This is a genomic window from Rhabdothermincola sediminis (genome assembly GCF_014805525.1).
GTDB lineage: Bacteria > Actinomycetota > Acidimicrobiia > Acidimicrobiales > Acidimicrobilacustridaceae > Rhabdothermincola > Rhabdothermincola sediminis.
In genome coordinates this window covers 1-112280 of record NZ_JACFSZ010000010.1, presented here as the reverse complement: position 1 = coordinate 112280, position 112280 = coordinate 1, and the positions used below count along the sequence as shown (strand labels likewise).

The following is a 112280-nucleotide window of genomic DNA, read 5'->3' as shown; positions in this document are numbered from 1 at the left end:
GCGACGAGCTGATCGAAGTGACACCCCGGGCCGTCCGGCTGCGGAAGCGACTCCTCCGGGAGGGGGAGCGCCGGCGGTCCCGGAGGTGACCGCTCGGGGGCTCAGCGGCCCCGGCGGGCCAGGTCGATGGCGACCTCGATCGCTCGATCGAGGTCGTCCTCTTCCATGATGACCATCGATCGGCGACCTCCGGCCCGGGCCTTGAGCTGGGCCTCGGCCCGATCTCGATCAGGGTCGTGCAGGCGCATCGGGACGTCGACGAGGAGTTGACCGACGACGATGCCGGAGAGCTGCCCGCTCGCCCCGAGGCCGCGGGGGTGGTAGTACTGGACCGGGCCCGCGTAGAGCGCGCCACGCTCGGCCCGGAAGTCGGGCAACCGGCGACCCCCGCGCTCCAGCCGGTCCACCAGGCCCATCAGCGCGTAGTGCTGCATCCGCGTGCGCTCGTCGCACCAGGTGCGCACGTCGTCGCGGCCGAGGGGGTTCATGGCCCGGTCCAGCATGGCCAGCGCGGGCCCGTACGTCTTGCGATGCTTGCCCGACCGGGTGCGCTTCAATGCTCGCGCCCTGGGGCGGCTGCGGCTCACCCGCTGCAACGAGGGATGTTCGATGAACCGGGAGGCATCCTGCCCGTTCCGTCGGGCGGCTCGGATGAGGGGATCGTCAGCTCCGCGATCGCCGACGCTCTCACTCGCGTACTTCGCCGCTTCGCGAACCTCGACCAGCGCGGCCACGAGGACCTGGTTCTCATCGATGTCGTACGCGCGGGAGGGGGCCGAGCACACGAACAGGTCCGGGTCGCCGAAGCTCGAGGCCCGGGCAGACATGGTCTCGCTCCACAGGACCGGGCCGCGCAACTGCCCGATGCAGCGCTCCGCGTTGGTGTGGATGGAGGTCGCCAGCGACCGAACCGTCACCGGGAACTGATCGAGTAGATGCTCGGCCTCCTCGGAGGTGGCCACGACCACCCCCACGAGCTGTGCCACGACCGCGGGGGAGAGCCCGACCAGCGCCGCGACCGTCCCCACCACCTCGAAGGGACGGGCCAGGCGCTCCCAGAGCCGGTCGAAGGCTCCGGCGACGGGGTCGTCGACCACCGGGCTCGTGGGCTCGATCTCGACCGGTGGCGCCATCGGATCGCGATCAGACTGCCAGCTCGACCCCGAGGACCTCACCGATCGTGCGTTGGACCTCGGCCTGCTCGGGTGGATCCATGTGCTGCGCGACCGTGCGGTACAGGGTCGTGGCCCGGCGGTCCTCCATGCCCTCGAACTGAGGGAGGAAGTACGCGTAGAAGACCTCGTAGATGAGTCGCGACTCGGTCGGGCCGTCCTTGGCGCGGCGGGCCGCGTACTTGGCGGCGTCGAGGTACACGGCGGGACCGAGGTCCTGGAAACGACGCAGGGGCAGGAGCTTGGTCACGATCTCGCCAGGGCCGGCCAGCAGCTTCTCGTACGCCTGGTCGTCGGGGGTGCCCACCTCGATGAACGCGAACCGGCGCATGAGCGCGTAGCTCATGTCGAACAGCAGGTTCTTGTCGAACACGTTCATCGTGGCGATGATCCGCCAGTTGGCCGGGACCCGGATCACATCGGTCTTCTCCGGTGGCTCCTCGCCTGAGGGCACGAGGGAGATCGGATCGGGTTGGCCCTTGCGCTTGAAGGGCAGCACCACGGCCGAACCGGACAGCACGGTGAAGAGCTGACCGAATGCCCGGTCGAAGTTCGACCGGTTGAGCTCGTCGATCACGAGCCACCGGCCGCTCTCGATGGCCTCCACGAACAACCCGGGCCGGTAGATCAACCCGTCCGGCGTGGGCTGCAGGCCACCGATGGTCTCGAAGGTCGTCCATTCACTGGTGGCTGTGGTGGGCAGGTAGCCAGTGCAGAACATGGCTCGGCGGGCCACGTCGGCGGCCAGGTACGCCAGGGTGGTCTTGCCGGTCCCCGGGGGCCCCGTGAGGATCACGTGCTTGCCGGCGTCGATCGCCGCGACCAACTGGTCGAGCACGTAGGGGGGGAAGATCATCCCCGCCTCCTCGGCGGCCCGCTCGAGCTCCTCAGACGTGAATTGGTGCATGCTCGTCACCTGTCGGCGGTCAGGCTCGCTTCTTGAGTGCTGGATGCGGGAGCAGGCGGTCTTCCTGCCGCTCGAGATGCTCGGCCAGTCGGGCGTAGGGCTCCTCGCCGACCATCTCGATGATCTCGTCCCGGAGAGTGACGTAGACGGGCTCGCGGCCGGTGAACGCGAGTGGGTCGTCGGTGCACCACCAGTGGAAGTCGAAGCCTCCCTCGCCCCAGTCCCGGCGCTTCCATTCGCGCAGGATCTTCGTCAGGTGGTCGTTGTCGTCGACGTGGTAATCGAGGCGGAGGGGAGCTTGCCAGCACACGGTGGGCTTCCAGTCGATGAAGCGTTCGCCCCGGTTCACGGCCGCGAGGTGCAGCGCACAACCGGCCCCGCCCTCGAAGCCCACCCGGTTCTGCATGATGCACGCACCGTCCACGACCCGTGTGACCCAGTCCCCCTCCTCGTTCTTGTAGATCGCCCCGCCGAGCTCCTCCGCGACCGCCTTGTACTGCCATTCGTCCTCCCCCAGCGCGGCGATGAGCTGCTTGGTGCGCTTTCGGTCGGCCTTGTCCGTGAAGTAGGCGCCGTGCGAGCAGCAACCGAGGCTCAGCTGGGGTGCCGGGGCCTCGTCGATGCCCGGGCACCCCCGGCCGTAGATGCACGACCAGGAGCTCCCCAGGAAGGTCAGGTCGAACAGGTACGTCTCGCCGGCGTACTCGAACGACAACCATTCGTGGATGTCTCGGGTGCTCATCACGCTCCAGGTCGGGCTCGAGGGCAACGGTGAGGTTACCCCTCGCCGGGCCGGCCGCGACGCGCTAGGAATGCGCCATGGCCGGCGAGTTCGACGACATCCGGGGACGGCTGGAGGTCATCGCCGAGGAGCTGGCGGACCTGGCGATCGAACGGCTCCGCGAGTGCGTCGACGCCGGCGGCACGGAGCTGCCGGTCGACGAGCGGCGGCTCACCCGCGCCCGTCGCGCGGTCGAGAAGGCGGCCGCGATCCTGCGAGAGCCTGACGACGGCGATTGAGTGCCATGCCCGAACCGATCAGCTACGCGGGCCGTTGAGCGCATCGATCAGCCGCCGGAGGCGCGCATAGTTGACCCGGTTGAACTGGAAGGCGATCCGTGGCAGGTCCGGGACGTCGCCATCCTCCCGTTCGGCGGGTGAGGCCTCGACGGCTTCGATCTTCCCCGAGACCACGATGTCGGCGAACTGCTCGTTGAGCTCGGCCAGCTCACGCTCGTCGACCGGTGTCCTGAGCCGCACCACCAGCCGGCGTCCCACGACCCGCATCGAGTGGTAGCGGGAGTAGAAGTGGGTGATCTCCGCCACCGCATCCTCGACGGTGCTGCACACCCGGACCAGGCAGAGATCGTCCGGGCCGATCAGCGCTCTGGGGCCCAGTAGCTCGTTCTCGATGAACTGCAGCCACGTCTGCCAGTAGGTCGAACCCTCGGGGGCGATCAGCACCACGGGGCAGATGGGCGAGCGTCCCGTCTGCATGAGGGTGAGCAACTCGAACGCCTCGTCCAGGGTGCCGAAACCACCGGGGAGCAGCGCGAACGCCTTCGACTCCTTCATGAAGGTGAGCTTGCGCGTGAAGAAGTACCGGTAGTTGATGAGCTTGGGATCCCCGGCGAGCAGGGCGGTCGGCTCGTTCTCGAAAGGCAGCAGGATGTTCACGCCGAATGCCCGCTCGGCCCCCGCGCCCTCGATGCCGGCCTCCATGATCCCCGGCCCGGCTCCGGTGATGACCATCCAGTCCTGTTCGGCCATCTGACGGCCGAACCGCATGGCCACCTCGTAAGCCGGGTCATCCCTGCGGATGCGGGCCGAGCCGAAGATCGACACCTTGGGGACCGAGGCATACGGTTCGAAGACGAGAAAGGAATACCGCAGCTCCTTGAGCGCGGCATTCACCAGCTTGAGGTCGCCGCGGCTGGCCGATTCCCGGCCGATGCGCAGGGCCGACACCAGCATCTCGAACACCAGGTCTTCGTCGCGGCTGATCCCCGCCTCCTCGAGCAGCTCCGCGATGCGTGCGTCGAGCGAGGGGTCACCGGTGCGGTAGGGGGCGCGTCGTGCCACCTCAGGCCACCGCCACGCGCCCGTACACGGTGGTGCGTGGTTCCAGCGGGCGGCCCAGCGGTTCCACCAGGGCCCGGAACTGCTCCTCCTCCATGCCCTGCCCGTGCGTCGCGCCGGCGGCGCGGGAGATGTTCTCGTTCATGAGCGTGCCGCCCAGGTCGTTGGCGCCGGCCTGCAACGCCTGTGCCGCCCCGGCCGGACCGAGCTTCACCCAGGAGACCTGCACGTTGTCGATGGCTCCGCGGTAGGCGATCCGGCCGACGGCGTGCATGAGCAGCGCCTCCCGGAACGTCGGCCCCCGCCGCGACCGGCGTTGCAGGTAGAGCGGGGCAGCCATGTGGACGAACGGGAGGGGGACGAACTCGGTGAACCCACCGGTCTCCTGTTGCAGAGCCCGGGTTCGCACCAGGTGGCGCGCCCAGTGCAGCGGCTTCTCGATCGTGCCGAACATGATCGTCACGTTCGAGCGCAGGCCGACCTCATGGGCCGCACGGTGGGCGTCGAGCCACTCGTCCGTGGTGACCTTGTCGGGGCAGATGACGTCCCGGATCTCGTCGTCGAGGATCTCTGCAGCGGTTCCCGGGAGCGTGCACAACCCGGCCTCCTTCAGGCGGCGCAGGTAGGCGGGCAGCGGCTCCCCGAGACGCCGGGCCCCCTCGGTGACCTCGAGGGCGGTGAAGCCGTGGATGTGGATCCCCGGGGCGGCAGCCGCCACCGCCTTGGTCACCTCGAGGTAGTACTCGCCGTCGAAGTCGGGGTGGATGCCGCCCTGCAGGCAGATCTCGGTCGCGCCGAGTGCCTGGGCTTCGGCCGCCCGGGCCGCGATGTCGTCCAGGGTGAGCAGGTATGGCGTCCCCCGGAGGTTGAGGGAGAGGGGTCCCTTGGAGAAGCCGCAGAACCGGCACTTGAACGTGCACACGTTCGTGTAGTTGATGTTCCGGTTGCGCACGAACGTCACCGTCTCGCCCACGGCGTCCTGCCTGAGCTGATCGGCGACCTCGGCCACCGCCACCACCTCGCGCCCTCGGGCTGAGAACAACGTCACGATCTCCTCGACGCCGACCTCCTGGCCGAGCAGCACCCCGGCGAGGACCTCGCCGAGGGCACCACGGGCCGCCGGGGCGCCGGGCAGGAGCAGCGGGGGAGCGAGGCTGGCGCCCGCGCACCAGGCGGTGCTGCGCTCGCCGAGGTGCACCACCTCCACCCCGTCGTCGACCTGCTCAGGCTGTGCGGGGGCGATGCGTTGCACGTAGAGGGAGCCCGGATCGTCGCGAGCGAGCCCTTCGGCGTCGGAGCGGTCGAGGACCGCGAACCGGAGCCGCTCGTCCAACCACGGCTCGGGATCGGCCACGAAGCGGGGGTGCACGGTGAGGCGGGGCGCGAGGGTGAACCCACGATCTTCGGTGGCCCGGCGCAGCTGATCGAGCGCAGGCCAGGGTCGCTCCGGGTTGACGTGGTCCGCGGTGACCGGCGAGACCCCGCCCCAGTCGTCGATGCCGGCATCGATCAGGGCGCCGAGATCGTCGGAGAGGTTGGGAGGTGCCTGGACCCGCACGTCGGGGGGCAGGACGAGGCGGGCCAGGGCGATGGCCTCGAGGTACTCCTCCGTGGGGCAGGCGGGCGCGGCCTGCATGGCGGTGCCGGGCTTGGGCAGGAAGTTCTGGACGATCACCTCCTGCACGTGACCGTGCCGGAGGTGCGCATCGGCGATGGCTCGCAGGGCTACGAGGCGGTCCGAGCGCGATTCCCCGATGCCAACGAGGATGCCCGTCGTGAACGGGATGGCCAGCGCCCCGGCCGCCTCGAGGGTCGCCAAGCGTCGCTGCGGATCTTTGTCCGGTGCCCCGCGATGGCACGTGAGCGACGGGTTGAGGGACTCGATCATCATCCCCTGCGAGGGAGCGACCCGCCGCAGCAGCGCCAGCTCATCGGGGAACAGCGCCCCGGCGTTGGCATGGGGGAGCAGCCCCACCTCCTCCACGACCAGCTCGCACATCGCCGCCAGGTACGCCACGGTCGAGTCGTAGCCGTGCTGGTGGAGCCAGTCGCGTGCCACCGGATAGCGCTCCTCGGGTCGCTCGCCGAGGGTGAACAGGGCCTCGTGGCAGCCGACCCGGGCCCCGGCCCGCGCGATGCGCAGAACCTCCGCGGGATCGAGATAGGGCCGGTCGAGCCGTGCCGGAGGCTGCGCGAACGTGCAGTAGCCGCAACGGTCGCGGCAGAGCATCGTCAGGGGGATGAACACCTTCGGGGAGTAGGTGAGCCTGGTCCCGGTGGTGGCATCGCGAACCGCTCGGGCCCGACGCATGAGCTCGCCGAGAGGGAGACGGAGAAGCTCATCGGTCATGACGGGTGACACTACTGGCAGCTCGGCGCCAGGAGACCTCCGCAGACCATCGGGTCAGTCACCCGTCAGGTCGCCAGCGGCTGCACGGTCCGCGAGCCACACCACCCGCTCCGCCCGCACGGCGCTCGCCGGTGCGGTCGGATCGCCCGACATGACCCGGTGGAGGGCGTCGCGCTTGCCCTCGCCCTCCACCGTGAAGAGGACGAGTCGAGCGCGGGCGATGCCCGCGTAGGTCAGGGTCATGCGTCGATGGGGGTTGCGACCGGAGGGATCGTCGTTCATCGCCACCAGCCGCCCGGGGTCGGCCTCGAGTGCGGGCGAGCCGGGGAACAGCGAGGCCGTGTGGCCATCCGGGCCCAGCCCGAGATGCACGAGGTCGAACCGGCCGAGCTCACCGACCCGCAACTGGTACGGGTCGGGTCCCTCGTCGCAACGCATGGGGTAGGTGGCGTTGGCCGCGCCGACCCGATCGAGGAGGGCTTCGCGCGCCAGGCGGTAGTTGGACGCCTCGTCGTCGAGAGGGACGCACCGCTCGTCACCCCAGTACACGTCGACCTTCCACCAGTCGATCTGCATGTCGCCGACGGCTGCCAGGCGCTCGTAGCAACGCCGCGCGGTCTCACCGCCGGAGAGGGCGATCGAGAACGTCTCGCCGGGCCGGGCATGGAACGCCTCGATGACCCGTTCGGCGAACTCGCCCGGGACGTCGTCGACCACGTAGAGGGAATCGTTGTTCATGGTGACTCGTCGTTCCGCTCCGTGGTCTTCAGCGAGTGAACGTCCGGGCTTTGCCCTCGAGCGTGGCGATCAGCTCCTCGAAGGACTTGCTGAACGCGGCCACACCCTCGTCCTCGAGGGTGCGGGCGACGTCGGCGAGATCGACCCCGACCTCCGCCAGGGTGGCCATCGTGGCGTGTGCGCCGGCCAGGTCCTCGTCGATGGTCCGCCGCACCGTGCCGTGGTCGAGGAATGCCTCGAGGGTCTGGTCCGGCATGGTGTTGACCGTGCCGGGCCCGATGAGCTCGTCGACGTAGAGCACGTCGGAGTACGCCGGGTTCTTGGTCGAGGTCGACGCCCACAACGGGCGTTGCGGTCGGGCGCCCCGAGCGGCCAGTGCCTCCCACCGGGGACCGGAGAATGCGGCGACGAAGCGCTCGTAGGCCAGCTTCGCGTTGGCGACCGCGACCTTTCCTCGCAGCGCGAGCGCCTCGGGTGAGCCGATGGCCTCCAGGCGGCGGTCGGTCTCGGTGTCCACCCGGCTGACGAAGAACGACGCCACCGAGGACACCCGGGAGAGGTCGCCGTCACAGGCCTCGAGGCCCGAGAGGTATGCCTCGATGACCTCCGCGTAGCGGTCGACCGAGAACAGCAGGGTGACGTTGATGTTGCGACCCTCGGCGATCATCTGCCGGATGGCGGGAAGGCCCTCCGCGGTCCCCGGGATCTTCACGTAGAGGTTGGGTTGCGCGATCGTCGTGTGGAGGTGGCGAGCGGCCTCGATGGTGGCGGCCGTGTCTCGGGCCAGGCCGGGGTCAACCTCCACGGAGACGAAGCCGTCGACGCCGTCGCTGGCGTCGTAGACCGGTCGGAGGATCGCCAGCGCCCGCCGGATGTCATCGGTGACGAGATCCCAGTAGCTGCTCTCGACCGATGCGCCGCTCTCGATCAGCTCCCGGTACTGGACGTCGTAGGCGTCGGAGCTCTCGATCGCCTTCTGGAAGATGCTCGGATTCGAGGTGATCCCGCGCACGCCCCGCTCGACCCACCGCTCGAGCTCGCCGCTGGTGATCCAGCCGCGCTTGAGGTTGTCGAGCCACGGGCTCTGACCCTGCTCATCATGGAGCTGCTGCAGTCTCGTGCTCACGTCGCTTCCTTCCTCGGGACCCGCCTCCGCCGGTGGCCGTTGCCAGTCTGCCCCGTGTGCGCCCGGCTCGCCGTCACCTCGCCCGCTGATCCTCGCCCACCGGATCGGTGCGGCCGAGTAGCTCCCGGGCCGCCGCCGCGACCTGCTCCGGGGTGATGCCGAGCTGCTCCAGGACCACCGGCCCGGGGGCGCTGGCTCCGAAGGAGTCGATGCCCACGGAACGGTCGGCGTAGCGCTCCCACCCGAAGGTGGACGCCGCTTCCACGGACACCTTCGGCAGCCCTGGAGGGAGTACCTGCTGGCGGTAGGCGACCGGCTGAGCTGCGAACAGGTCCCACGAGGGCATGGAGACCACCCGAGTGGCGATCCCGCCGGCCTGGAGCTGGTCGGCCGCGGCCAGCGCGACGGCCACCTCGCTCCCCGTGCCGATGAGGATCACGGCCGGGTCGTCGACGTCGCGCAGCACGTACGCGCCCTTCGCCACCCCCGCGTTGCCCGCGGTGCCATCAAGGACCGGAAGGTTCTGCCGGCTGAGGATCAGCGCGGTCGGACCGTCGCTTTCGATGGCCACCCGGTAGGCCATGGCGGTCTCGTTGGCGTCCGCGGGCCGGATCACCCGCAGCCCGGGCATCGCCCGCATCGCCGCCAGCTGCTCGATCGGCTGGTGGGTGGGGCCGTCCTCGCCGAGTCCCACCGAGTCATGGGACCAGGAGTAGATCACCTTGGCCCGCGAGAGCGCGGCGAGGCGGACGGAGGGGCGCATGTAGTCGCTGAAGACGAAGAAGGTGCCCCCCACGGGGATCAGCCCGCCGTGGAGGGCCATGCCGTTCATGATCCCCCCCATCCCGTGCTCGCGGACCCCGAAGTGGATCTGGCGCCCGGCGCGGTTGGTGCGGGAGAAGGTCCCGGCCTCGGGCGGCATCTCGGTGCCGGTGTTCCCGGTGAGGTCCGCGCCGCCCCCCACGAGGCCGGGGACGACGTCGAGGACCGCGTCGATGCACGCCTTGCCCGCGTTGCGGGTGGCCACCTTCTCGCCGGGCTGCCAGGTCGGCAGCTTGGCCTCCCACCCGGGAAGGCCCCGGCCCTGCAGACAGGCCTCGATCTCCTCCCGGTGCTCCGGCCAGCTGGACCAGGTCTGCTCCCAGGACTCCCGCTCGGTGCGGCCACGCCGACCGGCCTGGCGGAGGTGGGCGAGCACGTCGTCGGGCACCCAGAAGCGCTCGCCCGGCGGCAGCCCGAGGATCTCCTTGGTGGCCCGCACCTCCTCCTCGCCGAGCGGGCTGCCGTGGGCGTGCGCGGTGTCGGTGTAGGTGGGTGAGGGGTAGCCGATGTGGCTGCGCAGGATCACCAGGGACGGCCGATCCTCCACCACCATGGCTCGCCGCAGCGCGGCCTCCAAGGTGTCGACGTCGTTGGCCACCTCGCCGATGCGGTCGACGTGCCAGCCGTAGGCGGCGAACCGCGCCGCCGTGTCGTCGGAGAAGGCCAGCTCGGTCGGCCCGTCGATGCTGATGTGGTTGTCGTCGTAGACCACGACCAGCTTGCCCAGGCCGAGGTGCCCGGCCAGCGAGGCCGCCTCGTGGCTGATGCCCTCTTCGAGGTCGCCGTCGCTGGCGATGACGAAGGTGTGGTGATCGAAGAGCTGCTCGCCGAACCGGGCACGCAACATGTGCTCGGCCAGGGCCATCCCGACCGCGTTCGCGAAGCCCTGACCCAGGGGGCCGGTCGTGACCTCCACCCCGGGCGTGTGGTGGACCTCCGGATGACCCGGAGTGCGTGAGCCCCACTGCCGGAACGCCTCGATGTCGTCGAGCTGTAGCCCGTGGCCGGTGAGGTAGAGCATCGAGTACAGCAGGATCGACGCGTGGCCGGCCGACAGGATGAAGCGATCACGGTTGGGCCAATCAGGTGCCGCGGCGTCGTAGCGCATGACCCGCGCCCAGAGGGTGTACGCCAGCGGTGCCAGCGCCATCGCCGTGCCCGGATGGCCGGAGTTCGCGGCTTGGGGCGCGTCCATCGCCAGCCCGCGGATCACGTTGATGCTTCGCTGCTGGAGCTCGGCGTCGGTCACGGTCCCTCCCTCCGATGGCTGCGGCCACCCTAGCCAAGGGCACCCCGCCGCTCCGACGCCGGGTCCGCCGCGGCGCGAGGGCCCGCTCCGGCGGGCGGTCAGCCCACCGGCGGGAGGAGGGTGAAGGGCACCACCGTCGCTGGGCCGAGGTCGATGCGGCAATGCGCGTCCACCGTCCCGAAGGCCTCGAAGGTGAGCTCCGCCCGTACGAGCCGGTAGGTGAACCGTCCCGGTTCGACCTCGAGGGGTTGGACGTTGCGCGCCACCGGTTCGCCGTCGCGCCGGTACACGACCTCGAGCGCCGCGGTGCCCCGATGGTCCGGCGGGCAGTGCACGATCACCACCAGGTGGGGCTCGATGGTCACCGGGAGCGCAGCGGGTGCCGGGGCGGAGAAGCCCACGCCGGTGAGGTCGAGACGGGTGGAGGGCCCGGGGACCTGCCGGACGTCGATCCCGTCGATGAAGAGGGCGGCGAGGATGTGCACGGGCGCAAGCTATCCGTGCGATCCGGTACACGGAAGCGGCTCCGCCGCCCACCGGTCACTACCCTGGCAGCGTGGCGGTCGAGGAATCCACGACATCGACGCGGGACTCGATCCTGCTCGCCGCCCGGCACTGCTTCGCAGAGCACGGCTACGACGGCACCTCGCTCAACGACATCGCGGAGGCCGTCGGCATCCGCCGCTCCAGTGTGCTGCACCACTTCCCGTCGAAGGATGCCATCTACCGCCAGGTCTTCGAGGACGCTCTGAGCGAGTGGATGGCCCGGGTGGACGAGGCCACCGGTCCTGCGCACGACGCGCTCACGGGTTGGGCCCGGGTCGACCAGGTGCTGACCGCGGGTTTCCGGTTCTTCGTCGCCAACCCGGAGTTCGTCCGAATCGTGAGGCGGGAGGCGCTCGACGGTGGGGAACGGCTGGGGGTGGACCTCGGGGTCATGCTCAGGCCCCTGTTCGAACGGGCGGTGGGGTACTTCGAGCGGGAGATGGATGCCGGCACCTTCCGCCGGTTCGACCCCGAGCAGCTCCTCCTGACCGGGTATGGCGCGCTGTTGAGCTACTTCGGTGACCGGCCCTTCATCGAGGGTCTGCTCGGCCGGGATCCGATGGCCCCCGAGGTGCTCCAGCAGCGCCTAGAGCACCTGAGGGCGTTCATGCGGGCTGCGCTCGAGCCGTGAGCCGCCGCCTGGCCCTTCAGCCCGCCTCGGCGAGCGACGCCAGCGCGAAGCGCACGAGCGAGTCGGTGGCGTTCCGGTCCTCCAGCACACTGCCGGCGCCGTAGCGCCACGTGCCGTCGGCCCACTGTCCCAGCACCGGGCGGACGCTGCAGCGCGGGCCCATCACCGAATGCGCCGCCCGGCGCAGGGGTGGCCAGAGATAGAGGAGGGCCAGCCCCTGGTCGGTGGCCTTCGCCAGGTCGCCGGCGTCGAGCGCGGCGAGCACTCGCAGTGCGATCCGCACCACTTCGCGCTCGGCGCGCAGCTGGGTGAGCCACGGGGTGATCTCCGTCAGCAGCTTCTCGTCGGCCACCGCGTCCACGTCGACCGCCTCGTCGATCCAGGCCCGTAGCCGGGCCATCGCCTCCTGCCGTGCTGGTCCGAACGAGCTCACGACCGCCCGGGTGAGCTGCCAGGGCTCCACCCCGTCGCACGCCGCCGCGAATCCCCGGATCCCCAGCGCAGCCGCGTCCTGCTCCCACGCCGCGGCCGGGTCATCGCCCCGCAGGAACGCCGCCACCGACGACAAGGGGAGCTTCGAGGCGAGCGGCTGGACCATCGGGTTGGCGAGGTACCCCGCACAGGCACTCGAAAGTGCCGGGTCTCGGCCGCGGAGCGGCCCGAGGAACAGCCGATCGGCCATCAGCGCGTCGTTCACCGGGTAGTTGTCCCAGACGAGTGGCGGCCGGTCACCGAGGGTCGCGGCTCGGGCCTGCGCGTCGCCGGCGGTGATCTCGTCGCACACCACGGTGGCGCCCGTCCAGGCGATCGGGACCTCGACGGGGACCCCCGTGGCGAGCGCATCCAGGTACGGGGTGGACGTGCTGCCGGTGTACTCGGTGGGCACCAGCACGAGGGCGACGTCAGCGTCGAGCTCCTCCCGCAACCACCGCGTGAGCCCGGCATGCTCGTCTCCCAGCCCGGGACGGGGTGGGATGTCGTCGAGGGCCAGGCAGACCAACCGCACGCCGACTGCCGTGAGTTGCACGAGTTTCTCCAGCAGGGCGGCCCGGTCCTCGGCCGATGCGTAGTCGATCGACAGGCCGGGGCTCAGCGCGAACCCGACCTGGAGCGTGCCCGCTTCGAGGAGGCGTTCGAACCCGGCCAGGGCCTCCGCCGGATACCGCTCGCGCCAGCGCTCCCGATGGAGGGGATCGTCCTTGGGGGCGTAGAGGTAGTGGGTCATGCCTCGCTGGTGGCACCACGCCATCACGTCGAGCCGCTCGTCCCACGACCAGGGCGGCCCGTAGAAGCCCTCGATCAGCCCGCGGATCGCCCATCCCATGGCTCGCTAGGGTACGCACCCATGCCGCCAGCCTCAGCCGGTGGTCGCGCGCCGCACGAACCACCCATCAGCCGCACCCTCTCGGAAGCCCGCTCGAAAGCGCTGCTGGCGCGCTTCGGTGTCCCCTTCCCGGAGGAACGGGTCGTCGCCGACCCGGACGCCGCGGTCGCCGCCGCGATCGACATCGGCTTCCCCGCGGTGGTCAAGCTCAATGGCGACCGCATCGCCCACAAGACTGAACGGAACCTGGTCCGGCTGAACCTGGCCGATGAAGCAGCGGTCCGTCGAGCGGCCGGCGAGCTGCTGGCGGCGGCGACTCCTGCCGACGGCGAGGTGGAGCTGCTGGTCGCACCGATGTTGCGCGCCACCCGCGAGCTGATCGCGGGGCTGGCTCGCGACCCCCACTTCGGCATGACGGTGATGCTGGGTGTCGGCGGCGTGCTGGCAGAGGCCATCGCCGACGCGACCATCCGGCTGGTGCCCATCGAGCGGGAAGACGCAGAGGAGATGATCGACGACCTCACGACCCAGAACCTGCTGCGCGCCTTCCGGGGCGAGCCTCCCGTCGACCGGTCGCGGTTGGCCGACGTGCTGCTCGCGCTGTCGCGGGCCGCGGTGGTCCACCCCGAGATCGTGTCGGCGGACCTCAACCCCGTGCTCATCGTCGGCGGTGAGCCGATCGCGGTCGACGCGCTCGTCGAGGTACAGGCCTGATGGCGACCACCGAGCAGTTCCTGGCGCTCTTCGAGCCCCGAGGGGTGGTGGTGGCGGGGGCCTCGACCCACCCTGGCAAGTTCGGCTTCGTGGCGCTGCACAACCTGCTGGCCTGCGGCTATCGGGGCAAGGTCTTCGCCACCAATCGCGAGGGCTCAGCGGTGCTCGGCCGGCCCACCCTGCCCTCGCTGGAGGATGTGCCTGCGGGGGAAGCCGACCTGGTCTTCGTGTGCACGCCCGCGGCATCCAACTCCGAGGTGCTGCGCACCGCGGCCAGCAAGGGCATCAAGGCCGCGTTCATCGCCTCCGCGGGCTACGGCGAGGCGGGGGAGGAGGGCCGGGCCCTCCAGGACGAGCTGGTCACGCTGGCCGACGAGCTGGGCCTGTTGCTCGTGGGGCCCAACGGGCAGGGCGTGGTGTCCACCCCGGTGTCGATGTGTGCGCAGATCGTGGCGCCGTATCCACCTCCCGGCCGCATCGGGATCGTGAGCCAGTCCGGCAACTTCGTCTCCTCGTTCATGAACTACGCCATCCACAGCGGTGTGGGCGTGAGCCGCGCGGTCTCGGCCGGGAACGCAGCACAGGTGGGGGTGGCGGACGTCCTCGAGTTCTACGCCGAGGATCCCGCTACCGATGTGGCGCTGGCCTACGTCGAGGGGGTCAGCGACGGTCGCCGCTTCTTCGAACGCCTTCGCGCGGTGTGCGAGCAGATTCCCGTGGTCCTGGTGAAGGGCGGGGCCACCGCCGGCGGTGCCCGGGCCGCGGCGAGCCACACGGGTTCGCTGGCCACCGATGACCGGGTCTTCGACGGCATGTGCCGGCAGGCGGGGGCCGTGCGGGCGGCCACGATCGAGGAGGCCTACGAGGCCGCGGCCACCTTCGCCACCCAGCCGCTCCCCAAGGGCCCGAAGGTGGCGGTGCTGTCGACGGCGGGTGGTTGGGGCGTTGTCACCGCCGATGCCATCGCCCGTACCGACCTCGACCTGATGACGCTGTCTGCGGACCTACTGCGCGATCTCGACGCCGAGCTCCCGCCCCGCTGGAGTCGCAACAACCCCATCGATCTCGCGGGTGGTGAGACCAAGGACACCGTCCCCTCGGTGCTGTCGACCGTGGCCCGCCACGACGACGTCGACGCCGTGATCCTGCTCGGGATGGGCATCCAGGGGAACCAGGGCAAGCTCGAGCGGGAGGGGCCCTTCTACCCCGACCACGGTCTCGATCGCATCGTGAGCTTCCATGAGCGTCAGGACCACCGGTACACGACCACGGCCGGCGCGCTGGCCGACGAGCTGGGCAAGCCGATCCTCACGGCCACCGAGCTGTCGATCAGCTCGCCCGACAATCCCGCGGTGCGGGGCGTCGTGGAGAGCGGCAAGTACTGCTATCCGTCCTCGAACCGGGCCGTGGTTGCCCTGGCCCACCTCTGGCACCATGCCCGGTGGCGGGCCCGCCGGGGTCTTTGAGGCGGCCCTACACCGGCCGGCGGGTGGCGCCGGCGAGCGGCGGCATGCGCCGGCCGGTGTGTCCGCGGCACGTAGGCTCCCACTCGATGCCGCGCCACCCGCCTCGATCGCACCGCCGGGCCTTGGCTGCGTTCGCCGCAGTGGGCGCGATGCTCGCCGCGGGCTGTGCGGGCGAGGCGGTCTCCGTCGGGCCTGATCGCACAGTGGCCGCCTCGCCGGCCGAGGCCACGGGGACCCGGCTCGCCACCCCGGTGCTGTCCGCCCGCCGCGCTCCCGAGCTGCTCCGGGCCACCATCACCGGCCAGCGCCTCCACGACGCGCTGGCACCGCTGCTGGCCGAGGCACCGCCTTCGAGCTGCCTCGTGGTCAGCGCTGGTGGGCGCGTGCTGCTGGAGAAGGACCCCGACACCCCGGTGGTCCCGGCATCCACCCTCAAGCTGCTCACGGGTGTGGCGGTGCTCGAGACCCTCGATCCCGACAGCCACCTCACGACCACCGTCCAGGCGCGCCAGGCGCCCCAGGACGGTGTGATCGACGGCGACCTGTACTTGATCGGCGGCGGCGACCCGCTGCTAACCACTGATGGCTACAAGGTCACCTTCGAGAACCCCAGCCAGCTCTCGAACGACTTCGGTGAGCTCGCCGACCGGATCGCGGCCGCGGGCGTGCGTGAGATCCGGGGTGGCATCATCGGGGACGAGTCACGCTACGACCAGGAGCGCTGGATCCCCACGTGGCCCCAGCGCTACCAGCGGGAAGGCTACGTCGGCCCGCTCAGCGCGCTGGTGGTCAACGACGGCTCGACCGGGTTGTCGCTGGCGCCGAACGAGCCTGCCCGGTTCCGCAAGCCCGGTGAGCCCGCCTTGCTCGCCGCCGAGACGCTACGCACCCTGCTCGAGGATCGAGGCGTGCGGGTGGCCGGCGCGCCGTCGACCGGCCCGGCGCCCGCCGGTGCGACCGTGATCGCCACCCTGGAGTCCCCGCCGGTCCGGGACCTGGTGGGCGAGATGATCGCCGACAGCGACAACACCACCGCGGAACTTCTGGTCAAGGAACTGGGTGTCGCAACCCGTGGGGAGGGCACCACCCGAGCCGGGCTCGACGCCATCGCCACCGAGCTCGCGCAGCTCGGCCTGCCGGTGGCGGGCATCGAGCTGCGCGACGGCTCAGGGCTCGATCCCCAGGACCGGGTGACGTGCAGCCTGCTGGTGGCGGCCCTCGACCGGGCCGGGCCCGACAGCGTCCTCGGCCGTAGCCTCCCGGCGGCCGGACGCACCGGCACGCTGCGCAAGCGGATGCGCGACACCCCGGCCGAAGGGCGGGTGCGGGCCAAGACCGGCACCCTCGCCGAGGTCAACGCGCTCGCCGGGTTCGTCGAGACCGACAGCGGCGCCACGCTCACCTTCGCCTACGTGATCAATGGCCCGGACCAACCGCGAGGGCTCCTGCCGCTCGACGAGCTGGCCACGGCCCTAGTCACCGCGCCGGGCGGTCCACCGGTCGAGCACCTGTCTCCGCGCCCGGTCGGCACCTGAGGCCCGCCCGGTACCGGGCATAGGCTGGGTGACGGTGCCCGTCCTGCCGATGTTCCCGCTCGGCACGGTTCTCCAGCCCACGGGGGCGGTGCCCCTGCAGGTCTTCGAGCCTCGATACCGCCGGATGATGCGCGACTGCCTCGCGGGGCAGGATGGCTTCGGGGTCGTGCTCATCGAGCGGGGGAGCGAGGTCGGCGGTGGCGACGTCCGGGCGTCGGTGGGTACCCGCGCCGCCATCGTCGACCCGGTGGAGCTGGCCGACAGGCGCTGGACCCTGCTGGGCGTCGGGATCGAGCGCCTGCGGGTCGTGCGGTGGCTCGCCGACGACCCCTATCCGAGAGCGGAGGTGGAGCCGTGGCCTGATCCAGCGCCATCGGCAGCGCTGCCCTCGCTGGTGGCCTCCGCTGCGGCGAGCCTGCGGCGCCTCCTAGCGGCGTTCTCCGAGGCGGGAGGTCGCGGGATCCCCGTGGAGCTCGAGGTGCCTGACGACCCGATCCTGGCCAGCTATCGGCTCTGTGCGCTCTCGCCGCTGGGGCCCGCCGATCAGTACCGCTTGCTGTCGGCACCGTCCACGCAGGCTCGCGTCGAGCTGCTCATCGGACTGCTGGACGAAGCCCGCGAGGTACTCCTCGCGGGCATGCGGCTCGACGGCGACGTCGGGCCGGCCTGAGCCTCAACCCCTGGGCGGAAGCTGCGGCCCCCACCGGGCCAGGCAGTACCCCGCCACCGGCATGCGGGCTCCGCAGGTCACCCCGAACTGGTAGTAGTCCGAGTCGGGCGCCGATTCCTGCACGAGCAGGTCACAGGCGTACGAGTTACCGGCATCGCACAGCTCCCACTGCTCGTCGAGCTGAGCGTTGTCGCCGTAGGACTTGGCCTTGCGTGGATCGAGCTTCGCACAGTCGGGGGGCACGGTCTTGCGGGAGGTGTCCGCCAGGAACGAGTCGAGCGACGCCTTGACCCCCTCGTAGGTCTCCAGGTAGGGCACCACCTGGAACCCTCCTCCGCTGAGCGCGCCGAGGGCAGCGCCCTGGTTGATGTTCACCGCGGTGTTGATACCCGCCACCTTGCCGTCGGTGGTCAACGACGGCCCTCCGCTGTTGCCACGGTCGATGCGACCGTCGACCGACATGCCTATGCGGCGCTCCCCGCTCCGGTCGAAGCTCATGATGCTCAGCTCGGTGACCGTGAAGGTGCGCAGGGGGCGGGGATAGCCGAGCGCGACGAGCGGCTGACCCTCGACGAGGGTCGCGGTGTCCGCCCACGCGAGATACGAGCTCAGCGGCTGGTCGACCACGATCAGCGCCACGTCAGGGCTCTTGCTCATGCCCACGACGTGGCCCGGGATGCGCTCGCCGTTGCGGGAGACCAGCTCCGGCTCCGTGTCACCGACCACCACGTGCCAGTTCGTGACCACGTGGCGCGGGCTGATCGCGAACCCGCTCCCGCTGGTCTCCACCCCGCAACCTGAGGCCTCCACCCGCCACACGGCATCCCCGAAGTGAACGGCGATCTGCTCGGCGCTGAAGCCGCCCGGGGGGACCTCGATCGCCGGCGGGGGCGGGAAGGACGTGACTGCTGCGGTGGTGGTCGTGCCCTCGGCTGCGAGGTCGGCGTCATCGCCGCCGTTGCCGCCCCCCGCCACCATCGCGATGCCCGCCGCCAGGGCTGCGAGAAGGATCACGATGCCGCCGATGAGCAGCCAGTTCGGGCCGGATCTGGGGGTGGGCCCACCTGGTGTTCGCGGCGGGTGCGGCTCGGGGGACGGCTGGGGGCTTCGCTCGCCCGGGACACCTGACGCCGCGACAGGGGCCGCGACCTCCCTGGGCGCAACAGGAGCGGGTGGCTCGCTCGGGGGAACCGGGGGCTGGGCGGGAGGGGTCGAGGATGCCGTCGCGGCCCGGTCAGCGGGCGGGGCGGGGGCGAATTGCCACCCACAGGTCGGGCACACCTCTTCGCCGTCGTCGACCTCGGAACGGCACCGCCAACACTGCATGGCGACAGCCTAGAGAAACCGGCTCGCGCCAGACCGGCGGCCGCGGCGCCGGACGGTTCGTGCTGCGGGGACCCGGCCTGGGTAACGTGCCCTGCGCAGGCGGGTGGCCCGTCCAGCCCGTACCGAGGCCGAGGATCGACGAAGGACCGCTGTGACCAAGCAGAAGCCCGTAGCCGACATCGCCCAGGAGCTGTGGGAGCTCCTCAAGGGCTACGCGAAGCAGGAGACGGTCGACCCGCTTCGCGACCTCGGCCGGTACCTGGCGTTCGGGCTGTCAGGGGCGCTACTGCTCTCGCTGGGCACGTTCTTCCTCGCCCTGGCTGCCTTGCGGGCCCTGCAGACCGAGACCGGCGACACCTTCGACGGTGCCTGGTCGGCCGTGCCCTACGCGATCGTCGCGGTGGCCCTCCTGCTGCTCGCGGTCCTCGCCGCCAGCCGCATCACCCGCGGGCCGCACGCCCAGCGCAGCACCCGGGAGGGACCACGATGAGCAACCCGGCCCAGCGGATCACCCGCGACGACATCGAAGCGAAGTTCAGGGAGATCCAAGGCGAGGTGGAGCTGATCGAGGACGAGGCCCGCAACTACGCCGGCCTGGTCGCTGTGGCGGTCGTGGTCACCGTGGTGGCCGTGGCGTTCCTGCTCGGTCGCCGGCGAGGCCGGAAGGTGCGCACGATCGTCGAGATCCGGAGGGTCTGATGCTGGCGGGCCTGCTCCGCCGAGCGCGCACCGAAGGCATCACCCGAGGCCTCATCGGAGGGAACCGGCTGTGGCTCGTCGTGGGGGGCCTCGCCTGGGGCGCTCGAGCCTTGCGCTGGGCGGTCCGGCGTGAGGAGGAGGTCGTCTTCCGGGAGGTCCTGGAGCCGGGCGAGCAGCTCGTGATCACGGCACGTGCGCCCTCGGCCAGGAGGGGTCGTGCTCGCGGTGCACGCTGAGCGCCCGCTCGGATCCGGCGACGGCGCGGTGGACGGTCCGCTTCGGCATCGGGGCCAGGTCGGGCCATCATGGGCACCGTGAAGGTTCGCCTCCGCAATCCCGATCGAGAGCTCGACGTCGCTGGACCCCTGAGCGTCCAGCACCTCTTGGCCCGGCTCGACATCAACCGGGAGTCCGTCCTCGTGATCCGCGGGGACACGCTGGTCACGAGCGACGTCGTGCTGCAGGACGATGACGTGATCGAGATCCGGCCCGTGATCTCTGGCGGGGCGTTCTGATGAAGTGCCGGGTGTGCCGCCAGCCGGCGGTCATCGACATCCGCAGGCACAACGCCGGGTTCTGCGGCGAGCACTTCCTGCGCTTGTGCCGGGACCAGGTGACCAAGGCGATCGAGGAGTTCTCGATGATCGGGCCTGGTGAGCGGGTGCTCGTCGCCGTCTCCGGAGGGAAGGACTCCCTGGCCGCGTGGGACCTGCTCAGCTCCCTGGGTTACGAGGCCGACGGCCTCTACCTCGGGCTGGGTATCGGCGACTACAGCGACACCTCCGGTGACCACGCCCGGCGGTTCGCGGCGAGCCGCGACCTGCGGCTGATCGAGGTCGACCTGCGGGAGCGGTACGGCTTCGACATCCCCACCGGCTCGCGCGCCGCCCGGCGGGTGCCGTGCTCCGCCTGCGGGTTGGCCAAGCGGCACGTCTTCGACCGAGTCGCGGTCGAAGGTGGCTACGACGTCGTGGCCACCGGCCACAACCTCGACGACGAGGCAGCGGTGCTGTTCGGCAACGTGCTGCGCTGGCAGGTCGACTACCTCGCCCGCCAGCTCCCGGTGCTCCCGGAGCGAGACGGGTTCCCCCGCAAGGTGAAGCCACTCGTCAGGCTCACCGAGCGTGAGATGGCTGCCTACTGCGTACTGCGGGGCATCGACTACATCGTGGAGGAGTGCCCCATGTCGGCCGGGAACAAGCACCTCGGGTACAAGGAGGCCCTCAACGCCATCGAGCAGCAGTCGCCGGGCAGCAAGCACGACTTCTACTTCGGGTTCCTGGCCCGGGCCTCCGAGCGTTTCCGGGCCGGGATCGAGGCGGACCAGGCCGCTCTCCGTCCCTGCTCGGCCTGCGGTGCCCCCACCGTCACCGAGGTGTGCGCCTTCTGCCGCCTCGTGGAGCGGGTGACAGGGGAGCGCGCTGGAGGCTCCGTGCCCGTCGAGCTGAGCGCCGGCAGCGGAGTGCGCCCGTCGTGAGCCGGCAGTTCCGAGCCGGCGATCGAGCGCTGCTCATCGACCAGAAGAAGCGCCGTTACCTGGTGAACCTCCGGCCCGGTGGCCAGTTCCATTCCCACGCGGGGTACGTGGAGCACGACCAGATCATCGGCGTGGGCGAGGGAGCAACGGTGCGGTCGACCAAAGGCAGCCCCTACGTGGCGGTCCGGCCGACGCTCGCCGATTTCGTGCTCAAGATGCCACGGGGTGCGCAGGTCATCTATCCAAAGGATCTCGGGCCGATCCTCATGCTGGCGGACATCTTCCCCGGCGCGCGGGTGCTCGAGTCCGGCGTGGGCTCGGGCGCGCTGTCGATGACCTTGCTCCGTGCCGGGGCCGAGGTCACCGGCTACGAGATCCGAGACGACTTCGCCTCCCGGGCCCGGAACAACGTGGCGGCCTTCCTCGGCGACGAGGCGTTGGCGCGGTACCGGGTCGAGGTCCGCGACTGCTACGAGGGGATCGACCTGCGAGATCTGGACCGCATCGTCCTCGACCTCCCCGAGCCCTGGCAGGTGGTCAAGCACGCGGAGCTGGCGCTGCACCCCGGCGGGGTGCTGCTCGCCTACACCCCGTCGGTGGTGCAGGTGATGCAGCTGCGCGAAGCCCTCGACGCCAGCCGCTTCGACCTCGCCGAGACGGTCGAGGTCTTGAGCCGTAGCTGGCACGTCGACGGCCAGGCCGTTCGACCGGACCACCGGATGGTCGCCCACACCGGGTTCCTGACCCACGCTCGCCTCCTCGGCGGCTGAGGACCCAGGGTGAACGCCCTCGATGCTGTGTTCGTCGCGCTGGCGACGATCGTGGCCTTGGTGGGGTACCGGATCGGTTTCGTGACCCGGGTGCTCTCGTGGCTCGGAGCGCTCGCCGGCCTCGCGCTCGGGGCCCGGCTGCTGCCGCTGGTGCTCGCCCAGGTCGAGGACGCCGCTCACGCGGTCGTGCTGCTGGTGGCCGTGACCCTGCTCATGAGCACCATGTTCCTCGGGCAGGCGATCGGCTATCTCCTGGGCGCCTACGTCCGGCCGCCGATGCGGACGAGGGCGGGCACGACCCTCGACGGCGCGCTGGGGGCGCTGGCCAGCGTGCTCGGCGTCGTGGTGCTGGCCTGGGTTCTGCTCCCGTTGGCCGCGAGCGCACCGGGATGGCTGGAGCGGCAGACATCCGAGTCGTGGGTGGCTCGGCAGCTCCAGTCCCACCTGCCGCCACCCCCGGACGCCACCAGCGCGCTGCGGTCCATCGTGGGCGAGGATCGCTTCCCGACGGTCTTCACTGCCCTCGATCCCTCGGGCGATCCGGGCTTGCCGCCATCCGAGACCGGGATGTCCCCGGCGGTGGCGGAGCGGGTTCAACGCTCCGTGCTGAAGGTGGAGGCGCTCGCCTGCCGTCGGATCCAGAACGGCACGGGCTTCGTGGTCGGGGAGGGACTGGTGGCGACCAACGCCCACGTGGTGGCGGGGAGCCGCAGGACGACGGTGGTGCGCGAGGACGGCCGCTCGCTGGACGCGGAGGTGGTGGGCTTCGACCCCGATCGCGATCTGGCGCTGCTCTCGGTGCGTCGCCTCGACCGGCCGCCGCTGCCCCGGGATCGGGCGGCGCCGCGGCAGGTGGGAGGGGTGTTCGGCCATCCCGGTGGCGGGCCGCTGCGAGTCGCTCCGTTCCTGGTAGCCCGGGAGCTGAACGCCACGGGCCGTGACATCTACGACACGGGCGTGGCCGATCGCAAGGTGCTCGAGCTGCACGCCGCGCTCGCGGGGGGCGACTCGGGTGCACCGGTGGTGCGGTCCGACGGCCGGGTCGTCGGCGTGGTGTTCGCGGTGTCGACCGAGCGGGCCAGCACCGCCTATGCGCTGACTGCCGGCGAGCTCGAGGCGCTCCTCGGGGAGGTCACCGGCGCAGCGCCGGTGGGGACGGGGCCCTGCCTGTGACCCGCTGGACGCGAACGGGGGGCCGCTGAGGCCCCCCTCCGAACACGGTGCTCCGTGCAGCCGGTGCGAGCGGTGGCGGCCGCTCGGTCGTCAGCACCCGAGCCTCGGGCTCAGTCCACCTCGATGAAGATGCATTCGCCGGGGCACTCCTCGGCAGCCTCGATGACCGCCTCCTCCTGGCCCGCAGGGACGTTCGCGAGCCCCTCGGCACCGCCGGGATCGCTGAACACCTTGTCGCCTTCCTTGACGTAGGCCAGCCCGTCGTCGAGGAGGGTGAACACGTCGGGGGCGATCTCTTCGCAGAGGCCATCGCCGGTGCAGAGATCCTGGTCGATCCAGACCTTCATGGTTGCGCCCGTACCTTTCTACGTGTGTCGTGGTGTCGGCTCTGCCGGCTGCGCGGCTCGCGGATATCGGTCCCGCTCGTCTGACCGGTGCCGGTCTGCCAGCGGTTCTCTAGCACTCTACCTGCCTCCAGAATAAAAACGAGATCTCCGGGGAAATCATCCTGCCGCCCACGGCCCCGGCAGCCGGCCACGACAGAGGTGGGGTCCGGCGGGGCCCACGAATCTCGCCCGTTCCACTCCGCCGATTCCGCGAGGCACGCGTGTAGGGTCCGGAGAGACCACGAACGAGGAGGTGGGTCCCGTCAACGAGGCCGAATACGAACGCCGACTCGCCGCCTACGAACGGGAGATGGCCGAGCTGCGCGAGCAGGCCAAGACCCTCGAGGAGGAGGTGATCTCCCTTCGGCGCCGCCTGCAGGACGCCCCCAAGCGCGTCCGCACCCTCGAGGAACGGCTGCTCGAGACCAAGGGCCAGCTGGCGCAGGCCGTGTCGCAGAACGAGAAGCTCACCTACACCCTGCGGGAGGCGAGGGAGCACATCGCCGCGCTCCGGGACGAGGTCGACAAGCTGACCCAGCCACCGGCTGCGTACGGCACGCTGATCGGGGTGAACGACGACGGCACCGTCGACGTCTTCAGTGGTGGGCGCAAGATGCGCGTCTCGGTACACCCCGACCTCGGGCCCGACGAGCTGGTGCGCGGCGCGGAGGTGGTCCTCAACGAATCCCTCAACGTGGTCATGGCCCGCGGCCCGGAGATCACCGGCGAGGTCGTGACCTTCAAGGAGCTGCTCGACGACGGTCGGCGGGCGATGATCGTCGGCCGGGCCGACGAGGAGCGCGTGGTGGAGCTGGCCGAGCACCTGGTCGGCAGCAAGCTGCGAGCCGGTGACTCGGTCATGCTCGACGGGCGCAGCAACCTCCTCCTGGAGCGGCTCCCCCGACCGGAGGTGGAGGAGCTCGTCCTGGAGGAGGTGCCGGACATCACCTACGACGACGTCGGCGGGCTCGACAGCCAGATCGAGCAGATCACCGACGCGGTCGAGCTGCCCTTCCTCCACCAGGAGCTGTTCGCGGAGCACAAGCTCCCTGCCCCCAAGGGCATCCTGCTCTACGGCCCGCCAGGCTGCGGCAAGACCCTCATCGCCAAGGCGGTGGCGAACTCCCTCGCCAAGAAGGTGGCCGAGCGCAGTGGCGACAAGGAGGCCCGCAGCTACTTCCTCAACATCAAAGGCCCGGAGCTGCTCAACAAGTACGTGGGCGAGACGGAGCGCCAGATCCGCCTGGTGTTCCAGCGGGCCAGGGAGAAGAGCGAGGAAGGCTGGCCGGTCATCGTGTTCTTCGACGAGATGGACTCCCTGTTCCGCACCCGTGGCACCGGCATCAGCTCCGACATGGAATCGACGATCGTCCCGCAGCTCCTGGCGGAGATCGACGGGGTCGAGGCACTGAAGAACGTGATCGTGATCGGCGCCTCCAACCGGGAGGACCTCATCGACCCCGCGATCCTGCGGCCGGGACGGCTCGACGTGAAGATCAAGATCGAGCGACCTGACGAGTCCGCCGCCATGCAGATCTTCGCCCGCTACCTGACGCCGGACCTCCCACTCGATCCCGCCGAGGTGGCGCGCCTCGGTGGGGGGGATCCCGCCAAGGCCGTACAGGCGATGATCGAGCAGACCGTCGGGGAGATGTACCAGACCAGCGAGCAGAACCAGTTCCTCGAGGTCACCTACCAGAACGGCGACAAGGAGGTGATGTACTTCAAGGACTTCTCCTCCGGCGCCATGATCGAGAACATCGTGCGCCGAGCGAAGAAGCTGGCGATCAAGCGGTACATCACCCAGCAGACCAAGGGCATCCGGGTGTCGGACCTGATCGAGTCCATCCACCAGGAGTACAAGGAGCACGAAGACCTGCCGAACACGACCAACCCCGACGATTGGGCCAAGATTTCGGGGAAGAAAGGCGAGCGCATCATCTACGTGCGCACGCTCATCAAGCGCCATGACGACGAGGCGGCAGAGGGCGGGCGGGCCATCGAACGGGTAGCGACCGGCCAGTACCTGTAGGACACACCGAGGCTGACGTAGGTGGCGATCAAGAAGATCTGCGGTGTCGAGACGGAGTACGGCATCGTGCTTCGCGGCGCGGCCGACTCCAATCCCATTGCGGCGTCTTCCATGTTGATCAACGCCTACGTCAACGAGATGGTCCGAGCACGCGGTGGCGAGTCCGTGTCGTCCAAGGTCGGCTGGGACTTCGAGGACGAATCACCGGGCAACGACGCTCGAGGCATCCAGGCCGCCGGCGCGATGGCGCCCGAGGTGGAGACCCACCTCGTCAACGCCGTCCTGACCAACGGTGCCCGGTACTACGTAGACCACGCACACCCGGAACTGTCCACACCCGAGTGCGCCGACGCCCGCTCGGTGGTGGTCTACGACCGCGCGGCGGAAGAGATCCTCAAGCAATCGATGGAAGCTGCCCGCCGGCTGTTGCCCGGAGGCCAGGAGATCGTCGTCTACAAGAACAACAGCGACCGCAAGGGCAACTCCTACGGCTGTCACGAGAACTACCTCATGGACCGCCACGTGCCCTTCGGGCGCATCGTCGTGCACGCGATGGCCCACTTCATCACCCGGCAGGTGTTCACCGGCGCAGGCAAGGTGGGCACCGAGGTCGCCGGGATGACCGCGGAGCAGATCCCCTTCCAGCTCTCACAGCGGGCCGACTTCTTCGAGGAGGAGGTCGGCCTCGAGACGACGCTCAAGCGACCGATCGTGAACACCCGCGACGAGCCGCATTCCGACGCGCAGAAGTACCGGCGCCTGCACGTCATCGTGGGGGATGCCAACCTGTCCGAGGTCTCGACCTTCCTGAAGGTGGGCACCACCGCGCTGGTGCTGGCGATGGTCGAGGACGACTTCCTGACACGGGAGCTGGTGTTCAACACGCCCGTCTGGGCCCTCCGCCAGGTGAGCTACGACCTCACGCTGACCGAGCCGCTCGAGCTCGTCGACGGCTCGTCGATCACGGCGCTCGAGGTGCAATGGGAGCTCTACGACCGGGCCCGCAAGTACGCCGACGCATTCGGCCTGGAGTGCGTGGGCGAGTCCACCGGCCAGGAGGTGCTCCGCCGCTGGGAGGCCGTGCTCACGGGCCTCGAGACCGATCCGGGGTCACTGGCCTCGCAGCTCGACTGGGTCGCCAAGTACCGGCTGATCGAGGGCTACCGCGAGCGCCACGGCCTCCGGTGGGACGATGCCCGTCTAGCAGCGATGGATCTCCAGTACCATGACCTCCGCCCCGAGCGCTCCCTGGCGGCTCGGGTGGGCCTCGAGCGGCTGACCACCGACGAGGAGGTCCGGGAGGCGATCACCGAGCCCCCCACCGACACCCGGGCCTACTTCCGTGGCAAGTGCCTCCAACGGTGGGCCGATGACGTCGTGGCCGCCAACTGGGACTCGCTGGTTTTCGACGTCGGCCAGGATCCCCTCCGCCGGGTCCCGATGATGGAGCCGACGCGTGGAACAGCGGCGCAGGTGGGTACGTTGTTGGCAGAGTGTTCGACGTCGGCGGAGCTGCTGGAGCGGCTCGGGTCGTAGGCGCGGACCGCGACGAGCGACGGAGTGAGTGGTTGATGGCTGAACGGGAGCAGATCAAGAAGCCGGCGAAGGAACGCGAGGACGTCGAGGTCGACGACGCCCCCGTCACGACCGAGCGCGGCGAGAAGCTCAAGGCTGAGCTGGACGAGCTGCTGGACGAGATCGACGACGTCCTGGAGACCAACGCTGAGGAGTTCGTGAAGTCGTACGTGCAGAAGGGCGGCGAGTAGCCGGCTTCTGCGGCCAGGCGGTGTGAGCGGGCCCTCGGGAGGTGACTGGTCACCGCCGCGACGGCACCTTGTAGCCTGCTCGTCCGTGAGCATGCCGTTCTTCACGCCGGGTGACGATCCCGGACCGAGCTTCACCGAGCTGCTGCGGCGGGTCGGATTGGCACCGCCGGTACCCACCCTGTCGCCTGGCGAGCGGATCGAGATCGCCCACGGCACGACGGTGGTGGCCATCCGCTACGCCGACGGCGTGGTGATGGCTGGTGACCGGCGGGCCACGGCTGGCAACTTCATCTCCCACCGGGCCATCGAGAAGGTCTTCCCGGCCGATCGTCACTCCGGGGTGGCGATCGCCGGCGCGGCCGGGCCGGCGATGGAGATGGTCAAGCTGTTCCAGCTCCAGCTCGAGCACTACGAGAAGGTCGAGGGGACGGCGCTCAGCCTGGAGGGCAAGGCGAACACCCTGGCCCAGATGGTGCGATCGAACCTCCCGGCGGCGATGCAGGGACTCGGTGTCGTACCACTCTTCGCCGGCTACGACACCCACCGGCGAGCGGGCCGCCTCTTCGAGTACGACCTGACCGGGGGCCGCTACGAGGAGACCCGCTTCGCCGCCAGTGGATCGGGGAGCCTCCATGCCAGCACGGTGATCAAGCTGGGCTACCGGGAAGGCATGGATCGGGGTGGCGCGGTGGACCTGGCGATCACAGCCCTCTTCGAGGCCGCCGACGAGGACTCGGCCACCGGCGGACCGGACCTGGTCCGGGGCATCTACCCGGTGATCGCCACCATCACCAGCAGCGGCTTCGAGCGCCTGGCCGATGACGAAGTGGCCGAGCGCTTCCAGGACCTGGTGGCCACCCTCACCGAGCGCGAAGCCACCGCACCCCGGTTGCCGGAGACCACGACCGAAGGTGGTGGCGAGCGATGACCATGCCCTTCTACGTCGCCCCCGAGCAGGTCATGAAGGACCGGGCTGACTACGCCCGCAAGGGCATCGCGCGGGGCCGGAGCCTCGCGGCCGTGCTCTACGACCAGGGCATCCTGATCTGCGCCGAGAACCCCTCCTCGACGCTGCGAAAGATCAGCGAGATCTACGACCGGATCGCGTTCGCCGGTGTCGGCAAGTACAACGAGTTCGACCAGCTGCGCATCGCCGGCATCCGCGCCGCCGATCTCAAGGGTTATGCCTACAGCCGGGAGGACGTCGACGCTCGCAGCCTGGCCAACCAGTACGCGCAGATCCTCGGCCAGATCTTCACCCACGAGATGAAGCCCATGGAGGTCGAGATCCTGGTGGCCGAAGTCGGTGCCGAGCCGGGCGGGGACCAGCTCTTCCACATCCTCTACGACGGCACCGTGATGGACGAGGAGAACGTCACCGTCCTCGGCGGCGAAGCGGAGGCGATCGCCGCGAGGCTCCAGGAGACCTGGCGAGCAGGACTGCCCCTCGACGAGGCGGTGAGGGTCACGGTGCAGGCCCTGGCGGGGCCCGAGCGGAGCATCGGGCCGAGCGAGCTGGAAGCAGCCGTGCTGTCGCGCACCAACGGCCGCCGGGCCTTCCGGCGCATCGACGACGAGGAGCTGAGCGGCTACCTCGGGGAGCAGGCATCGCCGAGCTGATCACGGCCAGCTCGCCGGCGGTCACGGCCGCGGGAAGGATGGGTAAGGTCCCGGAGCATTGGCTCCAGCCACGACCAGCCGAGCCTGGTGGCCGAGGGGGTCCTGAGTGACGAGAGCTCCGGCGGATCGATGCCCACTGGCGTGCAGCCAACTACCTCACGGTGGGCCAGATCTACCTGCGCGACAACCCGCTGCTCACCCAACCGCTCGAGGCAGGGCACATCAAGCCGCGGTTGCTCGGCCACTGGGGCACCTCGCCTGGGCTCAACATCATCTACACCCATCTCAACCGGGTGATCCGCGAGCGAGGGTCGAGCGTGCTGCTCGTGACCGGCCCGGGGCACGGTGGCCCGGCCATCCTGGCCAACGTCTACCTCGAAGGCACGTACTCGGCGATCTACCCGGACGTCTCGCTGGATGCAGCCGGCATGCTCCGGCTCTTCCGCCAGTTCTCGACGCCCGGCGGTGTTCCCAGCCACGTCAGCGTCCCCACGCCGGGCTCGATCCACGAGGGTGGCGAGCTGGGATACGCGCTCGTCCACGCCTTCGGCGCGGCGTTCGACCACCCCGAACTGGTCGTCGCCTGCGTGATCGGTGACGGCGAAGCCGAGACGGGCCCGCTCGAGGGGTCGTGGAAGGGCATCAGCTTCCTGAACCCCGCCCGGGACGGCGCCGTGCTGCCGACCCTGCACCTCAACGGCTACAAGATCTCCAGCGCCACGGTCCTCGGCCGCTCGAGCGACGAGGACATCGTCCGCCTCCTCCAGGGTCACGGCTACGCGCCAGTCTTCGTCAACGGAGACGATCCCCACCACGTGCATCGAGACCTCGCCTCGGCATTCGATCACTGCTTCGATTCGATCGCCGCCATCCAGGCCGACGCGAGGGCGCGGGGGGTCCGGGCCCGGCCGGCGTGGCCCGCGCTCGTCCTGCGCACCCCGAAGGGCTGGACCGGCCCGGCGATCGTGGATGGCCAGCAGATCGAGGGGACGTTCCACTCCCACCAGGTGCCGGTCTCGGACGTGCGCACCGATCCCGCGCACCTGGCGATCCTCGAGCAGTGGTTGCGCAGCTACCGGCCCGAGGAGCTCTTCGACCGTCGAGGCCGTCCCGTCCCCGACGTCCTCGCCGCGAGCCGCACCGGCGACCGTCGCATGGGAGCCAACCCGGTTCTTGCGCTGCTACCGCGAGCACGCTGGCGTTGTCGTGCCGCCCCGGCAGACGGCGCCGCCGGCGGTGGCGCCGGCGCGGGAGCGGGGCCTGGCTCGGATCGCCGGGCCGGTCGGGACCGTGGTCGCGGCTGCGCACATGACCTGGTGAGCGGCGAATGAGCTGTTGACGTTGACCGGTTACCGGTTGCTGGCCGCCCGCTGCGGCCATCCGCTGCTGGCGACGCTCCTGGGGCGTGTCGCGGCGCAGGAGTCGCGCCATTACAGCTTCTACCTGCTGTAGGCGGAATGGCGTCTGGCGGCCAGCCCGCTGGCGCGGGTCGCGGTGCGCCAGGTCCTCACGCGGGCGTGGACGCCGGTGGGGGTCGGTGACGGCTACAAGCGTCCGGAGGAGTTCGATCGGTTGCTCGGCTATCTCGCGAGTGGCGACGACGGCAGGCGTGTCGTGTCCCGCATGGACCAGCGGTTCTCGGCGCTGCCGGGGCTGGCTGGGCTGCGCATCTACGGCAACCTCTGCTGACCGGTCCCACGGCGGCGAGTCGAGGGAACTCGTCGGCGGCCGGGCCGGCAAGGCCGTCAGCGTTGCGTCACGGCGAGTTCGGCCCACACGACCTTGCCGTGCTCGCCGGCCTCGACGCCCCAGGCTTGGCTCATGGCGGCGACGAGGAACATGCCGCGGCCGCCCTCGGATGCCGGGTCGAGGACCTGGGGATCGGGGCTTCGGTTCGATTCGTCGGCGACCTCGACGCGCAGGACGCTTCCAGCGAGGGACAGGGTCACGTCCGTCGGGGAGCTGGCGTGGATCATGGCGTTGGTGACCAGCTCGCTCACGATCAGCGTGGCAGTCTCGCTCTCGTCGCCGCACCGCTAGCGCCGGCAGGTGTCGGCGAGGAACTGGCGGGCGCCGGGGACGCTCGGTGGTGTCGCCGCGAAGCGGCGGGTCGCTCGTGTGGGTGGGCGGTCTCCGATCTGGTTGAGCGCTGCGAGGAGGTGGTCGATGTCGCCCTTGACCACGTAGTCTGTGGCGCCGGTCGAGCGGCTCAGGTGCTGGTCTTGTGGGTCGGTGCCGGTGAAGACGACCACCCGCGTGTCGCCTGCGATGTCGAGGATGCGGGGGATGAGCTCGTGCCCGGCGATGTCGGCCAGCCCGAGGTCGAGCACGACGATGTCGGGTACCTCGGCCTCGATGACCGCGAGTGCGGTCTCGGCGTCGGGCGCCTCGCCGACGACGTGGTAGCGGCTGCTCAGCTCGAGGGTGAGGCGGACGAGCGCACGCAGATCGTCGTCATCGTCGACGACACCCACCGAGAACTGCATGCGCGAGGGCACTGGCGCCACCGTCGACCTTCCTGGTCAGCCTGCTCGCAACGACCGCACGCTCGATGCTGACCGATCCGGTGGCCGTCTCAGGTGGTGCTGCCGACGACCACCGGCGCGTTGGTGGACGCGACGACCCCGGCCCGGTCCTCCTCGGTGACGGCGAAGGCGGTGTAGGGGTCGGCGGGGAACGTGACGATATCGGGGTGCGGTCCGAGGACCCCAAGGGAGATCAGCTGGTCGCCCGTCGCGCCCCACAGCTGGTAGGTGCGGTCACGGCTGAGGCGGGGCAGCGCCGCGGCGGCCAGGTATCCGGTCCCGTCGGCTGCGATGACCCCCCGGAGCGTGAGCTGCCCGTCGTCGGAGGCCAGCTCGAACACCTGGGAGCGCGGGTCAGTGAGCGCGGCCTGGAACGCTGGGCCCAGCGGGTCCTGCAGGGCGCTCTGGAGCTGGTCGATCCGCTGGTCCTGTTCGCGCACCTGAACGCCGAGCACCGCGACGATCACGGCGGCCGCGGCGAGGGCTGCGACCATCGCTCGAGCCACCCGCCGGGGGCGTTCGAGCGTGCCGCCCTCGACGGGGGCCAGCCGGGGCCCGGGCGGGGATGCCTCGAGCGAGCCGGCGATGCGCTGCCAGAGGTGCTCGGGGGCGTCGCCGCTGCTGGGGGTCAGCAGTGCGGCCGTCTCCCGGTGGTCCTGCACTTCGGCCCGGCAGCGTGCGCATTCGCGCAGGTGGGTGTCCACGGCGGCGTGCTCGTCGGGGTCGACGGCGTCGAGGGCGTAGGCCCCGAGGAGGTCGCTGATCTCGTCATGGTTCACGGCTGTCCTCCCACACCAGGTCGGCAAGGTTGTCGCGCAGGCGGCGAAGTCCCGAACGGATGCGGCTCTTCACGGTGCCTTCGGGCTCGCCCAGGCTGGCGGCGACCTGCCGGTAGGTCTTGCCGCCGAAGTACGCCATCTCGATCGCCTGCCGCTCACCGGGAGGGAGCAGGCCCAGCGCGTCGCGGACGTGCTCGGCGACGGTGAGGTCCCAGACGTCACCCTCGACGTCTTCACCTGCGCTGACCCGGACGCGCTCTTGGTGCTGGCGCCGCTCCCGCCCGCGCCGCGCCTCTTCGGAGCGCACGATGTCCACGGCACGGTTGTGGGCGTGGGCGAGGAGGAAGGATCGCAGGCTGCCGCGCTGGGGATCGAACCGGCCCGGCTCGTGCCAGAGCCGCACGAAGACGTCCTGCGCGACCTCCTCGGCCAGCAGCCGGTCGGTGAGCACCCGGCAGGCGAGCGCGAACACGGCGCCGCCGTGACGGCGGTAGGCCTCTGCAAGGGCGTCCTGGCGCCAACGGCCGATGGCGACCACCAGCTGGGCGTCGCTCGCCTGGGTGAGGTCGTCCTCCCTCACGCGGGCGCTGGGCGGCAGGGCCGGGGGCAACGGGTCGATGTCTTGGAGTCTCCCACCGGAGCCCGTGGCTGGCGACGACACCGGGCGTGGACTTCGGCATCGCGCTGGAGCGGTCCGGGTGCTGGTCATGCCTCGAGGAGCCCGGTGAGAAGAACGGGCAGGGTGGGCTGCTCGGCGCCGCCGACTGGCTCGATCGAGATGGCGAGCGCGGTGGTGGCGTTGCTGGCGTGGAAGCGTGCCATGGCCGGTTCGGCGCCGAGCACACCGGCGGAGCGAGGGGCGCCGTCGACCATGGCCCACAGCTGGTACACCCGGCCCCCGCTGAGATCGGGAAGGCGGTCGGCGAGCACGTAGCCGGTCCCGTCTCGCAGCAGGACGGCGCGCACATGTACCTGGCCGTCCCCGGATCGGAGCGTGGCGAGGCGTGCACCGGGATCGTTGAAGGCAGCCAGCACCTCGACGGCGACCTCCTGGCTGTGGAGCGCGGCCTGCAGCTGGTCGTGGCGCTGCTGCTGGACGACGAACGAGCCGGCCCCGAGGACGACCGCGACCGCGGCCGCGGCTGCCAGCCACCACGGGGTGGCCCGAGAGGGGCGCCGCTCGGCGCGGGCGAACTGGGCGAGGTCGATCGGGGGTGGAACCTCCTCCATGCCGGCGGTGACCCGGTCCCAGAGCTCGGGCGGCGGTTCGAGCCGGTCCTCGACCAGCAGCGCCGCCGTCTCCCGATGCGCAGCGACCTCGGCCCGGCAGCGGGGGCAGCCGCGAAGATGGTTCTCCAGGGTGAGCGCCTCGTCGGCGTCGACGGCGTCGAGCGCGTAGGCGCCGAGCAGCTCCTCGATCTCGTGGTGGCCCAGCCGAGGGTTCATGGCCGCACCAGTCCCGTGGTCAGCAGCTCTCGCCGGAGCTTGGTCAACGCAGAGCGCATCCGCCCCTTGACCGTGCCGGCCGGCGTCCGGAGCATCGTGGCCACTTCTGCATAGGTGTGACCACCGAAGTATGCGAGCTGGACGATCTCGCGCTCGTCGTCGGACAGCACCGCCAGGGCCGCCCTGACCTGTTCGGCGACGACGAGGTCCGCCACCTCGTGCTCGAGGTCGTAGGCGCCGGTGGCGGTCCGTCGTGCATCGCGCTCTTCCCGGGCGCGGCGGGCGGTGTCGGACCGCAGCCGGTCGATGGCCCGGCCGTGGGTCTGGGCGAGCAGGTACGAGCGCAGCGAGCCACGAGCCGGCTCGAAGCGCTCCGGCTGGTTCCAGAGCCGGAGGAACACCTCCTGCACGACTTCCTCGGCTTCCTCGCGGCTGGCGAGGAGCCGGCGGGCCAGCGCGAGCACGCTGCCGGCGTGGCGCCGGTACACCTCGGCGAGCGCGTCCTGCCGCCAGCGGCCCACCCCGACGATGAGCGCCGCGTCGCTGGCGTGCACGAGGTCGTGATCCACGCTCGTCATTCGGAGCCGCCGACGCATCCGGATGTGGTGATCCGGGACGGCGCGCGGCTCCGTAGGGCAGGTGTGCGCTTCGACCTCGAGACATTCAAGGAACGTTCCGAACGGGTCACGATCGACGATCTCGATCTCGGCTCGTTCCGGCGCCAGCCGCTGTCGGCGCCGGCGCTGCGCTGCATCCGATACATGCACGACGTGGAGCACCACACCGTCTGCTACCTGCGCGACCTGCTCGTCGGCCCGGCACACGCAGACCCCCACGTCACGGAGTTCCTCACGATCTGGAGCTACGAGGAGCTCTGGCACGGCGAGGCGCTCGGCAAGGTCCTCGCCGCCCACGGCGAGCCCGCCGGGCCCGCACGGACCTCGGTCACGCGGGCCCGGGACCGGGGGCTTCGCCCGTGGTCGCTCGCCGTGTCACTGCTCGGGCGGGGCCGGCTGGGCGAGGACGTCACGGCGCTGCACCTGACGTGGGGTGCGGTCAACGAGTGGACGACCCAGGCCGGGTACGCCCGCCTCATCGCCCGGGAGCCGCACCCGGTGCTGGTCGTGCTGCTCCGCCGGCTCATGCGCCAGGAAGGCAGGCACATCGACTTCTACGCCAGCGAAGCCGCCGCCCGACTCGAGCGGAGCGGCCGGGCTCGCCGCCTCGCGCGCTTCGCCCTGTCCCAGCTCTGGCAGCCGGTGGGGACGAGCGTCATGCCCGCCGAGGAGTCCGCGTTCGTGGCCCGATGGCTGTTCGACGGGCCCGAGGGACTGGCCGCCGCGCAGCGCATCGACCGGCGCATCGACCGCCTCCCCGGACTCCAAGGCCTCGGCCTGGTCCAGCGGGCCCGCGACCGCCACCACGCTGCGGAGCCCACGGCACCCACCCCGGTCCGGCCTCGGTCTCCGCGGGGAGCGTCGACGTAGACGCTCATTGCACTCGCTCCCCTGCGGCAGAGGGGCCGGTTGCGGCCGCGCAACCGGCCCCTCGCCGCGTTTTCCCCGAGCCTGGTGATCCGCGGCGGCGGGTCGCTCCGTAGAGAGGACGTGACCACCCATAGAACACGTCGCCGACGGTCGTGGCACTACGCCGCCATCGCCGTCGCCCTCGCAGCCGGCCTGGCCGCCTGTGGCGGTGATGACGACGGCGAGGCCGCAGGAGCGCAGGAGGTGGTCATGGAGCTGGTGGCGTTCAAGCCCGCACAGCTCGAGGTGCCGGCGGGCACCACCGTCACCTGGCAGCAGCGTGACCGCGGCGACCACACCGTCACCTCGGGCACCGTCGAGCAGGCCGCCGGAGGCGTCACCCAGCAGCCCGACGGCCTGTTCGACTCCGGCCCGGTTGCCACCGGCGACACGTTCTCCCACACCTTCGACGAGCCGGGCACCTACCCGTACTTCTGCGCCCTGCACCCAGCGACCATGCGCGGCGAGATCCGCGTCACCTGACCCCCCACAAGGAGAAGTCCATGACACGCAAGACCCTCGTAAAGCTCATCGCCCCACTGGCTGCGTTGTCCCTCGTGGCGGCAGCCTGCGGCGACGACGACGACAGCGCGGCGGGCACCGACCGGAACGGCACCGAGACGCCGGTAAGTGCCGAAGGGGCCAGCACCGAGACCGGCGCCGCAACGCTCCGGGCCGGGCTCACCGACCTGCTCACCGAGCACGTGTACCTCGCCGCGCTCACCAGCGGCGCCGCCCTCCGCGGCGACGACGCCGCCTTCGAGGCCTTCGCCACCGCCCTCAACGGGCCCACCGACAGCAACAGCGCCGACCTCGTCGCTGCCGTGACCTCCGCCTACGGCGACGACGTCGGCGCCGCGTTCGACGGGCTGTGGCGCTCCGAGGACCACATCCCCGCCTTAGTCGCCTACACCCAGGCGGCCGCCGCCGACGACCAGGCCGGCAAGGACGCCGCCGTGCAGCGGCTCACCTCCTACGCCCGCACCTTCGGCGAGACGATGAACAGCGTCAACGAGAACCTCCCCGCTGACGTCGTCGAGGGCGCCATCACCTCCCATGCCACCACCCTGCTGGCGGTGATCGACGCCCAGGCGGCAGGCGACCAGCCCGCCGTCTACCAGTTGCTGCGCGAGGCGTACCACCACATGAACGGGACGGCCGCCGCGCTCGCCGGCGCCACTGCAGCCCAGTTCCCCGACCAGTTCGACGGCGAAGCCGACGCTCCCGGCGCCGAGCTGCGCGCCGGGCTGCACTCCCTGCTCCGGGAGCACGTCTGGCTCGCCGCAAGCGCAACCGGCGGCGCCCTCGGCGGCCGCGACGCGCAGTTCGAAGCCGCCGCCACCGCCCTGAACGGCCCGACCAACAGCAACAGCGCCGACATCGTCGACGCCATCCGCGGCGTCTACGGCGACGACGTCGGCACCGCCTTCGACGGCCTGTGGCGCTCCGAGGACCACATCCCCGCCTTCGTCGCCTACACCCAGGCCGTCGCCGCCGACGACGAAGCCGGCAAGCAGGCTGCCATCGACCGCCTCACGTCCTACGCCCGGACCTTCGGGGAGACGTTGAACTCGGTCAACCCGAACCTGCCGGCCGACGCCGTGGAGGCAGCCATCACCGAGCACGCCACCACCCTCATCGCCGTCATCGACGCCCAGAAGGCCGGCGACCCCGGCGACGTGGCCAGACTGCTGCGAAAGGCCGTCCACCACATGTCCGGCACCGCCGCCGTGCTTGCCTCGGCGACAGCCCAACAGTTCCCGGACCGGTTCTAGCCCGACCGTAGCGATCCAGCACATGTCCCGACAGGAGGCCGGTGCCCCCGCCAACGGCGGGCGCCGGCCTCCGGCGTGTCCAGCACAGCATTGCCGGCGCCGGCGCCCGCTCGAGGCGAGCGGAGCACGCGCCGGCCCGGCGAGCAACGCAGCAGACAGCCGGCACGACCGCCAGCCCCACCCGGCGGCGGCCCCAGCGGCCTGGTGGGGGTTGTGGGGCCTCGACCAGGCAGCACAGGCCCCATCAGCGCCGCAGCGGTGGCCACGACAAGTCCCTGAACACCGATCCAGGAGGAACTCATGAACCGCAACCGCACCGCCATCGCCGCCGTCGCCGTGGGCATCCCCCCGTTCCGTGGAGGCATCACCTATGAGGAGATGCCATGCCCGAGACGAGAAGGAAGTTCGATCCGGAGTTCCGCGCGGGCGCAGTGCGGATCGGTTGTGAGACCGGCAAGTCCATCGCCGAGGTCGCCCGCGAGCTGGGGATCGACGAGGGCACGCTGGGCAACTGGGTGAACAAGGATCGCGTGGAGCGGGGCGAGGCTGAGGGTCTCACCGCCAACGAGCGCGAGGAGCTGGTCCGGCTGCGGCGCCGCAGCGAGCACCCCGACGCCGAGCTGGCCAAGGCCGCGATCCAGACCGCAGTGACGATCCGCGGCGGCGCGGTGGCCGGGGTCATCTTCCACTCCGACCGAGGCTCGACCTACACCGCCGATGCGTTCACCCAGGCGTGCGCGCATCACAAGATCCGCCAGTCCATGGGCCGAGTCGGCTCGGCGCTCGACAACGCCGCCGCCGAATCATTCTTCTCCACCCTCGAACACGAGCTGCTGTGCCGAGTCACGTTCCGAACCAAGGAAGAAGCCCGACGACGAGTCGCCGCCTGGATCGACAACTACAACCGCCGCCGGCGACACAGCCGCTGCGAGATGAAGTCCCCCATCGACTACGAAACGGTCGCTACCGTGAGCGACCGAGCTGCATAACGGAACCCTCCACGATCAGGGGAGAGGCCCAGCCCACGACTTCTCGTGAACTATTGGGGCTAATCGGCTCGACGCGGTCTTCGAGGTCGAGGACCGCTGCTGGATGGAGCCGATCGAGAGCACCGACGATCACCTCTCACCCGAGGGTCGAGTGATGGAAGTGCTCAGCGAACACCTCTGCGAGGGCTGGCTGGAGGGCTACCTGCTCACCGGCCGCCACGGTCTGTTCGCCACCTACGAGGCGTTCGCCATGGTGTCAGCGTCGATGGTCGTGCAGCATGCCAAGTGGCTCGACCACGCGAGCACCCTCGGCTGGCGGCGGCCGGTGGCGTCGCTCAACCTCCTGTTGACGTCCACGTGCTGGCGCAACGACCACAACGGCTTCAGCCACCAGGGCCCCGGCCTGATCGACACCGTGATGTCGAAGAAGCCGTCGGTCTCGCGCATCTCCCTGCCGCCGGACGCCAACTGCCTGCTGTCGGTGGCCGACCACTGCCTCCGCTCGCGCGGCTACGTGAACCTCATCGTCATTCGACAAGAAGCCCCAGCTCCAGTACCTCGACATCGATGCGGCCCGGGAGCACTGCTCGCGAGGGGCGGGGATGTGGGCCTGGGCGAGCACCTTCGGTGGTGAGGACCCCGACATCGTCCTGGCCTGCGCGGGAGACATCGTCACGATGGAGACGCTGGCCGCTGCCGAGCTGCTGCGGCGCTTTGTGCCCGACCTGCGGGTCCGGGTGGTGAACGTCGTCGACCTGATGACGCTCCGTCCGGCCAACGACCATCCCCACGGCATGGACCTCCTCCAGTTCAACGACCTGTTCACCCCCGACCAACACGTGATCTTCGCCTTCCACGGCTACGCACGAGGGGTGCACGAACTGATCCACGGTCAAGGCGACACCGACCGGTTCCACGTCCGCGGCTACCGGGAAGAGGGCACCACCACCACGCCGTTCGACATGGTGGTGCTGAACCACGTCAGCCGGTACCAGCTCGTCCAGCAGGCCCTCCGGCGGTCGCGGCGGCGCCCTGCGGGCTCCGACGAGCTCCTCGAGCACTGCCGGGTGATGCTCGCCCGGCATGCGATCTACGTCACCGAGCACCTCGGGGACATGCCGGAGGGACGGGACTGGACCTGGACCGGCGGGTGATCGCCGGGTGAACCTCCTGGTCGTCAACCTCGGCTAACCTCGGCTCGAGCAGCCTGAAGCTCCGGTTGCTCGACCACTTGGACAGGGTGGTGGCGGATGCCCACCTCCCGGTGCCGGTGGATCACGGCGCCGTCGAGAGGTTCCTCCGAGGGTCGGTCGAGCCGGCGGCCATCGCCCATCGGGTCGTGCACGGCGGGGAGCGCTTCCGTGGCCCGACCGTGGTCGACGACGACGTGCTGCGGGCCCTCGACGAGCTCTCGGCGCTGGCGCCGCTGCACAACCCCCCCCAGCGGTCGAGCTCATCCGCCACCTGGCGACACTCCGGCCAGGCGCACCGGCCGTCGCCTGCTTCGGCACCGCGTTCCACGCCTCGATGTCCTCGGCGGCGGCTACCTACGCCATCCCCGCGTCGTGGCGAGAGCAGTTCGGCATCCGCCGCTACGGCTTCCACGGCCTGAGCCACGCCCACGCGGCCCGGCGGGTGGCAGAGCTGCTCGGCAGGCCGCCGGAGCAGGTCGGGGTGATCACCTGCCACCTGGGGGCCGGCGCGTCACTGGCGGCGATCGAGGGTGGACGATCCGTCGACACCACCATGGGTCTCACACCGCTCGAAGGACTGGTGATGGCCACCCGCTCCGGCGACGTCGATCCTGCGGCGGTGCTGCGGATGCAGCAGCGGGCGGGGCTCTCCGCCGACGAGGTCGACGACGCTCTCAACCACCGCAGTGGGCTGCTGGCTCTGGCCGGCACACCGGATCTCGGGGTGATCCTCACCCGTGCCCGCTCCGGTGACCGCCAGGCCGTGTCGGCGGTCGACGTCTACGTCCACCGCCTGGTGAAGGGCATCGCGGCCATGCGTGCCTCCCTGACCCGGTTCGACGCGTTGGTGTTCACCGGGGGGGGGGTGGGGGAGAACGCGGCCGGGATCCGTGCGGCGGCCTGCGCGCGGCTCGGCTTCCTCGGCCTCCCGGAGGTACTCGACGAGGCTGAAGCCGACACCGTGGTGAGCCCGGAGGACTCGACCGTCGCGGTGGCGGTGCTCGCGGCCCGGGAGGACCTCGAGATGGCACGCCAGGCCCGGGCCGTGCTCACGAGACGGGGCTGAACCGTCGGAGCGCTGCACGCTGGTGGTCCCCGGGATCCTCCCGGTGGCCGGTACCGTGAGGGCGATGGAGCGGCGCATCTTCGGGCTCGAGAACGAGTACGGCGTCACCTGCACGCTGCGCGGGCAACGACGGCTGAGCCCCGACGAGGTGGCCCGCTACCTCTTCCGGCGGGTGGTGTCGTGGGGCCGGTCGAGCAACGTGTTCCTCGCCAACGGTGCCCGCCTGTACCTCGATGTTGGCTCCCATCCCGAGTACGCCACCCCCGAGTGCGATTCGATCTACGACCTGGTGGTGCACGACAAGGCGGGGGAGCGGATCCTCGAGCAGCTGCTGGCGAGCGCCGAGCAGCGGCTGCGCGAGGAGGGGATCCGGGGAGTGATCTACCTCTTCAAGAACAACACCGACTCTGCCGGCAACAGCTACGGCTGCCACGAGAACTACCTGACCAGCCGGCGTGACGACTTCAGCCACTACGCTGAGGTGCTCATCCCGTTCCTCGTGAGCCGGCAGATCTACGCCGGGGCGGGCAAAGTCCTCCAGACCGCTCGGGGGGCGATGTTCTGCATCAGCCAGCGGGCCGAGCACATCTGGGAGGGCGTGTCGAGCGCGACCACCCGCTCCCGGCCAATCATCAACACCCGCGACGAGCCGCACGCGGATGCCGAGCGGTACCGGCGGCTCCATGTCATCGTGGGCGACTCGAACATGAGTGAGTACGCCACGTTCCTCAAGGTGGGAGCGTGCTCCATCATGCTGCGGATGCTGGAGGAACCGTCGATCGTCCTGCGGGATATGACCCTCGAGAACCCCATCCGCGCCATCCGTGAGATCAGCCACGACATCACCTGCCGTCGCCGGGTCCGTCTCGCGAACGGGCGGGAGGCGAGCGCCCTCGACATCCAGGGTGAGTACCTGGCGCGCGCCCTGAAGTTCGCCGAGCGTCGCGACCTCAGCGCGTGGGAGCTCAAGGCCCTCGGCATGTGGGAGCACTGCCTCACACAACTCGAGAAGGACCCGCTCGGTCTCGACCGCGAGGTCGACTGGGTCATCAAGCACAAGCTCGTCGAGTCCTATCGCGACAAGCACGACCTGCCGCTCAACCACCCGCGCGTGGCGCTGCTCGACCTCCAGTACCACGACGTCAACCGGGAACGGGGGCTGTTCTACAAGATGCAACAGCGCGACCTGGTCGATCGGATCTGTACCGACGAGGAGATCAACACCGCGGTGGAGACCCCACCGCAGACCACCCGCGCCCGCCTGCGGGGCGAGTTCATCCGCCGAGCGAAGGAGCGCAAACGGGACTACACCGTCGACTGGGTCCACCTGAAGCTCAACGACCAGGCCCAGCGGACGGTGCTCTGCAAGGACCCGTTCAAGGCCCGTGACGAGCGGGTCGAGAAGCTGATCGCCTCGCTCTGAGCCCGAGCGGCTTCCCGAGGTCTCGGAGTGGTCTCGGTAGGATCGCCCGCGATGAACAAGGTCGAGCGGCTCCTGAACCTGACAGCGACCTTGCTGCACACCACTCGACCGCTCAGTGCCGAGGAGTTGCGCGAGCGTGTGCCGGGCTACCCGGAGGGCGACGACGCGTTCCACCGGGCGTTCGAGCGGGACAAGGAGGCACTCCGAGACATGGGGATGCCCATCTCGGTCGAGCCCATCCCGTTCCGTGATCCGCCCGCCGACGGGTACCGCATCCACCCCGGCGAGTACCGCCTACCGGACCCCGGGTTGGACCCCGACGAGCTGGCGGCACTCAACCTGGCGCTGTCCGCCGTGCGGATCGAAGGGGTGGAGGGCGTCGAGGCTCTCTGGAAACTCGGGGGGCAGGTCGGCGAAGGCGGCGAGCAGCTGGCGGAGGTGCCGAGTGAGCCGGCGCTCGTCCCACTGTTCGGCGCGGTGGTCGAGTGCCGGCCGGTCACGTTCACCTACCGCAGCGGTGAGCAGGAGCGGGAGCGCACGATCGACCCCCACCGCCTCGACTTCCAGCTCGGACGCTGGTACGTGGTGGGTCGCGACCACGGTCACGACGAGGAGCGCCGGTTCCGGCTCGACCGCATCGTCGGCACGGTGGTCGCCGGTGCGCCGGGATCGTTCGAGCGCGTTGCCGTCCCCGACGACGAGCTCGGCCGCCCCTGGGAGTACGGGGACGCAGATCCGGTCGACGTCGAACTGCTCGTCGACGCGGAGCAGGCCGGATGGGCCCGCCGGTACCTCGGTGCGGAGGTGGCGGCCGACCAGCGGCCGGACGGCAGCGCCGTCTTCAGGGTTCCGGTGCGCAACTGGCCGGCGTTCCGATCCTTCGCGCTCACCTTCCTCGATCACGCCACCGTTCTCGGGCCGCCGGAGTGTCGAGCCGAGATGATCCGCTGGCTCGAACAGCTCGCAGGGTGCCGGCGGTGAGCCGGATCTCGGCCACCTCGCGGCTTCGCCGGCTCCTCGCGCTCATCCCCTGGGTCGTCGCGCAACCGGGCGGCGCGCCCGTCGAGCAGGTCTGCCAGCGCTTCAGCCTGACGAGAGCGGAGCTCACGAAGGAGCTCGACATGCTGTGGATGGTGGGCGTGTACCCCTTCACCCCCCACGAGCTCATCGACTGGGAGATCGACGCGGACGATCGCCTCCACATCTACCTGGCTGACTGGTTCAAGCGACCCCTCCGTCTCACCCCGGACCAGGCACTCGCGCTGGTGGTGACCGGGCGGAGCCTCGAGTCGGTCCCCGGCGCCGATCCCGGTGGAGCCCTGGCCCGCGGGGTGGCGAAGATCGCCGAGGTCCTCGGTGTCGATCCGTCAGCGGTCGACATCGATCTCGGCGACGCCGAGGAGACCACGATGGATCTCCTCCGGGAGGGGATCGCCCACCAACGCCGGGTCGAGCTCCGCTACTACTCCTACGGGCGGGACGAGCACCAGCGGCGGGTGGTGGAGCCGTGGCGGCTGTTCGCCCGCGGTGGGGAGTGGTACCTGGAGGCGTACTGCCACCGCTCGGAGGCCCGCCGGACCTTCCGCGTCGATCGCATCGACGGTGCACGGCTGCTCCCCGAGCCGGTGGAGCAGCCCCCGCCAGGCGAGCTGGCACCGTCGTTCCGCCCCGACCCGGACGCACCCCGGGTCACGATCGAACTCGCTCCGGCGGCTCGTTGGGTCATCGACGAGTACCCCACCGAGGGGGTCACCGAACTCGAGCGTGGCCGGGTCCGGGTGACCCTGGCGGTCACCGCCCGGGCGTGGTTCGAGCGGCTGGTGCTGCGCCTGGGCCCCGACGCGACGGTGGTGAGCGCGCCCGCCGATCTCGCCACCGCCGGGGCCGACGCGGCGACGCGCGTGCTGGCACGCTACGTGACCACCTGAGCGCGCGCTGGGTCGCCCGCACGTCGGGTAGCCTCGGCCCACCTCCCATCACTCGTACCCGAGAACGCCGGTGACGAACACAGACAGCCCCGAGCCGGCGCCACCCTCGCCGGACCAGACGCCGAACTTCGAGTTCCCCACCCAGGATGTGCTCGTGACCGAGCGACGCCCGTCGAGTGCCCGCTCGTTCATCGAGTGGGTGGTCGTCATCGTCGGCGCGGTGGCTCTCGCGCTGGTCATCAAGACCTTCCTGTTCCAAGCGTTCTACATCCCGTCCGAGTCGATGGTGCCCACCTTGGAGATCGGCGACCGGGTGCTGGTCAACAAGCTGAGCTACCGGCTCCACGACGTCCATCGCGGCGACATCGTGGTCTTCGAGCGACCGCCGCTCGATCAGACCGGCGAGGACATCGAGGACCTCATCAAGCGCGTGATCGGCTTGCCCGGCGACCGGATCGTCATCCGCGACGGTCACGTCTACATCAACGGCCAGCTGCTCTCCGAGCCCTACCTGCCGAGCGGCACGAAGACCGAGAACGGCCCCACCGACAAGTGCACCGAGGACAAGCCCTGCGTCGTTCCCGAGGGCTCGCTGTGGGTCATGGGTGACAACCGCAGCTCGTCGCGCGACAGCCGCTGGTTCGGCCCGATCCCGGAGCGCGACGTGCTCGGCCGTGCGTTCTTCCGCATCTGGCCGTTGAACCGCTTCGGATCCCTCTGACCTCAAGCAGCGCGCGCCAGCGCCGCCACCATGCGGTCGACGTGATCGCTGTAGACGGCGTCGATCCCAGCGTCGAGCATCTCGCCCAGCACCCGCTCCTGCTGGCAGTCCCAGGCGAAGGCATGGATCCCGAAGCGGTGGAACAACGTCACGGAACCGCCGGTCCAGTCGGTGTGGTGCAGGTTCACGGCGTCGATGGTCGCGGCCCTCAACGCCGCGGCCCGGCGCTCAGGCCCGTCCTTCATGTGGCGCATGCGGGTCGAGTCCACCAGCTTCACGGCGGGGGACAGCTCCCGCCAGCTCGCCACCACGGTCCAGTCGTGATGACACAGCCACAGCCGCTCCTCGGCGTCTCGGCTCACCGATCGGGCGATGGCCAGCACCTGGGGCACCGCAGCCGGATCCATCACGTCGAGGGAGAGCTCGAAGCCGTCGCCGCACTCCTCGTAGAGCTCCCGCAGCGTCGGGATGTGGCTCGGCAGGTCGTGGCGGGCCACGTCCCGGATGCGGGTACGCCGCAGCCGACCCACCACGCCGTCGTGGTCGAGCACCGGGTGGCCGTCGGCGGTGATCCACACGTCGCTCTCGAGGCCCGCCGCGCCCAGACGGAGCGCGAGCCGGAACGCCTCGAGCGTGTTGTCCGGCGCGTGCGCGCGAGCTCCACGGTGGGCGAAGCCGATCGGGGTTCGGCCCAGCGATGGGAGCCTGGTCGGCACGGGGCCATCCTCGCCTGGTGGTCGGCCCCACGCCAGCCACCCACCCTGGGTGGTGACCGCCTGAAATGGGCCGAACGGCCCACCCTCGCGGACTCAAGCCCCGGAGAACGACTGCCGATGCCTCGGGTGAGCGTGAGAGGAGGGGCTTCGGAGATGGCAACGATTCGGGCCAGTTGCAGCGAGTGCGGCGACGTCGAGTTGACGACGGGCGACGTGCACGTTCGGGTGTGCACCGCCGACAATCAGGGCACCTACCTGTTCCGCTGCCCTGTGTGCGCCATGACGGTCGTCAAGCCGGCCGAGGCTCGGACCATCGATCTGCTCGTCGCCTCGGGGGTCTCCTACGAGACCTGGGAGCCACCGCTGGAGTTGGCCGAGCCTCGCGGCACGGGCCAGCCCATCACCCACGACGACCTCATCGACTTCCACCACCTCCTCCAGGACGACGATCGCCTGTGGCAGGCACTCGGGGCGCTCGACGAGCGTTGATCGTCCCGGGGCCGCGGTACTCGGAGACGAGCAGGACCCTAGGCTGGCGCCGTGGCTCTGTGGTGGCTCCTGCCTGCGGCGGCCCTGGCCCTGACCGCGGTGGTGGCGTTGCGTCTGGCACATGCCATCGACCGTGAGGTCCGGCAGCTGGAGCGGAGCCTGCTCACCTTGCGCCAGGCATCGGCACGTGGGCGCCAGATCGCCCGGGCGGCACAGCAGGGTCGCCGGCGGGCCGACCACGTGGACGACTCCCTTCGCCGGATCACCGCCCGGTAGACTTGTGGCATGTTCAACGTCGGAGGTGGCGAGGTACTCGTCATCCTCCTGCTCGCCCTGATCGTGCTCGGGCCGGACAAGCTCCCCGAGTACACGCGTAAGGCGGCGCGGGTCATGGGTGAGCTGCGGCGGATCTCGCACGGCTTCCAGCAGGAGATGCGCCAGGCGATGGAGCTGGAAGACGACCCGGTGATCAGACCTGCGGGCAGGGCGACCGGTCCCCGTCTGGTCGAGCCTCCCTCGCCGAGGGTGGAGCCTGGGGCTTCCGGTGCCGGAGAGTCGCCCACGAGCGACTCGAGCGCCGCGTAGCGGGGAGCTTCGATCATGAGCGCCGTGCCGCGCGAGGTGGCTGACGAGAGCGGCCGGATGACGATCTGGGAGCACCTGGCGGAGCTCCGGTCGCGTCTCATCAAGTCGATCCTCGCGGTGGCGGTGGGCGGGGTGATGGGGTGGATCCTCTACCCGACGGTGCTCTCGCTGCTGCTCGGCCCCTACCGACAGATCAAGCCGGACGCCCAGCTGTTCGTCACCGACCCGATCGAGCTGTTCACCGTCCGGCTGCAGGTGTCGGCCTACATCGGCATCGCCTTCGCCATGCCGGTGATCCTGTGGCAGCTCTGGCGCTTCGTCACCCCCGCGCTGTACCCCCACGAGAAGCGGTACGCGATCCCCTTCGTGGCCAGCTCCTTGCTGCTCTTCGCCTTCGGCGCCGCCCTCGCGTACTGGTCGCTCACCCCCGCGCTCGAGTTCCTGCTCGGCCTCGGCGGCGACAACGTCGGCGAGATCTTCACCCAGGAGAAGTACCTCACCCTGACCACCTACATGATGCTCGCCTTCGGTGCCGGGTTCGAAGCGCCCGTGCTGCTGGTGGCCCTCCAGATGATCGGCGTGCTCAAGCCCGGCCAGCTCCTGCGGTTCTGGCGGATGGCGATCGTGATCATCGCCATCGTCGCCGCGGTGATCACCCCGAGCGGCGATCCGATCACCATGATGGCTCTCGTCACCCCCATGGTCCTGCTGTACTTCGGCTCGATCGGGATCGGTGCCCTGTTCCACTGGCGGAAGGGACGGAAGCAGAGCCAGGTGGCCGGCGCGGCCGCGCCGTAGCCTCGATCCGATGCCCGAGCGCGGCTACGACTTCGACCTCGACCGATTCCAGATCGAGGCCATGACGGCGCTGGAGCGGGGCGAGTCGGTCCTCGTCGCCGCACCGACCGGCTCCGGCAAGACCGTCGTTGCCGAACACGCGGTGGAGCTGGCTCTACGGTCCGGCAGGAAGGCCTTCTACACCACCCCGATCAAGGCGCTGTCGAACCAGAAGTTCCACGACCTGGTCCGGCGCCACGGGGCCGGGCAGGTCGGGCTGCTCACCGGCGACAACACGATCAACGGGGACGCGCCGATCGTGGTCATGACCACCGAGGTGCTCCGCAACATGATCTACGCCCGCTCGGGTGCCTTGGTCGGTCTGCGCTTCGTCGTGCTCGACGAGGTGCACTACCTGCAGGACGCGTACCGTGGCCCGGTGTGGGAGGAGGTGATCGTCCACCTGCCCCCCGAGGTCCGGCTCGTCTGCCTGTCGGCCACGGTGTCCAACGCTGAGGAACTCACGAGTTGGATCACGACCGTGCGGGGTCCGACCGCGACGGTGATCGAAGAGCGCCGGCCGGTCGCGCTCGAGAACCTCTTCGCGGTCGAGGATCGGCTGCGCGACGAGCTGGTGGTCATCCCCACCCTGACCGGCGGCAAGCCGAACCGGCAGGGCAGCCGCTACGACGTCGATCCCCGCCAAGCCTGGCGATCTCGCAACCGCCGGCGCTACGCCACCCCGACCCGCTCCGAGCTGGTGGCGTTCCTGGATGAGCATGACCTCCTCCCGGCCATCTACTTCATCTTCAGCCGAGCCGCCTGCGACGACGCCGTCACGGCCTGCCTGCGCTCGGGGCATCGGCTCACCGACGGCGACGAGCGGGCCCGCATCCGGCATCTCGCCGAGCGCCACGTCGCCTCCCTGAGCGACGCGGACCTGGAGGTGCTGGACCACCGGCGCTGGCTGGCCGGGCTCGAGGCAGGGTTCGCGGCTCACCACGCCGGCATGGTCCCGCCGTTCAAGGAGGCGGTCGAGGCCTGCTTCGTGGAAGGTCTGGTGAAGGTCGTGTTCGCCACCGAGACGCTTTCGCTCGGCATCAACATGCCGGCGCGCTCGGTCGTGATCGAGAAGCTGACCAAGTTCACCGGCGAGCGCCACGAGTTCCTCACGCCTGCCCAGTACACGCAGCTCACCGGGAGGGCGGGGCGACGGGGCATCGACGATCACGGCACGGCCATCGCGCTGTGGTCGCCGTTCGTCCCGTTCGCCGACGTCGCTGCGCTGGCCGCGAGTCGCAGCTTCCGGCTGAGCTCGGCGTTCCGCCCCACCTACAACATGGCGGCCAACCTCGTGCGCCGCTACCCGGCCGATCGGGCGCACCGGTTGCTGAACCTCTCCTTCGCCCAGTTCCAAGCCGACCGGGCCGTGGTCCGGCTGGAGACGAGGCTGGCGGCGCGCAAGGCCCACCTCGACGAGCTGCGCGCCGCAGCGACCTGCGAGCTGGGCGACGTGGGGGAGTACCGCGCCCTGGTCGATGCCGAGCGCTCGGCAGGCCGGGCCCGGGGCTCGGTCGGTGAGGCCGAGGTCCGTGAGGCCCTCAGCCGCCTCAAGCCCGGCGACGTGATCTGGTTGCACGGCGGCAAGTCCGCCGGGAAGGCCGCGGTCCTGTCGGTCTCCCACCGCAAGGCCGGTGCGGTGCGGCTGCGGGTCATCACCCCGCAGCGCCGGGTGCTCAACCTCGGCGCAGCCGACTTTCGTCATCCTCCGGCCCGGATCGGCGAGGTCCCGCTGCCGCAGCCCTTCGCCCCCCAGAGCGCCAGCTTCCAGCGGGCGGTGATCCAGGCCCTCCAGCAGGTCGCGGTCAGCCGGCCACCGGCTCCGACGGAAACCGGTGCCGCCGGTGGGGTCATCGCGACAACCACCAGCGCGGAGCATCCGGTCGGGCACTGCCCGGAGCGCGATCGCCACCTGCGCGCCGCCCGGCAGCTGGCTCGAGCCGAGCGGGAGGTCGATGACCTCGAACGCCAGATCCGCAGCCACACCGAATCCCTCGCCCGGCAGTTCGATCGGGTCTGCCAGCTCCTCGAGGCCTGGGGGTACCTCGAGGGCTGGTCCCTCACTCGGCGGGGCGAGCGCCTGGTGCGCATCTTCCACGAGTCGGACCTGCTGGTGGCCGAGAGCCTGGAAGCCGGCCTGCTCGACGGGCTCGATCCCGCCTCCCTGGCGGGTGTGGTCTCCTGCTTCACCTACGAGCACCGTGCCGGCGGGCCGCCGCTCGAGCCGTGGTTCCCCAGCGCCACGGTCCGGCACCGGGTCGAGCAGATCGGCCAGATCACCGCCGAGCTCAACGCGGACGAGCGGCGGCTCGGGCTGAGCCAGACCCGCGGTCCCGACCCGGGGTTCCTGGCGCTCGCCCACGCGTGGGCCGCAGGCGAGGGACTCGACGATGTGCTGGCCGAGGAGGGGATCGCCGCTGGCGACTTCGTGCGCAACGTGAAGCAGCTCCTCGACCTGCTGCGGCAGATCGGGGAGGCCGCCTCCGAACCGCAGACCGCGGTCGCAGCACGGCTGGCCTCGGACGCGCTGTTCCGGGGGGTGGTCGCCGCCTCCTCCGCCATCGAGTCCCCCGAGACCGCCGATCAGGTGCCGACGGAGCCGGTGGGGTGACGGTCGAGCGGGGCGTCACCTGGGGGAGGGCCGAGCCGCTGCCCCCCCACGGGGTGGTCGTCCACTCCGACGCCGAAGCCCGAGCGGTGGTGGAGGCTCATCGCCGCCGCGACGAACCGGTGCCGCCGCTCGGCCTGCTCGGTGGTGACCTGTGCCGGACGCTCGGCGGCACCGGCGACGCCGCCCGGCTGAGGTCCAGCGAGGCCATGTCGTTCCCGGTCGATCTCGGCGCCGCGCTGGTGGACGGGAGGCTGCACTGGTTCGTCGCCCATCTGGTCGCTCGCCGGTCGTGGTGGCTCGGGCGGATCGTGGTCGCCATGAACGCCGAATGGCTCGGCGACTGGGACCTCGGGCCCCGCGCCCACCCGAACGACGGGCTGCTGGACATCTCCGATGCGGACCTCTCGCTCGGTGACCGCCTGAAAGCCCGCCGCCGCGTTCGCACCGGCGCCCACCTCCCGCATCCCGGCATCCGGACCCTTCGGGCACCGGCATGGAGTGATGAGCTGTCACCACCGCTGGACGTGTGGCTGGACGGGCAGAAGGTGGGGCGGGCCGCGCGGGTCGCGGTCCGGGTCGAGCCCGACGCGTTGATCGTCGTCGTGTGACCGGGCGTCAGGCGGGCGAGCGCTAGCCTTCGGTTCCATGCCCCCGACCGACCTCGACGCGGTCAAGGATCGTCTCTGCCAAGAGGTCGACGAGCGGGCCGACCTCCTCGTCGACGTCGCCCGGCAGATCCACGCGAACCCTGAGCTCGCCTTCCGTGAGCGCTTCGCCCATGACCTGCTCACCGGCATCCTGGCCGCCGAGGGTCTCGACACCGAGTGCCACGCCTACGGGCTGGACACGGCGTTCGCTGCCCGAGCCGGCTCGGCTGGCCCCACGGTCGCGGTGCTGTGCGAGTACGACGCGCTGCCCGGCATCGGCCACGCATGCGGGCACAACGTCATCGCCGCCGCCGGCCTCGGTGCCGGCCTGGCCGTCGCGGCGATGGCGGGAGAGCTGGGCGGGCGGGTGGCGGTCCTCGGGACCCCAGCCGAGGAGGGGGGAGGGGGCAAGGTCCGCATGGCCCGTCGCGGGGCGCTCGACGGGGTCGACGCGGCGATGATGGTGCATCCCGCCGGCGCCGATCTGCGGCGGATGGACGTCATCGCCATCCAGCAGCTCTGGGTGGAGTACCACGGTGAAGCCGCCCACGCGGCGGCGTTCCCCCACAAGGGGCGCAACGCCCTGGACGCGGCCGTGCTCGGCTACATGAACGTAGCGGCGTTGCGCCAGCACATCAGGCCCGAGGAGCGGGTCCACGGGATCTTCACCGAGGCCGGCGACAAGCCCAACATCGTTCCGGCTCACACCGCCGCACAGTGGTACGTACGCGCCGCCACGATGAAGCGACTCCACGCGCTGGCCGAGCGGGTCCACGCGTGCCTCCAGGCCGGTGCCGACGCCGCCGGGTGCCGGATGGAGGCCGAGTGGAAGGACCCGCCCTACGCCGACATGGTGGACAACGAGCCCCTGCTGGATCTCTACGCGGCCAACGCCGAGCGGCTGGGCCGGCACCTGCGCGACCCCGACGAGTTCGACCTCCGGGTGGTGGGTAGCACCGACATGGGCAACGTCAGCCATCTGGTGCCGAGCATTCACCCCATGATCGCCGTGGCACCGCCCCACGTGGGGATCCACACCCCGGAGTTCGCGGAGTACACGGCGAGCGAAGGGGCGGACCGGGCGGTGCTCGACGCCGCCAAGGCCATGGCCATGACCGTGGCCGACCTGTGGCTGCTCCCCGAGGCCCTCCAGGCGGTGCGGGACGCCTTCGCCGAGGCGGGTGGCGGGGTCGATCCGGCCTCCGGGCCGGGCCGCTGAGCTGCTCCCGGGGGTGCGCGGGGGCCAGCTGCCATGCCCTACGCTGCCCGACCGTGACTGTCTACGTCGCCGAGGAGTTCACCCCTGAGGAGGCGGACATCCTCCGGCGGTACTTCACGAACCTCGACGGTCCGGTCTTCGCCTTGGTCAACCTGCCGGAGGTGGTGAAGGGGGCGCTCTTCGCCCGTTACTCGCGCTCACCGAAGAGCTTGCGCCGGCTCTTCCTCGACGAGTTCGTCAACGAGCTCGACATCAGCGGCGATGCGAGCATCGATGCCACCGTCGGGCTGCGACGGGCCGAAGAGCTGTACGACCGGGTGTTCTTCGAGTACGGCGACGACTCGGTGGCCCAGCTCGGCGGCGTCCACCTGGCCTGCGAGCAGGCCTCCAACCTGCTCACCAAGGTGCTCGAGTGGGGCCGGCTGATGTCCTACCTCGAGCAGTCCACCCGCTACATCGCCTACGACGTTCGCATCGGCGGTCGCTACCGCTTCTACCGGCCCCCCGAGATCCTGATGTCCTCGCTGGGCACCCGGTACGTGGGCGACATGGACCGGCTCTTCGACACCTACGCAGAGTTGGTGCCGCAGCTCCAGGACTTCTTCCGTGAGCAGTTCCCCAAGCAGGACGGCGACTCCGACTTCATCTACCGGCAGGCGGTCCGGGCCAAAGCCTTCGATGCCCTGCGCGGCATCCTGCCAGCCGCGTCGCTGTCGAACGTGGGGATCTACGGCACCGGGCAGGCCTACGAGATGTTGCTGCTGCGCATGCGAGCCCACGCGCTGCCGGAGGCCCGGGACTACGCCGATCTCATGCTGACCGAACTGCGCAAGGTCATCCCGTCGTTCCTCAAGCGTGTCGACCTCGACGACCGGGGGGTGGCGTGGAGCCGCTACCTGGAGACCACCAGGAACCGGATGGAGGAGCTCGCGCAGCGGCTCTTCCCCGCCGAGGTCGCACCGGAGCACGTGCCCGCGGTGCAGCTCGTCGACCACGACCCCGATGCCGAGGTCAAGCTGGTCACCGCCATGCTCTCGCCCTACACCCGCCTGCCGGAACGGCAGATCGAGCGCCGGGTACGGGAGATGTCCGTGGAGGAGCGGGTGGCGGTCATCCGCACCTACACCGGTCATCGCGGGAATCGTCGCCACAAGCCGGGCAGGGCCTTCGAGCGGCCGAGCTACCGCTTCGAGATCCTCGCCGACTACGGCGCGTTCCGGGACCTGCAGCGTCACCGGATGCTCACCATCGAGTGGCAACAGCTCACCCCCCGTCACGGATACGCCCGGCCGCAGGCCGTCGACCTCGCCGGAGCGGCCGACGCCTTCGATGCGGCCATGGCCCGCAGTGCCGCCCTCTACGACGCCTTGGCGGAGCGGTTCCCGGCCGAGGCGTCCTACGCGGTCTCGCTCGCCTACAACGTCCGGTTCACCATGCAGATCAACGCCCGGGAGGCGATGCACCTGATCGAGTTGCGTTCCACCCCGCAGGGCCACCCCGCCTACCGCCTGGTGGCCCAGGAGATGCATCGCCTGCTCGCTGAGGAGGCGGGCCACCGGGCGATCGCGGAGGCCATGTCCTTCGTCGACCACGCAGCGGAGCCGGAACTGGAGCGACTGGACGCGGAGCGTCGGGCCGAGGCTCGCCGCAACCGTGCCTGAGCCGCCCGGGCCCGCCGCGGGGAATGACCTGCTCGTGAGGGGCGCAGCTCCCGCTCGTAGGACGTATAGTCCGCCCCGCGTGTGGACAGAATCAGCCCCCGACGACGAAGGAAGCCATGGCTGACGACGACCTGATCGACGGCGACCTGGACGACCTCGACGACACCATGGACGTCGAGGACCTCGACGCGGAGGATCTCGACGAGAGCGTCCTCGCGGACGAGGAGCTCGAAGAGGAAGAGCTCGTCCTCGACGATGAGGACACCGACGTCGCCGTCGTCGAAGAGCCCCCCAGAGCCCGCAAGAAGCGCGACGAGGAAGAGGACGACGAGGAGGAGCTCGACCCGGACGATGTCGAAGCCGACCTCGACACCATCCTCAAGGACCGGATCGCCGCCAGCGAGGACGAAGACGAGGACGAGGACCTCGAAGAGCAAGAGCCGCGGGCCACGGGCGAGTCCGTTGACGGGGTCCAACCCAAGAAGGCGAACGAGTTCACCTGCACCGGTTGCTTCCTGCTGGTCCACCCGGGCCAGTTCGGCCCTCCCGATCACCTTGAGTGCCCCGTCGGCGAGAGCGTGTGCCCGGCCATCGAGGTCCTCGAGCGGCAGTACGCGAAGGCTCGCAAGTAGGCCGGGGTGGCCGCCCTGAGCCATCATCGGAACCCGTGAGCGACCGCGAGCACGCCAGATCACCCGTCGAGACCGCGCTGGAGTACTGCGTCTACGCGCCTCTCGGCTTCGGCCTGGAGGCTCGATCCTTGCTTCCCCGGTTCGTCGATCGCGGCCGCAACCAGATCGTGCTGGCGCGGGTGATCGGCAAGTACGCGATCCGCAAGGGGAGTGAGGCGGCGGAGGGTCTGCTGGGCCCGGCCGGTGCTCCCGCCATGAGCTTGCTCCGCGGCCTCGGCCTGCTCCCGCCGGAGCCCTCGCCGCCACCACCGGACAGCGCCACCACCGTGCCGGCCGCCCCGGCTGGACCGAACGGTGAGCGCCGAGCAGCGGGGGAGCCGACCGGGCCGACCGGTGCCCCAGCTCCGGCTGGCCGGCCGCAGCCACCGTTTCCCGCCGAGACGCTCGCCATCCCCGACTACGACAGCCTCTCCGCCTCGCAGGTCGTTCCGCGCCTCGAGGGTCTCACCGCCGAGGAGCTGGAAGCGGTCCGCACCTACGAGTCAGCGACCCGGGGCCGGCAGACGATCTTGAACAAGATCGCCCAGCTGCAGTCCGGCTAGGAGGAGGGTTGGAGGAGGCCCGGCCGGCGGACGCCACCGACATCGGGACCATCGCGGCCCTGGTGCGGCAGGCGGTCGCCGAGCTGCGACCCCAGCGGGGTGGGGACCTGTGGGCCTCCCGGGTGGCCCGTGCGGAGCCGGTGGACGACCAGCTGGCTGCCGCGCTGGCCGATGCCGACCACGAGGTGCTCGTGGGGATGATCGACGGGACGACCGTCGGCTATGCGGTGGCCCACACCGAGCGGCTGCGCGACGGGCGCCTCCTCGGCGTGGTCGACGACGTGTACGTCGAGCCCGACGCGCGGGGGGTCGGCGTGGGGGAGGCCCTCATGGACCGACTCCTCGAATGGGCCACCGAACGAGGTTGCTCGGGCTTGGATGCCATGGTCCTGCCGGGAAACCGGGCGGCGAAGAACTTCTTCGAGCGCTTCGGTCTGACGGCCCGGGCCATCGTCGTGCACCGCTCGCTCGCCCCCGAGGATGGTTGAACGAGTGGATGGCCCGGTCCTGTGTGTGGGCGCAGTGGCGGTGCTCGACGGCTCGGTGCTGCTCGTGCGCCGGGGGCACGGCCCCGCTGCGGGGGAATGGTCGGTGCCGGGTGGTCGGGTCGAGCGAGGCGAGCTGCTGGCCGAGGCGGTGGTCCGCGAGGTCCGCGAGGAGACCGGCCTCGAGTGCGTCTGCGGCTCGCTGGTCGGCTGGGTGGAGCGCATCGACGACGACCACCACTTCGTCATCGCGGACTTCGAGGTGACCGTTCTCGACGATCGGGCACCGGTTGCCGGCGACGACGCCGCCGAGGCAGCCTGGGTCCCGCTGGAACGGATCCTCGAGCTGAACCTGGTGGACGGTCTGGCGGAGTTCCTGCACGAGCACGGTGTGCTCGATGCGTTCACCTGACGGGTCCGGTCAGCGACCCTTCCACTCGGGCTCGCGCTTTTCGAGGAACGCCTTCGGCCCCTCCCAGAAGTCTTCGGTGCTGGCGAGGTTGACCATCGCCGCGCCCGACTCGCGGAACGCCGTCTCGTCGTCCGCGCCCGCCAGCTCCAGCATGAGCCGCCGGGTCTCCCGCACGGCGAGCGGAGCGTTCTTGGTGATCCGCTCCGCGAGCCCCATCGCGGCGTCGAGGGCGCCACCCGGCTCGCACAGCTCGTTCACCAGACCGAAGTGGGCGGCCCGCTCGGCGCTGATCGGATCACCGGTGAGGCCCAGCTCCAGCGCGATGTTGCGGGGGAGGAGGCGGGGGAGCCGGAACAGCCCGCCTGCGGCCGCCACCAGCGAGCGCTTCACCTCCGGGATGCCGAAGCTCGCCGCGGTCGACGCCACGACGAGGTCACAGGCCAGGACGATCTCGGTCCCGCCGGCCAGGGCGGGACCATCGACCGCAGCGATGATCGGCTTGGTACGCGCCCGGGCGACGATGCCGGCGAAGCCTCCTCGCTCGGTCTGCAGCTCCCCGGCCCGGCCCTCGTTGATCGCCTTCAGATCCGCACCGGCGCAGAACACGCTGCCCGAACCCTGCAGCACGCCCACCCACACCTCAGGATCCTCTTCGAGTCGGTCGATCGCCGCTTCCATGCCCCGGGCGACGTCGCCGTTGACCGCGTTCTTCTTGTCGGGCCGATTGATCGTCAACACCCCGACCCGTCCACGCACCTCGTAGTCCACCATGGGCGAGCACCCTAGGCGGTGGCGGCCGAGCGGTTCGAACCGGTGAGGGGCAGGTCGCCCACGAGGCCACCTCGGCCACTGCCGGCCGGTCGCTTGCGCCGGGGTTCCGACCTCCGGCGGGCACGGTTGGCTAGCCTGTCGGCAGACCCATGGACGACGACGACGGATCCAGCGGGCGCCTACGGTGCCCGTTCTGCGGCGACTACGAGGTTGAGCGGCTGTACCTCGGCTCACTCCGGCTCGACACGTGCGTGTGCCGCTCCTGCGGGGCACAGTGGGACGAGGAGTTCGGCAGCGGCGAGTACCGGGGTAGGGCGAGCCGCTCCTCCGTGCTGGCGCCGCGCGAGACGTGACCTTCCGGTGAGCCGGGTCCCCATCTTCGACCTGGACGGCACGCTCCTCGACTCCGACGCCGCCCTCATGGCGCCGTTTCTTGCGCTCGGTGTGCCGGCGGGGGAGGTCACGTTCGGCCACGTCCTGGCCGACGAGTGTGCGCGGCTGGGGATCGCGGTCGAGGCGTACCTCGAGCGCTACGACGTCGCTGCCGCGGCGCCGTTCCCCGGGGTGGAGGAGATGCTGGTCTCGCTCGACCGCTGGGCCGTGTGTTCGAACAAGCACCCTCGACCCGGGCGAGCGGAGCTGCGCCGCCTGGGGTGGTCGCCGGATGTCGCGCTCTTCGCCGATGCGTTCGACGGCCCGAAGCGCCTCACCCCGGTCCTGGTCGCCCTGGGGGTCACGGCCGGAGATGTCGTGTTCGTCGGCGACACCTCGCACGACCGGGCCCTGGCCCGCGAGCTCGGCGTGCCGTTCGGGCTGGCGGGTTGGAACCCCCGAGCGGTGCCCGAGGCTGGTGACGTGGTACTCGCCAGCCCGGCCGAGGTGCCGATCTTCGCTGCTGGTTGCTGAGCGGCGCTGGGTCAGGGCCTGGGGTGCTCGCCCGGCGGTGGGGCCGGCGGGCGGGCGGGCTTCGCTCGCGGCGGGACGGTGGAGGGCTCGACCCCGAACTGGGCCGCGATCTGGGGGAGGCGCCCGGCCAGCCGGTTGACCGCGCCGAGCAACTCCTCGCTGGGCTTGGCAGGCAGGCTCTGCGCCGTGACCTGCGTACGCACCGGCGCGTACGCCAGGGCGTCGAGGATCGTGGCGAAGCGGTCCTGGCCGGTCTCCGCCGTCAAGGCGCCCGACGCGGCGTACGCGAGCCGCTCGGCGAGATCCGGCGGCAGGAGGGCCCCGGCCTTGGGTGGGCGGGAGCTGAGACGCAGCGCCCGCACGACGCGCCCGTCGCGGAGGAGTTCGTCGAGCTCCGCGAGCCACGCGGCCTGCTCGGCCTCGACCCGCTCGCTCAGCGCCGCTCGGAGCTGCTCGGCGAGCGCGCGGGCCTCGTCGTCGCGGGCCGCCTGCTCCGCAGCGACGACCACCGAGCGCAGGTCTCGGAGGTCGACCTCTCCTGCCGCGGCGAGCGCGGCTTCGGCCCGGTCGCGCCATTCAGCGGCCCGCAACCGGGGGAGCAACGACTCCGCGATCGCCACCAGGGGCTCGGCGTTGATCTCCGGCTTCCCTTCGGCCCGGTTGAGCTCGTTCTGCTTGTCGACCGCTTGGCGCACGGCGGGGATGCCACCGCGCAACACCTGCTCGGCGATGGGCTTGTGCTCGTCGGGCAGCGACGCCAGCACGGCCTGACGATGGGCGCGCTTGGGTCGCAGCCTGGGGGCCTTCGGCCGGGGCTCGGGGGCGGGCCGCTCGGGGCGGGGCCGGCGTTCCCGCCGCTCGGCACCACGCTCGTGGTCGCGACCCGGCCGGGGACCGCGCTCGCGCTCGCTCCGAGGTCCCTTGCGGGCCAGCCGGGTGGTCACGAGCGCCTCGTCACGGCGGGGGGGACCGATGAGCTCGATGCGTTCGGGCTCCTTGCGGCTCTTCTCCTTGGGCGGCAGCACGGCCGTGACGGTGATGCCGTCGACATAGAACTCGGCGTCGGCGCGCACCACGTCGCCCACCTTGGCGCCGGGGTACAGCAGGGAGCCGTCCAGCTCGCCCTTCGGCTGCTTCGCGCCAGCCGCGCGCCAGGTCCAGGTCCCGTCGTCGCGGGAGCTGGTGAGCTCGACCTCGATGCGGCGTGGCATAGGCCTGACACGGTACCGGCCCGCCGCGCGGCCGGGCGAATGGCCTAGCCTGCCCAGCCCGTGATCACGCGCCAGACCCGACCGGTCGAACACCGTCAGTTCCGCTTCCGTCCGCCGCCCGGGTCGACCGAGGTGCTGCTGGTCCGCCACGGCGAGTCGGCACCCGCCCGTGAGGGCCAGCCTTTCCCACTCGTGGGAGGCCACGGCGACCCGCCGCTGTCTCCAGAGGGCCGCTGGCAGGCCGAGCAGCTCGGCATGCGGCTCGCGGGCGAGCGGGTCGACGCGATCTACGTGACCACGCTGCGCCGAACGGTCGAGACCGCGCAGCCCCTCGCCGAGCGTCTCGGGGTCAGGCCGCTGGTGGAGCCCGACCTGCGCGAGGTCTACCTCGGCGAGTGGGAGGGAGGCATGCTCCGGTTCATGGCAGCCAGGCGTGATCCCCGATTCGTCGCCGCCATGGACGCCGAGGAGTGGGGTCTCATTCCCGGTGCGGAGACCAACGACCAGCTCCGGGCCCGCGTGATGCCCGCGCTCGATCGCATCGCCCGCGCCCACCCGGACGGTCGGGTGGTGGTCGTGGCCCACGGCGGCGTGATCGGTTGCGCGCTGGCTTCGGCCACCGGCAGCCGCCCGTTCGCCTTCGCGGGCAGCGACAACGGCTCGATCAGCCACCTGGTGGCCGTGGGCGACCGCTGGGTGCTGCGCCGCTTCAACGACACCGGCCACCTCGCCGGCGAGCTCTCGGTGGCCGGCGAGCCTCCGACCTGACCGCCGTGCACGAACCGTTCGGGGGCCACCAGCCCTCGCTCGTCGCCGGTGCCAGACCCCGCCCCTCCGGCACCTTGCGGTTCCGGCAGGGTGTCACGAGCCGCCGATAATCCTCGTTACGTCAAGTCAGAGATGAGGGGTCGGCGGTCCGGGGCTCGATCCACACCCCGGCCAGGGGCCGGGCGTTGTCGAGGAGCCAGCGGAGTGCGTCCCGCACGTCGGCGCAGCGATCCGATGCCGCGAGATCCCGATCGACGTCCTCGATCGCGGCCTGCAGGCAGTACAGCAGGCTCTGGATCTCCTCGAGGCTGTCCCGGTCGACGATCACGTCGCCGACACCCAGCCCGTGGGCGCTGGCGAGCTTGCGAGCCAGGTACGCCTGTTGGCGGCAGCCCTGCCGGCAGTACAGCCGGGGCCGCCCACGGCCGGATCTGGCCACCGGTCGTCCGCACCACCGGCACCGGAGCGCCGCCGCCGCTGCCGCCTTCCGCTCGACTTTCGTCATGTGACTAAATCTAGGGCAGGGGGTGGCTGCGGTGGCGGACCACCCCGGCTGGTCGATGGGCGGCTATCCCGTGTACCGGGGCGCGGCCACCGGCACGCTCGGACTCCCCGTCCCGGCGGTCGTGGTCGGGGCCGGTGGATCAGGGACTGGCGGCACCCCGCAGGGATCGGGCGCCGGGGCGAAGGCCCCGCGCAGCTCCAGCGGGAACGCCTGGCCAGAGGCCCCCCAAACGGCCTGGGTGGTCGCCAGCAGATCAGGCGCACCGTCACTGAACGGGCTGGCGAAGCCGCCCCACTCGGCCTCGGGGCGGTCGCAGCCGAGCTGCCAGGACAGCAACGACGTCATCGCGGAGCCACCCGGCTGCACCCACCGCCCAGCGGCGGGGTCCTCCCCACCGGCGACGATCGCCTGGATCACCAGCGCGGTCGAGTTCGGATCGACACCCAGACCCGGCAGGAACTCGAAGCCCCCGTCAGGCTGCTGCCAGGACGCGAGCAGGCCGAGCCCGTCCTCGGACGGGTCGACCCCCAAGGCCGCCAGCGCCTGCAGCGCGAAGGCGGTGGAGTTGCTGTCGGGTCCGGCGAAGGTGACCGGGTTCGGCGCGTCACAGGGCTGGCTGGTGTCGGCCCGGTAGGCCTGCCAGGCACCCACCGTGCCGGCCGGCGAGCCGGCCCCGCACTGCTGGTCGACCAACCAGTCCACGGCCTCCGGTGGTGGGGTGACGCCATGGGCCGCCAGGCCGAGCAGGGCCAGCGCCTGGCGCACCGTGCCGTCGAAGGTGGGGTCGTCCGCGCCGTACAGGCCCGGTGCGAAGGTGCCCAACGTCGCACCGAGTCGGCTGATCAGGTCGATGCCGCCGAACGAGCTGGGGTCCTCCCCCGCCGCGGCGCTGAGCAGCAAGAGGTAGCCGATCGCGCCCGGACTGTCGTTGCCGGACGGGTTGACGTAGGACTCCGCGTCGGACTCGATGAAGGCGAGCATCCGCCCGAACGTCTCACCCTCGACCCCCGCCGCGGCGAGGGCCAGCGCGCCCCCGACGGTCGGGCCCACCGCAGGATCGCCGTTGAAGTCCGGCAAGGCACCCGCCGCGGAGACCTGCCCGGCGAGCCAGCGGGCGCCGTATCCGGCCGCGGTCGCCGGATCGTTCGACGGCGGTGTGGCCCCGGCGGGTGCGAGCCCCGCGGTGACCACGGCGAGCGCGACCAGTGCCGTCGCCAGCCGCCGCATCCCTGTGCTGCTCCATCTCACGTGGGTTCCTCCTTCCTCTGGCCCCGCCTCGGCGGTGCCAGCTCGTCGCGGCCGGGAACCTCACGCGCAACGCCCCTGCTCGAAATCGGGCAGGGGCGCTGAGTGCTGTCTCAGGCTCAGCCCCGCAAATCCACGACGGTGCTTCGGTGAGAGCCTCACAACGGAGCCGGCATTCCGGCTCGCCGAGCGGAGCCTCCGCTCGACCTACGGTTGCGGGTCAGCGCCGGACTTCGACCGGCTTCCCCGACTCCGATGTGGTCTCGGTTGTCGCCGGGCACCAAACCACGATCCGGGTCTCGGCGTCAACCGCCGGCCGCCTCCGGGCCGCCGCGCACCGATCGGGCCGAGCGATCGGTGCCGTCGTAGACTCGGTGCCGTCGGGGGCGCGTCGCTTCGCGATTGCAGGGACCGCAGGAGGCACCACGTGGGCAAGTCCATCCCCTACGCCATGCCGAGCTTCGACTCGGTCGAGGCGCAGCGGCTGCACATCAAGCAACGGCTGGCGGCAGGTTTCCGTCTGTTCGGCAAGTTCGGCTTCAGCGAAGGCGTCGCCGGCCACATCACCGCCCGCGATCCCGAGCTCACCGATCACTTCTGGGTCAACCCGTTCGCCATGCCCTTCCAGCACATCCGGGTGAGCGACCTGATCCTGTGCAACGCCGAGGGCGAGATCGTCGAAGGTGACTGGGACATCAACAAGGCCGCGTTCGCGATCCACTCCCAGGTGCACGCCGCCCGGCCGGACGTGATGGCTGCCGCGCACGCCCACTCCGTGCACGGCAAGGCGTTCTCCGCCCTCGGCCAGCTCCTCCAGCCCATCACCCAGGACGTGTGCGCCTTCCACGGCGACCACGCGCTGTTCGACGACTACACGGGCGTGGTCCTCGACCTCGAGGAGGGCAAGCGCATCGCCCACGCGCTGGGCGATCACAAGGCCGTCATCCTCCGCAACCACGGGCTGCTCACGGTCGGGCAGTCGGTGGACGAAGCCGTGTGGTGGTTCATCACGATGGAGCGCAGCTGCCAGGCCCAGCTCCTGGCGCAGGCGGCCGGCCCGCTGGTACCGATCGAGCCCGAGATGGCCGAGCTCACCTCACGCCAGGTCGGCAGCCACGTGGCCGGTTGGCTCAGCTTCCAGCCGCTCTACGACGTGATCGTACGCGAGCAGCCCGATCTCCTCGACTGACCGTGCCCGACCCGCAGCTTCGCCGGCGACGGGAGGCCATCATCGAGGCCCTGCTCGAGATCGAGCGGACGGGGGATCTCGACCGCCTCCCGGACGTGTTCCCCCACCCCCGCTACGAGCTGATCGGCAACAACCGGGTCTACGACGGCCTGGAGGTCTGCACCCGGTACCTGATGGAGCGCCGCAACGCGTTCCCCGACTACGGGGCCGAGCTGATCGCCCTCTACCACGCCGACGACGCGGTCATCGCGGAGGCCTGGATCACCGGCACGCATCGCGGCCGGATCGAGGGTTTCGAACCCACCGGCAAGGGCTTTCGCTTCCGGGCGGCCGCGTTCTTCCTGTTCGACGGCGACACGCTCACCTGCTTCCGGAACTACTTCGACCACGCCACCATCGCCCGCCAGTTGGCGTGACCGGGCCGGGACTACTTGACCGATCGGTCAAGTTGGGGTCGAATAGCCCTCCATGGACTGGCCCCTGCGCTTCGGCACGTTCATGGCACCGTTCCATCCCACGGGTCAGAACCCCACCCTGGCTCTCCATCGCGACCTCGAACTGATCGTGCACCTGGACCGGCTGGGCTTCGACGAGGCCTGGATCGGCGAGCACCACTCCGGGGGCTACGAGCTCATCGCCTCACCGGAGCTGTTCATCGCCACCGCGGCGGAGCGCACCAGGCACATCCGTCTGGGCACGGGGGTGGTGTCGCTCCCCTACCACCACCCGTTCATGGTGGCCCAGCGCATCGTGCTGCTCGACCACCTCACCCGGGGCCGGGTCATGCTCGGCGTGGGCCCGGGGGCGCTGCCCTCCGATGCCTTCATGCTGGGCATCGACCCCGCGACGCAGCGACCCCGGATGGAAGAAGCGCTGGAGGTCATCCTCCGTCTCCTACGCTCCGACGAGCCGGTCACCCACGACGGGGAGTGGTTCACGCTCGACAACGCCCGGCTCCATCTCGAGCCCTACACCAAGCCCCATCCCGAGGTGGCGGTGGCGGCCATGATCTCCCCTTCGGGCCCGCGGGCCGCGGGCAAGTTCGGGTGCTCGTTGCTCTCGATCGGCGCCACCCAGCGCGCGGGCATCGACCTGCTCGGGCAGCACTGGCAGGTCTGCGAGGAGCGGGCGGCGGAGTTCGACAACGTGGCTGATCGCCGGGCCTGGCGGCTCGTGAGCCAGGTGCACGTGGCGGAGACCAGGGAGCAGGCCTACCGCGACGTCGAGTACGGGCTCGAGGCCTACTTCGAGTACTTCCGCAAGGTGGCGGCATTGCCGATGGTGCCCGAAGGCCCGCCAGACTCCCTCGCCGACCAGATGAACGACAGCGGGGCCGGTGTGGTCGGCACCCCGGACGACCTGATCGCGTTCATCGAGCACCTGATCGAGCAGAGCGACGGCGGCTTCGGCACCTTCCTGGTGCAGGCCCACGAGTGGGCCGACCCCGCGGCCACCCACCGGTCCTACGAGCTGATCGCCCAGCACGTCATGCCCCACTTCCAGGGCTCGGCCGTGCGACCCGCGGAGTCCAAGGAGTGGGTGGCCGCCAACCGGGAGCGGTTCATCGGCGCCGCTGGAGGCGCCATCATGTCGGCGATCCAGCAGCATGCCGAGGAGAAGGCGGCCAAGGCCGAGGGCTGAGCCGGGCCGGGATAGGCTGGGCGCACAACCGAGGCCGATGACCGCCTGTGGGAGAGCCCTCGCCCGGCAACGACGCCGAGCGCGGCGCCGAAGGAGCAACCACCCCGGAATCTCTCAGGCCCCCGCACCGCAGGCGTAGGCGACGCTGGAGAGCAGCCACGGTCCGGCCATCTCGGCCGTGGCTCACCGAAGGGGCACAAACTCTCAGGTACCGACGACAGCGGGGGGTGTCCCAGCCCGTTCGCGCCACTCCGGAGCCCCTTCGATGACCGCTGAGCCGCCTCCCCTGACCGACCTCGAGGATCACCACGGGTTCGCCCGCCGCCACATCGGTCCCACCCCGGCCGACCGCGACGCGATGCTCGCCACGTTGGGCTGCGCGTCCCTCGACGAGTTGATCGATCGAGTGGTCCCGGCCTCGATCCGCTGGGACAAGCCCCTCGAGCTGGCACCGCAGTGCACCGAGACCGAGACCCTCGAGCGCCTACGGGACCTGGCCGGGCGCAACGTGGTGGCCACGTCCCTGATCGGCATGGGCTACGCGAACACCATCACCCCGCCGGTGATCCAGCGCAACGTGTTGGAGAACCCGGCGTGGTACACGGCCTACACGCCCTACCAGCCCGAGATCTCCCAAGGGCGCCTGGAAGCGCTCCTGAACTTCCAGACCATGGTGACCGACCTCACGGGGATGGAGCTGGCGAACGCGTCCCTGCTCGACGAGGGTACCGCCGCCGCGGAAGCCATGGCCCTGTGCCACCGCCAGAACCCCCGAGCCGGGTCGGTGTTCTTCGTCGACGCCGAGTGCCACCCCCAGACGGTCGGGGTGGTCGCGACCCGGGCCCGGGCCCTCGGGTTGGACACGATCGTCGGCGACCCGGACGTCGACCTCCCCGGCGAAGGCGTCTTCGGCGTGCTGCTGCAGTACCCGGGCTCCACCGGAGCGGTGCGCGACCACACCGAGCTGATCGAGCGGGCCCACGCCCAGGGTGCGCTGGTGGCGGTGGCCGCGGACCTCCTCGCTCTCGTGCTGCTGCGCCCACCGGGTGAGATCGGGGCCGACGTGGTCGTCGGATCGGCCCAGCGGTTCGGGGTGCCGCTGGGCTTCGGTGGCCCCCATGCGGGGTTCATGGCGGTGCGGGAGTCGGCCAAACGCACGCTCCCGGGGCGGCTGGTCGGCGTCTCCGTCGACGCCGCCGGGCGGCGCGCGTACCGTCTCACGCTGCAGACCCGGGAGCAGCACATCCGCCGGGAGAAGGCCACGAGCAACATCTGCACAGCGCAGGTCTTGTTGGCGGTGATCGCCGGCCTCTACGCGGCCTACCACGGGCCGGGCGGCCTCACCCGTATCGCCGAGCGGGTGCACCGGCTGACCGCCATCCTCGCCGCGGGGCTGCGCGCCGGTGGCGTCGAGGTGGTGCACGACGGCTTCTTCGACACCCTCCTGGTGCGGGCCGGCCGGCAGCGCCAGACGATCGTCGAGCGTGCCCGGGCCCGCCGGATCAACCTGCGGGTCGACGCCCTCGGGGAGGGCGAGCTGGGCATCACCCTCGACGAGACCAGCACCCGCCGGACCGTGGAGCTCGTCTGGGAGGCGTTCGGGGTCGATGCGTCCGTCGACGATCTCGACCTCACCGTCGGTGATGCCATCCCGGCGGGTCTGCGGCGCCGCTCGGCGTTCCTCACCCACCCGGTGTTCAACTCGTACCACTCCGAGACGGAGATGCTGCGGTACCTGCGTCGCCTCGCCGATCGCGACATCGCCCTTGACCGGGCGATGATCCCCCTCGGCTCGTGCACCATGAAGCTCAACGCCACCACCGAGATGGCGCCCATCACCTGGCCTGAATTCGCCGCCATCCACCCGTTCGCCCCCGCGGAGCAGACCCAGGGGTACCGGGAGCTCATCGGCGACCTCGAGCGCATGCTGGCCGAGATCACGGGCTACGACGCGGTGTCGCTGCAACCCAACGCCGGCTCACAGGGCGAGCTGGCGGGCCTGCTCGCCATCCGCGCCTACCAGGCATCGGGAGGTGAAGGGCACCGCGACGTCTGCCTGATCCCGGCCTCCGCGCACGGGACGAACGCCGCCAGCGCCGCGATGGCCGGGCTGCGCGTCGTGGTCGTGGCCTGCGACGAGCAGGGCAACGTCGACCTCGACGACCTGCAGCGCAAGGCCACCGAGCATGCGAGCTCGCTGTCGTGCGTGATGGTCACCTACCCCTCGACCCACGGTGTGTTCGAGGCGGGCATCACCGAGATCTGCGACACCGTCCATCGCCACGGTGGGCAGGTCTACCTCGACGGCGCCAACCTCAACGCGCTGGTCGGGGTGGCCAAGCCCGGCCAGTTCGGCGCGGACGTGTCCCACCTCAACCTCCACAAGACGTTCTGCATCCCCCACGGCGGTGGCGGTCCCGGCGTGGGGCCGGTGGCGGTGCGGGCCCACCTGGCGCCATTCCTGCCGAACCACCCGGTGGTGGCCGCCGCGGGGCCTGCCACCGGTGTGGGGCCCATCTCCGCTGCGCCGTGGGGATCGGCGGGGATCCTGCCCATCTCCTGGGCATACATCACGTTGATGGGCGCGGAAGGGCTCGTCGAGGCCACCCGGCACGCCATCCTCGCCGCCAACTACGTCGCCGCCCGCCTCGGCGCCCACTACCCGATCCTCTACACGGGACAGAACGGGATGGTGGCCCACGAGTGCATCGTCGACATCCGCCCGCTGACCAAGGACACCGGCGTCACCGTCGATGACATCGCCAAGCGGCTGATCGACTACGGGTTCCACGCCCCGACCATGTCGTTCCCGGTGGCGGGCACGCTGATGATCGAGCCCACCGAGTCCGAGAGCCGGGCCGAGCTCGACCGCTTCTGTGACGCCATGATCGCCATCCGGGCCGAGGTCGACCGGGTGGCTGCCGGGGAGTGGCCGAGCGAGGACAACCCGCTCGCCAACGCCCCCCACCCCGCCGAGGACGTCCTGGCCGACGACTGGTCGCACCCCTACCCCCGGGAGCTGGCCGCCTACCCGGTGGCCGCGCTGCGGTCCGGGAAGTACTGGCCCCCGGTGAGCCGCATCGACGGCGCCTACGGTGACCGCAACGTCGTGTGCGCCTGCCCCCCCGTGGAGGCGTACTCGACCTGAGATCGGCTCAGCGATCGCGGGACACGAACGGGATATGCACGACCCGCGCCACCAGCTCGGTGCCCCGGGCATCGATCTGCAGCTCCTCACCCTCGTCCACCTCGGGGGCGAGCAGCGCCAAGGCGATGCCGCGGCCCAGCACCGGCGAGAAGTTCCCGCTGGTGACCGTGCCCAGCGGCTCGCCGGCACGCCGTACCTCCTGCCCGGCCCGAGGTGGGCGCCGGCCCTCCGTGAGCAGACCTCGCAGCCGCCGGGTCGGGCCCGCCTCCCGCTCGGCGAGCAGCGGGGCCCGGCCCCGGAAGGGGCCCTTGTCCCAGCTCACCACCCAGCCGAGCCCGGCCTGCAAGGGGGTGATGCCCGGCCCGAGCTCGTGCCCGTGCAGGGGCAAGCCGGCCTCCAGGCGCAGCGTGTCCCTGGCCCCCAGGCCGGCGGGAGCGATGCCCGCTTCCAGCAGGGCGGACCACAGCGGCTCGGCATGGTCGGCGGGCACCGCGATCTCGACGCCGTCCTCCCCCGTGTAGCCGGTGCCCGCCACCACCAGCAGCACGCCGGCCCAGTCGATCGCGGCGACCTGGAACCGCCCGACCGCCGCGGCCTGCGGGCTGACCCGGCTCAGCCGGGCCCGGGCATCAGGGCCCTGGACGGCGAGCACGGCCCTCGAGGCGGTGACGTCCTGCGCGATCGCACCCTCCAGCGCCGCCACCACGCGGTCGGTGTTCGATGCGTTGGGCATCACGTCGAAGTCCTCAGGCCCCACCCACCACACGATGATGTCGTCGAGCACGGAGGCGTCGGCGGGATCGAGCAGGTGGGTGTACTGAGCCCGGCCCGGGCTGATCTTGCGCAGGTCGTTCGTGAACGCGGCCTGCAACACGTCGAGCGCGCCCGGGCCGCTGACCCGCACGGTCCCGAGATGGCTGACGTCGAACACCGCCGCGCCCTGCCTGCAGGCCAGGTGCTCGGCGATGGTGCCCTCGCGGTACTGCAGGGGCATCTCCCATCCCCCGAAGGGGACCATCTTGGCCTGCAGGTCCCGGTGTACCCGGTCGAGTGGTGAGCGGCGCAGCGTCATCGGCACCGGACACTACCGGTGCTCACTCGTAGCCCGGGCCATGCGGGGGCGGCGCCAGCGGCCCGACCGCTGCCAGCCGATCGACGTGGCTGGCCGCGACCTCCACGTCGGCCCGATCTGCCCCCCAGCCCACGAGAAGATCCGCGGTCAAGGCTCGGCCGTGGTGCTGGCCCCGGAAGAGGTGTCGGTCGACGCCGGCCAGGGCATCGAGCAGCAACACCCCGTCGAGCGCAGCCAGCCAGCGGACCACCCGTTCGAGGGTGTCACCGGGCTCGAGCACGTCGCACGCCACCGCGGCGTCCACCAGGGACCGAGGGATCTCGAAGAGGCGCTCGAGTACCGCCATGGGCCGGCGCTGGTCCACGGCGGAGCTGCCGGGCGGGCGCTCGCTCAGCAGCAGCCGCTGGAGGTGGAACTCGTCGGCGAGCACCACCGACGCGGCGCAGAAGAAGGCGCCGAACGCCTGCAGGTGCACGAGCGCCCTCAGCCCGGGGTCGAGGCCCTCCCCTTCGTCGAGCACGGGGTCCCAGCTCGCAGCGGCCGTCCGGTAGGAGGCGACCAGGGTCTCCACCGCCTCAGCCTGGAGGGCCGCGAGCAGTGCGGCCTTCGAATCGAAGTAGGTGTAGATCGTGCCGACCGCACAGTCGAGCTCCTCGGCGACGGCCTGCATGGTGAGCCCCGCCAGGCCCCGCTCGTCGATGACCCGGCCGGCGGCGGCGAGGAACCTGCGCCGTTTCCGGTCACGTGCCCGCTCGCGCCGGTCGTCTGGCACCACCTGGAGTTGAACCACGTTCAAAGTATGAACGCGGTTCAACTCCAGGGCGCGGATGGTCCACCGGGCGAGTGCGAGGGCGGGGCCCGTGACGGCTCGGTGGCAGCTCAGACCGGCGGGTGGAGCACCCCGAGACCGAGGAGGCTGTCGGTCCTCTCCCCCGCAGTCGACGGGCCGACGTAGCCGGCCAACTGCTCGGGCGACTCCAGGCCGTACTTCACCAGCAGGTTGAGGTAGTCGCGCTGATAGAGGACCGTGATGTTGGTGCCGGGGTACCGCTCACGCAGCTTGCGCGCCTTGCGGTTCTTTTTGGTCACCAACTTCTGCTTCAGCGTGGTGATCTCGATGTACCGGTCGTAGGCAGGCAGGTAGAAGTCGGGGGCGAACGCTTCCAGCGGCTTGCCGTTCGGGTCGCGCTCGAGCACGAAGGTGCGGGGCTCGTACTCCCACGCGATGCCGTAGAAGTCGAGGAGCTTCGCGAACTGGCGCTCCGAGTTGTGCGCGAACGCGACCCCCTCGTGAGGGAGCGACCCGCTGGCCAGCGCTCAGCCCCCGCTCGCGAGGCGGGTCACCGTCGCCTCCCCGACCGCTCCCTCGCCCGGCGCGGGCCGCAGCTCCACGATACGGGCGTCGACCTCCTCCTTCACGCCGGCGAGCGGCAGGACGTTCAGCACTCCCTGGCCCTTCTTGACCAGGTCGATCAGCTCGCCGTCGGTCTGGATCAGCACCGAGCGGCTGCCCTGGATGACCAGGTTGGCTCGGGTGACGTCCTCGCCCAGATGCTCGCGGAGGTAGGTGAAGACCTCCCGCACCGTCTCGAGGCGGATCCCGGCGTCGAGCAAGGTCTTGATCACCTTGAGCTCGAGCAGATCGCGGTAGCTGTAGCGCCGGCGGGTGCCACTGCCGCGGGCGTCCTCCAGGGAGGGTCGCACCAGGTCGGTGCGCGCCCAGTAGTCGAGCTGGCGGTAGGTGATGCCGACGATCTCGGCTGCCTTCGCCCCGCTGTATCCCTCGCCCGCACCTCGAGTGGTCATGTCCCAGCCCCCACACCTCGTCTCGGCGGCTCGGCCGCGCTGTCGGTCATCACCCGGCGCCGGTGGCAGGCAGCCGCGGTCCTCCTGACCGGGCGCCGCCGCAGCGCTCGACGCTCACCGTGGACCCTCAGGTGACATCGAGGGAATTACGCCCGTGTGAGCCAGGGTCAGGGTACGCAGATCGGTGCCCGAAGGTCAACGATCAATCGCGGGTCGAGGTGCAGCCCTACGGAGTAGGGTCCTCGACCTCGACCTGAGGTTCAGCCTTTCGACCGGGCACGACCGCGCTCAGGAGGCGAAATCGTCCGGGTTCACCGATTCGATGAACTCACGGAACTTCTCCACCACCTCCTCGCTCTCCTGTTCGGACTCCTCGACCAGCCCGGCCTCCGACAGGACGGCCTCCTCGGCGAAGATGGGGCATCCGGCCCGCAGCGCCAGCGCGATGGCGTCCGACGGACGGCTCGAGACCTGGTGCGCAGCCGCGCCCACCGACAGGTGGATCTCGGCGAAGAACGTGCCCTCCGAAAGCTCGGTGATCACGACCCGCTCGACCGTGGCTCCGAGCTCGTCGAGCAGGTCCTTCATGAGGTCGTGGGTCATCGGCCGAGGCGTCACCACGCCGTCGATGGCGAACGCGATGGCGGTGGCCTCGGGCTGGCCGATGAAGATCGGTAGGATCCGGCGCTCCTCGGCCAGCTCTCGCAAGAGCACCACCGGGGTGTTGCCGGGCAGTTCGATCCGGACGGCGACCAGCTCCATCTCGATCATCGGCCCGCCACCCTACCGCCCGCATCCCCGACTGTGGCAGCCGCCCGCGCGGGCTCGGCCGGGCTCAACCCGGACCCCGAGCCCCGTGCGACCGGTACAGCTGGTCGACATAGGCGTCCGGGTCGGCGGTCAGCGCGACCGCGTCGGCGGTCACGAGCATGTCGAGGTTGCGGTACCGCCCGGCGAAGTCGAGCCCGTACCCCAGGACGAAGACGTCGGGGACCTCGAACCCGACGTAGGCCAGCGGTGCCGGGAGGATGCGGCGCACCCGCTTGTCGAGGAGGGTGCAGACCTCCAAGGACGCGGGCGAGCGCCGGCCGAGCTCCCCGAGGAGGAACCCCAGCGTGAGCCCGGTGTCGACGATGTCCTCCACCAGCACGACATCGCGACCGGTGACATCCAGATCCAGATCCTTCAGGATGCGCACCCGACCCGAGTCCGGCTCGTAGCGCGAGATCGCGAGGAACTCGACCACCGGCTGGACCGTGAGGGAGCGCACCAGGTCGCTCACGAAGAGCAGGCTGCCCTTCAGCACCGCTACGATCACCAACCCGTCACGGTGCCGAGCGGAGATCTCCCGCCCGAGCCGGGTCACGGTCGCCTCGATCGCCTGCCGATCGGCCAGCACCTCCGGTGGGCGTGGGACCCGACTCTCGGTGCCCACGACTCAGCTCTGGCCCAGGTACTCCCGGAGCGCGTGCCGCAGCATCGCCGCTCGCAGCTGCTCACCGAGCTGCGCCAACTCCTCCAGCACCTCGAGGGCCTGGCGGCGGGACTGCGGGTTGCGCTGCTTGAGCAGCGGGAGGATGAGCTGCTCGAACACCCCCGATTCGCGTTCTGCGGCCACCTTGTACATGCGCAGGTGCCGCGGCTCGACCCCGTACCTCAGGAAGCTCGCCGCCAGTCGGCCCACAACCAGCGCGTCCTCGTCGTAGTAGCTGGTCGCCCCGAGGGTCCGGCTCGCCAGGAGCCCGAAGCGCTCGAGCTCGCCGATCACCCTGGGGGTCAGCCCGGTCGCCGACACGAGCTCGTCGAGTGACATGCTCACCGCGGTCTCGCCAGCGTCCAGCAACGAGGCCTGCGAGCCGTTGCGGCGCTTGCGAGCTGGCCGGGAGGGGTCCGGTGACCTGTCCCGTGGACCGGTCTCCTCGGCGGGTGCCTCGTCCGGCGCCGGTCCCGGCGTCGCGGCACGGCTCGAGCTGGGAGCCGACCGCCCGGTGCCCGCTGGCGATCCGGCCCGGGCCGACGCCTTCCCGGCGCCGACCGGTTCGCCGAGCTCGCCGGCAGCGAGCCGGTCTTTGATCACCTTCAGGGGGAGGAAGTTCTCCTTCTGTTGGCGCAGGATCCAGCGGAGGCGCTCGATGTCCGCGTCGTAGAACTTCCGGTACCCGGAGGGCGTGCGCTCGGGATCGAGCAGACCCTGGCTCTCGAGGAACCGGATCTTCGAGATCGTGACGTCGGGGAACTCCTCTTGGAGGAGGTTCAGGACCTCGCCGATCGAGAGGTGGCTGCGCTCAACCATCGGTCTCGGTCGGCCCGGCACCCATGAAGAACACCAGCTTGAACTTGCCGATCTGGACTTCGTCCCCGTTGCGCAACGGCACCGGGGAGTCGATGCGCTGGCGGTTCACGTAGGTCCCGTTGAGCGAGCCGACGTCACGGACCGTGTAGCCCTCCACTCCCCTGCTGATCTCCGCATGGCGCCGGGAGACGGTGATGTCGTCGAGGAAGATGTCGCTGTCGGGATGGCGCCCCGCTGTGACGATCGGCTTGTCGAGCGCGAACCGGGAGCCGGCCGCGGGACCTCGCTTGACGACCAGCACGCCCACGTCCTCGGGGAACTCCCCGAGCTCGACGGCGAGCTCTTCCTCGACCGGGTCGGACGGCGCGGTGGGATGGAAGGTGATGGTGGTGCTCTCCGGCGCCTGGGTCTCGAGCACCGCCCCACACGATGAGCAGAAGTTGGAGCCGAGGGGGTTCCGGTGCCCGCAGTTGTTGCAGAACACGTCGGTCACGGCCACCTCCTACCCTTCGACCAGGGCCCGGTACGCGTCGGCACCGAGCAGCGCCTCGAGCTCCGCGGGGTCGCTCGGCTCGAGCACGCAGATCCATCCCTCACCGTACGGGTCCTGGTTGAGCCGCTCGGGTTCGTCGGCGAGCTCCGCGTTGACCAGGGTGATCGTGCCCGACACCGGCGCATAGATGTCACTGACCGACTTGGTGGACTCCACCTCGCTGATCTTCTCCCCGGCGGCGACGGTGGCGCCCACCTCGGGGACCTCGATGAAGACGACATCGCCGAGCGCATCCTGCGCGTAGTCGGTGATGCCGACGCGGACGAGCCCGTCCTCCAGCCGCACCCACTCGTGATCGGTCGAGTAACGGAGGTCCCCCGGGAAGTCCATGGTCACGCACGCTACCCGATCGGGCGAACCCTCAACATCCGCACGAGGGTTCAGGGCAGGGGCGGGCCGGCTCCGGCGCGGCTCAGCGCACCATCTGGCGGATCCGGCGGGCGTATTCCTGCACCAGCTGCCGGGCCCTGGCGCCGGTGGCGCCTTCCGCCCAGATGTGCGTGATCGGCTCTTCCGGGTCCGGCAAGGCCAGCGCCCACCCCTGATCGTGGAACACCTTCACCCCGTCGACGAGCAGCACGGCGCGGTCCTTGCTCTGCTCCACGAGGGAGCGCATCACCGTGCCCTTCTGATCCCAGGGCGTCACCACGGTCTCGTGGACCACGTGCACGCGGGGCAGCCCGGCGACGACCTCCGAGAGGCGCACCCCCTGGAACGCCAGGAGGTCCAGGACCTTGACGAAGGTGGCTGACGCGTCGAACCCCGGCAGGAACCCGGGAAGGATGAAGTTGCCGTGGTCGTTCCCCGCGAACCCCACCCCTGGCTCCCGAGCCGCGTCCATGAGCGCCGGGCTGGACAGCTTGGTCCAGCTGACCTGGATGCCGTGCGCGGCGGCGATCTCCTCCGCCTTGGAGGTGACCGACACCGGCAGGGCCACCCGGTCACCCTGCAGCTTCCCCGGCAACAACCGGAGGATGGCCAGCAGGGCTTCCGTGTCGTCGAGGACGTGACCCGAGTCGTCGATGAGGATGAGCCGCTCGCCGTCCGGGTCCAGCACCCCACCGAGGTGCGATCCCGAGGAGCGGACCAGGCTGGCCACGTTGGCCGCATGGCCGGCGAGATCGTCTCGCAGCACCCCTGCGGTGGACACATAGGGGTTGACCGCCAGCACGTCCAAGCCGAGCTTCGCCAGCACGTTGGGCATAGCGAACGAAGTCGAACCGTAAGCGTAGTCGATGACCACCTTGAAACGATTGGACCGGATGCGCTCGATGTCGACGATCGACTCCAGGGCGGTGGAGTAGTGCTCGAGCGCCCGGGGGGCGAAGCCGATGTCGCCGATCTCGCCGGGAAAGACCCGCCGGAAATCCTCCCGGTTGAACAGTCGCTCGATCTTTCGTTGGGTGTCCTCGGTGATGTCGAGACCCTCGGAATCGAAGAACCGGATGATCACCGCCTGCGGGTCCCCGGGTGCCAGGCGGATCGTGATGCCTGCGCTGTCCGTGGGGCGCCGCAGGACGAAGCGGGTGACGGGCACGGAGGCCACCTCGAGATCCTCCACCGTCACCCCCACCGCGTTGAGGCCCGCCATCATCGAGCGCTTCAGCATGCGAGCCGACCGGCTGGAGTCGCGGGACGTGATGACCCGATCACCCTTCTTGAGGGTGCTGCCGAAGGCCATCGCCACCCGCGTCGCCAGTTCCGGGGTGATGTCGACGTTCGCCAGCCCGGTGATGCCGTCCCGACCGAACAGGCTGCGTGCTCCCCGGGACTCCCACACGATCGAGGTGTTCACCACCGCCCCGGCCTCGACGGTCTTGAAGGGGTAGACCTTCACCCCGGACGCCAGCAGCGCATCGTCCCCGACGAAGCACTCGTCGCCCAGCACCACCCCCTCCTCCGCCCGCGCCCCGTTGCGCAGATCGCAGGAGCGCCCCACGACCGCTCCCCGGAGGTGCACGCCCTCACCCAGGTAGGCGTTGTCGTGGACGACCGACCGCTCCAGCACGGCGTCGTTGCGAACCCGCACGTTCGCTCCCAGCACGCTGTACTCACCGAGGCGGGCACCGGCTTCGAGGCGGCAGTTGTCGCCGATCACCCCCGGCCCTACGATGACGGCCTGCGGGTGGACCTCAGCACCCTCGCCGACCCACACGCCCGGTCGCATCTCGAAGCCCGGGACGTTGACCCGGACCTTGCCGTCGAGGATGTCCTTGTGGGCCCGGACGTAGGCCTCGAGCGTGCCCACGTCCTCCCAGTAGCCGTCGGCCACCGCACCGTACAGGGGGCGTCCCTTGTCCAGGAGGGCCGGGAACACCTCGCTCGAGAAGTCGACCGGCCGGTCGGGGGGGATGTAGTCGAAGATCTCCGGCTCGAGCACGAAGATCCCGGTGTTGATCGTGTCGCTGAACACCTGCCCCCAGGTGGGCTTCTCGAGGAAACGCTCGATCGCGCCGTCCTTCTCGGTGATCACGATGCCGAACTCGAGCGGGTTCTCGACGTGAGCGAGGCCGATCGTGGCGACCGCCTGACGCTCCTCATGGAATCGCACGATGGCGCTGAGATCGATGTCCGTGAGCACGTCACCGGAGATGACGAGGAACCGATCGGTGAGCTGGTCCATGGCGTTGCGGACCGATCCGGCGGTGCCGAGGGGCGTCTCCTCGGTCGTGTAGGCGATCCGGACGCCAAACTCGGACCCGTCACCGAAGTAGTTGCGGATCGCGTTGGCGAGGAAGGCGACTGTGACCACGATGTCGTCGAAGCCGTGCTCCTTGAGCAGCTCGATGACGTGCACCATCATCGGCCGGTTCACGAGGGGGAGCATCGGTTTGGGGGCATTGGAGGTCAGCGGTCGCAGCCGGGTGCCCTCCCCGCCGGCCATGATCACGGCCTTCATCCCCCCGAAACCTATCCGGTCGCTCGCCCGGCCCGGGCGTCGGGGGCCCGGCTGGCACGCCCGGCGCGCAGTGCCCGCCACCCGATGGGCACGTAGCCGACCGCGGCATAGATCGACAGGGCCAGACCGGGGATGGCCGCCAACCACCCCAGGTTCTCGAACGCCGGAGCCCACGTGCTCGAGCTCGAGCCCGCCAGGAACAGCGGGAAGGCGAACATCAGGCAGAACGTGCCCGCCTTGCCGAACCAGGTCACCTCGATCCGCTCCGCCCCCAGCGCTGCCAGCAGCACCGCCGCACCGCCGACCAGCGACTCCCTCACCAGCACGACGATGCAGAACCACCGGGGCGCGGCGTCCACCGCGAGGATGCCACCGACCCCGACGAAGAACAGCATCCGGTCCGCGACCGGGTCCAGGGTCCGGCCGAGGTTCGAGGTCTGGTTGAAGTGGCGGGCGATGTAGCCGTCCGCCCAGTCGGTGGCCCCGAGCCCGGCGAGCAGGCCTGCGGCCACCATCCGGTCCTCCGTGTGCAGGAGGAGCCACAGGTACACGGGGAGGCACAGCAGGCGTACCAGCGTGATGGCGTTCGGGACGGTCGCGATCCGGTCGTCCCCCGGGAGCGCTCGGGACGCCGCCCCCACCGCCGAGAGCGCCGGGCGAGGCGCGTCGGGCGAGGCACCCAGCGACGCACCGTCTCCTCCCGATCGGTCGGACATCCTCACGGGGACCAGCCTACGATGCGGGACTGGTCGGCGGACCGGCCCCGACCCGGCCCGAGAGGGCCCTCCCACCTGCGAGGCAGCCGAGCCATGGCGACGATCTTCACCCGCATCATCGACGGTGAGCTCCCGGGCCGATTCGTGTGGCGCGACGAACGCTGTGTCGGGTTCCTCTCCATCAACCCCCTCCGTGAGGGCCACACCCTGGTCGTCCCCATCGAGGAGGTCGACCATTGGATCGACCTCGACGACGACCTGGCCGCCCACCTGCTGCTCGTCGCCAAGCGCATCGCGGCGGTGCAGCAGCAGGTGTTCCAACCAGTGAAGGTGGGACTCATGATCGCGGGGCTCGAGGTGCCACATGTTCACCTCCACGTCGTGCCCATCGACGGCGTCCACGACCTCGACTTCGCGAACGCGGATCCCGCACCCGATCCGGCAGCGCTGGACTCGGCGGCGGAGCGGCTGCGCGAAGGCCTGGGGACGACCCATCTGGGCTGAGCTCGCTCAACGGGGTGGCCCACGCCGCTCGAACACCGCGATGTCGTGATCGTCGAGCACCACCTCGAACCCCCCGGTCTGCATCCCCAACCGGAACACGCGCCGGTCGACCGCATCCCAGCCCGGGACCTCCCGCTCGTCGAGGACCACGACGTCGACATCCTGGCCCGCGCGCACCGGGTCGGGCCGGTCCCCCTGCTCGAGCTGGTACAGCACCGGCCGTTCGGCCAGGACCTGCAGCATCGATCGGGACGCTCGTACGGAGGCCTCCGGCGGGATGAGATCGCGGGCGCGGAGCCGGACGGCGTCCACCTCGTCCTGGCCGCCCCAGTCCCACGGCTCCCGATACGGTGAACTGGCCGCGTCACGGACGAAGAACACCGTGCCCGCGAGCAGCAGCGCCCCGAGCAACCGGGGGTCGACGGTGATCTTCTCCACCCCCATGCGGCCGAGGCGGTGGAGCGCCATCGCGGTGGCGAGGAAGATGAAGGCGGTGATGGCGATGGTCTGCTTCCCGAACACGGCCTCGGTCGGGACGTCCGCCACCAGGTAGAGGGTCTGCAGCGGGAGGACCGACAGCAGATACCGGGGTGCCAAGACCGGCAGGAACACGACGGGCGCGAACAGCGTGACGGCGAGGTTGAAGTTCTGCTCGCTGACCAGCCGGCTCAACACCTCGACGGGGTGGGTCACCATTCCCCACAGGGCGCTGGCCGGGGTGTCGCCGAACGCCGCGAAGGCATCCAGGTGCGGGAAGGCGCCGTGCCCGAACGCAGGCTGGACGACCAGCGCGGCCACCACCGTCCAGGCGAGCGCAGCGACGGTCGTGACCAGACCCTGGCGGCGGTGGCCCTCGACCGCCAGCAGCGCGCCGAGACCGGCGACGGCGAGGGCCAGATCGGCGCGTGCGCCCACCACCACCACGCAGCAGGCGGCGAACCAGCGCCAGCGGCCGGTGAGCCCGAAGTAGCACGCGGCGAGCAGAGCCGGAAGAGCGATGACCGCAGGGTCGAATCCGGCCAGGTTGAGGTTGTGCATCGTGGGGTACACCCCGTAGACGAACGCCAGGGTGGCCACCGCGCCCACCCGCAGGTTCGCCAGCCTCCTGCCGATGCGCCACAGCGGAACGATCCCGAGCGCGAGCGCTGCGGCCTGGACCAGCAGCAGACCGGGGATGATGGTCGTCAAGTAGGTGACGCCGACGATCGGGTAGAAGAGGAACGCCGCTTGCTGGGCCAGGACGTGTGACCCGTTGGTCACCGTCATGACCGGCTCGTGCCCCTCACGGATGTTCCAGGCGGCCTGGGTGTAGGCGGCAAGGTCCACGGTCCCGTCGAGCGAGCGAGCCTTCGCCAACGCGAGAGCCGCCAGCCAGAGGAACAACCCGGCGGACAGCAGCCACGGGAGCACCCGGTCGACCCACTCGCTGTCGAGACGGGCCTGCCACCTGAGCACGACGTTGTCGACGCGTCGCCGGAGGGTCGCGGTCAACGCATCGTGCCTCGGGTCTCGACGGGATCGATGAGCTTGCGGCCCTTGTTGCGCACGTTGTTGACCTCGCGGCTCACCGGGTACAGCTCGATCAGCGAGGCCGGGGCCGGTACCAGGAGCTTGCCGAGGGTCTCGAGGTCGTGCTCGGCGGGGTCGAGCCAGATGTCCCAGGCGCGTTCGGGGAGGATCACCGGCATCCGGTCGTGGATGGGGCGGACCTTCTCGTTCGGTTCACCGGTGATGATGCAGCACGAGCGGAGCTGCTCGTCCGGGTTCTCCGGGTTGCGCCAGAGCTCCCACAGGCCGGCGAAGGCCATCGGCTCGCCGTCGGCGCGGCGGACGTAGTAGGGCTGCTTCCGCTTCTCGCCCCGCTCCGGGCGCCACTCGTAGAACCCGTCCGCGGGGATGATGCAGCGGCGCATGCGGTAGGCGTGCTTGAAGGCGTTCTTCTCCGCCAGGGTCTCGGCCCTGGCGTTGATCAGCCGGTTGCCGATCGACGGGTCCTTCGCCCAGCGAGGCACCAACCCCCAGTGGAGGGTCTCCACCCGCCGAGTCGTCCCGTCCTCGAGCACCGCGTACACGTCGTTGGTCGGAGCCACGTTGTAGCTGGCCTCGAGCAGCGCCTCGGGAGCCTCGGCGCCGAAGTAGCGGGCGATCTCATCCGGCGGTGACGCTGCCACGAACCGGCCACACATACAGCGGAACGCTAGTTGCCCCAGCCGGCCCGACCGTCCCCGTCGGGGATCGGGCCCGTGCTCCCGGCGCCGTGTCTTCCCGCCCCGGCCGCGAATCTGCTCGCGCCCTCACGGGTCTCACCGGACGCGATCACCCCGCGCCCGATCTCGGTCTCGTTGCGCAGCGCCTCCGCGAGGCTCAGGTCCCACTGCTCGTAGGAGGACTGCCGGTCGCCCCGCAGGCATCGCTGTGGGAACCGGGCCATCTCGCCGGCCAGCGCGACGGCCTGCGCCAGCGCTTCCCCGTGCGGGGTGAGCCGGTTCACCAATCCCATCGCCCGGGCCTCGTCACCGCTCACCCCCCGGCCGGTGAGGATCAGGTCGAGCGCATGACTGTGACCGATCAAGCGCGGCAGGCGAACCGTGCCGCCGTCGACGAGGGGCACACCCCACCGCCGGCAGTACACGCCGAACACCGCGTCGCGCGCCGCGACCCGCAGGTCGCACCAGATCGCGAGCTCCAGGCCGCCCGCCACCGCATACCCCTCCACCGCGGCGATCACCGGCTTGGACAGCAGCATCCGGGTCGGGCCCATCGGGCCGTCGCCGTCGAGCCCCACGCGATTGCCGCGCCCCTCCGAGATGCCGTTGAGATCCGCGCCGGAGCAGAAGCTGCCCCCGGCGCCGGTGAGCACGGCCACGGCCAGTTCCGGGTCGTCGTCGAAACGCCGGAAGGCGCTGGCCAGCGCCTCCGCCGTCGGGCGATCGACGGCATTGCGCACCTCCGGGCGGTCGATCGTGATCACCACGATCGGCGGTGCCGGCTCGTAGCGGACGCTGCCCGACGTCCCGGCTGCCTGCTCGGTGCCCATCGCGCCACGCTACCGAAGGAGTTGCGACGCCTCCTCGCTCCCTGCGCAGGCCGAGGCGCCCCGTGGGTTCGTCAGGGGTGACGGAACTCGTCCTCGGTGAGCCCCACCTCCGGGCGCAGGGTCGGGAAGAGGATCACCTCCCGGATGCTCTCCACGCCGGCCAGGAGCATGACCAGGCGATCGATGCCGATGCCGAGACCCCCACAGGGTGGCAGGCCGTACTCGAGTGCCCGGATGTAGTCCAGGTCGACGTCCCCTGCCTCCAGGTCGCCGGCTGCCTTGGCCAGGGCCTCGGCCTCGAACCGAGCCAGCTGCTCGACGGGATCGTTGAGCTCGCTGTACGCGTTCGCCAGCTCCCGCCCGTCGACGATGACCTCGAATCGCTCGACCAGGCTGGGGTCGGACCGGTGGGGCTTGGCCAGCGGCGAGGTCTCCCGCGGATGGTCGATGACGATGGTGGGCTCGAAGACCTTCGTCTCGGCCAACTCGTCGTAGACCTCGAAGACCAGTCGGCCCGCGCCCCAGTGGTCCTGGTAGGCGACACCCAGGTCGTCGAGCACGGCACGGACCTGCTCGACCGGCATCGACGGGTGCAGCTCGACGCCCACGCTGCGGCGGATCAGGTCGCTCATGGTGACCCGCGGCCACGGAGGCGCGAGATCGATCTCCCGCCCTCGCAGGGTGACCTTCGTCGTACCGTTCGCGGCAATCGCAGCCGACGCGACCAGGTCCTCGGTGAGGGTCATCATGTCCGTGTAGTCGGCGAACGCCTCGTAGGCCTCGAGCATCGTGAACTCGGGGTTGTGACGGGTGTCGATGCCCTCGTTGCGGAACACTCGTCCGATCTCGAAGACCTTCTCCATACCCCCGACGACCAGCCGCTTGAGCGGCAGCTCCAGCGCGATCCGCAGGTACGTGTCGAGATCGAGCGCGTTGTAGTGGGTGACGAAGGGCCGAGCCGTGGCGCCCCCCTGCTGGAGGTTGAGCATCGGCGTCTCGACCTCGTAGTACCCGCGCTCGCACAACCTGGTGCGGATGGCGTCGATCGTGGCCCGGCGTACGTCGAACACCCGCCGCGCCTCGTCGTTCACGATCAGGTCGACGTAGCGCTGCCGGTACCGGGTGTCGATGTCCGAGAGCCCCTTCCACTTGTCAGGGAGTGGGCGCAACGCCTTGGCGAGCAACTCGAAGCGTTCGACCTTGACGGACAGCTCGCCCTTCCTGGTCGCCATCACGAGGCCTTCGACCCCGAGCCAGTCCCCCCGGTCGAGATCGTTGAAGGCCGCGAGGGTGTCCGCACCGAGCACCGCCTGCGAGGCGAAGAGCTGGATCTCGCCCGATCGGTCCCTCAGGTTGGCGAACGTGAGCCGACCCTGCTCTCGCTTGAGCATCAGCCGGCCGGCGACCCGAACCCGCTGGTCGGTCTCGACCCCCGGTCGGAGCTCGCCGAAACGCTCCCGGATCTGGCCGATGGTGTGATCTCGATCGAAGCGGTAGGGGTACGGATCGACGCCCCGGGCCCGGAGCGCAGCCAGCTTCTCCAGCCGCACCGCCCGGATCCCGGCCGAGGCCTCCACCGCGGTCTCGGCGGGCGCGCCGTCTTTGGCCAGCTTCTCGCCCATCAGCTCCCCTGCTCCGAAACGGCTCACCGAACCGCGCCCGCTCTCCGCGATCGCCTGACCCGTGCGACGCAGGGGCGGTCCCTCTGGTCGGGCTGGCGGGATTTGAACCCACGACCTTCGGTCCCCCAGACCGACGCGCTAACCAAGCTGCGCCACAGCCCGTCGAGCAGCCACTCTACTGTGCCGCCGGGAGGGGTCGAACCGCCCGTACACGCTGGCGACGATCCCGCTCTGCCGAGCGCTACGACAGCAGCCACTCGATGCCCTGGACGACCCGCCAGCCGAGGTAGACCACCGCAGCCGCGACCAGGATCCAGAAGTGCCAGGGCACGTGGGTGTCGGGTGGTTCCCCGATCACCCGACCGCAGGTGGGGCAGGTGCCGTCGGGAGAAAGGCTGTTCGGGTTCCAGAACTTCGAGCAGTCGTCGCACCAGGGCATGCTGCCCGACCTCACACCGGGGGCACGCCGTGGCGGCGCTCGCTGAAGGCACGGCTCTTGCCGGCCGCCCGGGCCAGGCGACGAGCGATCTCGTCGCGCAGCTCAGGGAAGTCGACCACCGCGTCGACCACCAGCTCGGACGCTAGCCGCACCAGATCGACATCCGCCTCGTACACCTGCCGCTGGTGCCGCACGAACTCCTCGCGCTCGACCGGGTCCTCGATGGCCGAGATCTTGTTGGCGAAGACCGCGTTGACCGCCGCCTCGGGGCCCATCACCGCGATCCTGGCGGTCGGCAGCGCGAGGGTCGCCACGGGATCGAACGCCGGTCCTGCCATGGCGTAGAGGCCCGCGCCATATGCCTTGCGCACGATCACGGACACCTTCGGCACGGTCGCTTCCGACACCGCGGTGATCATCTTCGCCCCGTGACGGATGATGCCCTGGCGCTCGACCTCGGTGCCGACCATGAAACCCGGCACGTCGGCGAGGAAGACGAGCGGGATGTTGAAGGCGTCACAGCACCACACGAACCGGGCCGCCTTGTCCGCGGAGTCGACGAACAGCACGCCTCCCTTGTGCATGGGATTGTTCGCCACGATCCCCACCGGCGAACCTTCGAGGAGCCCGAAGCCCACGATGATCTCGGGGGCGAAGAGGGGCTTGACCTCGAAGAAGCTCTCGTGGTCGACCAGCCGGTCGATCACCTCGTGCATGTCGTAGCCGCGCGCGTCCTGGTCCGGCACGACGTTGCGGTCCAGGACCTCGAGCGGGGGCCGGACCTCGTAGCGCGGGGGCGCCTCCCGCCAGTTCTGCGGCAGGTACGAGAAGTACGCCTTGGCCTGGTCGATCGCATCCACATCATCGACCGCCAGGTTGTCGCCACAGCCCGAGACCGTGGCGTGCAGGCGAGCACCGCCCATCTCCTCCAAGGTGGTGATCTCCCCCACCACCATCTCCGCCATCCGAGGAGAGCCGAGGTACATCGAGGCGTTCCCCTCGACCATGACCACGATGTCGCAGAAGGCCGGGATGTATGCCCCTCCAGCCGCGGACGGTCCGAACAGGCAGCAGATCTGCGGTACCCGACCCGAGAGCTTGACCTGGTTGTGGAAGATCCGCCCCGCTCCGCGCCGACCGGGGAACAGCTCGACCTGATCGGTGATGCGCGCGCCCGCCGAGTCCACCAACCAGAACACCGGCAGCTCGTCTCGCAACGCGGCCTCGGTCAGCCGCACGATCTTCTCGACCGTCCGCGCACCCCACGAACCCGCCTTGACCGTGGAGTCGTTGGCCATCACGTACACGGGCCGGCCGTCGATGGTCCCGCTGCCGGTGACCACCCCGTCCGCGGGCAGCCCTTCCGCGACCGCGTTCGCGAGCAGGCCGTCCTCCACGAAGGAGCCCGGATCGAGCAACAGGTCGAGCCGGTCGCGGACGAACAGCTTGCCCTGCTCGGCCAGCTTCGCGGCTCCGGTGGCCAGGTTGCCCCGGCGCGCCAGCGCGGCCAGGGCCGCGAGGTGCTCCGGGTGGCTACCCGGCGTCCCGCCCGAGGCGGTCGGTTCAGGCTCGGCGGATCGCGAGGATGGCGACGTCATCGTTGATGGGGCCGCTCGAGAAGTCACGGGCGGCCTCGAGCAACGACTTGCACAGTACGTCCGGCGATACGCCGGGATCACGTCTGAGCGCGTTCGCGATGCGCTCCTCGCCGAAGAGCTGGCTGCCCGAGCGCACCTCGGAGAGGCCGTCGGTGTAGAGCAGGCACAGGTCGTTCGGTTCGAGGGGGATCTCACGGCTGATGAAGGTGGCGGCCGGATCAAGCATGAGCAGCGGGCCGGTGGCTCGCAGCGGGCGGACCTCGCGCTCGTGCCACAACCACGCGGCGGGGTGCCCGGCCGAGGCGTAGCGCAGCGTCCCCGCCTGCGTGTCGAACAACACGACACACAGCGAGATGAACTCCTCACCGCGTCCCATCGCGGACATCTGCCGGTTCAGCTCCTCCAGCGCCTGCGCGGGGTCGCGGTACTGCCGGAGGAACACCCGCAGCAGGTACTTGGCCTGGAACGCGGTGATGGCCGGTTCGATGCCCTGGCCGGCCACATCCCCGATGACCGCCGCCAAGCGGGTGTCCGCCGGGCGGAACACGTCGTAGAAGTCCCCGGCCATCAGCCCTGCGCCCGCCTGGTAGACCCTGCCCACTTCGAAGCCGGGGAAGTCGGGCAGCTCCTCGGGTGCCAGGCGCGCCGCCCAGCGGCGGGGTGCGAGATCCTCCTGCACGAGGACCTCCTGGGCTCGCCGCTCGAGCTCCGACCGGCTGTGCTCGAGTCGCGCCTCGTTCACGAAGTTGCGGCCGAACACCAGCGAGATGGCGATGGGCACGAGCATCACCGCGAGCAGGATCGCGCCGGCGCTGCGCCCCGCCACCGCGCCCGCCCCGGCCGCGAGCGCGAGCACGGCGTAGAGGATGGTGGTGTGCAGGTCCTTGCGGAAGTCCGAGAGCGCGAGCGCCTTGAGGTCAGCGTCACCCGACTCGCGCTGGAGCCGCTGGTAGAGCTTCTCGCGGTACCGCGCCGACCGGCCCCACACCGCCGCCGCCACGATGCTCCCGAGGGACACGAGACCCAAGAGCAACTGGTCCATGGTGCGCAACATCGTACTGAGGGCCCGGTAGCGACCGGTTGAGAACCCGTGACAGAACGCTGTGTACTTGCATCATCCTCGGTGCCTCTCGGTGTATGCCAAGCGGAGCGGTGACCCAGGCGGATCAGGAGGTGCGGCGACGCACCCGCAGCTTCAGCGGCGTGCTCCCGAGGTCGCAGCCCTCCCGGAGCTTGCGTTCCAGGTACCGCAGGTACGACGCCGGCAGCTCACGGTTGGCGAACAGGGTGAACGTCGGCGGGTCGACGGCACCCTGCGTCGCGTACAGGACCCGGGCGCCGTGCGGCGCGGGCTGGGCCGCCTGCGCGGCTCGGATCACCTCGTTCACCTTCCTGGTCGGAATGCGCCGGTGGTAGTCCTCGATCGCCCCCGCCAGCGCCGGGAGCAGGCGATGTACCCCTTTGCCAGTCTTCGCGCTGATCTTCAACACCGGTGCCTCACCGAGGAAGCGCAGCTTGTGGCCGACCTCGGCAAGCACCTCCTCGCGGCGTTCGGCATCGAGGGTCTCCCACTTGTTGAGCAGCACGACGATCGGGCAACCCGCGGCGTCGATCCGTTCGGCCAGCCGTTGATCCTGGTGGGTGACCCCTTCCGTAGCATCGATGACCAGCAGCGCCACGTCCGAGCGATCGATGGCCTGCAGGGCCCGGACCAGTGAGTAGTACTCGGTGCCCTCATCGATGCGGGCCCGGCGCCGCATGCCCGCGGTGTCGACGAAGCGCACCGGCCCGTCGGGGGTCTCGACCACGGTGTCGATCGTGTCCCGGGTGGTGCCGGGCAGGTCGTGCACGACCGCCCGCTCGTCGCCGATCAGTCGGTTGAACAGCGTCGACTTGCCCACGTTGGGCCGGCCGACGATGGCCACGGAGAACACCCGTGCCGCCTCATCGCCACCGGCGCTGCTCCCCGCCGGCTTCTCGGATGCCTCCCCGCCGGCCGGCTCGGGGGCGGGCAGGTGGCGCACGACCTCGTCGAGCAGGTCCCCCGTCCCCCGGCCGTGGAGCGCGCTGACCGGCCACGGCGCGCCGAGGCCGAGCGCGACGAACTCCCAGATCGCCGGCTCCCGCTTCTCGTCATCGACCTTGTTGGCGACCACCAGGACCGTGGCGCCGCTGCGGCGGAGCAGCTCGGCCACCCGGGCGTCCTCTTCGACGATGCCGACGGTGGTGTCGACCACCAGGAGCACCACCGCCGCCTCACGCACCGCCCGCTCGCTCTGGCGGCTCACCTTCTCGTCCAGGGGGCTGCCGCCCGGCAGCCAACCGCCGGTGTCGACGAGCAGGAAGCGCCTGCCCCGCCATTCCGCCTCGAGCGCCTTGCGGTCGCGGGTCACACCGGGCTTCTCCTCCACGATGGCCTCCCGGCGCCCGATGATGCGGTTGAACAGCGTGGACTTGCCCACGTTCGGGCGGCCGACGACGGCCACGATCGGGAGGGCCACGTCAGCCCTCCAGGGCGGCACGCAGTGCCGCTCCGTTCGTGGCCACCACCTCGACCGGTCGGGGTAGCTGGTTGGGCGTGGTCCCGTCGAGGAACCGTCCCCGTGAGAGGCACACGTCCGGCAGGAGGTACCGGTGGCCGGCGGGCTGGCGCCGCAGCGCCCGGTGGATGTCCGCGCCGACGAGCAGGCCGGCCACGCCCGTGTTGCCCCCGAAGAACTCGTTGCGGACCTCGACGATCCGCACGTCTCCCCGCCCCAGGCGGGCGATGATCGGCTCGAGCACCCGGGCGCCGTAGGTGCCGGTGATCACCCCGACGGGCGCGCCGGGCCCCATGGGCAGCTCCTCCCCCGCCGACTCCCCGCGGCGGGAAGCCCGGTACCCGTCGGGGGGTGCGCCCTCCACCCAGGCGAAGAACCCACTACGGGCGGCCGTCGGTCGGGCACCCGCGCCGTCGAACTCCAACTCGAACGCCCGAGCCATGCCCACGCCGTCCTCGTGCATCGGGAAGCCCTCGTAGGCCTCGGCGGGTGGGAACGGCTCACCGGCGAGCAGGTAGTACTCGTCGGCTGCGAACACCAGCCGCCGGCCGAGCACCGCGCGGTAGACCTCCTGCCAGTCGTGCACCGCGGCCAGCACCGCGCCGGCCTCGGCGGGGGTGTGGGCCCGCATCCGGGCCTCGGTGTTGTATCTCGACACCCCGAGCGGCACGACGCACACCGTCGCCAACTCCGGGTACTGGTCGAGAACACCCGCGAGTGTGTCGTCGAGCACGTCACCGTCGTTCACCCCCGGACACACCACGATCTGGCCGTGGACCTCGATCCCGTGATCGAGCAGTGCCCGCAGCCACCGCAGGCTGGTGGCCCCGCGGCGGTTGCGGAGGATCTCCGCCCGCCGCTGCGGGTCGGTGGTGTGGATGCTCACGTGCAGGGGGGAGAGCCGCTCGGCCACCACTCGCTCGAGGTCGGCCTCCGTGAAGCGGGTCAGGGTGGTGAAGTTGCCGTACAGGAACGAGAGCCGGTAGTCGTCGTCCTTGACGTAGAGGCTCTCACGCAGCCCCCGGGGCAGCTGGTAGATGAAGCAGAACTCGCAGTGGTTGTCACAGGTGCGCACCTGGTCGAACAGCGCGGCGTGCAGCTCGACCCCGAGAGGCTCACCGACGCGCTTGCGAACCTCGAGCGTGAGCTCAAGCCCTCCACGGTTCACGTCGAGGAGGATCTCCGGCTCCTCGGCGAGCAGTTGGTAGGAGATGACATCCCGAGGGCGCTCGCCGTTCAGCGCCAGGATCTCATCACCGGGCAGCACACCGGCGACCGCCGCCGGCGAGGCGGGCGCTACCGCGACGACACGAGGGGCGGACACAGGCCCGTCAGGGTACTGGCGCCGAGCGCGCCCCCGGTAGCCTGGGCGGACCATGAACACCCTACGAGCCGACCCCCCTGACTCGACGGTCGAGCGGGTGCTGCTGGCCGCGCCCCGCGGGTTCTGTGCGGGGGTGGAGATGGCCATCAAGGCCCTGGCGTGGATGGTGCGAGCCTTCGAGCCGCCCGTGTACTGCTACCACGAGATCGTCCACAACCAGCGGGTGGTGCAGCGCTTCGAGGACCTCGGGGTGATCTTCGTCGACGACATCGCCGACGTACCTCCCGGTCGGCCGGTCATGCTGTCCGCTCACGGCTCCGCACCGGAGGTCGTGGAGGCGGCGCGAGCCAGTGGACGCTACGTCGTCGACGCGGTCTGCCCGCTGGTCACCAAGGTGCATCACGAGGTGAAGGTCCGAGCCGGGAAGGGCTACCGCATCGTCTACGTCGGCCACGAGGGACATGAAGAGGCGGTTGGCACCATGGCCGTGGCCCCGGAAGCCATCCACCGGGTCGAGACGGTCGAAGAGGTCGATGCCCTCCCCGAGTTCGAACAACCGGTCGCGCTGCTGGCCCAGACCACCCTCAGCCACCGCGACTGGTCCGATGTGGCCGATGCCACCCGCCGCCGGTTCCCCGACGTGTGGATGCCAGGTCGTTCCGACCTGTGCTTCGCCACCACCAACCGCCAATCGGCGCTGATGCAGATCGCTCCTCGGTGCGATGCGGTGGTGATCATCGGCTCCGCCAACTCGTCGAACACCCGGGCCCTGGAGAGCATCGCCCGGGCCGCAGGCTGCCCCCGAGTCCACCGGGTCAACGGTCCGGAGGAACTACCTGCCGACCTGCGTGGCGTGGTCGGCGTGACGGCCGGCGCCTCCGCCCCCGAGGACCTCGTCGATGCCGTGATCGCCCACCTAGCCCCCACCGGCGGGGTGGAGGAGGTCCGATTCACGGACGAGGACGAGTACTTCCCCCCGCCGCGGAACCTGCGGGAGCTGCTCGCAGCCATCGACTCCTTCGCCACCTTCGCCCTGGGCGGCTCCCCCGCGAATCGGCCCGGGGTCGACGACCGCCGGGTGCGGGCCAGCGACGTCCTCGCCTCCCTCGCCTGACCGTGCTCCCCGTCGACTGGACGACCGTCCGCCTGTTCCTCCACGTGCTCGCCGCGACTGTCTGGGTCGGCGGGCAACTCACCCTCGCCGGTCTCGTCCCGACCGTCCGACAGCTCGGCCCGGACGCTCCCCGAGCCGTCGCCCGCCGCTTCAACCGGATCGCGTGGGTGGCCTTCGCGGTGTTGGTGGTCACCGGTGTCTGGAACCTGCTGGCCATCGACGTCGGCAGCCGTACCACCGCCTACCACGTCACCCTCGGTCTCAAGCTGGTGGTCGTGGCGGCTTCGGGTGTGGGCGCGGCCCTCCATGCCGGAGCCCGGTCCCGGGCCGCGCTCGCCGCCTGGGGAGCGGTCAGCCTGGCCGCCGCGCTTGGGGCGACGTTCCTCGGGGTACTGCTCGCCGGGTAGCGGCGCGACACTGTGGGGCATGGCCGAAACCAGCTTCACCCGCATGGACCGCTCCACGGCCGAGCAGTGGGCGGTGATCGGGGCCGAGACCGCGAAGAACCAGGCACGCGTCGCCGATCGCATGCTCGACCTGCTCCGCTCCCTGTCCTCGATCACCGACGGCTTCGCCACGGACCAGCTCACCCACTGCCTGCAGACCGCCACCCGGGCCGAGCGCGACGGCGCCGATCCCGAGGTGGTCTTCGCATCGCTGATGCACGACGCGGGCAAGGCGATCAGCGTGCCCAACCACCCGGCGATCGCCGCAGAGATGATCCGGCCCTATGTCCGCCCGGCGGTCTACGACATGATCCGGGTCCACCAGGACTTCCAGGGCCGGCACTACTACCACCACTTCGGAGGGGACCCGGACGCCCGCGAACGCCACCGGGCCGAACTCGACCCTGAGACCTTCGCCTTGGCCGAGCAGTTCGCAGACCAGTGGGACCAGACCGCATTCGACCCGGGCTACGACACGTTGCCGCTCGAGCACTTCGAGCCCCTCGTGCGTGAGCTGACCCGCCAGGCGCGCCTGTTTTGAACGCCCCTGGCCGGTGCGCTACCCGGACACCGGGTTCGGGTGCCCGGCGCGGGCCTGCGCCTCGTCGAAGAGCCGCTGGATCTCCTCACCCAGGCGGGCAGTCAGCTCCCGGGTGGCCCGGCGTGACACCCGACCGCTCTCCCCCTTCGGAGGGGGCATGAGCGGATCGCCGACGACGATGGCGATCTTCGCCGGCCGCGGGAACTTCATGCCCTTGCCCAGCGCCCGCTCGGTGCCTCCGATGCCGACCGGCACGATCGGGCACTGGGTGCGGATCGCCAGGTACGCCGGTCCCTCGAACATCTCCTGCACGGTGGGTCCGAACTGGCGGGTGCCTTCGGGGAACATCACCAGGGGCTCACCCCGTTCTAGGACCTCCAGCGAGGCTCGCAGCGCAGCCCGATCGGCCGAGGCCCGCTCCACCGGGAAGCCGCCCGCGGTGGTGAGGAACCACGCCCCGAAACGGCTCTTCCAGAGCGATTCCTTCCCCATGTACCGGAGGCGCCGCCGGGTGATCGCTGCCACCACCGGGGTGTCGAGGTTCGAGCGATGGATGGGCGAGACGATGAACGCGCCGCTGGCGGGCACCTTGTGCTGGCCGGTGATCGACAGCCGGAAGTACGTGCGGGCCACGATCTGCACCACCCACCACAGGAAGCGGTACATCACCCGCTGGCCTAAGGTCATCTGTTCGCCGCGCCGGTGACCCTCCGGGATGATGATCTCCCGGTCGGCCTTGACCTTCTCGATGGCCGGTCGGCGATGCGATCCCTGCGCTTCGTCGCTCACGCCAACCTCTCCATCACCCGCTCGACGATCTCGTCCACGCCGAGCTCCGAGGTATCGACCACGAAGGCGTTCGGCGCCTCTCGCAGGGGGTCGTGCGCCCGTCCCTGGTCGAGCGCGTCACGCCGGGCGAGGTCCGCGGCCACCGTCTCGTAGCTGAGGTCGGAGACCTCCTTCGACCGCCGGGACGCTCGCACCTCGGGGCGCGCATCGAGGTACACCTTCAGCTCGGCGTCCGGGAAGACCACCGTGCCGATGTCCCGGCCCTCGATGACACCACCCCCGCGCCGCTCGGCCCAGGCTCGCTGCCGGCGGCGCATCTGCTCCCGCACACCGGGATTGGCGGCCACGATGCTCACCGCTCGGGTGACCTCGGGCCCCCGGATCTCGATGGTCGCGTCGGCGCCATCGACCCGGACCGTCCCGTCGTCATCCATCTCCAGCTCGCAGTCCTCGGCCACGCGTGCCACCCGCTCCCCGTCGTCTGGATCGATGCCCCGCCGCAGCGCGGCGAAGGTCACGGCTCGGTACATGGCCCCGGTGTCCAGGTAGTCGAGACCGAGCTTCTGGGCCAAGGCCCGGGCCACGGTGGACTTCCCCGACCCCGCGGGACCGTCGATGGCGATCACCCTCATCGGCTCGTCAAGCTACCCCGTGCGCCCGGACCGCCTCGCAACTGCTCCAACACCTCGAAGTACCGGGGAAAGGTCTTCGCCACGCACCCGGGATCGGCGATCTCGATCCCCGGGACCCGCAGCCCGAGCAAGGCGAAGCTCATGGCCATCCGGTGGTCGTCGTAGGTCTCGATGACCGCGGGCCGCGGCACGCCCGGGTTGATCACCATCCCGTCGCTCGTCTCGCGGGCCTCGATCCCGGCCCGCCCCAGCTCTCGTACCACGGCCGCGATGCGATCGGTCTCCTTGGCCCTGATGAACCCGATGCCGGTGATCTCCGTCGGCGACTCGGCGAAGACTGCGGTGACAGCCAGCGTCGGCGCGATGTCGGAGAGGTCACGGAGGTCCACGGTGAGGCCCCGCAGGGAGCCCCCGGCAGCGACCTCCACCCCGCCGTCGTACCAGGTCACCGCGGCGCCCATCTGCTCGAGCACCTCCAGGAACCCGACATCGCCCTGGAGCGACGACCGCGACAGACCGGGCACCCGCACCCGCCCCCCGCTGATCACCGCCGCGGCGAAGAAGTAGGACGCCGCGGAGGCGTCCGGCTCGATCGGGTAGCGGGTGGCGCGGTAGCCGCCGGGCTCGACCGTGAAGCGACCGGGCCCTGGTCGGTGGACGGTCGCGCCGAACGCCTCCATCACCGCGACGGTCATGTCGACGTAGGGCACCGACACCAGCGGGGTCGAGACCTCGAGACCGAGCCCTCCCGGGTAGCAGGGGGCCGCGAGCAGCAGGCCTGAGAGGAACTGGCTCGACACGTCACCCGGCACCACGGTCGCTGCTGCCCGGGGCGGGCCGTGCACCGTGACCGGGAGATGACCGGACTGCTCCCGCTCGACCACCTCGACACCGAGCGCCCGTAGCGCGCTGATGCCGTCGGCCATCGGGCGGGCACGGAGCGGCGGGGCGCCGTCGAGGGTGAACGGCCCGCCGCCCGCTCCCAGCACGGCCAGCAGGAAGCGGGAGGTCGTGCCACTGAGCCGGGCGTACAGCTCCACGGGGTGACCGGGCAGCGTTGCGTCCACCCCGATCACCCGGAGGTCCGTCGCGCCGTCTTCCGCGCCGTCTGCCCACCGGAGCCGCACCCCGAGCCGCCCGAGGCACTCCATCATCGCCTCGGTGTCATCCGCCAGCAGCGCACCGGGCAACGCGCTCTCTCCCGATGCCAGCCCCGCGCAGAGCAGGGCACGGTTGGTCAGGCTCTTGGAGCCGGGCAGGGCGATCGTCGCGTCCGGCGGTGCATCCAGCGGTCGGACCGCGTAGGGCTCGCTCACGGGAGGCGGTGCACCGACGGCCGGTACCCCATGGCCACCAGGCCGTCGTGCAGTCGATCCGCCAGCTCCGCCTCGACCAGCAGGATGAGCAGACCTTGTGGTCCCTCGGCCGAGTGGGCGATCTCGATGTCGGCGATGCTGACGTCGAGATCGGTTGCGAGGGTGGTGATCTCGGCCAGCACACCGGTGCGATCCGGGATCGGCACCCGCAGCTCGGCCAGCTCGTCGGGGCGAGCGTACCGGACGGGCAGCGCCAGGCGAGCCTCCCGGGCTCGCTGGAGGATCGCCACCAGCTCCGCCCGTTCCCCCTTGTCCACCAGGTGCCGGAGCTCGGTGAGCGCATCCACGAGCCGATCGAGCTCGTCGACGATGGCGGCTCGGTTCTCGGCGCAGATGTCGGGCCAGATACCGGGATGGCCCGCCGCGATCCGTGTCATGTCTCGGAACCCTCCTGCCGCCAGGCGCAGCAAGGCCCGATGCTCGCTGGCCCGCTGGTCCGCCAGCCGCATGAGGGTGGCGGCCGTGAGGTGGGGGATGTGCGAGACCACCGCCACCATGGTGTCGTGACGCTCTGGGGGGACGCTCACCACCTCGGCTCCGAAGGAGCTGATGACCGACCGGATCGCCGCGTACGCGGCGTCATCGGTGCCGGCCACGGGGGTGAGGACCCACGTGGCCCCTTCGAACAGATCGGCCCGCGCCCCGTCGACGCCCTCGAGCTCCGAGCCGGCCATCGGGTGGCCGCCCACATAGCGGGGGTCGGCCATCAGGTCGAGCATCGGTCCCTTCACGCTGCCCACGTCGGTGACCAGCCCGCTGGTGGAGGCCAGCGCCTCGGCCACTGCGGCCGGGATGGTGCCCACCGGCGTGGCGATGAAGGTCACCTCGGCCCCGGGGTCGTGCCCCACCTGGTCGAGCGCACCCAGCTCGAGCGCCCGCCGGGCGGCGCGCGGGTTCCGGTCGTAGCCGGTGACGTGCCATCCCCGAGCACGCAGGGCGAGCGCGATCGACCCGCCGATCAGCCCGGTGCCTACGACACCCGCACGGCGGCGCTCCTCCATCTCAGGCCGGGAGGTCGTCACGGAGGTTGCTGGCCCCTTCGAGGTAGACGTGGTGCAGCTCGCCGCGCGACCGGTCGGTGGTCAGGTGCATGAGGACCCGGATGCAGCGGGGTGTGCCCCCGTCGATATCGAGCTCCCGAGCGCAGAGCAGCGGCACGTCCCCGAGCCCGAACTTGCGGGCCGCCGCTGCAGGGAACGCCGCGTGGATGTCATCGGTGGCGGTGAAGATCACACTGATCAGGTCGCCCTTGTCGATGCCGTTGCGATCGAACATGGCCGTGAGGAGCGCGATGACTCGGTCGAAGATCTGCTCTTCGGTGTCTTCGTCGACCGTGGTGGCCCCGCGGAGCGCTCGGACGGTGGGCATCGGCACCGATGCTACTGGCGCGGGCGTGCGCGCCCCGCCCGCGAGCCTCCACCCTCACCAGGTGACACCGAGGCGGCTCGCTCGAGGGCCCGCACCTCGGCCGGGGTCAGCTCCCGCCACGTCCCGGGTCGCAGCTTGCGATCGGTGATCGGGCCGATACGGGAGCGCACCAGGCGCTCCACCGGATGCCCGATGGCGTCGCACATGCGCCGGACCTGCCGGTTGCGTCCTTCGTGGATGGTGATGCGCAGCAGATTGGGGGCCACCAGCGCGACCCGGGCGGGGGCGGTCGGGCCGTCGTCGAGCTCGACGCCTTCCCGGAGCCGGCGGAGGGCCTGGCGGGAGGGCGTGCCCGCGACCTGCGCCAGGTACTCCTTCTCCACGCCGAAACGGGGGTGGGTGAGCCGGTAGGTCAGCTCCCCGTCGTTGGTCAGGATCAGCAGGCCCTCCGTGTCCGCGTCGAGTCGTCCCACCGGGTGCACCCGCGGCTCGGCAGGCACGAGACTGACGACCGTTCGTCGTCCCTGGGGGTCATCGGCGGTGCTCACCACCCCTCGTGGCTTGTTCAGGAGGTAGTAGACGAGACCGGGCCGGACCGACACCGGCACGCCGTCGACCTCGATACGGTCGTGGTCCACGTCGACCCTCCGGCCCAGCTCCGCCACCTCACCGTTCACGGTCACCCGGCCGGCGGCGATCAGCTCCTCGCAGGCCCGGCGGCTGCCGAGTCCCGTCCGGGCGAGGACCTTCTGGAGGCGATCGCCGCCGTCGCGTCCAGCGGAGCCCACGGCTCAGGACGGCTCGGAGCCGCCGCCGAGAACCTCCCCAGCGGACCCTGCCAGCTCCTCGTCCGCCCAGGCGGCCGCCGCTTCGTCGCGACGCTCCGACCCACCGGTGGCGGTATCGGCCCGCAGGCCGGCCTCGAGGGCCTCGACCACCTCGGGCCCGGGCACGAAATCGGCGATCGGGGGGAGGTCCTCGATGGTGGCCAGGCCCAGCCGCTCGAGGAACAGGTCGGTGGTGCCGAACAGCACGGGCTGGCCGGGACCAGGGTCACGCCCCACCTCGGCGATGTAGCCACGTTGCTCGAGCGTGCGCACCACGCCGTCCACGTTGACCCCCCGGATGGCTGCGATCTGGGCGCGGGAGATCGGTTGCTTGTAGGCCACGATGGCCAACGTCTCGAGCGCTGCCGCCGACAACCTCGCGGTCTGCCCCTCCAGGACGAACCGCTCGACGTAGGCCGCCAGGTCGGGGTGGGTCTGGAAACGCCAGCCGCCCGCCACGTTGGCGAGCACGAACCCCCGCTCGTGCTGCTCGTACTCCGCAGCGAGGGCCCGCAGCAGCTCGTCGATCTCGGTCGGGCTGGTCTCGGTGACCTGGGCCAGCAGATGGGGGTCGACCGGCTGGTCGGCAACCATGAGGATGGCCTCGACGGCACGCCGGGTGTTGGAGGTCATCAGCCCTCGTAGACGTCGATGGCGGCGAGATCCGCGGCCCGAACCATGGGCGAGGCGATCCACAGGATCTCGATGTCACCGAACGAGCGGGCCTGCTCGATCTCGATCAGACCCTGCTTGTACAACTCGAGCACCGCGAGGAACCGCACCACGACCTCGACCCGGTCCACGAGGCTCGCGGTGAGCTGGCGGAACGTCACCCGCCCGGCCCGGGGCAGCTCGTCGAGCAGCTCCTCGACCGCGTCGCTGACGCTCACCCTGATGGCACCGACGTGGCTCAGGTCGACCACCGGGGTCGGCCGCGGTGCGGTGGCCCGTAGGTACGCGGCGTGCAGGTCGTGGCCGTCGATGCCGGCCAACAGGTCCGGGGTCAGCTCCAGGAAGCGCTCTTCGAGGCCAGCCCGTCGCGGGTACGAGCGGCCCGCATCCGCCGCCAGGGCACCGAGGACCTTGGCCGCGTCCTTGAAGGTCTTGCAGTCGAGCAGGCGGGCGAGCAGCAGGTCGCGCTCCTCCCACAAGGCCAGCTCGTCGTCGAGATCCACCCCGTGCTCATCAGGCAGCAGGCGCTTGGCCTTCAGCTCCACCAGGGTGGCCGCGATGAGGAGGAACTCCGTGGCCACCTCCAGGTCGAGCGCGTCCATCCGCTCGAGCTCCGCCAGGTAGGCATCCACGATGGACGCCAGCTGCACCTCGTAGAGATCGACCTGCTCGCGCAGGATCAGGTGCAGCAGCAGGTCGAAGGGCCCTTCGAACACAGGGGTCTGCACGGCGTAGGACATCGCGCACACACGATAGAGGCGCCGCCGGGTGGCGGCGCGCATCCTCCCCCGCCACCCGACCAGTGGAGCCCGGATGGATCACCGTCGAGCGCAAGCCGTTTCAGGGCTGCCGGAGGCACCCCGTAGCATGACCGGCATGACGCGGGTCTTCTCGGGCATCAAGCCCACCGGTGCCGTGCAGCTCGGGAACCTCCTCGGTGCCCTGCGCTCCTGGGTGCGCGAGCAACACGAAGCCGATTCCTTCTACTGCGTCGTCGACCTCCATGCCCTGACCGTCCCGCAGGATCCCACCGAGCTGCGGGCCCGCACGCTGGAGCTAGCCCAGGTCCTCCTCGCCGTCGGTATCGATCCTGATGTCGCCACCCTGTTCATCCAGAGTCACGTCCCCGAGCACACCGAGCTGGCCTGGATCCTGGAGTGCACCGCAGCCTTCGGTGAGCTGCGTCGCATGACTCAGTTCAAGGACAAGTCCGAAGGGGCCGAGTTCGTGTCCGCCGGCCTGTTCACGTACCCGGCACTCATGGCTGCCGACATCCTGCTCTACGACACCGATCGGGTCCCGGTCGGCGACGACCAGCGCCAGCACCTGGAGCTGGCCCGGGACCTCGCCATCCGCTTCAACCACCGCTACGGGGCCGGCACCGACGTTTTCGTGGTCCCCGAAGCGGCGATCCCAACGGTGGGTGCTCGGGTCATGGACCTGCAGCACCCGACCCGCAAGATGTCCAAGTCCGAGGACTCGCCGCAGGGCACCATCCTGGTGCTCGAGGATCTCACCAGCGTGGAACGCAAGATCAAGCGGGCGGTCACCGACACCGAGACCGAGGTCCGTTTCGACCCGGAGGCCAAGCCCGGGGTGTCGAACCTGCTGTCGATCATGGCCGCCATCACCGGTGAGGAGCCGGAGACCATCGCCACTCGCTACACCCGATACGGACCGCTCAAGGCGGACGCCGCCGAGCTGGTCTGCGAGCTGCTGCGGCCCATCCAGCAACGCTACGCGGAGCTGCTGGCGGACCCGGGTGGCACCGCGGCGATCCTGGCCAAGGGGGCGGAGAAGGCTCGGGCGGTGGCTGCACCAACGCTGGCTCGGGCCCGCGAGGCGCTGGGTCTCGTCCCCCGCTCCTGACGCCTCCCCGCAGGCGAACCCCCACCCTCCCCAACCGGCAGGTCAAACGCGTGCCCCAGCACGCGCTTCACCAGCCAGAGCGCGCACTCTCCCCAACCGGCAGGTCAAACGCGTGCCCCAGCACGCGCTTGACCTGCCAGAACGCCCGACTGGGGAGGTTGGGCTCCGACCAGAGCCCGCCCGAGCGGGAAGAGGATCCAGGCCGTCAGTCGTCGTCAGCGTCCCGCAGGGCCTGGCCCACCGCGGCGGGGACGGTCCACTCGTCCGGCGGTCGGTGGTGTTCCCGGGCCCAGGCGACGGTGAGCGGGTCGCTGCCGGCCAGGGCCAGCAGGTCAGCGCCGAGCCGGTCGTGCTGGAGGTACAGACCCACCCGCCGGGTGAAACCGCGGGTCCGGGTCCAGTCGCCGATCACGTCCGGATCTCGCCGCACAACCGCCCCAGAGAGCGTCGCCACCACCCGGCCGTAGGTGCGGAGGTTGGCGTCGAGCTTGCCGACGTCGTGCAGGAGCGCGGCGGCGAGCACCGAGCGGGTGGCACCGTCTCCCAGCACCGTCTCCACCCGGCGGGCGACTCGGACGGCATGGCGCCGGTCCGCGTTGCACATCCTCCGCCAGAGATCTCGCTCCGCCGGCAAGAGCCAGCGCTCGGCCCACTCGGTGTCCGAACGGCGCGGGCCACCGGGCCGCAGCGACCCGAGGAACCGGCGAGCGAGATGGATCGCGCGCAGCACGGACCCTCCCCGGGTGTCAGCCGGCGTGCTCGATGCAGAACCTCGTGGCCGGCATCACCTCGAGCCGGGCCTCACCGATCGGCTGGTCGCAGACCTCGCAGCGCCCGTAGGTGCCTGCGTCGAGCTTCTCGATGGCCCGCTCCACGTCCGCGAGCTGCTCACGAAGCTGCGCGGCGAGGGTCTGGTATTCCCCTTGCTCCGCCGCCACTTGCGCGCTGTCGGCGAAGTTGTCGTCGAACTGCAGCGAGGAGTCGTCCCGGCCGAGCTCCCGGATCTGGGCGCGCAGCTGCGCCGCCTCGGCATCGAGCGCGGCACGGATCGTCGTCTCGGCTTCACTGCTCAGGTCGGCGTCTGGGCTCATGATCTACCAGGCTAGTCCCTCGCCTCGAGTCTGGCGCGTGGATGCGCCGATTCGTAGACGGCCCGCAACCGTTCGGTCGACACCAACGTGTAGACCTGGGTCGTGCTGAGCGAGGCGTGACCGAGCAGCTCCTGCACGGCGCGGATGTCCGCACCGTGATCGAGCATGTGGGTGGCACAGGAGTGGCGTAGCACATGGGGAGTGAGGCGGGCACCGAGACCCGCGGCCGCCCCATAGCGACGCACGATCCCCCACGCGCCCTGGCGTGACAGCCGCGCGCCGCGCTGGTTCAGGAACACCGCGTCGGCATCCGTACGGCGGGACCAGCGCTGCGGCAGCAGCCGCTCCCGCCCGCCCTCCCCCAGCCACGCCTCGAGAGCGGCACGGGCGAAGCGACCGAGGGGCACGACCCGCTCCTTCGCCCCCTTTCCGTAGACCCGCATGAGCCCGCCCTCGAGGTCGAGATCCCCGAGCGACAGCCCGACCAGTTCGGAGATGCGTACCCCGGTGCCGTAGAGGACCTCGAGGATCGCCCGGTCCCGGCGAGCGGGAGGTTCGTCCCCGGCCACCTGGGCCAGCAACTGCTCCACCTCCGTCTCCGTGAGCGCCTTCGGGAGCCCCCGGGGCACCCGGGGTACCTCCACGACCGCGGCCGGGTCACCCTCCCGGTGGCCTTCCTCGGCCAGGAACCGGTGAAGAGCCCGGACCGCGACCAGTGCCCGAGCCACCGACGAGGGCGCTCGTCCGAGATTGCGCAGGTGGGCGACGTAGCGGTTGATGTCGTGCTCGGCCACGCCGTCGAGAGGCATCGCCTGCTCGGCCAGCCAGCCACAGTAGGCCCGCAGGTCTCGCCGGTAGGCCGCCAGGGTGTTGGGGGATCGACCTCGCTCGGCGAGCAGCCACGTGAGGAACTCCTCCGCCTCGAGCGGGAGTGCGGGCGGTGCGGGTGGAGGGTCAGCGACCAAGGCGGCGGGCGGCGAGGGTCAACCCGATGACGGTCTTGGCGTCGGTGATCACGCCCGCGTCGATCATGGCCAGGGCTTCGTCGAGGGGGACGAGCTCGATGGTCATGTGTCGCTCCTCGACGCCTTGCCGGTCGACCGCCACTGACTCGAGCCCCCGAGCCAGGAACACGTGGGAATGCTCGTCGGAGAAGCCGACCGAGTTGTGGAACTCCACCAGCTTCTCGAGCGAGCCGGCGCGCAACCCGGTCTCCTCCTCCAACTCCCGCCTCGCCGTCACCTCCGGCGGTTCACCCTCGACGTCGCGCTTGCCGGCCGGGATCTCGAGCAGCTCCCGCCCGAGGGGCGCCCGGAACTGCCGCAGGAGCACCACCCGTGCGTCGTCGTGCAGGGCCACCACGGACACCGCTCCGGGATGGTGGACGATCTCCCGCTCGAAGCGAAGGCCGTCGGGAGCCTCGAAGGTGCCGATGGCCAGGGAGATCACCGAGCCCTCGTACAGGGTCCGCTCCCCCAGAGGGCGGAAGCCGGTGCCGCGGGGCCCGGTCACGGGATCAGATGGTGCCCGCGACCCGCTCTTCGTCAAGGTAGAGCAGATGCGGGTTCCGGCCTTCGGCGCGTGCCAGGGCGGCACCGACGAACTCGCGGAACAGCGGGGCAGGATTGTCGGGCCGGCTCTTGAACTCCGGATGGGCTTGCGTGCCGATCCAGAAGGGATGGTCGCTGAGCTCGATGAACTCGACCAGCCGACCGTCGGGCGAGGTACCCGAGCAGACGAAGCCCGATCCCTCGAACTTCGCCCGGTACTTCGGATTGAACTCGTACCGGTGGCGATGGCGTTCGGAGATCACCTCCTTGCCGTAGGCCTGCGCGACCCGCGAGCCGGGCAGCAGCATCGCGGGATAGGCGCCGAGGCGCATGGTGCCGCCCAGATCGGTCACGTCCCGCTGGCTCTCCATGAGGTCGATGACCGGGTGCGGGGTCTGCGGGTTGATCTCGCTCGAGTTGGCATCGACCAACCCGAGCACGTTGCGAGCGAAGTCGATCGTCATGGCCTGCATCCCGAGGCACAGCCCGAGGCACGGCAGGTCGTGCTCGCGAGCATAGGTGGCCGCCGCGATCTTGCCTTCGACCCCTCGCTCGCCGAATCCACCGGGGATGACGATCCCGTCGAGGTCCCGCAACCGTCCATCGGCCAGCAGCCCCTCGACCTGTTCGGCTTGGATCCAGTCGATCTCGATGGCCGCTCCGTGGTGGAACCCGCCGTGCTTGAGCGCCTCGACGACGGACAGGTAGGCGTCGGGCAAGCTCACGTACTTGCCGATGATGCCGACCCGAACCGGCCGGGTGGCGGTCTCGATCCGGTCGATCAGGATCTCCCACGACGACAGGTCGACGTCGCGGTCGCCGAACCCGAGCAGCTTGCAGACCACCTCGTCGAGACCTTCCTCGTGCAGCACGAGGGGGATCTCGTAGAGGCTGCGAGCGTCGGCCGCGTTGACCACCGCTCCCACCTCCACGTCGCAGAGGTTGGAGATCTTGCGCTTGAGCTCCGCCGAGATCGGGCTCTCGCTCCGGCAGACGATGGCGTCGGGCTGGATGCCCCGGCTACGCAGCTCGGTGACCGAGTGCTGAGTGGGCTTGGTCTTCTGCTCGCCTGACGGCCCGATGAACGGCACCAGGGTCACGTGCACGTAGCACACGTTCTCGCGGCCCACGTCGAGGCGGAACTGCCGGATGGCCTCCAGGAACGGCAGGATCTCGATGTCGCCCACCGTGCCGCCGATCTCGGTGATCACGACGTCGACCTCGTCGCCCGCCAGCCGGGTGATCCGGCGCTTGATCTCGTCGGTGATGTGGGGGATCACCTGGACGGTCTTGCCGAGGTAGTCCCCACGACGCTCCGCCGCGATCACCGCGGAGTAGATCGAGCCGGTCGTGGCGTTCGAGTCCCGCGACAAGCTCACGTCGACGAAACGTTCGTAGTGACCGAGGTCGAGGTCGGTCTCGCCACCGTCGTCGGTCACGAACACCTCCCCGTGCTCGAACGGGTTCATCGTGCCCGGGTCGACGTTGAGGTACGGGTCGAGCTTCTGCATGGTGACCCGCAGCCCCCGCGAGCGCAGGAGGCGACCGAGGGAGGACGCGGTGAGCCCCTTGCCGAGCGAGCTGGCCACCCCGCCGGTCACGAAGATGTGCTTCGTCACTGCCCCGTCCTCCTCGGCCGCGTCATCCAGGACGGGACCTCACCCTAACGCGCTCGGTCGAGGACCCGGCGCATCCCGGTGCACCACACCCCGGTGCCAGCTGGATCCCTGCCCGGCGCTGGCGACCGCCCGGCGTGCTTACGCCGTGCCGAGCAGCTCCCGGGCATGCTGGCGGGCCGACTCGGAGTCGGGCGAGCCCGACAGCATCCGGGCCAGCTCGACGGCCCGATCCTCGCCGCTGACCTCACGCAAGGTGGTCGAGGTCTGCTCGCCCTGCACCCGCTTCGTGACCACGACGTGCCGAGCGGCCACGGCGGCCACCTGCGCAAGGTGGGTCACCACCAGTACCTGGTGGCGGTCACCGAGCGTGGCCAGTGCCCGTCCCACCGCCGTGGCCGCCTCCCCGCCGATGCCGGCGTCGACCTCGTCGAACACCAGCGTGTCCGGGGCCTCGATGAGCACCAGTCGCAGCGCGAGCATGGTGCGGGCCAGCTCACCGCCCGACGCGACCTTCGACAACGGAAGTGGCGGTGAGCCCGGGTTGGCCGACAGCAGGATGGTGACCTCGTCGCCGGGATCGTCACCCACCTGGACCTCCAGGCGGGCCTTCGCCAGGGCAAGCTCACGCAGGTTGGCCTGCACCGCCTCGGCCAGAGCCGGCGCCGCCCGCCGGCGGGCCCGGCCGACGGCCCGCTCGGCCCGGGTCACCGCCGCCCACGCCGCTCGCCGCTCGGCCTCTAGCCTCGCGGCAGTGGCCTCCCGAGCCATGAGTGCGTTCAGCCGAGAGCCGGCCTCCTCCCGGAACGCCAGCACCTCCGCCAGGGTGTCGCCGTACTTGCGCCGCAGGTCGTGCAGCAGCTTCCGGCGAGATCGCACCTGTTCGAGGCGGGCGGGGTCCTCCTCGATCAGCTCGAGCGTCGCCCGCAAATCGCTGGCCACGTCGGCCAGTTCAGCGGCCAGGCCTCGCAGCCGCTGTTCAACCGGCGCGAACGGCGCCCGCCCGTCCAGGGCCCTGATTGCCGCACCCAGCCCGTCCACGGCTCCGCCGTCCCCGGACAGCGAGGTCAGGGCCGCCTCCGCCGCTTGCCGATGCTCGAGCGCGCCGGCGAGGACATCCTCTTCCGCTTCGAGCTGCTCGTCCTCGGTCGGATCGACGATCGCGGCCGTGTCGATCTCGGCCACCTGGAAGCGCAGGAGGTCGACCAGGCGCGCCCGCTCACGCTCGTCACCCCCGAGGGCGGCGAGCTGTTCGTCGATGTGCGCCAACCGTTGCCGGGCCTCCGCGAGGGCGGAGAGGTCGACCTGGCCGAACCGGTCGAGCGCGCCCCGTTGTACCCTGGCCGCCAGCAGCGACTGGTGGGCGTGCTGGCCATGGAGATCGACGAGCGCCCGACCCAGCTCGCTGAGCTCCGACACGGTAGCCAAGCGCCCGTTCACGTACGCGCGCGAGCGCCCCTCGCGGGGGATCACCCGGCGGAGCACGATCTCCTCGTCGCCACTGAGGAAGCGCCCCTCGACAACGGCTTCCGCAGCGCCCGGCCGCACCACGGTTGGATCCGCCCGCCCACCCACCAGCAACTCGAGGGCGTCCACGAGCATCGTCTTGCCGGCCCCGGTCTCACCGGTGAGCACCGTCATGCCCGAGCCGAGCACCAGCGAGACGTGCTCGATCACCCCGAGATCGGACACCGCGAGCTCCTCGAGCATCAGCGGTCCCCGAGCTTGAACTTCGCCTTCAGGATCCCGTGGAAGTCACGGGGGCCGAACACCACCAGCCTCGCCACGTGCTCCGACGCGGTGCAGGTCACCGAGTCGCCCACCGCGAGCTCACCGAGGACCCGGCCGTCGACCGACAGCGTGGCCGGTCGGGCCCCCGCCACGGTGATCCGTATGCGCGCGTCCGGCTCGAGCACCAGCGTGCGATCGAAGAGCATGTGCGGCGAGACCGGGGTGAGCAGCACGGCCCGGTGGGTGGGCTCCACGATCGGGCCCCGCACCGACAAGGCGTACGCGGTCGAACCGGTCGGTGTGGCCACGATGAGCCCGTCGGTGGTGTACGGGGTGAAGAAGCGGCCGTCGATCTCCACGTCGAGACGCACGGTGTGCCCGCCAGGGGTCTTCTCCAGCACCGCGTCGTTCAAGGCGATGGCTTCGGTGGCGGTGACCGAGCCGGAGCTGACGACGTCGAGCTGCACCGCGAGCAGCATGCGTTGCTCGATGGCGTAGTCCCCGCTGAGAAACCGGGCCAGCGCGTGGCGCAGCCCGGCAGGCTCGACTTCGGTGAGGTACCCGAGCTGGCCAAGGTTCACCCCGATCACCGGGACCTCGCTGGCTGCCACCATGGCCACAGCCCGCAGCATCGTGCCGTCCCCACCGAGACTCACGACGGCGTCGAGCCCCGACAGGATCTGCTCCGGGCCGTGCCCGGTCGGGTCGAGCCCCGCCACCGCCGCGTCCTCGTCGGTGAGGCGGACCTCGTGACCCTCCTGCTCGAGCCACGCCGCGGTGTCCCGTGCGAGCTCCGCCGCGTCCGGCCGGTCGTGATGGACGACGAAGGCGATGGTGGCCATCAGCCGCTCCGGAGCCGGGCCGCGTCGGCGATCACCCGATCCAGATCGATGCCCTCCGGGTGGCCGGGCACCTCTCCCGAGAGGTCCGTACCGGGGCGGCTGGCCGCGCTGCGGAGCCATACGAAGAACTCGACGTTGCCCTCGGCTCCAGGCAGCGGCGACACCATGGCGCCCATGATGATCGCTCCCCGCTCGGCGAACGCGGCAATCACGTCCTCGAGCACCCTGCGCCACACCGACGGATCACGGATCACACCCCGACCGCGGTCCGCCTCGACCCGCCCCGCCTCGAACTGTGGCTTGACGAGTAGCACCAGCTCACCTCCCGGTGCCGTGCAGGCCACCAGCGTGCCGGCGACCGTGCGCAGCGAGATGAACGACAGATCCGCGACCACGGCGTCGAACGGAGCCCCCAGCGCTGCGGGGTCCCCATAGCGCACGTTGGTGCGCTCGATCACCTCCACCCGAGGATCGTGACGGAGCCGTTCGTGCAACTGCCCGTAGCCGACGTCGAGCGCCACCACCCGGGCCGCGCCGTGCTGGAGCAGGCAGTCGGTGAATCCGCCGGTGGACGCGCCCGCATCCAGGACCCGCCAGCCGGTAACATCGAGCGCGAAGCCCGCTAGTGCCGCCTCGAGCTTCTCACCCCCCCGGCTGACGTAGCGGGGCCCGTCCCCGAGCACCCGGATCGCTTCGCCCGCGTCGACCAGACGGGACGGCTTGTCCGCCGGGGCCCCGCCGACCAGCACTCGCCCGGAGGAGATCACCGCTCTCGCCTGCTCGCGGCTGGCCACCAGGCTCCTGCGGACGAGCTCCACGTCGAGGCGGCGGCGCGTGCTCGTGGGAGTGCTCCGTCGTTCCCGGGCGGGTCTACTGGCGAGGCTCCGCGGGCCTCTCGACCGCGACCTTCTTGCTGGCAGCCTTCTTGCTGGCCACCTTCTTGGTGGCAGCCTTCTTCGTGGCCGACTTCTTCACCACACGTGGCGGCACCGGCGCCGCACCCCCCGCCTGCAATGCCTCGATCTTGCGCTCCAGCCGGCGGATGTCGGCTTGCGTGGCCAGGCCGAGCGCGGCGAGCTGTGCCGTGATCTGCCGGTCGACGGCCTCGGCCACCCGCTCGCTGTTCTCCCGGCTGCGCTGCACGAGGTCCTGCAGGGCCTGCTGGAGCTGAGCGGACTGCTCTTCGGTCGCCTTCGCCACCTCGCGTACCGCCGCCTCGAGGCGATCCTGGGCGCGCTGCGTGACCTTCAGCGCGCTCTTCACCGGATTCTTCGCCATGGGGGCAGGCTAGGACCGGGCGCCGCCACGCGGCAACGGATCCGTGCCGGGCAAGCCCGCCGTTCCCCGGTCAGCGTCGCCGAGGACGAGGTTCGCCAGGTCCCGGGCGATCACGTCCGGGGACGGCTGCACCGGGAGCTGTTCCTCGGTCGTCACCCCGCTGAGGACCAGCGCGAACCGGAATCCCAGCGCCCGCGCGAACCGGCCGTCGGTCTCGGGGCGGTCTCCCACGACGGTGCCCTCCCCACCCACGTGTCGACGTACGAGCTCGCAGATGGGCGGGTGGGGCTTGCCGGCGACCGTCGCCGTCACCCCGGTGGCCCGCTCGATCGAGGCCAGGATGGCGCCGCCGCCGGGGATCGGCCCCTGGGGCGTCGGGTAGGTGGCATCGTCGTTCGAGGCGATCAGGCGGGCACCTCGACGAACGGCGGTGGCGGCCGCGGTCATGCGCGCGTAGTCGAACGCGGGGTCGTAGCCCACCACCACGGCGTCCACCATTGCGCCGGGGGGCGGCTCCGCCGCTGGCAGGGCCAGCGCGCCTCGAGACTCGACGGCCTCGATCAGGCCCGGACCGCCGCACACCAGCACCCGCTCCCCCGGCTGAACCAGGGACCCCGCGGCCGACGCGGAGGTGACGACATCGCCCTCCGCCTCGATGCCCATGCCAGCGAGCTTGATCACCACATCGGCGACCCGGCCATAGGACATGTTGGTGACGAAGACGACCCGCTGCCCTGCCTCCCGCAGCGCCCGCACGGCCGCCGCCGCCCCGTCGATCGGCTGATCCCCGAGCCAGACGACACCGTCGAGGTCGAGCACCCATCCCATCCGGGCGATCGTGGCACACCCACCGACCGCCGGGTCACTCGCTGCCTGGTAGACAGGGGCGGTGCCTCGATTCGAGCCCTTCCGCGGGATCCACTACGACTTCGACCGCATCGATCCGGCCGACGTCACCGCGCCGCCCTATGACGTCATCGATCCCGACCTGCGGGCCACGCTCGCCGCCCGCCATCCCGCCAACGTGGTCCACGTCGACCTGCCCGCCCACCCCGATGGCGAGGGGGACGCCTACCGGCACGCGGCCGCGACCTTCCGGCGCTGGCTCGATGACGGCACCCTCCTGCAGGACCCGGAACCCGGCTTCTACGTCTACCGGGTCGACTACCTCGACGATCACGGTCGGGCGCGCCACACCACCGGCGTCTACGGAGCGCTGGAACTGAGCCCACCGGGCGAGACCCCTCCTGGCGGTGGACAGCCGATCCTCCCGCACGAGCTCACCACGCCGAAGGCCAAGAGCGACCGCTTGGCCCTCCAGCGAGCCACCCGGGCGAACCTCTCCGCCGTCTGGGGCCTCTCCCCGACCGCCGGCCTCACCGACCTGCTCGACACCACCAGCGACCCGCTGGCCCGCTGGACCGACGCCGACGGAGTCACTCACTCGCTGTGGCGCACGACCGACGAGCAGCGGCTACAGGCCATCGGAGCGGCCGTCTCGGGGGCGCCGGTGGTCATCGCCGACGGGCACCACCGCTACGAGACCGCCCTGCGCTACCTGGCCGAACAGGGGGAGGGAGCTGCGCACGGTGAGCTCACCTCCAGCCCGGCAGCAGTCATGACCTGGGTCGTGGAGCTCGCTGATGACGAGCTCTGCGTCCAGCCGATCCATCGCCTGCTGTGCGGGCTGCCAGCTGGCTTCGACGTCGCCGGCGCTCTCTCGTGGGCGTTCGAGATCGGCGAGCCCGTCGAGGTGGGGCCCGGGGTCGTCGAGCGTATGCAGCAGGAGGGATTCCTGGTGCTGGTCGAGCCGGGCGGGGCCGTCGCTCTCCGACCGAGGACCGAGGTGTTGGCCTCGACCCGCGACCTGGACAGTTGCCGTCTCGAGGCGTCGCTCCGGCCGCTCCCACCGCATGACGTCGTCTACCAGCACGGCATCCGCCAGGTCGTCGACCGGGTGCGCAAGGGAGAGGCGAGCGCGGGTGTCCTGCTGCGGCCGGCGACCGTCAGGCAGATCGTCGAGATCGCGCACGGGGGCGAGCGCATGCCCCCGAAGACGACCTTCTTCCACCCGAAACCCGCTACCGGCGTGGTCTTCCGCTCACTGGGCTGAGGACGCCCGCCCGCAGCACAGCCCGGCGAAGCGAGCTGGTCTGCTCGTCTACTCGACGGTCCAGGTGGCGCCGCTGTGCAGGAGCGCCCGGAGATCGCCCGGCCCCTTCTGGCTCTGCGCGGCGAGCAGCTGCCGGTCGGTCTCTTCGACGTACTCGGGATGTTCGACGGCGCGGAACACGCCGATCGGCGTGGGCTCGTGCGGGCCGTGCGAGAGCCGCGACAGCATGAACCCGAGACCCCGGTCGTTCTTCTCGTCGTGCACGAGGATGCGATCCTCGCCCACCTCGGCCACCTCGACGAGGTGCAACCTGCCATCGGTGCCGAGCATCACACCCTTCTCGCGTTCCTTGCCGAAGCGGATGGGCTGGCCGTGCTCGAGCGGGATGAGCATGTCGTCGCGGTTCGACTTGGCGGTGATGCTCTCGAAGGCTCCGTCGTTGAAGACGTTGCAGTTCTGGTAGATCTCGATGAACGCCGCGCCCTTGTGCTCGTGGGCTCGACGGAACGTCTCCATCATGTGCTGACGATCCATGTCGTGGGTGCGGGCCACGAAGGTGGCCTCGGCCCCGAGAGCCACGCTGATCGGGTTGAACGGCGTGTCGAGCGAACCGAAGGGGGTGGACTTGGTGACCTTGCCGACTTCACTGGTCGGGGAGTACTGGCCCTTCGTGAGCCCGTAGATCTGGTTGTTGAACATCAGGATCTTGATGTTCACGTTCCGGCGCAGCGCGTGAATCAGGTGGTTGCCACCGATCGACAGCATGTCGCCGTCACCGCCCACCACCCACACGTCGAGATCCGGGCGGGCCATGGCCAGACCGGTGGCGATGGCGGGGGCCCGGCCGTGGATGCCGTGGAGCCCGTAGGTGTTCATGTAGTAGGGGAACCGGGCGGCGCAGCCGATGCCCGAGACGAACACCGTGTTCTCGCGCCGAACTCCCAGCTCGGGCATGAGCAGCTGCACCGCGGCGAGGATCGAGTAGTCACCGCACCCGGGGCACCAGCGGACCTCCTGATCGCTGGCCCAATCCTTGCGGGTCGTCGTGGGGACCGAGGTGTCAGTCATCGAGTGTCTCCAGGATGGCGGTCTCGAGCTCGCCGGCTGTGAAGGGCACGCCCTTCACCTTGCTGACCGAACGGACATCGACGAGGTACTCGGCGCGGAGCAGCTTCGAGAGCTGCCCGAGGTTCATCTCGGGGCAGAGCACCTTGGGATACCGACGGAGCACGTCACCGAGGTCGCTCGGGAAGGGGTTCAGGTGCACGAGATGCGCCTGGGCGATCCGCCGACCACGAGCTCGCACCCGGTCGACCGCGCCGCTGATGGCTCCCCAGGTCGAGCCCCACCCGACGACCAGCAAGTCCGCGTCGGCGACGTCGCCGGTCACCTCGACCGGTGGGATGTCCTTCGCGATCCCCGCCACCTTGGCCGCCCGTAGCCGGACCATGCGCTCGTGGTTGTCCGGGTCGTAGGAGATGTTGCCGCTGCCGTCGGCCTTCTCGATGCCCCCGATGCGGTGCATCAGGCCCGGCGTACCGGGCACCGCCCACGGGCGGGCGAGCGTCTCGGGGTCACGCAGGTAGGGCCAGAACACCTCCTTGCCGTCGTCGTCGACGTGGTTCGGAGTGGTCGCGAACTCGACGCTGATGTCGGGCAGCGTCGACACGTCGGGCAGCAACCACGGCTCGGCGCCGTTCGCCAGGTACCCGTCCGAGAGGACCATCACCGGCGTGCGGTACTTGAGCGCGATTCGTGCCGCCTCGATGGCCGCGAAGAAGCAGTGCGAGGGGCTGTAGGCGGCCACGATCGGCAACGGTGACTCGCCGTGGTGCCCGTACATGGCCAGCAGCAGGTCGGCCTGCTCGGTCTTGGTCGGCAGTCCGGTGGAGGGACCGCCCCGCTGGATGTCGATGATCAGCAACGGAAGCTCGAGGCTGATCGCCAGACCGATGGTCTCGGCCTTGAGTGCCACACCCGGGCCGCTGGTGGTCGTGCATCCGAGATGACCCCCGTAGGCGGCGCCGAGCGCGGCACCGATTCCCGCGATCTCGTCCTCCGCCTGGAGGGTCCGCACGCCGAAGTTCTTGTGCTTGGACAGCTCGTGGAGGATGTCGGAGGCGGGGGTGATCGGGTAGGACCCGAGGAACAGCGGCAGCTTGGCGAGCTGGCTCGCCGCGACGAGCCCCCAGGCCATCGCGGTGTTGCCGTTGATGTTCGTGTAGATGCCCGGCTTCTGCGGGGCGGGGCGCACTTCGTAGGGGTGGTCGAAGAGCTCTGCGGTCTCGCCGAACGCGTGGCCAGCCTTGAACGCCGCCACGTTCGCGTCACGCACCAGCTCGTTCTTGCCGAACTTGGCCTCGATCCAATCCAGCGTGGGTCGCTCGGGGCGGGTGTACATCCACGAGAGCAGGCCCAGGGCGAAGAAGTTCTTGGAGCGGTCCGCGTCCCGGGGCTTGACCCCGAGCGGTTCGCACGCCTGCTTCGTGAGGCTGGTCATCGGCACCTCGTAGACCGTGTAGCCCTTGAGGCTGCCGTCGACGAGCGGGTTGCTGTCGTAACCGGCCTTGGCCAGGTTGCGCTCGTCGAAGGTGTCGACGTTGACGATGATGGTGCCGCCGGGCTCGAGCTTGGGCAGCTCGTTGCGCAGCGCAGCCGGGTTCATCGCCACCAGCACGTTCGGCGCGTCGCCGGGCGTGGTGATGTCGTGGTCGGAGATGTGCACCTGGAAGGCGGACACGCCGGCGAGCGTGCCGGCGGGTGCCCGGATCTCGGCAGGGAATTCGGGCAGGGTCGCCAGATCGTTCCCGAGCAGGGCGCTCGCGCTGGTGAAGCGGTCGCCCGTGAGCTGCATCCCGTCGCCCGAGTCGCCGGCGAAGCGGATGATGACCCGGTCGAGCTCCTCGGGCGCGGTGCGCTCGGCAGTATCGGACACGAGAACCCCTTTGTTCCGTGGAGACATGTTGTGAAGGAGTGGGTGCGGGCGCCGAAGCAGGGGCCCACTGTCACTGTACCGCCGCCTGCCGGCGACCTCGCGCACGCCCCGCAGGCCGGCGCCGGCGCGCCGGGCCCGGGGGCGGACACGGGTGGCGGCCCGGTCAAGCGACGGTCACGGAGTCGTCGAGGTAGACGTCCTGGATGGCGTTCAGCAGCTCGACGCCTTCGGCCATCGGACGTTGGAACGCCTTGCGGCCGCTGATGAGGCCCGTACCGCCGGCGCGCTTGTTGATGACCGCCGTGCGGACCGCGTCGGCCAGATCGCTCGCACCCTTCGACTCGCCGCCGCTGTTGATGAGGCCGATCCGCCCCATGTAGTTGTTCACGACCTGCCAGCGAGTCCAGTCGATGGGGTTCTCCGCCACCAGCTCCCCGTAGACGAGCTTGCTCGTCTTGCCGAAGTTCACCGCGTTGTACCCGCCGTTCTTCGTCGGCTGCTTCTGCTTGATGATGTCGGCCTCGATGGTGACGCCCATGTGGTTGGCCTGTCCCGTGAGATCTGCGCTGTCCTCGTAGTTCACGCCGTCGACCTTGAAGTCCGGGTTGCGCAGGTAGCACCACAGCACAGTGAACATGCCGAGCTCGTGCGCCTGCTGGAACGCCTCGCTCACCTCGACGATCTGGCGATGGGACTCGGCCGAGCCGAAGTAGATCGTGGCCCCCACACCGGCGGCTCCGAGGTTCCATGCCTCCTCGACCGAGCCGTACATGATCTGGTCGTAGGTGGTCGGGTAGGAGAGCATCTCGTTGTGGTTGAGCTTCACGATGAACGGGATGCGATGGGCGTAGATACGTGAGCACAGGCCCAGCACACCGAAGGTGGTGGCCACCGCGTTGCAGCCTCCCTCGATGGCCAACTCGACGATGTTCTTCGGATCGAAGTACCTGGGGTTCGGCGCGAACGAGGCCGCGCCGGAGTGCTCGATCCCCTGATCGACCGGCAGGATCGACAGATAGCCCGTGCCACCAAGGCGGCCCGCGGCGAACATCGCCTGCAGGTTGCGCAGGACCTGCGGGGACCGGTCGGAGTCCCGGTACACCCGGTCGACGATGTCCGAGCCCGGCAGGACCAGGTCCTCCTTGGGGATGCCCTTGCACTCGTAGGTGAGCAGCTGCTCGGCTTCGTCGCCGAGGAGCGCTTGGATGTCGGTCATGCCACTCCCTCTCGAAGTCGACTGACGAGGTGAACGGGTTCGCGAAGCAGGCTCGAAGGCCTCGAGGCAACAGTAGCGAGCCGTCCCGGGCCGACCGAACCCGGCGGCGGCGCTCGGCGGCGGCGCTCGGTGGTGCCGCCCGGCGTCCGCTGAGCGGCGCCCCGCCGTCTGGAGCCTGGTGCTCAGCGAAGAGCCCGGACCCGGTCCTCGACGTCGGCGAAGTCCGGGGCGTCGCGCTGGATGCGACCGAACAGCTCCCGGCTCCGGGCGAGATCGCCAGCGCGCTCGTAGAGGTCCGCGAGGGCGTACACCCGCCGCAGATGGTGGATCTTGGGCGAGCGGGGATAGCGGAAGCCCTCCTCCAGCATGCCGATCGCGGTCCGCAGGTCACCGCGATCCGCCAGCGCGCCGGCGGTGACGATCCGTCCTTCGGTGAGCAGCTCTGGTGAGGGGGCGGCCCGGCGCAATTCCTCCCACAGCTCGTCCACCGTCACCCAGTGGCCCAGGGCACGGTGGCAGTCGGCGAGCACCGGATGCTGCTCCGTGGACGCGGTCAGGGTCTCGAACGCTTCCAGCTCGCGGATGGCGGAGCGCCAGCGCCCCAGCCGGTACAGCGTGAGCCCGTAGAGCTCACGGATAGCCGCCACGCCGGGGGCCTGGTCGGCGAGAGGCTTGAGGATCCGTGCCGCGTCCGCGAACCGTTCGGCTTGGAACGCCTGCACCGCCTCCGACAAGCGCTGCTCGATCCGCTCCCGCCGGGCCGGCTCGACCGCCCGGGTGAGCTGTTCGACGATGTCCCGGTCGAGCCCCCAGTGCTCTCCAGCGCTCCCGCCTTGGTCCGCCGTCGAGGCCCCCGCCCGGCCGGCCCGGCCGGCTCGCCGGGCCCCTGCTCGACCCATCGCGGCCTGCGCCTCGTCCCGCAACTCATCGGCCGGCACCCACTGGGCGGGCGGTGCCGGCGGGCCCTTCGGCGTGGGCGGCTCGGTGCGAGCGCCTGAGCGTCGCCCGCTCCCGCCACGACCGCCGCTCCCCGATCCAGCCCTGAGCCGGCCGGCACCGCGGCGCGCTACCCCACCCCACGAACGCGGAATGTCCTCCGTGGGATGCTCACCGCGGCCGGCGGCCCCCGAGCGACGCCCGGCGCGGTCACCGGTACCGCCTCCCGCCTGGGGTCGTCGCCGGTCTCTCCGGCTGGCGCCGCCGGCTCCAGAGCCCCCGGCCGGGGTGCGGGCACTGGCCCGGCTGCTGGTGCGACCCCGCTGACCCTTCGCCGCCGCCGGCGACGCATCGCCCCCCTTCCGGGGCATCCCCTTTCCGCCCTCCCGGCCGCCTCCGCCCTCCCGGCCGCCGACTGGAGCTCGGCCGGGCGAGGAGCGACGGCCTCCGCTCTGAGCGGCGCGCCCTGATTCGCCAGCCTGCGGGGATCCCGCGGAAGAACCTGATCGACGCCCTCCTCCGGCGCCTCCGGATCGCGAGACCCGCGGAGAACCTCGACGGGGGGACATGATCGTCAGCCTAGGACTGTGCTGAGCAAGGCGCCTTCGTGGGGTGGAGGGCGGCCGTCGGTCGTGGGAGGGGCGTCGTGTCGTCGGAGGGCGAGCGGGTCGCGGTGCGGGCAGATCGAAGGGCCGGGTTGAGGTGT

Annotated in this window: 118 protein-coding genes, 1 tRNA gene, 4 pseudogenes and 3 riboswitches (1 of these 126 running past the window's edge); of the genes and pseudogenes, 57 read left to right on the top strand and 66 right to left on the bottom strand. The window is 70.6% G+C overall.

Features of this window, described 5'->3' with window-relative positions:
- On the top strand, positions 1-89 hold the final stretch of the coding sequence (typA, locus tag HZF19_RS09980; RefSeq protein WP_372443454.1) for a translational GTPase TypA. 1813 nt of this gene lie to the left of the window's left edge; 89 of the gene's 1902 nt are visible here — the last part of the coding sequence; its start codon lies beyond the left edge, outside the window; it ends in the stop codon at positions 87-89.
- 12 nt (positions 90-101) lie between these two features.
- Here typA and HZF19_RS09975 read toward each other — a convergent pair whose 3' ends face one another.
- From HZF19_RS09975 to HZF19_RS09965, 3 genes are read right to left on the bottom strand one after another with little or no spacing between them, the layout of a single operon-like run.
- A complete protein-coding gene (locus tag HZF19_RS09975) occupies positions 102-1133 on the bottom strand; it encodes a hypothetical protein (protein WP_208028622.1) in 1032 nt (343 codons plus the stop codon).
- A gap of 10 nt (positions 1134-1143) precedes the next feature.
- The gene (locus HZF19_RS09970; protein WP_208028621.1) at positions 1144-2079 is read right to left on the bottom strand and encodes an AAA family ATPase; all 936 of its coding nucleotides are present in this window, start codon (positions 2077-2079) and stop codon (positions 1144-1146) included.
- Between the two features lie 19 nt (positions 2080-2098).
- Complete coding sequence (locus tag HZF19_RS09965) at positions 2099-2821, bottom strand: DUF3109 family protein (RefSeq protein ID WP_208028620.1); 723 nt, start codon at positions 2819-2821, stop codon at positions 2099-2101.
- A 77-nt stretch (positions 2822-2898) separates the two neighbouring features.
- Here HZF19_RS09965 and HZF19_RS09960 point away from each other — a divergent pair, with 77 nt between their 5' ends.
- Entirely contained in the window at positions 2899-3099 is a 201-nt protein-coding gene (locus tag HZF19_RS09960; protein WP_208028619.1) for a hypothetical protein, read from the top strand.
- A gap of 18 nt (positions 3100-3117) precedes the next feature.
- On the opposite strand, the gene HZF19_RS09955 is transcribed toward HZF19_RS09960, so the two are convergent.
- The 6 genes from HZF19_RS09955 to HZF19_RS09930 form a co-directional block, all read right to left on the bottom strand.
- A complete protein-coding gene (locus HZF19_RS09955) occupies positions 3118-4161 on the bottom strand; it encodes an LOG family protein (RefSeq protein WP_208028618.1) in 1044 nt (347 codons plus the stop codon).
- Between the two features lies 1 nt (position 4162).
- A complete protein-coding gene (cofH, locus tag HZF19_RS09950) occupies positions 4163-6508 on the bottom strand; it encodes a 5-amino-6-(D-ribitylamino)uracil--L-tyrosine 4-hydroxyphenyl transferase CofH (RefSeq protein WP_208028617.1) in 2346 nt (781 codons plus the stop codon).
- A 54-nt stretch (positions 6509-6562) separates the two neighbouring features.
- The gene (gene pgl, locus HZF19_RS09945; protein ID WP_208028616.1) at positions 6563-7246 is read right to left on the bottom strand and encodes a 6-phosphogluconolactonase; all 684 of its coding nucleotides are present in this window, start codon (positions 7244-7246) and stop codon (positions 6563-6565) included.
- A gap of 28 nt (positions 7247-7274) precedes the next feature.
- A complete protein-coding gene (tal, locus tag HZF19_RS09940; RefSeq protein WP_208028615.1) occupies positions 7275-8372 on the bottom strand; it encodes a transaldolase in 1098 nt (365 codons plus the stop codon).
- A 73-nt stretch (positions 8373-8445) separates the two neighbouring features.
- Positions 8446-10443 (bottom strand): transketolase, encoded by a 1998-nt coding sequence (gene tkt / locus HZF19_RS09935; protein ID WP_208028614.1) that lies wholly within the window; start codon positions 10441-10443, stop codon positions 8446-8448.
- A gap of 98 nt (positions 10444-10541) precedes the next feature.
- A complete protein-coding gene (locus HZF19_RS09930) occupies positions 10542-10928 on the bottom strand; it encodes a hypothetical protein (protein ID WP_208028613.1) in 387 nt (128 codons plus the stop codon).
- 71 nt (positions 10929-10999) lie between these two features.
- On the opposite strand from HZF19_RS09930, the gene HZF19_RS09925 reads away from it, so the two are divergent.
- Positions 11000-11620 (top strand): TetR/AcrR family transcriptional regulator, encoded by a 621-nt coding sequence (locus HZF19_RS09925; RefSeq protein ID WP_208028612.1) that lies wholly within the window; start codon positions 11000-11002, stop codon positions 11618-11620.
- 16 nt (positions 11621-11636) lie between these two features.
- Here the strand turns inward: HZF19_RS09925 and HZF19_RS09920 are convergent, their stop codons facing one another.
- Positions 11637-12944: a beta-N-acetylglucosaminidase domain-containing protein gene (locus HZF19_RS09920; RefSeq protein ID WP_208028611.1), complete on the bottom strand. Its 1308-nt coding sequence runs from the start codon at positions 12942-12944 to the stop codon at positions 11637-11639.
- A gap of 21 nt (positions 12945-12965) precedes the next feature.
- On the opposite strand from HZF19_RS09920, the gene HZF19_RS09915 reads away from it, so the two are divergent.
- The 4 genes from HZF19_RS09915 (at position 12966) to HZF19_RS09900 (ending at position 17329) form a co-directional block, all read left to right on the top strand.
- A complete protein-coding gene (locus HZF19_RS09915; RefSeq protein ID WP_208028610.1) occupies positions 12966-13658 on the top strand; it encodes an acetate--CoA ligase family protein in 693 nt (230 codons plus the stop codon).
- Positions 13658-15124, top strand: coding sequence for a CoA-binding protein (locus HZF19_RS09910; protein ID WP_208028609.1), 1467 nt, complete (start codon positions 13658-13660; stop codon positions 15122-15124). The genes HZF19_RS09915 and HZF19_RS09910 overlap by 1 nt, the downstream gene beginning before the upstream one ends.
- Before the next feature lie 86 nt (positions 15125-15210).
- The gene (gene dacB / locus HZF19_RS09905) at positions 15211-16659 is read left to right on the top strand and encodes a D-alanyl-D-alanine carboxypeptidase/D-alanyl-D-alanine endopeptidase (protein WP_208028608.1); all 1449 of its coding nucleotides are present in this window, start codon (positions 15211-15213) and stop codon (positions 16657-16659) included.
- A 34-nt stretch (positions 16660-16693) separates the two neighbouring features.
- Entirely contained in the window at positions 16694-17329 is a 636-nt protein-coding gene (locus tag HZF19_RS09900; RefSeq protein ID WP_208028607.1) for an LON peptidase substrate-binding domain-containing protein, read from the top strand.
- 3 nt (positions 17330-17332) lie between these two features.
- Here HZF19_RS09900 and HZF19_RS09895 read toward each other — a convergent pair whose 3' ends face one another.
- The gene (locus HZF19_RS09895) at positions 17333-18343 is read right to left on the bottom strand and encodes a S1C family serine protease (RefSeq protein ID WP_208028606.1); all 1011 of its coding nucleotides are present in this window, start codon (positions 18341-18343) and stop codon (positions 17333-17335) included.
- A gap of 463 nt (positions 18344-18806) precedes the next feature.
- On the opposite strand from HZF19_RS09895, the gene HZF19_RS09890 reads away from it, so the two are divergent.
- The 7 genes from HZF19_RS09890 to HZF19_RS09860 all read left to right on the top strand — a co-directional run bounded on the left by HZF19_RS09890 (position 18807) and on the right by HZF19_RS09860 (position 22774).
- Positions 18807-19145, top strand: coding sequence for a phage holin family protein (locus HZF19_RS09890; protein WP_208028605.1), 339 nt, complete (start codon positions 18807-18809; stop codon positions 19143-19145).
- Complete coding sequence (locus tag HZF19_RS09885) at positions 19142-19354, top strand: hypothetical protein (RefSeq protein WP_208028604.1); 213 nt, start codon at positions 19142-19144, stop codon at positions 19352-19354. The genes HZF19_RS09890 and HZF19_RS09885 overlap by 4 nt, the downstream gene beginning before the upstream one ends.
- Positions 19354-19590 (top strand): hypothetical protein, encoded by a 237-nt coding sequence (locus HZF19_RS09880; protein ID WP_208028603.1) that lies wholly within the window; start codon positions 19354-19356, stop codon positions 19588-19590. The genes HZF19_RS09885 and HZF19_RS09880 overlap by 1 nt, the downstream gene beginning before the upstream one ends.
- Before the next feature lie 78 nt (positions 19591-19668).
- Positions 19669-19869: a sulfur carrier protein ThiS gene (gene thiS / locus HZF19_RS09875; protein WP_208028602.1), complete on the top strand. Its 201-nt coding sequence runs from the start codon at positions 19669-19671 to the stop codon at positions 19867-19869.
- An 11-nt stretch (positions 19870-19880) separates the two neighbouring features.
- Positions 19881-20831 carry a PP-loop family protein gene (locus HZF19_RS09870; protein WP_208028601.1) on the top strand — a complete coding sequence of 317 codons (951 nt, stop codon included), beginning with the start codon at positions 19881-19883 and terminating at the stop codon, positions 20829-20831.
- A complete protein-coding gene (locus HZF19_RS09865; protein WP_208028600.1) occupies positions 20828-21601 on the top strand; it encodes a tRNA (adenine-N1)-methyltransferase in 774 nt (257 codons plus the stop codon). The genes HZF19_RS09870 and HZF19_RS09865 overlap by 4 nt, the downstream gene beginning before the upstream one ends.
- Positions 21602-21610: 9 nt before the next feature.
- Positions 21611-22774 carry a MarP family serine protease gene (locus tag HZF19_RS09860; RefSeq protein WP_208028599.1) on the top strand — a complete coding sequence of 388 codons (1164 nt, stop codon included), beginning with the start codon at positions 21611-21613 and terminating at the stop codon, positions 22772-22774.
- A 110-nt stretch (positions 22775-22884) separates the two neighbouring features.
- Here HZF19_RS09860 and HZF19_RS09855 read toward each other — a convergent pair whose 3' ends face one another.
- Positions 22885-23121: a ferredoxin gene (locus HZF19_RS09855; protein ID WP_208028598.1), complete on the bottom strand. Its 237-nt coding sequence runs from the start codon at positions 23119-23121 to the stop codon at positions 22885-22887.
- A gap of 349 nt (positions 23122-23470) precedes the next feature.
- Between HZF19_RS09855 and arc the strand changes: the two genes are divergently transcribed.
- The 7 genes and pseudogenes from arc (at position 23471) to HZF19_RS09820 (ending at position 30267) form a co-directional block, all read left to right on the top strand.
- Entirely contained in the window at positions 23471-25192 is a 1722-nt protein-coding gene (gene arc, locus HZF19_RS09850) for a proteasome ATPase (RefSeq protein ID WP_208028655.1), read from the top strand.
- Between the two features lie 21 nt (positions 25193-25213).
- The gene (gene dop, locus HZF19_RS09845; protein ID WP_208028597.1) at positions 25214-26728 is read left to right on the top strand and encodes a depupylase/deamidase Dop; all 1515 of its coding nucleotides are present in this window, start codon (positions 25214-25216) and stop codon (positions 26726-26728) included.
- A 35-nt stretch (positions 26729-26763) separates the two neighbouring features.
- Positions 26764-26958 carry a ubiquitin-like protein Pup gene (locus HZF19_RS09840; RefSeq protein ID WP_208028596.1) on the top strand — a complete coding sequence of 65 codons (195 nt, stop codon included), beginning with the start codon at positions 26764-26766 and terminating at the stop codon, positions 26956-26958.
- Between the two features lie 91 nt (positions 26959-27049).
- Complete coding sequence (gene prcB / locus HZF19_RS09835; RefSeq protein ID WP_208028654.1) at positions 27050-27886, top strand: proteasome subunit beta; 837 nt, start codon at positions 27050-27052, stop codon at positions 27884-27886.
- Complete coding sequence (prcA, locus tag HZF19_RS09830; RefSeq protein ID WP_208028595.1) at positions 27883-28578, top strand: proteasome subunit alpha; 696 nt, start codon at positions 27883-27885, stop codon at positions 28576-28578. The genes prcB and prcA overlap by 4 nt, the downstream gene beginning before the upstream one ends.
- Positions 28579-28703: 125 nt before the next feature.
- A pseudogene (locus HZF19_RS09825) lies at positions 28704-29747 on the top strand (phosphoketolase family protein); the annotation flags it as partial.
- A 358-nt stretch (positions 29748-30105) separates the two neighbouring features.
- Positions 30106-30267, top strand: a complete 162-nt coding sequence (locus tag HZF19_RS09820) for a hypothetical protein (RefSeq protein WP_208028594.1) — start codon at positions 30106-30108, stop codon at positions 30265-30267.
- Between the two features lie 56 nt (positions 30268-30323).
- Here HZF19_RS09820 and HZF19_RS09815 read toward each other — a convergent pair.
- The 6 genes and pseudogenes from HZF19_RS09815 to HZF19_RS09790 form a co-directional block, all read right to left on the bottom strand.
- Positions 30324-30587: pseudogene (locus HZF19_RS09815) on the bottom strand (ATP-binding protein); the annotation flags it as partial.
- 27 nt (positions 30588-30614) lie between these two features.
- On the bottom strand, positions 30615-31085 hold the full coding sequence (locus HZF19_RS09810) for a response regulator transcription factor (RefSeq protein WP_208028592.1): 471 nt from the start codon (positions 31083-31085) through the stop codon (positions 30615-30617).
- A 68-nt stretch (positions 31086-31153) separates the two neighbouring features.
- Complete coding sequence (locus HZF19_RS09805; RefSeq protein ID WP_208028591.1) at positions 31154-31882, bottom strand: anti-sigma factor; 729 nt, start codon at positions 31880-31882, stop codon at positions 31154-31156.
- On the bottom strand, positions 31872-32462 hold the full coding sequence (locus HZF19_RS09800; RefSeq protein ID WP_208028590.1) for a sigma-70 family RNA polymerase sigma factor: 591 nt from the start codon (positions 32460-32462) through the stop codon (positions 31872-31874). Before HZF19_RS09800 ends, HZF19_RS09805 begins: the two co-directional genes overlap by 11 nt.
- A gap of 125 nt (positions 32463-32587) precedes the next feature.
- Positions 32588-33328 carry an anti-sigma factor gene (locus HZF19_RS09795; protein WP_208028589.1) on the bottom strand — a complete coding sequence of 247 codons (741 nt, stop codon included), beginning with the start codon at positions 33326-33328 and terminating at the stop codon, positions 32588-32590.
- On the bottom strand, positions 33325-33897 hold the full coding sequence (locus HZF19_RS09790) for a sigma-70 family RNA polymerase sigma factor (protein ID WP_208028588.1): 573 nt from the start codon (positions 33895-33897) through the stop codon (positions 33325-33327). The genes HZF19_RS09795 and HZF19_RS09790 overlap by 4 nt, the downstream gene beginning before the upstream one ends.
- 72 nt (positions 33898-33969) lie before the next feature.
- Here HZF19_RS09790 and HZF19_RS09785 point away from each other — a divergent pair, with 72 nt between their 5' ends.
- The 11 genes and pseudogenes from HZF19_RS09785 (at position 33970) to lepB (ending at position 43949) form a co-directional block, all read left to right on the top strand.
- Positions 33970-34815, top strand: coding sequence for a hypothetical protein (locus HZF19_RS09785; protein ID WP_208028587.1), 846 nt, complete (start codon positions 33970-33972; stop codon positions 34813-34815).
- Positions 34816-34935: 120 nt separating this feature from the next.
- On the top strand, positions 34936-35337 hold the full coding sequence (locus HZF19_RS16860) for a cupredoxin domain-containing protein (protein WP_208028586.1): 402 nt from the start codon (positions 34936-34938) through the stop codon (positions 35335-35337).
- 20 nt (positions 35338-35357) lie between these two features.
- Positions 35358-36629 carry a hypothetical protein gene (locus HZF19_RS09775; protein ID WP_208028585.1) on the top strand — a complete coding sequence of 424 codons (1272 nt, stop codon included), beginning with the start codon at positions 35358-35360 and terminating at the stop codon, positions 36627-36629.
- 383 nt (positions 36630-37012) lie between these two features.
- Positions 37013-37618: an integrase core domain-containing protein gene (locus HZF19_RS09770; RefSeq protein ID WP_208028584.1), complete on the top strand. Its 606-nt coding sequence runs from the start codon at positions 37013-37015 to the stop codon at positions 37616-37618.
- Positions 37619-37676: 58 nt separating this feature from the next.
- Positions 37677-38772, top strand: a pseudogene (locus HZF19_RS17430) (phosphoketolase family protein); the annotation flags it as partial.
- A gap of 86 nt (positions 38773-38858) precedes the next feature.
- Positions 38859-39005 (top strand): annotated as a pseudogene (locus HZF19_RS17425) (acetate kinase); the annotation flags it as partial.
- Between the two features lie 68 nt (positions 39006-39073).
- A complete protein-coding gene (locus tag HZF19_RS09750) occupies positions 39074-39877 on the top strand; it encodes an acetate/propionate family kinase (protein ID WP_372443452.1) in 804 nt (267 codons plus the stop codon).
- Positions 39878-39941: 64 nt separating this feature from the next.
- A complete protein-coding gene (gene pafA, locus HZF19_RS09745; protein ID WP_208028581.1) occupies positions 39942-41300 on the top strand; it encodes a Pup--protein ligase in 1359 nt (452 codons plus the stop codon).
- 51 nt (positions 41301-41351) lie between these two features.
- The gene (locus HZF19_RS09740; RefSeq protein WP_208028580.1) at positions 41352-42281 is read left to right on the top strand and encodes a helix-turn-helix transcriptional regulator; all 930 of its coding nucleotides are present in this window, start codon (positions 41352-41354) and stop codon (positions 42279-42281) included.
- The gene (locus HZF19_RS09735; protein WP_208028579.1) at positions 42278-43228 is read left to right on the top strand and encodes a helix-turn-helix transcriptional regulator; all 951 of its coding nucleotides are present in this window, start codon (positions 42278-42280) and stop codon (positions 43226-43228) included. The genes HZF19_RS09740 and HZF19_RS09735 overlap by 4 nt, the downstream gene beginning before the upstream one ends.
- Before the next feature lie 70 nt (positions 43229-43298).
- Positions 43299-43949, top strand: a complete 651-nt coding sequence (lepB, locus tag HZF19_RS09730) for a signal peptidase I (protein WP_208028578.1) — start codon at positions 43299-43301, stop codon at positions 43947-43949.
- Between the two features lie 2 nt (positions 43950-43951).
- On the opposite strand, the gene HZF19_RS09725 is transcribed toward lepB, so the two are convergent.
- The gene (locus tag HZF19_RS09725) at positions 43952-44665 is read right to left on the bottom strand and encodes a glycerophosphodiester phosphodiesterase (protein ID WP_208028577.1); all 714 of its coding nucleotides are present in this window, start codon (positions 44663-44665) and stop codon (positions 43952-43954) included.
- 153 nt (positions 44666-44818) lie between these two features.
- Between HZF19_RS09725 and HZF19_RS09720 the strand changes: the two genes are divergently transcribed.
- The 12 genes from HZF19_RS09720 (at position 44819) to HZF19_RS09665 (ending at position 54845) form a co-directional block, all read left to right on the top strand.
- Positions 44819-45154, top strand: coding sequence for a hypothetical protein (locus tag HZF19_RS09720; protein ID WP_208028576.1), 336 nt, complete (start codon positions 44819-44821; stop codon positions 45152-45154).
- A gap of 51 nt (positions 45155-45205) precedes the next feature.
- Positions 45206-45430, top strand: a complete 225-nt coding sequence (locus HZF19_RS09715) for a hypothetical protein (protein WP_208028575.1) — start codon at positions 45206-45208, stop codon at positions 45428-45430.
- 9 nt (positions 45431-45439) lie between these two features.
- Positions 45440-45739, top strand: a complete 300-nt coding sequence (locus HZF19_RS09710; RefSeq protein WP_208028574.1) for a twin-arginine translocase TatA/TatE family subunit — start codon at positions 45440-45442, stop codon at positions 45737-45739.
- A gap of 15 nt (positions 45740-45754) precedes the next feature.
- A complete protein-coding gene (gene tatC / locus HZF19_RS09705) occupies positions 45755-46537 on the top strand; it encodes a twin-arginine translocase subunit TatC (RefSeq protein WP_208028573.1) in 783 nt (260 codons plus the stop codon).
- A gap of 10 nt (positions 46538-46547) precedes the next feature.
- Positions 46548-49187 (top strand): DEAD/DEAH box helicase, encoded by a 2640-nt coding sequence (locus HZF19_RS09700; protein ID WP_208028572.1) that lies wholly within the window; start codon positions 46548-46550, stop codon positions 49185-49187.
- The gene (locus tag HZF19_RS16350) at positions 49184-49795 is read left to right on the top strand and encodes a diacylglycerol kinase family protein (protein WP_208028571.1); all 612 of its coding nucleotides are present in this window, start codon (positions 49184-49186) and stop codon (positions 49793-49795) included. The genes HZF19_RS09700 and HZF19_RS16350 overlap by 4 nt, the downstream gene beginning before the upstream one ends.
- A 37-nt stretch (positions 49796-49832) precedes the next feature.
- The gene (locus HZF19_RS09690; protein WP_208028570.1) at positions 49833-51053 is read left to right on the top strand and encodes a M20 family metallopeptidase; all 1221 of its coding nucleotides are present in this window, start codon (positions 49833-49835) and stop codon (positions 51051-51053) included.
- 53 nt (positions 51054-51106) lie between these two features.
- Positions 51107-52714, top strand: a complete 1608-nt coding sequence (locus tag HZF19_RS09685) for an FAD-dependent thymidylate synthase (RefSeq protein WP_208028569.1) — start codon at positions 51107-51109, stop codon at positions 52712-52714.
- Positions 52715-52830: 116 nt separating this feature from the next.
- A complete protein-coding gene (locus HZF19_RS09680) occupies positions 52831-53346 on the top strand; it encodes a DUF4193 family protein (protein ID WP_208028568.1) in 516 nt (171 codons plus the stop codon).
- Positions 53347-53381: 35 nt separating this feature from the next.
- Positions 53382-53948, top strand: a complete 567-nt coding sequence (locus HZF19_RS09675; RefSeq protein ID WP_208028567.1) for a hypothetical protein — start codon at positions 53382-53384, stop codon at positions 53946-53948.
- Positions 53949-53956: 8 nt separating this feature from the next.
- The gene (locus tag HZF19_RS09670; RefSeq protein ID WP_208028566.1) at positions 53957-54436 is read left to right on the top strand and encodes a GNAT family N-acetyltransferase; all 480 of its coding nucleotides are present in this window, start codon (positions 53957-53959) and stop codon (positions 54434-54436) included.
- Between the two features lie 4 nt (positions 54437-54440).
- The gene (locus tag HZF19_RS09665) at positions 54441-54845 is read left to right on the top strand and encodes an NUDIX hydrolase (protein WP_208028565.1); all 405 of its coding nucleotides are present in this window, start codon (positions 54441-54443) and stop codon (positions 54843-54845) included.
- Positions 54846-54854: 9 nt separating this feature from the next.
- Here the strand turns inward: HZF19_RS09665 and HZF19_RS09660 are convergent, their stop codons facing one another.
- Positions 54855-55616: a crotonase/enoyl-CoA hydratase family protein gene (locus HZF19_RS09660; RefSeq protein WP_208028564.1), complete on the bottom strand. Its 762-nt coding sequence runs from the start codon at positions 55614-55616 to the stop codon at positions 54855-54857.
- Between the two features lie 149 nt (positions 55617-55765).
- Here HZF19_RS09660 and HZF19_RS09655 point away from each other — a divergent pair, with 149 nt between their 5' ends.
- Both HZF19_RS09655 and HZF19_RS09650 read left to right on the top strand, forming a co-directional pair.
- Positions 55766-55969, top strand: a complete 204-nt coding sequence (locus HZF19_RS09655; protein ID WP_208028563.1) for a hypothetical protein — start codon at positions 55766-55768, stop codon at positions 55967-55969.
- Positions 55970-55976: 7 nt separating this feature from the next.
- Positions 55977-56522 carry an HAD family hydrolase gene (locus HZF19_RS09650; RefSeq protein ID WP_208028562.1) on the top strand — a complete coding sequence of 182 codons (546 nt, stop codon included), beginning with the start codon at positions 55977-55979 and terminating at the stop codon, positions 56520-56522.
- Positions 56523-56533: 11 nt separating this feature from the next.
- Here the strand turns inward: HZF19_RS09650 and HZF19_RS09645 are convergent, their stop codons facing one another.
- Positions 56534-57733, bottom strand: a complete 1200-nt coding sequence (locus HZF19_RS09645; protein ID WP_208028561.1) for a hypothetical protein — start codon at positions 57731-57733, stop codon at positions 56534-56536.
- 63 nt (positions 57734-57796) lie between these two features.
- On the opposite strand from HZF19_RS09645, the gene HZF19_RS09640 reads away from it, so the two are divergent.
- Positions 57797-58501, top strand: a complete 705-nt coding sequence (locus HZF19_RS09640; RefSeq protein WP_372443451.1) for a histidine phosphatase family protein — start codon at positions 57797-57799, stop codon at positions 58499-58501.
- A gap of 121 nt (positions 58502-58622) precedes the next feature.
- On the opposite strand, the gene HZF19_RS09635 is transcribed toward HZF19_RS09640, so the two are convergent.
- Together HZF19_RS09635 and HZF19_RS09630 are read right to left on the bottom strand one after the other, a co-directional pair.
- Positions 58623-59006: a hypothetical protein gene (locus HZF19_RS09635; RefSeq protein ID WP_208028559.1), complete on the bottom strand. Its 384-nt coding sequence runs from the start codon at positions 59004-59006 to the stop codon at positions 58623-58625.
- Positions 59007-59069: 63 nt separating this feature from the next.
- Positions 59070-60254, bottom strand: coding sequence for a hypothetical protein (locus tag HZF19_RS09630; RefSeq protein ID WP_208028558.1), 1185 nt, complete (start codon positions 60252-60254; stop codon positions 59070-59072).
- Between the two features lie 147 nt (positions 60255-60401).
- Positions 60402-60556: riboswitch (cobalamin riboswitch) on the bottom strand.
- A 146-nt stretch (positions 60557-60702) separates the two neighbouring features.
- Between HZF19_RS09630 and HZF19_RS09625 the strand changes: the two genes are divergently transcribed.
- The 4 genes from HZF19_RS09625 (at position 60703) to gcvP (ending at position 66229) form a co-directional block, all read left to right on the top strand.
- On the top strand, positions 60703-61440 hold the full coding sequence (locus HZF19_RS09625) for a class II aldolase/adducin family protein (protein ID WP_208028650.1): 738 nt from the start codon (positions 60703-60705) through the stop codon (positions 61438-61440).
- 2 nt (positions 61441-61442) lie between these two features.
- On the top strand, positions 61443-61856 hold the full coding sequence (locus HZF19_RS09620) for an ester cyclase (protein WP_208028557.1): 414 nt from the start codon (positions 61443-61445) through the stop codon (positions 61854-61856).
- Positions 61857-61908: 52 nt separating this feature from the next.
- Positions 61909-63081, top strand: a complete 1173-nt coding sequence (locus tag HZF19_RS09615) for an LLM class flavin-dependent oxidoreductase (protein WP_208028556.1) — start codon at positions 61909-61911, stop codon at positions 63079-63081.
- A gap of 38 nt (positions 63082-63119) precedes the next feature.
- Positions 63120-63221: riboswitch (glycine riboswitch) on the top strand.
- Positions 63222-63311, top strand: a riboswitch (glycine riboswitch).
- Between the two features lie 35 nt (positions 63312-63346).
- On the top strand, positions 63347-66229 hold the full coding sequence (gene gcvP, locus HZF19_RS09610) for an aminomethyl-transferring glycine dehydrogenase (RefSeq protein WP_208028555.1): 2883 nt from the start codon (positions 63347-63349) through the stop codon (positions 66227-66229).
- 7 nt (positions 66230-66236) lie between these two features.
- On the opposite strand, the gene gcvT is transcribed toward gcvP, so the two are convergent.
- The 11 genes from gcvT to HZF19_RS09555 form a co-directional block, all read right to left on the bottom strand.
- Positions 66237-67301 carry a glycine cleavage system aminomethyltransferase GcvT gene (gcvT, locus tag HZF19_RS09605; RefSeq protein ID WP_208028554.1) on the bottom strand — a complete coding sequence of 355 codons (1065 nt, stop codon included), beginning with the start codon at positions 67299-67301 and terminating at the stop codon, positions 66237-66239.
- 22 nt (positions 67302-67323) lie between these two features.
- Positions 67324-68091, bottom strand: a complete 768-nt coding sequence (locus HZF19_RS09600; RefSeq protein ID WP_208028553.1) for a helix-turn-helix domain-containing protein — start codon at positions 68089-68091, stop codon at positions 67324-67326.
- A gap of 89 nt (positions 68092-68180) precedes the next feature.
- Positions 68181-68498 carry a hypothetical protein gene (locus tag HZF19_RS09595; RefSeq protein WP_208028552.1) on the bottom strand — a complete coding sequence of 106 codons (318 nt, stop codon included), beginning with the start codon at positions 68496-68498 and terminating at the stop codon, positions 68181-68183.
- 120 nt (positions 68499-68618) lie between these two features.
- Positions 68619-69107: a MerR family transcriptional regulator gene (locus tag HZF19_RS09590; RefSeq protein ID WP_208028551.1), complete on the bottom strand. Its 489-nt coding sequence runs from the start codon at positions 69105-69107 to the stop codon at positions 68619-68621.
- 288 nt (positions 69108-69395) lie between these two features.
- A complete protein-coding gene (locus HZF19_RS09585; RefSeq protein WP_208028550.1) occupies positions 69396-69878 on the bottom strand; it encodes a bifunctional nuclease family protein in 483 nt (160 codons plus the stop codon).
- 64 nt (positions 69879-69942) lie between these two features.
- The gene (gene hpt / locus HZF19_RS09580; protein WP_208028549.1) at positions 69943-70542 is read right to left on the bottom strand and encodes a hypoxanthine phosphoribosyltransferase; all 600 of its coding nucleotides are present in this window, start codon (positions 70540-70542) and stop codon (positions 69943-69945) included.
- Between the two features lie 3 nt (positions 70543-70545).
- Positions 70546-71400, bottom strand: a complete 855-nt coding sequence (gene ftsR / locus HZF19_RS09575; RefSeq protein ID WP_208028548.1) for a transcriptional regulator FtsR — start codon at positions 71398-71400, stop codon at positions 70546-70548.
- A complete protein-coding gene (locus tag HZF19_RS17135) occupies positions 71393-71893 on the bottom strand; it encodes a zinc-ribbon and FHA domain-containing protein (protein ID WP_208028547.1) in 501 nt (166 codons plus the stop codon). Before HZF19_RS17135 ends, ftsR begins: the two co-directional genes overlap by 8 nt.
- A gap of 9 nt (positions 71894-71902) precedes the next feature.
- A complete protein-coding gene (gene gcvH, locus HZF19_RS09565) occupies positions 71903-72283 on the bottom strand; it encodes a glycine cleavage system protein GcvH (protein ID WP_208028546.1) in 381 nt (126 codons plus the stop codon).
- A gap of 82 nt (positions 72284-72365) precedes the next feature.
- Positions 72366-74852, bottom strand: coding sequence for a sugar phosphate nucleotidyltransferase (locus HZF19_RS09560; RefSeq protein WP_208028545.1), 2487 nt, complete (start codon positions 74850-74852; stop codon positions 72366-72368).
- 11 nt (positions 74853-74863) lie between these two features.
- Positions 74864-75568, bottom strand: a complete 705-nt coding sequence (locus HZF19_RS09555) for a CDP-alcohol phosphatidyltransferase family protein (RefSeq protein WP_235979787.1) — start codon at positions 75566-75568, stop codon at positions 74864-74866.
- A 93-nt stretch (positions 75569-75661) separates the two neighbouring features.
- Here HZF19_RS09555 and HZF19_RS09550 point away from each other — a divergent pair, with 93 nt between their 5' ends.
- The gene (locus HZF19_RS09550; protein ID WP_208028543.1) at positions 75662-76072 is read left to right on the top strand and encodes an HIT family protein; all 411 of its coding nucleotides are present in this window, start codon (positions 75662-75664) and stop codon (positions 76070-76072) included.
- A gap of 6 nt (positions 76073-76078) precedes the next feature.
- Here HZF19_RS09550 and HZF19_RS09545 read toward each other — a convergent pair whose 3' ends face one another.
- The 10 genes from HZF19_RS09545 to HZF19_RS09500 all read right to left on the bottom strand — a co-directional run bounded on the left by HZF19_RS09545 (position 76079) and on the right by HZF19_RS09500 (position 86632).
- Positions 76079-77563, bottom strand: coding sequence for a DUF2079 domain-containing protein (locus HZF19_RS09545; protein ID WP_208028542.1), 1485 nt, complete (start codon positions 77561-77563; stop codon positions 76079-76081).
- Positions 77560-78258 (bottom strand): SOS response-associated peptidase, encoded by a 699-nt coding sequence (locus tag HZF19_RS09540; RefSeq protein WP_208028541.1) that lies wholly within the window; start codon positions 78256-78258, stop codon positions 77560-77562. The genes HZF19_RS09545 and HZF19_RS09540 overlap by 4 nt, the downstream gene beginning before the upstream one ends.
- Positions 78259-78269: 11 nt before the next feature.
- A complete protein-coding gene (locus HZF19_RS09535) occupies positions 78270-79109 on the bottom strand; it encodes a crotonase/enoyl-CoA hydratase family protein (protein ID WP_208028540.1) in 840 nt (279 codons plus the stop codon).
- 71 nt (positions 79110-79180) lie between these two features.
- Complete coding sequence (gene lysS, locus HZF19_RS09530) at positions 79181-80731, bottom strand: lysine--tRNA ligase (RefSeq protein WP_208028539.1); 1551 nt, start codon at positions 80729-80731, stop codon at positions 79181-79183.
- An 84-nt stretch (positions 80732-80815) separates the two neighbouring features.
- A tRNA-Pro gene (locus HZF19_RS09525) sits at positions 80816-80893 on the bottom strand.
- Positions 80894-80972: 79 nt separating this feature from the next.
- Positions 80973-81170: a hypothetical protein gene (locus tag HZF19_RS09520; RefSeq protein ID WP_208028538.1), complete on the bottom strand. Its 198-nt coding sequence runs from the start codon at positions 81168-81170 to the stop codon at positions 80973-80975.
- Between the two features lie 11 nt (positions 81171-81181).
- On the bottom strand, positions 81182-82768 hold the full coding sequence (locus HZF19_RS09515) for an acyl-CoA carboxylase subunit beta (RefSeq protein WP_208028537.1): 1587 nt from the start codon (positions 82766-82768) through the stop codon (positions 81182-81184).
- Entirely contained in the window at positions 82734-83810 is a 1077-nt protein-coding gene (locus HZF19_RS09510) for a PP2C family protein-serine/threonine phosphatase (RefSeq protein WP_208028536.1), read from the bottom strand. Before HZF19_RS09510 ends, HZF19_RS09515 begins: the two co-directional genes overlap by 35 nt.
- Before the next feature lie 124 nt (positions 83811-83934).
- Positions 83935-85269: a ribosome biogenesis GTPase Der gene (der, locus tag HZF19_RS09505; protein ID WP_307781190.1), complete on the bottom strand. Its 1335-nt coding sequence runs from the start codon at positions 85267-85269 to the stop codon at positions 83935-83937.
- Between the two features lies 1 nt (position 85270).
- A complete protein-coding gene (locus HZF19_RS09500; protein ID WP_208028534.1) occupies positions 85271-86632 on the bottom strand; it encodes a DUF512 domain-containing protein in 1362 nt (453 codons plus the stop codon).
- A gap of 52 nt (positions 86633-86684) precedes the next feature.
- On the opposite strand from HZF19_RS09500, the gene ispH reads away from it, so the two are divergent.
- Genes ispH through HZF19_RS09485 form a run of 3 tightly spaced genes read left to right on the top strand, consistent with a single transcriptional unit; the run spans position 86685 to position 88733 of the window.
- The gene (ispH, locus tag HZF19_RS09495) at positions 86685-87746 is read left to right on the top strand and encodes a 4-hydroxy-3-methylbut-2-enyl diphosphate reductase (protein ID WP_208028533.1); all 1062 of its coding nucleotides are present in this window, start codon (positions 86685-86687) and stop codon (positions 87744-87746) included.
- A 2-nt stretch (positions 87747-87748) separates the two neighbouring features.
- Positions 87749-88153 (top strand): hypothetical protein, encoded by a 405-nt coding sequence (locus HZF19_RS09490; RefSeq protein ID WP_307781189.1) that lies wholly within the window; start codon positions 87749-87751, stop codon positions 88151-88153.
- A gap of 19 nt (positions 88154-88172) precedes the next feature.
- A complete protein-coding gene (locus HZF19_RS09485) occupies positions 88173-88733 on the top strand; it encodes an HD domain-containing protein (protein ID WP_208028532.1) in 561 nt (186 codons plus the stop codon).
- Between the two features lie 18 nt (positions 88734-88751).
- Here the strand turns inward: HZF19_RS09485 and HZF19_RS09480 are convergent, their stop codons facing one another.
- Genes HZF19_RS09480 through HZF19_RS09445 form a run of 8 tightly spaced genes read right to left on the bottom strand, consistent with a single transcriptional unit; the run spans position 88752 to position 95137 of the window.
- Positions 88752-89522: a lysophospholipid acyltransferase family protein gene (locus tag HZF19_RS09480; RefSeq protein WP_208028531.1), complete on the bottom strand. Its 771-nt coding sequence runs from the start codon at positions 89520-89522 to the stop codon at positions 88752-88754.
- On the bottom strand, positions 89519-90154 hold the full coding sequence (gene cmk / locus HZF19_RS09475) for a (d)CMP kinase (RefSeq protein WP_208028530.1): 636 nt from the start codon (positions 90152-90154) through the stop codon (positions 89519-89521). Before cmk ends, HZF19_RS09480 begins: the two co-directional genes overlap by 4 nt.
- The gene (gene aroA, locus HZF19_RS09470; protein WP_208028529.1) at positions 90151-91470 is read right to left on the bottom strand and encodes a 3-phosphoshikimate 1-carboxyvinyltransferase; all 1320 of its coding nucleotides are present in this window, start codon (positions 91468-91470) and stop codon (positions 90151-90153) included. The genes cmk and aroA overlap by 4 nt, the downstream gene beginning before the upstream one ends.
- Entirely contained in the window at positions 91467-92552 is a 1086-nt protein-coding gene (locus HZF19_RS09465; RefSeq protein ID WP_208028528.1) for a prephenate dehydrogenase/arogenate dehydrogenase family protein, read from the bottom strand. The genes aroA and HZF19_RS09465 overlap by 4 nt, the downstream gene beginning before the upstream one ends.
- A complete protein-coding gene (aroH, locus tag HZF19_RS09460) occupies positions 92533-92898 on the bottom strand; it encodes a chorismate mutase (protein ID WP_208028527.1) in 366 nt (121 codons plus the stop codon). Before aroH ends, HZF19_RS09465 begins: the two co-directional genes overlap by 20 nt.
- A gap of 11 nt (positions 92899-92909) precedes the next feature.
- Entirely contained in the window at positions 92910-93686 is a 777-nt protein-coding gene (locus HZF19_RS09455; protein ID WP_208028526.1) for a pseudouridine synthase, read from the bottom strand.
- A gap of 3 nt (positions 93687-93689) precedes the next feature.
- Positions 93690-94358 carry an SMC-Scp complex subunit ScpB gene (gene scpB, locus HZF19_RS09450; protein WP_208028525.1) on the bottom strand — a complete coding sequence of 223 codons (669 nt, stop codon included), beginning with the start codon at positions 94356-94358 and terminating at the stop codon, positions 93690-93692.
- Positions 94358-95137 carry a segregation and condensation protein A gene (locus tag HZF19_RS09445; protein WP_208028524.1) on the bottom strand — a complete coding sequence of 260 codons (780 nt, stop codon included), beginning with the start codon at positions 95135-95137 and terminating at the stop codon, positions 94358-94360. Before HZF19_RS09445 ends, scpB begins: the two co-directional genes overlap by 1 nt.
- Positions 95138-95273: 136 nt before the next feature.
- On the opposite strand from HZF19_RS09445, the gene trpS reads away from it, so the two are divergent.
- On the top strand, positions 95274-96266 hold the full coding sequence (gene trpS / locus HZF19_RS09440) for a tryptophan--tRNA ligase (protein WP_208028523.1): 993 nt from the start codon (positions 95274-95276) through the stop codon (positions 96264-96266).
- A gap of 205 nt (positions 96267-96471) precedes the next feature.
- Here trpS and HZF19_RS09435 read toward each other — a convergent pair whose 3' ends face one another.
- From HZF19_RS09435 to HZF19_RS09390, 10 genes are all read right to left on the bottom strand, one after another.
- Positions 96472-96996, bottom strand: coding sequence for a hypothetical protein (locus HZF19_RS09435; protein ID WP_208028522.1), 525 nt, complete (start codon positions 96994-96996; stop codon positions 96472-96474).
- A 16-nt stretch (positions 96997-97012) separates the two neighbouring features.
- Positions 97013-97357, bottom strand: coding sequence for a TraR/DksA family transcriptional regulator (locus HZF19_RS09430; protein ID WP_208028521.1), 345 nt, complete (start codon positions 97355-97357; stop codon positions 97013-97015).
- 11 nt (positions 97358-97368) lie between these two features.
- Positions 97369-98322: a site-specific tyrosine recombinase XerD gene (xerD, locus tag HZF19_RS09425; protein ID WP_208028520.1), complete on the bottom strand. Its 954-nt coding sequence runs from the start codon at positions 98320-98322 to the stop codon at positions 97369-97371.
- Positions 98312-98869 (bottom strand): NUDIX domain-containing protein, encoded by a 558-nt coding sequence (locus HZF19_RS09420; protein WP_208028519.1) that lies wholly within the window; start codon positions 98867-98869, stop codon positions 98312-98314. The genes xerD and HZF19_RS09420 overlap by 11 nt, the downstream gene beginning before the upstream one ends.
- Positions 98870-98873: 4 nt before the next feature.
- Positions 98874-100526, bottom strand: coding sequence for a CTP synthase (gene pyrG / locus HZF19_RS09415; protein WP_208028518.1), 1653 nt, complete (start codon positions 100524-100526; stop codon positions 98874-98876).
- A gap of 138 nt (positions 100527-100664) precedes the next feature.
- Entirely contained in the window at positions 100665-102233 is a 1569-nt protein-coding gene (gene recN / locus HZF19_RS09410) for a DNA repair protein RecN (RefSeq protein WP_208028517.1), read from the bottom strand.
- Positions 102233-103096, bottom strand: a complete 864-nt coding sequence (locus tag HZF19_RS09405) for an NAD(+)/NADH kinase (protein ID WP_208028516.1) — start codon at positions 103094-103096, stop codon at positions 102233-102235. Before HZF19_RS09405 ends, recN begins: the two co-directional genes overlap by 1 nt.
- Positions 103096-103914 (bottom strand): TlyA family RNA methyltransferase, encoded by an 819-nt coding sequence (locus HZF19_RS09400; RefSeq protein WP_307781188.1) that lies wholly within the window; start codon positions 103912-103914, stop codon positions 103096-103098. The genes HZF19_RS09405 and HZF19_RS09400 overlap by 1 nt, the downstream gene beginning before the upstream one ends.
- A 52-nt stretch (positions 103915-103966) precedes the next feature.
- On the bottom strand, positions 103967-104374 hold the full coding sequence (locus tag HZF19_RS09395) for a phasin family protein (RefSeq protein ID WP_208028515.1): 408 nt from the start codon (positions 104372-104374) through the stop codon (positions 103967-103969).
- Positions 104375-104383: 9 nt separating this feature from the next.
- Positions 104384-105202, bottom strand: coding sequence for an HAD-IIA family hydrolase (locus HZF19_RS09390; RefSeq protein WP_208028514.1), 819 nt, complete (start codon positions 105200-105202; stop codon positions 104384-104386).
- Between the two features lie 61 nt (positions 105203-105263).
- Between HZF19_RS09390 and HZF19_RS09385 the strand changes: the two genes are divergently transcribed.
- On the top strand, positions 105264-106487 hold the full coding sequence (locus HZF19_RS09385; RefSeq protein ID WP_208028513.1) for a DUF1015 family protein: 1224 nt from the start codon (positions 105264-105266) through the stop codon (positions 106485-106487).
- A gap of 48 nt (positions 106488-106535) precedes the next feature.
- Here the strand turns inward: HZF19_RS09385 and HZF19_RS09380 are convergent, their stop codons facing one another.
- The 4 genes from HZF19_RS09380 to HZF19_RS09365 form a co-directional block, all read right to left on the bottom strand.
- Entirely contained in the window at positions 106536-107555 is a 1020-nt protein-coding gene (locus tag HZF19_RS09380) for a 2-oxoacid:ferredoxin oxidoreductase subunit beta (protein WP_208028512.1), read from the bottom strand.
- Positions 107548-109449 (bottom strand): 2-oxoacid:acceptor oxidoreductase subunit alpha, encoded by a 1902-nt coding sequence (locus HZF19_RS09375; protein ID WP_208028511.1) that lies wholly within the window; start codon positions 109447-109449, stop codon positions 107548-107550. Before HZF19_RS09375 ends, HZF19_RS09380 begins: the two co-directional genes overlap by 8 nt.
- 136 nt (positions 109450-109585) lie before the next feature.
- Positions 109586-110638, bottom strand: a complete 1053-nt coding sequence (locus HZF19_RS09370) for a class I fructose-bisphosphate aldolase (RefSeq protein WP_208028510.1) — start codon at positions 110636-110638, stop codon at positions 109586-109588.
- Between the two features lie 182 nt (positions 110639-110820).
- Entirely contained in the window at positions 110821-111576 is a 756-nt protein-coding gene (locus HZF19_RS09365; protein WP_208028509.1) for a tetratricopeptide repeat protein, read from the bottom strand.
- Between the last annotated feature and the right edge of the window lie 704 nt (positions 111577-112280).

Coding starts and splice junctions, on each gene's coding strand:
- HZF19_RS09625 (WP_208028650.1), top strand. CDS start 60,703: ATGCCGAGCTTCGACTCGGTCGAGGCGCAGCGGCTGCACATCAAGCAA.
- HZF19_RS09880 (WP_208028603.1), top strand. CDS start 19,354: ATGCTGGCGGGCCTGCTCCGCCGAGCGCGCACCGAAGGCATCACCCGA.
- HZF19_RS09485 (WP_208028532.1), top strand. CDS start 88,173: ATGGCCGAAACCAGCTTCACCCGCATGGACCGCTCCACGGCCGAGCAG.
- lysS (WP_208028539.1), bottom strand. CDS start 80,731: ATGGGCGAGAAGCTGGCCAAAGACGGCGCGCCCGCCGAGACCGCGGTG.
- HZF19_RS09775 (WP_208028585.1), top strand. CDS start 35,358: ATGACACGCAAGACCCTCGTAAAGCTCATCGCCCCACTGGCTGCGTTG.
- pafA (WP_208028581.1), top strand. CDS start 39,942: ATGGAGCGGCGCATCTTCGGGCTCGAGAACGAGTACGGCGTCACCTGC.
- trpS (WP_208028523.1), top strand. CDS start 95,274: ATGACGCGGGTCTTCTCGGGCATCAAGCCCACCGGTGCCGTGCAGCTC.
- HZF19_RS09510 (WP_208028536.1), bottom strand. CDS start 83,810: ATGGACCAGTTGCTCTTGGGTCTCGTGTCCCTCGGGAGCATCGTGGCG.
- HZF19_RS09515 (WP_208028537.1), bottom strand. CDS start 82,768: ATGACGTCGCCATCCTCGCGATCCGCCGAGCCTGAACCGACCGCCTCG.
- recN (WP_208028517.1), bottom strand. CDS start 102,233: ATGCTCGAGGAGCTCGCGGTGTCCGATCTCGGGGTGATCGAGCACGTC.
- HZF19_RS09770 (WP_208028584.1), top strand. CDS start 37,013: ATGCCCGAGACGAGAAGGAAGTTCGATCCGGAGTTCCGCGCGGGCGCA.
- HZF19_RS09370 (WP_208028510.1), bottom strand. CDS start 110,638: ATGACCGACATCCAAGCGCTCCTCGGCGACGAAGCCGAGCAGCTGCTC.
- HZF19_RS09560 (WP_208028545.1), bottom strand. CDS start 74,852: ATGAAGGCCGTGATCATGGCCGGCGGGGAGGGCACCCGGCTGCGACCG.
- gcvP (WP_208028555.1), top strand. CDS start 63,347: ATGACCGCTGAGCCGCCTCCCCTGACCGACCTCGAGGATCACCACGGG.
- HZF19_RS09555 (WP_235979787.1), bottom strand. CDS start 75,568: ATGTCCGACCGATCGGGAGGAGACGGTGCGTCGCTGGGTGCCTCGCCC.
- HZF19_RS09405 (WP_208028516.1), bottom strand. CDS start 103,096: ATGGCCACCATCGCCTTCGTCGTCCATCACGACCGGCCGGACGCGGCG.
- scpB (WP_208028525.1), bottom strand. CDS start 94,358: ATGACCTCCAACACCCGGCGTGCCGTCGAGGCCATCCTCATGGTTGCC.
- HZF19_RS09390 (WP_208028514.1), bottom strand. CDS start 105,202: ATGGGATGGGTGCTCGACCTCGACGGTGTCGTCTGGCTCGGGGATCAG.
- HZF19_RS09645 (WP_208028561.1), bottom strand. CDS start 57,733: ATGCCACGCCGCATCGAGGTCGAGCTCACCAGCTCCCGCGACGACGGG.
- HZF19_RS09840 (WP_208028596.1), top strand. CDS start 26,764: ATGGCTGAACGGGAGCAGATCAAGAAGCCGGCGAAGGAACGCGAGGAC.
- dacB (WP_208028608.1), top strand. CDS start 15,211: ATGCCGCGCCACCCGCCTCGATCGCACCGCCGGGCCTTGGCTGCGTTC.
- HZF19_RS09960 (WP_208028619.1), top strand. CDS start 2,899: ATGGCCGGCGAGTTCGACGACATCCGGGGACGGCTGGAGGTCATCGCC.
- HZF19_RS09965 (WP_208028620.1), bottom strand. CDS start 2,821: ATGAGCACCCGAGACATCCACGAATGGTTGTCGTTCGAGTACGCCGGC.
- HZF19_RS09885 (WP_208028604.1), top strand. CDS start 19,142: ATGAGCAACCCGGCCCAGCGGATCACCCGCGACGACATCGAAGCGAAG.
- gcvT (WP_208028554.1), bottom strand. CDS start 67,301: ATGACGCTGCGCCGCTCACCACTCGACCGGGTACACCGGGACCTGCAG.
- HZF19_RS09680 (WP_208028568.1), top strand. CDS start 52,831: ATGGCTGACGACGACCTGATCGACGGCGACCTGGACGACCTCGACGAC.
- ftsR (WP_208028548.1), bottom strand. CDS start 71,400: ATGGTTGAGCGCAGCCACCTCTCGATCGGCGAGGTCCTGAACCTCCTC.
- HZF19_RS09520 (WP_208028538.1), bottom strand. CDS start 81,170: ATGCCCTGGTGCGACGACTGCTCGAAGTTCTGGAACCCGAACAGCCTT.
- gcvH (WP_208028546.1), bottom strand. CDS start 72,283: ATGGACTTCCCGGGGGACCTCCGTTACTCGACCGATCACGAGTGGGTG.
- HZF19_RS09590 (WP_208028551.1), bottom strand. CDS start 69,107: ATGACCACTCGAGGTGCGGGCGAGGGATACAGCGGGGCGAAGGCAGCC.
- HZF19_RS09635 (WP_208028559.1), bottom strand. CDS start 59,006: ATGACGAAAGTCGAGCGGAAGGCGGCAGCGGCGGCGGCGCTCCGGTGC.
- HZF19_RS09615 (WP_208028556.1), top strand. CDS start 61,909: ATGGACTGGCCCCTGCGCTTCGGCACGTTCATGGCACCGTTCCATCCC.
- HZF19_RS09920 (WP_208028611.1), bottom strand. CDS start 12,944: ATGGGATGGGCGATCCGCGGGCTGATCGAGGGCTTCTACGGGCCGCCC.
- HZF19_RS09445 (WP_208028524.1), bottom strand. CDS start 95,137: ATGTCCTACGCCGTGCAGACCCCTGTGTTCGAAGGGCCCTTCGACCTG.
- HZF19_RS09970 (WP_208028621.1), bottom strand. CDS start 2,079: ATGCACCAATTCACGTCTGAGGAGCTCGAGCGGGCCGCCGAGGAGGCG.
- HZF19_RS09540 (WP_208028541.1), bottom strand. CDS start 78,258: ATGTGTGGCCGGTTCGTGGCAGCGTCACCGCCGGATGAGATCGCCCGC.
- tatC (WP_208028573.1), top strand. CDS start 45,755: ATGAGCGCCGTGCCGCGCGAGGTGGCTGACGAGAGCGGCCGGATGACG.
- pgl (WP_208028616.1), bottom strand. CDS start 7,246: ATGAACAACGATTCCCTCTACGTGGTCGACGACGTCCCGGGCGAGTTC.
- HZF19_RS09975 (WP_208028622.1), bottom strand. CDS start 1,133: ATGGCGCCACCGGTCGAGATCGAGCCCACGAGCCCGGTGGTCGACGAC.
- HZF19_RS09915 (WP_208028610.1), top strand. CDS start 12,966: ATGCCGCCAGCCTCAGCCGGTGGTCGCGCGCCGCACGAACCACCCATC.
- HZF19_RS09585 (WP_208028550.1), bottom strand. CDS start 69,878: ATGATCGAGATGGAGCTGGTCGCCGTCCGGATCGAACTGCCCGGCAAC.
- prcB (WP_208028654.1), top strand. CDS start 27,050: ATGCCGTTCTTCACGCCGGGTGACGATCCCGGACCGAGCTTCACCGAG.
- HZF19_RS09430 (WP_208028521.1), bottom strand. CDS start 97,357: ATGAGCCCAGACGCCGACCTGAGCAGTGAAGCCGAGACGACGATCCGT.
- HZF19_RS09855 (WP_208028598.1), bottom strand. CDS start 23,121: ATGAAGGTCTGGATCGACCAGGATCTCTGCACCGGCGATGGCCTCTGC.
- HZF19_RS09740 (WP_208028580.1), top strand. CDS start 41,352: ATGAACAAGGTCGAGCGGCTCCTGAACCTGACAGCGACCTTGCTGCAC.
- HZF19_RS09720 (WP_208028576.1), top strand. CDS start 44,819: ATGGCAACGATTCGGGCCAGTTGCAGCGAGTGCGGCGACGTCGAGTTG.
- HZF19_RS09380 (WP_208028512.1), bottom strand. CDS start 107,555: ATGACTGACACCTCGGTCCCCACGACGACCCGCAAGGATTGGGCCAGC.
- cmk (WP_208028530.1), bottom strand. CDS start 90,154: ATGAGGGTGATCGCCATCGACGGTCCCGCGGGGTCGGGGAAGTCCACC.
- HZF19_RS09655 (WP_208028563.1), top strand. CDS start 55,766: ATGGACGACGACGACGGATCCAGCGGGCGCCTACGGTGCCCGTTCTGC.
- prcA (WP_208028595.1), top strand. CDS start 27,883: ATGACCATGCCCTTCTACGTCGCCCCCGAGCAGGTCATGAAGGACCGG.
- HZF19_RS09660 (WP_208028564.1), bottom strand. CDS start 55,616: ATGGTGGACTACGAGGTGCGTGGACGGGTCGGGGTGTTGACGATCAAT.
- ispH (WP_208028533.1), top strand. CDS start 86,685: ATGAACACCCTACGAGCCGACCCCCCTGACTCGACGGTCGAGCGGGTG.
- HZF19_RS09710 (WP_208028574.1), top strand. CDS start 45,440: ATGTTCAACGTCGGAGGTGGCGAGGTACTCGTCATCCTCCTGCTCGCC.
- HZF19_RS09795 (WP_208028589.1), bottom strand. CDS start 33,328: ATGAACCCTCGGCTGGGCCACCACGAGATCGAGGAGCTGCTCGGCGCC.
- cofH (WP_208028617.1), bottom strand. CDS start 6,508: ATGACCGATGAGCTTCTCCGTCTCCCTCTCGGCGAGCTCATGCGTCGG.
- HZF19_RS09690 (WP_208028570.1), top strand. CDS start 49,833: ATGCCCCCGACCGACCTCGACGCGGTCAAGGATCGTCTCTGCCAAGAG.
- HZF19_RS09700 (WP_208028572.1), top strand. CDS start 46,548: ATGCCCGAGCGCGGCTACGACTTCGACCTCGACCGATTCCAGATCGAG.
- HZF19_RS09395 (WP_208028515.1), bottom strand. CDS start 104,374: ATGGCGAAGAATCCGGTGAAGAGCGCGCTGAAGGTCACGCAGCGCGCC.
- HZF19_RS09910 (WP_208028609.1), top strand. CDS start 13,658: ATGGCGACCACCGAGCAGTTCCTGGCGCTCTTCGAGCCCCGAGGGGTG.
- HZF19_RS09375 (WP_208028511.1), bottom strand. CDS start 109,449: ATGTCTCCACGGAACAAAGGGGTTCTCGTGTCCGATACTGCCGAGCGC.
- HZF19_RS09535 (WP_208028540.1), bottom strand. CDS start 79,109: ATGGGCACCGAGCAGGCAGCCGGGACGTCGGGCAGCGTCCGCTACGAG.
- aroH (WP_208028527.1), bottom strand. CDS start 92,898: ATGCCCACCGTCCGAGCGCTCCGCGGGGCCACCACGGTCGACGAAGAC.
- HZF19_RS09550 (WP_208028543.1), top strand. CDS start 75,662: ATGGCGACGATCTTCACCCGCATCATCGACGGTGAGCTCCCGGGCCGA.
- arc (WP_208028655.1), top strand. CDS start 23,471: ATGGCCGAGCTGCGCGAGCAGGCCAAGACCCTCGAGGAGGAGGTGATC.